Genomic DNA, 115343 nt, shown 5'->3' with positions numbered 1-115343 from the left:
CGCCTGCTCGACGACCTCGCCGAGACGATGCGCCATGCGGACGGCGTCGGCCTTGCCGCACCTCAGGTGGGAATTTCGCGCCGTATCGCCGTTGTAGACGTGGGCGACGGCCTCATAGAGCTCATCAATCCGGAGATCCTCGCGGCCGAGGGCGAAGAAGTTGGGGTAGAGGGGTGCCTCTCCATTCCCGGAGTTTACGGAGAAGTCCCGCGGGCGGCGCGGATTCGCGTGCGCACCCTGACCCGCACGGGGGAAAGCACGATCCTCGAGGCCGAGGGTCTCAAGGCGCGGGCCATCCAACACGAGATCGACCACCTCGACGGAATTCTCTTCATCGACCGCGCCCTGTCGCTTACGCACGCCGAGGAAACGAGGGCGGATGTGCATGCCTGAACGCGTCGTCTTTATGGGCACTCCGGCGTTCGCTGTCCCCTCCCTTCGGGCGCTCGTGGATGCGGGGTACGACGTCGTGCTCGTCGTGACGCAACCCGACCGTCCGAAGGGCCGAAGCGGCGAGCCTGTGCCACCTCCCGTCAAGGTCTTTGCGGCCTCTTTCGGACTCCGGGTCTTTCAGCCGGAGCGCCTAAAGGACGAGGCGGCGATTCGAGAGATCCTCGCGACATCACCAGACGTGATCGTAACTGCGGCGTACGGGCAAATCGTACCGCGCCCGCTCTTGGAAGGCCCCCCTTTCGGGGCGATCAACGTCCACGCATCGCTTCTTCCCAAGTTCCGCGGCGCCGCCCCGGTGGCGTGGGCGCTCATGCGGGGGGAGACGAAGACGGGCGTAACCATCGTCAAGATGGTGGAGGCGCTCGACGCCGGTCCGATTCTCGCCCAGCGAGAGACTTCCATATACCCGCACGAAAACGCGGCGATTTTGGAAGCCCGTCTAGCGGAAATGGGTGCGGCCCTCCTCGTGGAAACCCTGCCCCGCTACCTTCGGGGAGAGATCGAACCCGTGCCGCAAAACGAGGCGGAAAAGTCCTTTGCCCCCCTTCTGAAGAAGGAAGATGGCGCCCTCGACTTCCAGCTTTCCGCACAAGAGTTGGTCTGGCGCGTGCGGGGGCTTACGCCTTGGCCGGGGGCGTTTTTTTCCGCCTTCGGCGAGCGGATTCTCGTGCTCGAGGCGCAGGCGGAAGACGAAGGGCCCTTTGCCGACGCCTCTCCGGGGACGATCGTCGAACTTGCGGACGTGATCCGGATTCGGGCGGGGAAGGGCGTGTTCGTCGTGCGCCGGCTCAAACCGGAAGGCCGGCGGGAGATGACCGCTGCCGAATTTCTTCGTGGACGCAAGACGTGGAAAGTAGGTGCCCAAGTTGACCCACCAACCCCCCGGCAAACCCTCCGGGGCTAATCGACAGTCGGGGACCATACCGGGCAAGAAGGGCCCATCCCCGGCGCGTCGGTTGGCGCTGGAGATTTTGAAGCGTGTAGAAGAAAAGGGCGCGTATTCGAACTACCTCTTGCGGGCCGTTTTGGACGAACGGCCCGTCTCGGACGCCGACCGGCGTCTCATTACGGAGCTCGTATACGGCGTTCTCGCCCACCGTCCGTACCTCGCCTACGCCGTTTCCCAGTACGCGAAGCACGCCGAACGATTGCCTGCGGACGTACGTAGGATTCTCTACCTCGCCTTTTACCAGCTTCTCTTTCTCACGCGCATACCTCCGTACGCCGTCCTTTCCGAAACCCTCGCCCTCGTCGATACGGCCGGATTTACCCCGCTCAAAAAGGTCGTAAACGGGATCCTCCGCACGTACCTGCGCGAGCCGGAACGCGTGCGTCTGCCCGAAGGCGATGACCCAGAGGCCTTATCCCTTCGCTACGGCGTTCCCCAATGGCTTCTCGAAGTTTGGCGGGAAAGGTACGGCGACGAAGAACTTCTCCGCCTCCTCGCCACCCTCGACGTTCCGCCCCCGCTCAACTTTCGGGTGAACCTCCTTCGGGTCGACCGGGAATTCGTCCGCCAATCCCTCCTCGATAGGGGGTATACGGTGGAGCACGGCCGCCTCGTCCCCGAGGCTCTGCGCCTCAAAGGACGGGGGTTTCCTCCGCGGGAGTTTTTGGATCGCGGATGGATCACGATCCAAGACGAGGCGGCGATGTTCGTCGTCCACGTGCTCGATCCGCGGCCCGGCGAGCGGATCCTCGATTGCTGCAGCGCTCCGGGGGGGAAGGCGACCTTTGCCGCCGAGCGCATGCGCGACACGGGAGAGGTCGTCGCCGTCGACGTCCACGAGAGCCGCGTGCGTCGAATTCGCGAGGAGGTCGAGCGCCTGGGCCTCTCCATTGTCGTGCCGACGGTGCGCGACGGACGGGATCTCCCCCGCGCGTACGGCCGCGAATTCGATCGCGTCCTTGTGGATGCGCCGTGTTCGGGATTGGGGACGATTCGTCGACGTCCCGAACTGCGGTACCGCCACACGCCGGAAAGCGTGAGGGAGCTCGCGGCGCTTCAGCGGGAGCTCTTGGATGCGGCGGCGCAGATCGTCCGCCCGGGCGGCGTGCTCGTGTACAGCACCTGCACCCTCACGCCGGACGAAAACGAGGGCGTTGTCCGCGAGGTCCTCGCGCGCAATCCCGCCCTGAAGCTCGACGAAGAGGGGATGGCGTCGTTCGTACCCGCCGTGCTCCGCAAGCGCATCCGGATGCCGGGGACGCTCGAGATCTTACCCCAGGACTTGGACGTAGACGGCTTTTTCATCGCCCGCTTTCGCGTCTGGTGAACCCTCGGAGTTCGTGCGCGTCCGAGGGTACGGGTCGTTTTCCCTTTCCGTCCGGATCCCAGGCGACGTTTTTTCGCGAAAGGGGACGCGCGTTTTCCCGAGCCTCGGGCGATGAAAGTGCCAGCGTTCCGTAAAAGGTAGGTGCCGTTTCGACGATGCAGAGGGTAGCCCGGTGTCCCGTACGGCAAAGCGGGGAAAAGCGATGCGCGAGGGAAGCGAGGGAATCGAGGTGAAGGTCTTCAGCCTTTCCGAGCTCGGCCGGGTGCGTCCGAACAACGAAGATGCTGCTGCCGTCGAACCCCTTCCTTCGGGAAAGGTCCTCGTCGTCGTGGCCGACGGAATGGGGGGACACGAGCGCGGGGAGGTCGCCGCGCAGACGGCGGTAGACGTTGTTGTCGCCCACGTAAAGGCGGAGGCAGAACGTTTGGAAGACCTCCCGCTCGTCGGCGATCCCGAAGGAGAGCGGCGTTGGTTAGAGCTCCTCGAAGGAGCGGTGCGCCTCGCCAACGCCCGCGTGTTTGAACTTGCCGGGAAGTGGGAGGGGCGCATGGGAACCACCGTCGACGTCGCTCTCGTAGACTCCCGGGGAGGTGTGGGCGTACACGTGGGCGACGGCAGGGTCTACCTTTTTCGCCGCAAAGGGGAAATTCTCGAGCGGCTTACCGACGACCATTCTTACGTCTTTACCTTGTACAAAGAGGGCCATATTGCCTATGAGGCGTTGCGGGAGCACCCCCAACGGCACATCATCCTGCGCGCGGTAGGGGCGGAAGCGCACGTCACGCCAGACCCCCTGCGCCTCGAATGGAGTGCAGGAGATCGGCTGCTCTTTTGTACGGACGGCCTCACGCAGCACGTGGACGACGGGGAGATCGCGACGATCCTCGGCACGACGAGCAACCTGGACACCGCAGGGAGCGAGCTCGTGGGCCTCGCCTTGAGTCGCGGCGGGACCGACAACGTCACCGTCGTTCTCTTGGAAGCGGGAGAGGAGGATGGTCGGTGAAACTGGGGGACGTCGTCGGAGGTCGCTACCTCATTCGCCGGAAGTTGGGCGAAGGCGGGATGTCCTACGTGTACCTCGCGGAGGACCTCCTCTTGGGCAGGAACGTGGCGGTCAAGGTCCTGCGAGAGCCGTACGCCGACGACGAGCAGTTTCGCCGGAGGTTTTTGCGCGAAGCGCAGGCCGTATCCCTCCTCTCCCACCCGAACATTGTGACCTTGTTCGACACGGGGACCCACGAAGGCGCTCCGTACCTTGTCTTCGAGTACGTGCCAGGACGAACGCTCAAGGAAGAGATCCGCGCTCGCGGGCCGCTGCCCTTGGAAGAAGTCCTTTCCATCGGCGACCAGGTGCTTCGCGCCCTGGCCCATGCGCACAACCGCGGGATCGTACACCGAGACGTCAAGCCGCACAACATCCTCCTCACCGCCGACGGTACGGCCAAGGTGAGCGACTTCGGCATCGCGCGTGCGTTGGGGGGAGAGACGCTCACGGAGAGCGGCACGTTCCTCGGTTCGGCCCACTACTTTTCGCCCGAACAGGCGAGAGGCGAAACCATCACGCCGGCGTCCGATTTGTACGCCTTCGGTGTGGTCCTCTACGAGATGCTCACCGGCGTCCTCCCCTTTACCGGGGACAGTCCCGTAACCGTCGCCCTCAAGCACGTAGATGCCCCTACCCCCTCCGTACGCGAACGGCGGCCGGAGGTTCCCGTGGCCTTGGAAAACGTCGTCCGGCGGGCGATGGCCAAACGTCCCGAAAACCGGTACCCGTCTGCCGAGGCGATGCGCCTCGACCTCGCCTCTTCTCTGGATCCGGCGCGGAGAAAGGAGCCGCCCTGGGAGGAACCGGATGCGGATTTCCCCGACGCCGAGGCGTGGACGCGTCCCTTTTCGGAACTTTCCTCAGAAAGGACCGGGTCTTCCCCCGCGTCGGGACGCGGAGGGCGAGTGGTGCGCGCCTTACGAAAGCCCTACGTGTGGGGGAGCGCCCTTGCGCTTGCCGTTCTCCTTTTCCTCTGGTGGGGGATCCACGCCCTCTCTGCTTCTTTCCAGGTACCCGAAAGAGAAGTACCCGACGTCGCGGGGATGACGCGCGAGGAGGCACTTCGCGCCTTGGAGCAGGCGGGGTTTGCCCACGTAGACTCGCGCGAGGAACCTTCCGACGAAGTCGAGGCGGGGAAGGTAATCGCGCAGGATCCCCCGGCGGGGACGCGCCTTAAAACCACCGCTTCCGTCCTCCTCACCCTTTCTTCTGGACCTCGCAAGGTGCCTGTACCCGACGTGAGCGGGCTTACGCTCGAAGTGGCCAAGTCGCGATTTGCCGCCTTTGCCGGAGTACGGACGGAGGAGGAGTTTTCCGACTCGGTGCCCGCCGGAGTCGTCATCCGCCAGATGCCGGCGGGGGGAACGGAGGTCGTGCCCAAGCAGACGACGGTGACGCTCGTCGTGAGCAAGGGACCTAAAGAGACGGTGATGCCGGACGTGGTCGGCCGTTCTCTCGAGGAGGCGCGGGGACTTCTGGCGCGTGCCGGGTTCGACCCCGATCCCAAGGTCGAGCGGGAAAAGAGCTACTTCCCCGAGGGAACCGTGATCCGGGCTTGGCCCTACCAAGCGGGGGAAAAGGCCTCCCCAGGAACGAAGGTGACCCTATTCGTCTCCGACGGGCTCCTCCCCGACGCCGTGGAAGTTCACTACCCGGTGACCGTCCTGCCGCAGGGCGGCGAGTCCGTAGACGTCCGAATCAGCGTGAGCGACGCCCGCTTTACGGACCACACGGTGATTCGGGAAACGGTAAACGGCGCAAAGACGTACGAGGTCCTCCTCGTCTTGGCGCCGGGGAAGGACGGGCTTCTCCGCGTCTACCAAAACGGGGCTCTCGTCCTATCTCAGGCGATCTCCTACGCGGAAGCGAAGCGCGGCGACGCACAGGGAGAAAACGGAGCATCCCCGCCGGCCAGTGGCACTTCTCCCCCTTCGCCCTGAGTTCCCCCCCTTTCTCTCCAAGGGGGGAACTCTCTCCCGGTGCCGGCGGCCTGGAACCGCGTCCCGCCGCGGTAAGTCGAAGGCCGAGGGGCGCTGTGCTATACTATTCTTGTGCCGTTCGATTGAGAAAGGGGGGAAGGTTCTGAAGGAGACGCTCCTGCGGGGACGCATCGTTCGCGCTCTGGCGGGCTACTACGACGTGGTCGTAGAAGAGGACGGAGAAACCCCGTCCGCTGAAGACGGCCAGGACTTCCGGCGTTCGGTCCTTCGCACGCGCGCACGCGGACTCCTGAGGGAGCTCGGAATTACGCCTCTCGTAGGGGATCTCGTCCACGTGCGGCCCACGGGCGAGGGAGAAGGCGTGCTGATCGAGGTCCTCCCGCGCAAGAGCGAGCTCGTTCGTCCCCCCGCGGCCAACGTGGATGCCGTCCTCGTGGTGGCCACCCTACGGGAACCCGAGGTCGACCTCGCGTACCTCGACCGCCTCCTCGTGCACGTAGAACACGCCCGACTCGAAGCGGTTCTCTTTTGGAACAAGGTAGACGTCCTCGGGCTTTCCGAAAGAGAGGAGCTCGAAGCGCTTTTGGGCGTATATCGGAGCGCCGGGTATGCGACGTTTGCGGGGAGCGTGCGTACCGGAGAGGGGCTTCCGGAGGTCCGCGCCCATTTGGCCGGAAAAGTCCTCGTCCTCGCCGGGCCTTCGGGGGTGGGGAAGACTTCGTTTTTGCGGGTGCTTCGCCCCGACCTTCCCCTTGCGGTCGGAGAGCTCAGCCGGAAGCTCGGCCGCGGAAGGCACACGACGCGCGAAGTCGTCCTCGTCGACGTAGGACAGGGCAGTTGGATCGCCGATGCCCCGGGGTTCGGGGCGCTTCGCCTACCGGACGTGGGTCTTCCGGAACTCGGACGACTGTTTCCGGAAATTGCGGCGTGCGCCGAAGGCTGCCGTTTTCGCGACTGCCTGCACGAACGGGAACCAGGGTGTGCCGTGCGCGCGGCTGTAGAGGAAGGGAAAATCGCCCGATCCCGTTACGCGAATTACCTCACCTTCTTGCGCGAGCTTCGGGAAATGCACGCGGAGCGCTACTGAGTTTGAGCTAGCGAAAGTTCTCCGCGGAACGCGGAACGTTTCCCCACAGTGCGCGTACGCCTAGCTGCAGCTTTTCCTTCGACGATCGAGGAGGTGCCCGTGTGAAGCGCGACGAATCCTTTGCCCTCTTTGCCCAGATCGACCGTCCCCTCGTCGCCCCTTCGCTCCTTTCGGCAGATTTCGCCCGCCTTCTCGAAGACGTGCGCGACGTGGAGGCGAAGGGTGCCGATTGGCTTCACTGGGACGTGATGGACGGGCATTTTGTGCCCAACCTCACCTTCGGCCCGCCCGTGGTAAAGGCTCTCCGGCGGCATACGGACCTCTTTTTCGACGTCCACCTCATGGTGGAAGCCCCCCAACGGCTCCTCGAGGCCTTTCGCGATGTGGGTGCGGACGCGTTCACCCTCCACATCGAAGCGGATCCGCACGCGCACCGCGCGATCAAGGCCGCCCAGTCCATGGGGATGAAGGCGGGAATATCCCTCAATCCTTCGACCCCTTGCGAGGCGATACGCCCACTCCTCCACGAGGTAGACCTCGTCCTCGTGATGAGCGTCAACCCCGGGTTCGGCGGGCAGGCCTTCATCCCCTGGGTGAAGGACAAGGTGGCGCGAATCCGGAAGATGCTCGTGGAACTCGGACGCCCGCACGTTCCGATCTCCGTCGACGGCGGCATCAACGCCGAAACGGGGCGTGAGGTCGTGGAGGCCGGTGCTACGGTCCTCGTCGCGGGGACGTATGTCTTCGGCGCAAAGGATCGGGGAGAACCCATTGCCGCCCTGAAGAGCATTCCCCTTCCGCGGGAAGGAAAGTAGGAAGTCGATTCGTCTCCTGGAGGGAGGGGCTCGTATCGCCCCCCTTAGAGCGGACGGTTCGAATCGAAAAGGAGGACCGCCGGTGCTCACGGACTACCACGTACACATCTACGAAACAGGGGGGTTCGATCCGAACTACCTGCGGCGCTACGCGGAACGCGCCGCGGAGCTCGGTATCGAAGAGTGGGGGCTTTCGGAGCACGCCTACTTTTTTGCCGAGACGCGGGGGATCGTGGAAGAGCCTTGGGCGGAGGCGCGACGGCGCCTGCGGATGGAGGAGTACGTGGCCCTCGTAGACGCCGCCCGGGCCGAGGGAATCCCCCTGAAGTTCGGCATCGAGATGGACTACGTCCCTGGCAAAGAGGAGCGCATCGCCCGCTTCCTCGAGTCTTACCCGTTCGATTACGTGATCGGGTCCGTTCACTGGATCGGATCGTGGGGCATCGACCTCAAGGAGTTCCGCCACGAGTACGAGCGGAGGGACATCCGGGAGGTGTATCGGGCGTACTTCGACCAGATCATCTCCATGGCCGAGGCGCACCTCGTGGACATCGTCGGACACATCGACTTGGTCAAGATCTTCGGCTATCGTCCCGCCGACCCGAAGTTTCTCGACGAGCTTTACGAAGAAGTTGCCGAGGCCGTCGCCCGCGGCGGCCTCGTCGTAGAGATCTCTACCGCCGGGTTGCGCAAACCTGTGGGTGAGATCTACCCCGCGCGTCCGCTTCTCGAGAAGCTCCACGCCCGGGGCGTGCCCATCGTGCTCTCTTCCGACGCCCACGAGCCGGAAAACCTCGGGTACGCGTACGACCAAGCCCTCGCCCTCGCCCGCGAGGTGGGCTACCGGGAGGTTGTCGCCTTTCGCGGGCGCAGGCGGGAGGTCTTCCCTCTGGGATGAGCGGAGCGAAGTCCGAAGGTCCCGTTCGGATTCTCGGCCTCGACCTCGCCGGCAGTCCGCGGCGCCCTACGGGATACGCCTTTTGCTCCGAGGGCGCGCTGCGCGTGGGAATCGTGTACGCCGATGCCGAGATCGAAGGACTCGCCGCGGATTTCGACCGAATTTACGTAGACGCCCCCCTAGGTCTCCCCGCGGGCAGAAAGGGCGTGGAAGACCGAAGCGGACCGCACCTACGCGCCTGCGACCGCATGCTCCGCGAAAGGGGGATTCGCTTCTTTCCCGTGACGCTCGGCCCCATGCGCCGTCTGACGGAGCGGGGCATGCGCTTCGCCGAAGCGTGGCGGAAACGGGGCAAGGAGGTTTGGGAAGTCTATCCGGGGGCGACGTACGACGTTTGCGGAGTTCCCCGCAAGGCGAGGGAAGAAATTGCCGCGTTCTTCCGCCGACGCGGGTTGCCCCTGCCGGAGTCGGCCGAAGGACTGCCCACGCAAGACGAGTTGGACGCCGTAGCCGCCCTTTGGACAGGAATTCTCCACCTCCGAGGCGAAACCGAACTCCTCGCGGGGGAGGACGGGACGATCGTCCTCCCCCGGCGCGGTGCAAAGGGGGTCATGGGATGCCCATAGGACCGGTGTACCTCCTCTTCGACGACGGAACGCGCGCCCTCCTCCACGTAGACCCCGATGCGCAGGGAACCTACGGCACGCACCGCGGAACCCTTTCCCTCGCCGAAGTCTTGCAAGCGGATGTGGGTTCGGTGCTTAGGACGAACATCGGAGCTCGCGTGCGCGTGCTCCGTCCGAGCCTCGAAGACCTCCTCATGCGCGTTCGGCGCAAGACGCAGATCGTCTACCCCAAGGACGCGGGGTTTACCCTTCTCAAGCTCGGGCTTCGCCCGGGAGATCGCGTGTTCGAAACGGGTTCGGGAAGCGGGGCGATGACCATCGCCCTCGCGTGGGCCGTATCTCCGTCCGGCCGCGTCGTGACGTACGAGCGGGAAGAAGCCTTTCTCCGCCTCGCCCGCGAAAACGTGACTCGTGCGGGCTTTGCGGACGTGGTGGAATTCGTGCACGCCGACGCCTCGCAGGCGATCGCCGGTGGGCCGTACGACGCGGCATTCATCGACGTACGCGAACCCGAAACGGTGCTCGCACCGCTCTACGCCGCGCTCCGGCCGGGCGCCCCCGTAGCCTTTCTCCTGCCCACGACCAATCAGGTACAGGAACTCCTCCAGAGTCTTCAGGCAGGGTTTACGGATGTCGAGGTCCTCGAGATCCTACACCGCTACTACAAGCCCAACCCCGCCCGCCTGCGTCCGGAGGACCGGATGACGGGACATACGGGCTACCTCGTCTTCGCCCGCCGGGAAGTAGAGGGCTGGCAAGAAGAGGAAAAGCCTCCTGTAAAAAGGGAGGCCGAAGCGTGAACAAAAGCGAATTTCGGCACAACGCTCAGGCCGCGCTCATCGGTCTTCTCGCCGGGTCGTTCGGCGGTCTCGTAGGGCTGGGGGGCGGCGTGATCATGATCCCCCTCCTCGTGCGCGTCTTCCGCCTCTCCCAAGTTCGCGCCCACGGGACGAGCCTCGCCGCCGTCGTCGTCACGGGGGTTGCTGGCGCGGCGACGTACGCCCGCTTCGGCTCCGCCGACCTCCTGGGCGCCCTCCTCCTCGCGGCCACGGCGATGGTTACGGCCCACTTTGGAGCGCGCTTTGCCCACGAGCTTCCCGAGTGGAAGTTGAAGCGCGCCTTTGGTGCCTTCCTCCTCTTTACGGCGGTTCTTCTCCTCGCCCGACCGTACCTCAACGCTTTGGCCGTTTCCGGCGCGGGAACTCCGATCGGGACTTCCGCCGCGGGGATCGCCGTCCTCCTCGCGACGGGGATCTTCACGGGGTTTCTCTCGGGGATGATGGGCGTTGGCGGCGGGTCGATCATGGTCCCTGCGATGGTCGTCTTCCTCGGCGTGGGCCAGCACCTCGCCCAGGGGACGTCCCTTCTCGCCATGGTACCCACGGGTACGGTGGGGGCGTGGACGCACTTCCGCCTCGGCAACGTCGCCGCACCCATCCTTCCCGGACTCCTCGCCGGGATCTTCCTCGGGTCCGCGCTCGGGGCGTGGGTTGCCCACCTCCTTCCCGACGTCGCCTTACGCGCGGTGTTTGCCGCCGTCCAGACGTGGCTCGGGGTTCGCTACCTGCGAACGCCCGCCCCTTTTGGGGAATCCGGTGGGGCGAAGGCGGCGTAAGCGCAAGTCTTTGCGGCCCACGAAAAGCCCGCCCCCTGGCATGCCGCTGGGAGGCGGGCTTTGTATTTCGATTCTGTTTGGATCGAAGCTCTGAGAATGCGGGACAGAGGTACGTCTAGGCCGGAACGGCGAAGATCTCACCAGTAGCGGTCGGCGAGGGAAGAATCCGCACGGGCGGGAGAGATCCCTTTTTCTTCGAGGAGTTGGTTGTACAGGGCGGCCGAGGCGGTAACGGCGTACAAGGAAAAACCAATTCCCCCCAAGACGAGGAGGAGAATGCCTACCGACATAAAGAAGGGGAAAAGTACTCCGAGGAAGAAGACCATTCCAATTGCTCCAAAAACCAAAAGGCCAATTCCTATGAGGGCTGCGTAGAAGCCGAAGACCGTCCAAAACCTCTTTTGCGTGGCCTCCCAGCTGACCGTAAAGGGCGCGTCAAACGGCCCGTATCCGTCAGCGATGGCAAATGGGTAAAGGGACAACCGAACGCCCAGGTAAATCCCGGGAAGAATGAGGAAAAGAAAGCCAAATCCGACGACAAAAGAGACTACGAGGTAGGCGACAAAGTACTTCCAAAAGTCTCCCATACGGGAAAAGAGGATTCCAACGCCGAACGGCTCCCCGCGGACAGCGGCGAGAAAGGCGGCGTAAAACCCGCCGAGAAAGAGTGAAGAAAGGACGTTGATAAGAAGCTGTGCAACGATGTCTACCGATTGGGGGATTTCCGGCGGCTCGTCCCCCGGGCTTTGGAGTTGCGAGACCAAGTCCGAAAGAGCTTCCGGATCCACACTGTACCAGATTGCCCCGACGACCGCCAAACCGACCGCAGAGACGAGAAAGATTAAAATCCCCATGAGCAGCGATACACCAAGAAGCCGCCACCCGTTTTCCCGTAATGCCGTCCACCCGTCTTCGAGGGACTTCCCGATCAAAGGTTTTCCCCCTCTCGGCTTGTTGGAAATCGTGGGTCTTAGCGACTCTCCGGGGAGCGGCTGTCCACCCCCTTCTGCACTTCTAAGCCCATTGTACTCTATCTTCTCGCACTTTTGGAAACGGAACCCTCGGATGAAAAGGCGATCGGCTGTGGCGTTCCATGGCCCCGTTTAGGAGGGAGGAGCGTCGGGATTCTGAGGAAACCTACCCAAGGGAAAGACCCGAAACAGTAGGATTGCCACGAGGAGGAAAAACATGGGCCAGATCCCCATGAGGGACCGAATGGCGAGCAGAGCCGACGGGACCTGGGAGGCGGCATGGGGTACGTATCCCCCAAGGGTGAGCACCGTTCCGGTGAGGATCGCCTGCAGGGTTACGGAAAGGCGGATCACAAATCCGTTTACGCCGTAGTAGATCCCTTCTCGCCGCACGCCATTCCGTCGTGCGTCGTCGTCGATGACCTCGGCGAGGAGGATGTCAAAGAGGATGACGACCCCCGCGAGACCGAACCCGAAAAGCACCCCTGCGGCGAGGGCAATGGCCAAGTTTGTCACGAAAAAGAAGGAGACGAGAAGGGCCGACAGGTACACGAGAGCTGTGATTACGGCACGACGCGGGGGCACGTACTTCAAAACGTAACCCCAAATGAACATGGCAAGGAGGGAGGGGAGGAGGATTGCCGCATAGAGGAGGGCGGTTTTTTCTTCCGGAAGCCGGAGGAGGTACTTCGCGTAAAAAGGAACGGTAGCCGTAAGCAGGGCGAACCCCGTTTGGACGGCGAGGTTCGCGACCACAAATACGAGGAAGGTGCGGTTCGTAAGGGTAACCTTTAGGGAGGTCCAAAGGGGGAGTGTGCCGGTCGTAGAAGGCTCCCTTTCCCTGGCTCCCAAGAGTGACACGCCTAGGAAAAGGGAGACAAATCCTGCGGCGATCCACCCAAAGGCCGACCAACCCGTCCGGGAAGCGATGAGAGGCGGAATGACCATTCCACTGATCATTCCCAAAAATCCGAAGAACTGCCGTAGCGCGGCCACCGACGTCCGTTCTTCGGGGGTAGGGAACATTTCGGGATAGAGCGCGGTCCAATTGAGAACCACGAGCACGAAGAGGGAGTCGTAGAGGAAAACGATGAAGAGGAAGTACAGGACGAGGAGGTTCGGGTTCGCCGGGGGGTTCCAAAGAAGTCCGTACACGAGCGCGAGAGGAAGGAATCCGAAGGCGATGTAAGGAATCCTTCGCCCGAAGCGGGTACGTGTGGCGTCGGATAGCTGCCCTACAAGGGGGTTAAGAACGGCGTTAAAAATCCCGTGTACCGCCATGGCGTAGGAGATGTAAAGGGGAGAGGCTCCGAGGTAATCCACGTAGAAGTAGAGCACGAACGCGGCAAAGGCTTGGGTCATAAGTCCTACGGCGAAATTTCCCGCGCTGTAGGTGAGGGGAGCATAGCGGGGTACGGCATTGCGGGGTGTGGACATGTGGTTCTCCTTTCCGTGAGTTTTGGGTTGGAGTTGTGAGTGGAGGTGGTTTCGCTCTTATGTACGCGCTTTCATCGTTTCAAGTATAGCTCCGTTTTTCCCGGGCCGGCGCGGAAGTCTTCCTCTTGCGGGAGATGGGAAGATGTGTCGCACACCTCCTATTTCAGGAAAAGTATGCTACAATACCGCCTAAGCGGATTTCCGCCTCGGAGACGCCGACGCGAGCGGGAACTCTGCTGAAGGTACAGGTGCGTATGACGGTTTGGAACGGCAGGCGGGAGGAGGCGGAGCTCGTGGGGAAAGTGCGTCCGCGCTTTGCGGTGTACGTGGACGTCGAGCGTTGCAAGGGGTGTGGGCTTTGCGTCAGCGCCTGCCCGCACGGTTCGTTGGTTCTTTCCGAAGGCTACAACGCAAAGGGCTACCATCCGGCGGAGTTCGTAAATCCCGAGGCCTGCAAAGGGTGCGCGTTTTGTGCCTACATGTGTCCGGACGTCGTCCTCACGATCGTCCGCGAGGAGGTGCCCCTCCGTGCCTAAACGCAAGATCCTCATGAAGGGGAACGAGGCGTACGGGGAGGCGGCAGTTCGCGCCGGATGCCGCTTTTACTTCGGGTACCCGATCACGCCGCAGACGGAAGTTGCGGAGTACTTGTCGCGGCGACTTCCTGAGGTAGGCGGCGTGTTCCTTCAGGCGGAAAGCGAAACCGCTTCCGTAAACATGCTTTACGGAGCGGCTGCGGCGGGGGCGCGGGTGATGACCTCGACGTCCGGCCTGGGCCTCGCCCTCATGCAAGAGGGAATCAGCTACCTCGCCGGTGCGGAGCTGCCGGCCGTGATCGTGAACACGATGCGGGGAGGTCCGGGCATCGGAAACATCGCGCCCGCGCAGGCGGACTACCGCCAGGCGGTGAAGGGGGGCGGCAACGGGGATTACAGGACGATCGTGCTTGCACCTACGTCCGTGCCGGAGATCTTTCCCGTGATGGAGCTCGCCTTCGACCTCGCCGATCGCTACCGAAACCCCGTGATCGTGTTGAGTGACGGGATGATCGGCCAGATGATGGAGCCCGTGGAAATCGAGGAAGAGCTCCCCCCGCTCGACCTGCCAGAAAAACCGTGGGCAACGACGGGGACGATGGGCCGACGCCCCAAGAACGTGATTAAGACCGACTACCTCGAGCCGGAAGAACTCGAGCGCCACAACCTCCGTCTGGCGGAGAAGTACGCCCAGATCGAGGCAGAAGAGCAGCGTTGGAAGGAATTCGCCCTCGAGGATGCGGAACTCGTTCTCGTGGCCTTTGGAACGATGGCACGACTCGCGCAGGCGGCGGCAGAGGTTCTGAGGAGCAGGGGAATTGCTGCCGGCGTGCTCGCGCCCATTACCTTGTATCCTTTCCCGACACGGCGAATCCGAGAGCTTGCCGACTCCCCCGGGGTGCGAAGCTTTCTCACCGTCGAAATGAGCCTCGGCCAGTTGGTGGAGGACGTACGGCTTGCCGTGGAAGGGCGCAAACCCGTGTCCTTCTTCGGACGCACAGGGGGCATCGTGCCGACGTTGGACGAAATCGTGACGGCTGCGGAAGACGTAGCCGCAGAAAGGGGCGTGCGCAGCCGATGAGCCAAGAGGTTCGCGAATCCCGAGGACCAGCCGTAGAAGAAGGCGCCGGCGTACAGACGACCTCCCCCAAAAGTTCCCTAGTGCGGGAAAGGGAAGGAGGCGTCGACCAGAAAAAGGTCGTGTTTGCTCGCCCCCGCGGACTTACGGAGGCACACACGATTTACTGCCCCGGCTGCACGCATGGGATCATCCACCGCCTCGTGGCCGAAGTCCTCGAAGAGCTCGACCTCCTCGAACGGACGGTGGGCGTGGGGAGCATCGGCTGTTCCGTGCTCATCTACGACTACCTGAACGTAGACATGATCTCCGCCGCCCACGGGCGGGCCCTTGCCGTGGCGACGGGTGTGAAGCGCGTGCTTCCGGACCGTTTTGTCTTTACCTATCAGGGAGACGGTGACCTCGCCTCCATCGGCACGGCGGAAACCGTGCACGCCGCCGCCCGCGGCGAACGCGTCACGGCGATTCTCGTGAACAACGGGGTCTACGGCATGACAGGCGGACAAATGGCCCCTACCACCCTTCCGGGGATGCGGACGACGACCTCTCCTGCGGGTCGCGATCCGGCGCTTACGGGATTTCCCATCCGCATGCCCGAGATGCTCGCCTCGCTCGAAGGTGCGGTATACCTCGCCCGCGTTACGGTCACTTCCCCCAAAGAAGTTCTGCGGGCAAAGCGCGTCTTGAAGCGTGCGTTTGAGGTGCAACTCCAAGGGCTCGGGTTTTCTCTGGTCGAGTTTCTCTCGAGTTGCCCCATCAACTGGAAGATGGATCCCGTAGATGCCTTGCGCTACATCGAAACAGAGGTCGTAAAGTACTACCCCCTGGGGGAGATCAAGGTCCCCGAAGGTTGGAAACCGCTCGCCTGAGCGATAAAAGGGTACGAACGGGGGAGAGCACCTATGGAAGGATACAGGGGATTTCCGCCTGGAAAAGTCGAAAGCGCCTCGGTTTCGGCCCTCGGCCCGGGGATGGGGGATGCGGCTCCGCCATTGCCTCCCGAAGAAGTGGTCGTCGCCGGCTTCGGCGGGCAAGGCGTGCTTACGGGGGGGATTCTCCTCGCCCAGGCGGGGATGATGCAGGGGCTACACGTGAGCTGGGTCCCCGCATACGGCGCCGAACAACGCGGGGGAACGGCCTACAGCGCCGTCGTCCTCTCGCGTCGCCCCGTCGTCTCGCCGCTCGTCTTCGCCCCTACCGCTGTCCTCGCCATGAACCGCCCTTCCTTCGACCGCTTCGTCCCGAAGGTGCGGGAGGGAGGCATCGTCCTCTATAACGCTTCGATCGTCGAGCTTCCCCCCGACGTTCGGTCAAATCTCGAAGTGAAGCTCGGTCGCCTGCTCGGGATTCCCGCCACCTCCCTTGCGGAAGAGATCGGCGACGCACGCGTCGCTGTAAACGTGCTCGTGGGCGCGTATGCCGCCTTGACGGGAGTCGTCGATCTCGCCTACCTCAAACTCGCCTTACGTGAAGTCTTGCCGCCTCATCGCCACCGCCTCATCCCGGCCAACGAACGCGCCTTGGAGACGGGCTTCGAGGCGGTGCGCTCGGCGGTTTGAGGGAAGAGAAGCCCCTTCTCGTCTTCCTGGAAAAGTGGGCCGAACTTTTCGGATATTTGATGGGAAAGGTGGTTTCTTTTGACGAATGCGGTGCTGGTAGAGGCGGATGGGGTCACTCGATGGTTTGGGGAAGTGCCGGGAATTCAGGATGCCGACCTCAAGGTACGAGCGGGCGAAATCGTCGCCCTGGTCGGTCCCAACGGGGCAGGCAAAACCACCTTGATGAACATTGTCGCCGGGATCCTTTCCCCTTCTCGTGGTCGCGTACGGGTTCTGGACTACACTTGGGGAACCGCTCCCGAGTCTCGTCGCCCCGCCCCTCTTCCCCCCGACCTCTGGCGCCTGCGCCGCCATCTGGGTTTTGTCCCAGCATCCCATGAGGTGCCCGAGTTCCTCACCGCACGAGAATTCCTTCGTTTTATCGCCGCCCTCTATGAAAATCCCCGCTCCGAAGCGGAGTCCGCCATCGAACGATGGCTGGCCTATCTGGATCTCTCCGGTGCGGCCGATCGCCTCATGAAGGGGTATTCCCACGGGATGCGGAAAAAGGTACAGTTGGCCGCGGCCCTTCTCCCTCGGCCTCGCGTTTTCATTTGTGACGAACCCACTTCTGGGTTAGACCCGGCGACGGTGGTATTAGTGCGGGACCTCTTCCATGCTTTGGCGCAGCAAGGGGTAGCCGTATTGCTTGCGACGCATGACCTTCCCTTTGCCGAAAAGGTAGCTGACCGGTTCTACTTCGTCCATAGTAGTCGCATTGCAGCTCAGGGGTCTGCAGAGGAATTGAAGGCCCGATATCACGCCTCCGACCTGGCAGAAGCTTTTCTCTTTGCGGTAGGCGGCGGTGAGCGGAGGGAGCTTCTCCGTGAATTGGTGGCTCATCAGCCGAATGAGACTCCTTGAAATCCGCCGAAGCCTTACGGCTTTGGTGTGGGACGCTCCATGGGTGTGGACTGTCGTTTTGCTGGCACTCTTGGGCCTTTCGTTGGCAGACGTAGCTCTCTTTCGAATCACTTTCACCGCGTCGACACCGGTGCTAGATTTCTTGATCCTCTACTTCGTGCGTATCCTAGCCGTCGGTACCGTTCTGGCATTCCTTCTTGTCGATGCCCGGCGCCTTATCCCGAAGGGTTTCCACCAAGCCCTGCCCGTGACTGATGGTGCTCTCCTCTTCGGAAGCACTACCCCTCTTTTCCTGGCTACCGGGATCTTTTCCTTGCTCCTCACGGCACCGGTGTTCCTGGCTCTCACCCAGCGTGGGTACCTTTCCTTGCCTGGTATGGCGGTTGGAGGAGTAGGTGTCGTCATCTTGATGACTAGCACTGCCTGGTTAACTTTGATCGGAAAGCTGGCGGTAGGACGGGGTTGGGCCCTTTTCGCCGGGGCTATCGGAGCCATCCTCTGGTTTCTCACCGGAACCCCTTGGCTCGACGTCTTTCGGCCGGGGCCTCTTCTGGTGGGGAGCATCGGGGTACTTCTTATCTTGGATTGGTTGGCCTGGCGGTGGCTCCTAAACCGCTTTTCGTGGTCGACGGATGGGGACGTTCGTACCCGAATGGATCAACCGCCCCTCGGCCACCGAATGCCTTTTCCCCGCGGACGGTGGGCGTGGTTGGGCTATGAATCCCGGAACATCCTGCGAGATACCAACACAAAGATCATTCTCGCCCCTTCCATAGGAGGTATCTGGCTATTCCTTGGACTCCTCCTCTGGAGGCCCTGGGCTGGCGAAGGATTGAACCCTTCCCCCTACGTGAGAGAGCTCCTTTATGTCCCGACAGCCCTTTACCTGGGAGCCTTTTCGTTGGCTCTGATGGTCCTTAGGGCTCGGGCTATCGATCTTCCTCTGGAGATATGGATCCGCAGCCTCCCCCTGCGTCCTACCGACTATGTCTTAGCCAAGGCCATGGGTACCATCGCCCTCGCCAGTATGGCCTGGGTGATCCTCTTCATGGGCGTAGGCTTTCTCATAGGCTTGAACGCGGAAATCCTGGTGCCAAACCTGGGTCAGGCTACCATTTATGCCCTCGTGACTTACTCCTTGGCCTTGGCGTGGGGCGTCGCGGTGCCATTACGGGACGAGGATACCCTCCAAGGGCTCATGAATGCGGTGCTGTTCGCTCTGGCTTCGGTCGTTCTGTACAGGGGAGCCCAGATGTTGGAATCCCTGTTTCCCCGTCCTGTGGGATTCATAATATCCAGCCTAGGCTTCATTTCCTTGGGAATCGGCTTTGCCATCATTGCCGAAAAGTGGAGGCGCCGCGATGGGCCGTGAAGGAAGGTCTTCGACAAATGTTTGGACCCTGGCTCCGGGAGTTAGCCTCCAATCCGATGGTCAAGGGTGGTTCCTTCACGACGAATGGGCGAACTCGAGCGATCGTTTATGGCTGGCAGCTGCGCCCCCTTTTCTCGCGCAAACTTCGACCCTTTTACCTATATTTAACGACAGTCCATTTTATCACCATTGGCGACGAACTGTGGACACATGGCGGACCTATGTAAAGCAGAGGGTTCACCGCATGCGGAAAGGAGCCGTCCACATGATCAAAGGAGCGGGACAGGTGCTTCTTGCCCTGGTCGGAGGTGCATTTTTGACTTCTTTGGGTCTCTTTATCCTTGCGTTTATCGTCTTCATTATCGGCGATTTTGCTGGCTTGCCCTCCTTCCAGCTCGCTCCCGGAGGACTCCTGATCTTTGGTTTCCAAGCCGCCGGTGAGAATACCGCCTCTTCCTTCTATCTTGGCGAAGGCGCCTACTACCTGGTCATCGCCGTCGGCGTCCTCAATGCCGTTACAGTGGCATTGAGGTTGACGAGGCGTTAACTCCAAGGCCCTTCCTCCTGAGACCTACCAAAAAGATACGTACACAGCGTGCCCATCCTCGGGATGGGTTTTTTTTGTGCTCGCCCGGTGTTCTTTCGTCGGTCTAGAATCTCCCGCAAGTGGTCCCGTATTTCTCGCCCGGTTTACAGACGCTTTACAGACACCTTACGTAATCTTAACGTTTCGTGCGCATTCCATGTGGTATGTTGAAATGCGGCCCTCACGAAGGTATGGGCCGCAGCAGGTTCTGAGGGTCCGCGGGTATGTAGATGCCTTTTTGTGTCCGATCTTGCCGGGGAGGGGTCGGAGTGCGCGTCGCGCTCGAAAGGGTCTCCATGCGGTTCGGAAAGGTGACGGCCGTAGACGCGCTGAGTGTGGAGTTTGCTTCGGGCGAGTTCGTCGTGATCTTGGGCCCGAGCGGGTGCGGCAAGTCGACCACCCTCTTCCTCCTCGCGGGGTTGTACGTACCTACCGAGGGAGAAATCCGCTTCGACGGGCGCGTGGTGAACGCGCTCCCGCCGGAGCGAAGGAACGTGGGCCTCGTCTTTCAAAATTACGCCCTGTACCCGCATATGAGCGTTTTCGAGAACATCGCCTTCCCTTTGCACATGCAGCGCCGACCGCGGGAAGAACGCCGGGAAAGGGTGCTCGCCGTAGCCCGCATGCTCTACATCGACCACCTCTTGGAGCGAAAGCCATCCCAGCTTTCGGGAGGTCAGCAGCAAAGGGTGGCCATTGCCCGGGCGCTCGTGAAACGCCCCGACCTTCTGCTTCTCGACGAACCGCTTTCCAACCTCGATGCTCGCCTGCGCCTCGAAATGCGAGAAGAGATTCGCCGCGTGCAGCGTGAGGTGGGGATCACGACGGTTCTCGTAACCCACGACCAAGAAGAGGCCCTTTCGCTCGCCGACCGGATTCTCGTAATGCGCGACGGAAAGGCGGTGCAGTTCGCTCCTCCGGAAGAACTGTACGAATTTCCTCTAGATCGTTTCGTCGCCCATTTCGTCGGGAACCCGCCGATGAACTTCTTTCCCGCCGAGTACGCCGGAAGCGGGAGATTTTCCCTTTCCGGCGGGCTCGAGGTACAAGTCTCCCCCGAGGAGTTTGCCGAACTTCGTCCCGGTGCGGCGTATGAGCTGGGCGTACGTCCTGAAGCGGCGAGCCTTCGTCCTTCTCGGTCGGAGGGGACACCCCCCTTCCCCCTTTTGGAGGCGGGGGAGGGCGCAGAAGGTTCTCCGGCGGCAAACGAGTTTCCGGGTCTTGTCGTCCACAGGGAGGTTGTCGGGCGAGACGTGCTGTACAAGGTACGTACCTCCGCCGGCGACCTTCGCCTCGTCGCTCCGTCGTCTTCCCCATACCGGGCGGGCGATCGGGTAATCGTGGGGATCGACGCCTCCCGCGTACACGTCTTCGACGCCGACGGGAAAAACCTGCGCCTTCGCGTGCGCCGCGATGCGGATGCGAGGGATTCCGAACTCTTGCGCTCGAGAGGGGTGTAGGCCGTGGACGAACGCCCTACCCTCTCTTCGTTTCTCAAGGCGTCGCTTTACCTCGCCCCTGCCCTCGTGGTTTTAGGGGTGTTTACCGTCTATCCGATTTTTTCTTCGTTGCTTTTGAGCTTTTACGCCGACTACGACTACTATCGCGATGTCGTGTACCGCTACGGCGTCGACAACTACGTATACCTCTTTCACGATCCCAGCTTTTGGCGGGCTCTCCGCAACACGGTGCTTTTTGTCCTCGGCGTCGTGCCGGCATCCCTTGCGCTTTCCCTCGGCTTTGCCCTCCTCCTTCGTCAACGACTTCCCGGCATGGCTGCCTTTCGCACGGTGTACTTTCTCCCGGTGGTGACGTCCGTCGTGGCGATTTCCGTCGTCTGGCGGTGGATTTTCCATACGGACTATGGCCTGTTGAACTACGTACTGTCCTGGTTCGGAATTTCTCCAATCCCGTGGCTTACGAGTCCAAAGTGGGCGCTCCCTTCTCTCGTGATCCTCGCCATTTGGAAGAGCCTGGGGTACAACATCCTCATCTTTCTCGCTGGGCTTTCCAGCATTCCAGAAGTGTACGAGCAGGCGGCCCGCGTGGACCATGCGACGGCATGGCAGCGTTTCTGGCACGTGACCTTTCCGCTTCTCGCGCCGACGACCTTTTTCGTCTCCGTCGTTTCCGTGATCGGCGCCTTTAAGGTGTTCGACGAGGTGTACGCCCTCTTCGGCGGAAACGCGGGACCCGTGCGCAGCGCTCTCACCTTGGTGTTTTACATCTTCGAGAAGTTTTACCGCGAACAAGACTACGCCGTGGCTGCAGCGGCCTCGTACGTCCTTTTCCTCCTCACGTTCCTCCTCACTCTCCTTCAGTTGTGGATCGGACGAAGGATCGTCTACAACCGATGAGCTTCAACTTAGGAGGCGGACTCGCGTGGTGCGCGACGCGCTCTCGAAAGGGACGATCTACCTCCTCCTCTTTCTCGGCGGCGTCCTCATGCTCCTTCCTTTCCTCTGGATGCTCTCTACTTCGCTTAAGACTCCCAACCAAGTTGCCGTACTTCCGCCCGTTTGGGTGCCCGTTCCCCCGCATTGGGAAAATTACGCCGAGGCCCTGCGCATGGCGCCCTTCGGCCGCTACTTCGTGAACAGCGTGATCGTCACGACCCTCTCTACCCTCGGGGAACTTCTCACGACGGTCCTCGCCGCGTACGCCTTCGCGCGAATTCGGTTTTGGGGAAGGGAGGTGCTCTTCAGCCTCCTCCTCGGGACGATGATGGTTCCCGGGGAGGTCCTCCTCGTACCCAACTACCTCACCCTCACGAGGCTCGGGTGGATCGACACGTATGCGGCGCTCATCGTCCCCTGGACGGCGAGCGTCTTTGCGATCTTCCTCTACCGACAGCACCTTCTGTCCGTCCCGAAGGAACTCGGGTACGCGGCCCGCGTCGACGGAGCCGGCGACTTTCGCTTTCTCTGGGAAATCCTCGTGCCGATCACGAGACCCGCGCTCGTGACGATCGCCCTCCTCAAGGCGATCGGCAGTTGGAACGCCTTCCTCTGGCCTCTCATCGTCACAAACAGCAGGGAAATGCGGACGCTCCCCGTAGGTCTTACGGCGTTTACCACGGAGGCGGGTACCGCGTACGAGCTCCTCATGGCGGCCTCGGCCTTTGTGATCGTTCCCATGGTTGTCCTCTTTCTCCTCTTTCAACGCCACATCGTCGAGGGAATTTCCCGTGCGGGAATCAAGGGATGAAGGAGAAAGCCTTTCGTCCCGACAGATGCCCGGTCCGCCGGCGGGCGCGGGGAGGGCGGAAAGTACGAGCCGCAACGCGACGTGCGGCCTGGCGATAGAGAGGCGAGTACGGGAAAGAAGAGGGAGGGTACGACATGCGCCGCGCGCCTTTCGCCCGACGTCTCGGCATCCTTCTTGTCGCCGTCCTCCTTGCTGCCCTCACCATGGGCGGCTGTCGAGGGAGCGAAACGCAGAAGACCTCTGCACCCGCCGAAACTTCGAGCATCGCGACAAAGCTCACGGGGCCCGTGGAGGTCACCTTTTGGCACGCGATGACGGGAAAGCACGAAGAGGCCCTGAGGACGATTGCGGAAAACTTCATGAAGGAACATCCCGACGTTCGGATCAAGCTCGAGGCTCAGGGGAACTACGGCGATCTGCAGCAAAAGCTCGTCGCGGCGGCGAAGTCCCACACGCTTCCCGTCATGGCTCAGGTGATCGAGACTTGGGTGACGGACTTCCGGCAAAACGGGCTCGTCGCCGACCTCACGCCGTACATCGAGAACTCGGAAATCGGTTGGAGCAAGCAAGAACTCGACGACATCGTAGAGGTCTTCCGCAAGGCCAACCAGTGGGACGGGAAGTACTACTCGCTCCCCTTCAGCAAGAGCACGCAAATCCTCTACTACAACACGGACTACTTCCGGGAGGCGGGGCTTCAGCCGCCCAAAACGTGGGACGAGCTCAAGGAGGCGGCGAAAAAGCTCACGGGAGAAAAGAACGGCAGGCGCGTAATCGGAATGGGCTTTGAAAACTCTGTGGGCTGGCAGTTCCACCAATGGGTAAGGCAGGCGGGAGGGCGCTACGTCGACGAAGCTACGGGCAAGGTCCTCTTCGATAGCCCTGAGGGCAGGGAAGCCCTAGGCTTCCTCGTGGGGCTTTTCCAGGAGAAGGTCGCCCGACTCGCCGGAGAGGATCAGTACATGTCAAACCCCTTCGGCCGCGGCGACGTAGGGATGTACATTGGCTCCTCGGCGGGAATTCCCTTTGTGGCCAAAGCTGCCGAAGGGAACATCCATTGGGCTGCCGCTCCCGTGCCGGCGGGGAAAGAAAAGGCGGTGGCCTTTGCCGGGAACGCCGTGGCCGTGTTCGATTCGGCCAAACCCGAGGAGAAGCTTGCGGCGTGGCTTTTCATCAAGTACCTCCTGAACACGGACAACACGGTCTTTTGGGCGAAGTCCACGGGATATCTCCCCATCCGCTATTCGGCGCTCAAGACGAAGGAGTGGGAGGACTACGTCGCCCAAAATCCCGCCTACGGCGTGGGAACCCAGCAGTTCGACTACGGGTTCTTTGATCCGAGGATTCCCGGGTTTGATGCCGCCCTCAAGGAGATCGACAAGGAAATCCAGGCGGCCCTCTTGGGACAGAAGTCGCCGGACGACGCGCTCAAGGCTGCCGCGCAGGCCGCTCAGGCGGCGATCGATCGCGCCAAGGAACGCGCGAAGTAAGCCGCGGCGGTTTTGCCACAGGGTAGGGGAGACGTGGGTGGAGATGGTCATGCCGTACGGTTCGGATGCCCGGCGAAAGCCGCCGGGCTTTTTTTCATCCCAGGGGAGAGGTATCTTGGGAACGGAAAGCCCGAAACCGTTGCCGCAAACGACGGGGGAGATCGACGTGTCGGACCGGTCTACGGCAGCGCTTGCGGAGGCGGCGCGGTTCGTCCGCGAGCTTGCCGCAATTCCCACGGGGGGCGATCTCTTCAATCCGTGGAGGGAGAGCGACCTCGTGTGGGACCGTTCTCGGCTTGCCCCGTGCGTCCGCCGACTGCACCTTACGTACTACCTCGCGCGACGCCTCGGCCGCGTCCGTTGGGTGTGGATCGGCGAGGCCTTAGGCTACCGCGGCGCGCGCTTTTCCGGCGTTCCCTTTACCTCGGAGCGAATCCTCCTCGGCCTTCATCCAGAAATCCCCGCCGAGGTGGCCTTCGGCCGCCGCGGCGTGCGCACGAGCCGTCCCGACCACCCGATACTTGCGGGGAGAACCTCGGAGGCGACGCGCCTCTACGGGTTCGCAGAGGTGAGCGCTACCTTGGTCTGGCGCGCGGTACGCGCGGCGGGGCTGGCCCCCGAAGACGTGGTGTTCTTTAGCGTCGTTCCTTTTCATCCTCTGGATTCCAAACGAGGCCCCATGAGCAACCGTCCGCCCCGGCGCCGCGAAGTGCGGGAAGGGCTTGAGGTTCTCTCGGAATTTCTCGGCATCTTCCGCCGGTGGAGTAGGGAAGGCGCCTTTCCGCGCGTCGTCGCCGTAGGGAACGTCGCCCACGAAGGGCTCGAGGCGCTCGGGATCTCGCACCTCAAGGTCGTACACCCGGCGCAGGGGCACGGGTCCCGCTTCCTCGCGGAAATCCGTCGTGCGGTTCTCACGGAAGAAAGGTGAAGACGTAAAGCCCCCAGCCGTGGGCTTTTCGGCCGGGGGCTTGAAATTGCGGTAGGCGTGTCTCGGGGTGGTCCGGGATCGGCGGTGGTCCCGGTTATGGCCTCTCCGCTTCCCACGTGAGTTCTCCGGCGGGTGCCCGAAATCCGATGCGGGCGTGGCTTCCGTCGCAAAAGGGCTTGCGATGGGAGGCGCCGCAGCGGCAAAGAAAGACGCGCGTGCGGGCGAGAGGGGTCTCTTCTTCGCCCGTTCGCAAGACGAATTGATCGCCCGCAATTTCGATGGGGCCGTTTTAGTGAAAGACGAGGCGCACGGGGATTCCCCCTTCGGCGTCCTTATCCGAGGCGGACGAGCTTCACGCTGCGCAAGGCCTCGATGTCGAGAAGCTTGGCGAGAGTGTCTTCGTCGGGGGTGTGGTCCACGGCGAGGAGCATGACGGCCTCGCCGCCGATTTCCCGGCGGCCGACGATCATCGTCGCGATGTTGATTCCCTTCTCGCCGAAAATCATGCCTACGCGCCCGATTACGCCCGGGCGGTCGACGTGGTGGGCAAAGACGATCGTCCCCTCCGGTGGGACGTCCACGGGGAACCCTTCGACTTCGACGATGCGCGGCCCAAGGCCCTCGACAATCGTGCCCGAAACTTGGACGGCTGAGCCGCGTTCTCCGCGCAGGCGTACCTGAACGAGGAAGGGGAACCCGGTGCTCGTGCTCGTCCACGTCTCCTGAACTTCGAGGCCCCGCTGGCGGGCGAGCGTGCGGGCGTTTACGAGGTTTACGCGCACGTCGAGCTGGCGAGCGAGGACGCCCTTGAGCACGGCGCGGACGAGGAACTCCCGTTCCGCTTCGGAGATCTCTCCGTGGAAGGTGACGTCTACAGCGACGGGCGGACCGTCCAGCACGTCCATGGCGAAGGTGCCAAGGCGCTCCCCGAGACGGAGGAGCTCCGCCGCCTCTGGCGAGGGCGCTTCCGGAAGGTTGACTGCCGTGCGGACGGGTCGATCGCGTAGGGCCTCCAGGATGGCGATGCTCGTGTCGCGGGCGACGTTTTCCTGCGCTTCGACGGTGCTCGCCCCGAGGTGTGGAGTAAACACCGCACGTTCCAAGGCGAGGAGCTCGGCGTTTTTCGGCGGTTCCTCGGCAAAAACGTCGAGGGCGACGCCTGCGACCTTCCCGCTGCGTACGGCCTCTACCAGGGCGTCTTCGTCGATGAGGCCACCGCGGGCGGCGTTCACGAGGATCACGCCGTCCTTCATGAGGGCGAGGGTTTCTCGGCGGATGAGGTTTCGCGTCTCTTCCGTAAGCGGCGTGTGCAGGGTGATGATGTCGGCGCGGCGGAAGAGTTCTTCGAGGCTCACGGGCTCGATGCCCAACGACCGGGCTCGGGATTCGGGGAGATAGGGGTCGTAGCCGAGGACCTCCATACCGAAGGCGCGGGCACGCTTGGCTACCTCACTTCCGATGCGACCGAGGCCCACCACGCCGAGCGTTTTCCCCATGAGCTCAAAGCCGATGAAGCGCTGGCGCTCCCAGCGCCCCGCCTTTACCGAAGCGTGCGCTTCGGGAATCCGCCGGGCGAGGGCGAGGAGGAGGGCGAAGGCGTGTTCCGCGGCGGCAATCGTGTTCCCGTTGGGGGCGTTGAGGACGAGCACACCCCGTTCCGTGGCGGCATCGACGTCGATGTTGTCCACGCCCACGCCGGCGCGCCCTACGACCTTGAGGCGCGGGGCGAGGTCGAGGAGGTCGCGGGTGACCTTCGTACGGCTGCGCACGATGAGGGCGTCGGCGTCGCGGAGGGCGCGTACAAGGGCATCGGGGTCGTCCTCGTGGGAGACGTCGATGATCTCCACCTCAGGGTCGCGTCTAAGGGGTTCGAGCCCCGCCTCGCTCAGCGGGTCGGCGATGACGATGCGGTAGCCCACGCCGTGTACACCTCCGCAGCGGCCGCGACGGCGGCACCCCGGCGCACGGGATGCCCGAGGAGCTCCAAAGTCACCTCGAAGGCCGCGAGATAGTGGAGGACGTCCGAAGGCGATACGTATCCCATGTGACCGATGCGCACGATGCGCGGCGTGAGGTTCCCCTGTCCGGAGGCGAAGACGACGGAGAAGTGCTCGCGCAAGGTGGCCAAAACGCGCTTGGGCCCCAGGGCCTCTACGTCCACGGCGGTCACGGTCGGGGAGGCGTAGGCGTCGTCTTCGACGAGCAGGGGAAGCCCGAGGGCGCGAATTCCCGCACGCGTCATGTCGCGCATGAGGCGGTGGCGGGCGAAGACGCCCTCATAGCCCTCTTCCTCGATGAGGTTGAGCGCCTCGTCGAGGGCGAAGAGGAGGGAGACGGCAGGGGTGAAGGGGGTCGTGTTCTTCGCCAGGCTGTCCTCGTAGCGGCGGAGATCGGCGTAAAAGCGCGGGCCGTCTACGGCGCGCATCGCCTCAAGGGCGCGGGGCCCCAAGGCCACGATGGCGAGACCCGGCGGGCTCATGAGCGCCTTTTGCGAACCCGTGGCAACCCCGTCGATTCCCCACGCGTCCATGGCCATCTCCACTCCGGCAATCGAGGAAACGCCGTCGACGAGGACGAGGGCCTCCGGGCGGACTTCACGGACGATCGCCGCGAGTTCCCGTACGGGGTTGAGGAGGGAAGTGGAGGTTTCGCAGTGCGTGACGATCACGGCGCGGAGGTTCGGATGCGCGGCGAGGGCGCCCCGGAAGGCCTCCGGATCCGTCGGAACGCCGGGGGGGAACGAGAGGGTGTGGACGTTTCGCTTGTGGTCGCGGGCGATGGCGGCAAAGCGCTCCCCGAAATTCCCGTTCGTAACGACGAGGACTTCGTCACCGGGGGCGGTGAGGTTTACGAGGAGCGTTTCCATGGCCAACGTTCCGCTTCCCGCGAGGAGGAAGACCTTGCCCTGCGTGCCGAAGAGGGGCTTGAGCCTCGCGGTGATGCGCGCCACGCGTTCGTCCATGAGGGGGTCGCGGTGTCCGACCATGGGTTGGGCGAGGGCGCGGAGGACGCGGGGCGGTACCGGCGTTGGGCCGGGAATTCGGAGGTAGAGCTGATCCTGCACCGTTCTCGTTCCCTCTCTTTCCGATGGGGAGGTTTGGACCGTTTGTTCTCAATGTTGAGATGAAGTCTAGCACAAGGAAAGAAGGCTTGTCAAGGAAGACATACGGCGAACGTTCGTCGATATCGCGCGTGTACGGCGCTGCATCCCATTGTACACCGGTCCTTCGGGAGAGAATATCGAACTTTACCCTGTGCTTTCGGTTTGAATACCAAGAGAAACCGAACATTTGGAGGAGATGCCGTCGCCGACGATGGACGGGGGTCCGCGGCGGTCCGAGGACATTTTGCCCCCCTTCGGAATATAGACATAGGAGAAGACCTGGGGAGGTGGGACGCCGTGCGCTTCTACACGATCAAACTTCCCGGCCCGATTGCTGCCCTCGTCCGCTTTTTCATGGAACGGTTTCGGGGAGAAAGGCGAAAGGTTGTCCGTCGGGAGAAGGCGTAGGGGCGAGAAAGGCGTAAAAAACGGCGTAGGCTGCGGTGCCTACGCCTTTCGTCCTGTCCGCGTTTCGGTACGTCGGGGCGTCAAACGCGCTGTACGAGGCCCTTTTTGAGTGCCTTTACGTGTACCCACACGCGCTTGGGTTTACCGTCGACGAGGATACGTACCTTTTTGAGGTTGGGGGAGAACTTCCGCCGGCTCGCCTTCATGGAGTGGCTCCGGCGGTTGCCGAACATGGGCTTCTTTCCCGTGACGTAACACACCCGTCCCATGGTCTTTCCTCCTTTGCCGCGCTTTGCCGCGCATCCGAGGGAAAGCCCTCGAGGTCATTCCCGCAGGCCTTTTCTACACACGAAAAGTATCATAGCATAAGGCAAAACCAAGATGCAAAAGCGGGGAGTACCGCGGGCTAACGCGTTCCGTGCCTTCGGAGTTCCCCCGAAAGGCTTCGCGGACGGACACCTTACGTGCGCCCGCAGGGCCGCTTTTTTTCCTCCAGGGGCTCGTGTACAATGGCCATGATGCAAGCGCAGCCGGTGGGTCCTACGGAAAAGCAGGGAAGGAGCGCCGAATTTCCCGCGAACTTCCGGTACGGCCGGACCTCGCGGAGAAGAAGGGGTGGAGGGCATGCCGTACGTGAAGGATATGGACGGTGGGAAGCTCTACATTTCGGACCGCGTAATCGCCCAGCTTGCCGGGTATGCGGCGATGGACGTCTTCGGCATCGTGGGGATGGTCCCGCAAAAGCCGATCAGCGAAGGCATCTTGGAGATCCTCGGGCGGGAAAACCTCGCCAAAGGGGTCGAGGTGGTCTTGGCGGACAAGAAGGGCCGGGAAGGGGAAGACGGGGAGGAGGTCTCCCTCAACCTATACGTCATCGTAACGTACGGGGTGCGGATTCCGGAAGTCGCGCGGAACCTGCAGGAGCGTGTCCTCTACGCGTTGCGCACCTTTCTCGGAATCGAGACGGCGACGGTGAACGTCCACGTCCGAGGGGTTAAGGTAGAGAACTAGTCTTTTGCCGATTCTTCGGGGGCGTACCGCACAGGCAAGGGGAGAGTCTTTCCTGCGCTCGAGGAGGAAGGGATTTGGCTGAGAACCGGGGAATTCACCTCCTTTCGGAGGATCTGTTTCGCGCCGCCTTGGAGGCGGGCTATCGCCGCCTGCAAGCGCACAAGGACGTCGTCAACCGGCTCAACGTCTTTCCCGTTCCCGACGGGGACACGGGGACGAACATGGTGCTCACCATAGGCGCAGGCCTCGAAGAAAGCCGTGGGGTCTCTGGCGGCGTAGGTGCCGTGGCACAGGCGTTCTCGCGCGGCCTTCTCATGGGTGCGCGCGGAAATTCCGGCGTCATCGTATCCCAGCTTTTCCGGGGATTTGCCCAGGAGGTAGACGGGAAATCCGCCCTCACGCCTCTCGAGTGGGCGGAGGCGGTGGACGCGGGGGTGCGCGCCGCCTACCGTGCGGTGATGAAACCCGCGGAAGGGACGATTCTCACGGTCTCGCGCAAAGGAGCCCAGGCGGCTCTGGGGGAAGCGCGTCGCGGCGGGGACTTCGTAGCCGTCGTCGAGGCGCTTCTCCGTGCGGCACGAGAGACGCTGGCGCGCACGCCCGAGATGCTCGAACCCCTGCGCCAGGCAGGCGTCGTCGACGCCGGCGGGCAGGGTTTCGTGTACTTCTACGAAGGGTTTCTCGAGGGACTGCGCGGAGAGGGCGGTTCTGTCGCCCTTGCGGCGGACGCGGTGCAGGGTACTTCCGCCGGAGGCCGGGCGGCGCTCGTCGAAGCCCTGGACGAGGGGCTTCCCGATGACGTGCACGCTTGGGAAGGAGATCCCGAGGACCTCCCGTACGGCTTTTGTACGAATTTTGTCGTACGCCTGTACGACCCCGCATCCTTCCGCGAAGACGAGTTCCGTCGTTCCCTCGAGCGCTTCGGCGATTCCATCGTCGTGCTCCGGGGTGACGACCTCGTGCGCGCGCACGTTCATTCCGAAACCCCGGGCGAAGTACTCACCTGGGCGCAGTCTTTCGGAGAACTCATCCGCATCAAGATCGACAACATGCGCGAGCAGATTCGCGCCCAAAAGGCGCGCTCCGAAGCGCGTCGCAAGACGTCCGGGTCGGAGGAACGGGGAACGCCTTCGGCACCCGAAGCGGAGGCCGAGGCGAAGGCTCCGGCTCCCCCGAATCCCGCCGGAAGCGGGGACGACGGAGCGGCGAAGCCTCCTCGGGTACGGACGGCAGTCGTCGCCGTCGTCCAGGGGAAGGGATTTGCCGCCTTGATGGAGAGCCTAGGGGCGCAGGCGCTCGTCGACGGCGGGGAGACGATGAACCCGAGCACGGAGGCGATTCTCACGGCGATTCGCTCCACGAACGCCGACGCGGTCGTAGTCCTCCCCAACAACGGGAACGTGATCCTCGCTGCGGAACAGGCGCGGCAGTTGGCGGACCGTCCGGTGTTCGTCGTTCCGACGACGACGCTCCCAGAGGGCGTTTCGGCGCTCGTCGCCTACCGTCCGGACCTTTCGGCAGAAGAAAACGTGGCGGCCATGGAAGAAGCGCTTCGCGCGACGCGCGTCGCGCAGATCACGCAGGCCGTGCGCGACGCCCGCTTTGACGGGGAGTCGATTCGGGCCGGAGAGTACATCGCCCTTTCGGGGAAGTCCCTCCTCGCCAAGGGGGATGCGCTCGAAGGCGTGCTCCTCGCGGCTCTCGAGCGCCTGGGGGTGCATTCGGACGGGATGCTCACCCTCTTTTGGGGCGACGGACTTCCCGAAGACGCGCGCGAGAGGCTCCTCCGAACCCTCGAAGAACGGTATCCGGACCTCGAGATCGAGGCGTTCGAAGGCGGGCAGCCCCTCTACCCCCTCCTCGTGAGCTTCGAGGGGTAGGACGCGCGGCTCCGCCCCTCGGACGTTCAAGGAAAGCGCCGGAACTCAGGGGCGGACAACCTTCGCGTCGGGGGTGGTGTGGCCGTGGGCCTCTTTTCCGCGCCGCTGCCGGAGGTCGTTTCGCTCCCCAAATCCCGGCAGGACGTTTTGGCCGAAGTGGGAATTCGCACGGTAGGCGATGCGCTTCTCTTCGTACCGCGCCGCTACGAAGACTTTCGGGCCAAACCCCTCGAGGAAGTCCGCGTTCCCGAAACGCTCTCTGTCGTGGGCGTGGTGCAGGCGCATCCCAAGTTTTCCCGCTTCCGCGGAAACTTCTCGCGCCTCGCGACTACCTTGGACGTCGGCGGAAGGACGATCACGGTCGTCTGGTTCAACCAACCGTACCTGCGCGAGCGCTTGATTCCGGGAGCCCGCGTGCAGGTGGCGGGGCGCTACGACCCGAAGTCCCGTCAGCTTGTGGCGCAAAAGACGCGCTTTTCCGCGGAAGGCATTGCCACGGAGTCGCTCACGCCCGTGTACGGACTCCCGGGGCGCGGAGCGGATGCGTGGTTTTCCGAACTCATACGCCTCCTTTTCTCCCTTCCCGATCTCGAGATTCCCGATCCGATTCCCGCGGCGCTTCGCGAGAAGTACCGCCTTCTTCCGCGGGGGGAGGCGCTCCGCACCCTCCACTTCCCCCAGGACGAGCGCGAGCTCTTTTGGGCGAAGCGGCGCATGGCCTTCGAAGAGGTTTTCCTCTACCAACTCAAGGTTCTCGCGGCCCGGAACGTGCGCGTGCGGACGCGGAGGGTACGGGAACACCGCTTTCGTCCAGAAGAGGTCTTAGAGCTTGCCTCGCGCTGGCCCTTTACCCTCACGGGGGCGCAGCGGCGCGCGATTCAGGAAATCTTTGCCGATCTCCTCGGACCCTACCCGATGAACCGCCTCTTGCAGGGGGACGTAGGATCGGGGAAGACCGCGGTGGCGGCGCTGGCGATATACGCCGTCGTCCGCGGCGGGCGTCAGGCGGCGCTCATGGCGCCCACGGAAATTCTCGCCGAACAGCACGTGCGTACCCTGCGCGGCCTTCTGCCGGAAGACGTGCCAATCGCGCTTCTCACGGGACGGACGCCGCGGCGCGAGCGGGAGGAAATCCTCTATGGGCTCGCCCAGGGCACGATCTCCGTAGCCGTAGGTACCCACGCTCTGATCACGGAGCACGTGCGCTTTGCCGACCTCGGGTTCGTCGTTGTGGACGAGCAGCACCGCTTCGGCGTCGTTCAACGCCGCCTGCTCGCGCAAAAGGGGGACGTCCCCGACCTCCTCTCCATGAGTGCGACGCCAATTCCCCGGACGCTCGCCCTCCTCCTGTACGGGGACCTGGACGTTTCGGTTCTCGACGAGATGCCCCCTGGGCGAACGCCCGTCGAGACGCACTGGACGACGCCGGAACGCTTTGCCGACGTGCTCACCTTTGTCGACGGGCAAATCGAACGCGGGCGACAGGCGTACGTCATCGCGCCGCTCATTGAGGCATCGGACAAGCTCGAGTACCAAAACGTCGTCGACCTCTACGACCGGGTTCGAAACTTCTTGCCCAGGCGGCGCGTCGGCCTCCTCCACGGACGGCTCTCCGGCCGCGAAAAGGACCGCGTGATGCGCGCTTTTGTTGCCGGCGAGCTCGACGTCCTCGTTTCCACGACGGTGGTCGAAGTTGGCGTCGACGTCCCGAACGCCACGGTGATGGTGATCTACGACGCCGACCGCTTCGGCCTCGCGCAGCTGCACCAACTCCGGGGGCGCGTCGGCCGGGGCTCGCACAAGTCGTACTGCATCCTCGTCGCCGATCCCCGCACCGAGCTCGGGCGCAAGCGCCTGCAAGTCTTCCGCGAACTTACGGACGGGTTTCAGATCGCGGAAAAGGACTTCGAACTCCGCGGACCGGGCGATCTCTTCGGCACGAAGCAGAGCGGCTTGCCGGAATTCCGCTTTACCCAGCTCGACTCACCGCGGGAACTGCGCATGCTCCAAATCGCCCACGAGGAGGCGGAGCGCCTCCTCGCCGATTCCGCCTTTTGGGAAACGGAGGAGGCGGTCCCCTTGCGCGAGGCCCTGGCGGGCGTGCACGAGGAGGCGGGGCAGCTTTGGGATTGACGCTGTCCCGCTGGGGACCGATCCTCTCGGCGGGGGCACCTTTCCCCCTTCGGGGCGCCGGTCTCTTCCCCGAAAAACGGCGTCGGCCTTCCTCGAGGCAAAGGACAAAAAAAATCGGCCGCGTGTGCGGCCTACGGATCAAGGGTTGGGAGAGGAGAAACCGGAGGAAGAGCTTGGGGGGAACAAGCACGAGCTGTGCGGACCGCGGCTTTGAGCGCCGCCAGTAGGGAGTATTCCCGGAACGGTGGCGGGATATACCACGCATAGCGTTTTTTCCCTCGGCAAAAGGGAGGTGCCGCACGTGCGGATCGTCGCCGGTGAGTGGAAGGGACGCCGCCTTCTCACGCCGTCCCAGGCGCATACGCGGCCGACTTCCGGGCGCGTACGGGAGGCCGTGTTTCAAATCCTCGGCCCGTTCTTTGCGGGCGGCGTGGTCCTCGACCTCTTTGCGGGCAGCGGGGCGGTGGCCTTCGAAGCCTTGAGCCGAGGGATGGAACGCGCGGTCCTCGTGGAATCCTCGCCGCAGGCGCTTCGGGTGATCCGGGAAAACGCCCGCCTGCTCGGGGCCGAAGGCCGCATCCGCGTGATCTCCCGCCCGGTCGAAAAGGCGACGGACCTTGTCGTTGCCGGCGGTCCGTACGACCTCGTATACGCCGATCCGCCGTACGCGTACCCCGTCGAACGCCTTGCGGCGCTCTTCGCCGCTCTCGTCGCCCGCGGCGCGCTTGCCCCCCACGTAAAGATTGCGGTGGAGCGGGCCGCCCGTTCGGGAGACGAGGATTTCGTACGCCTGCGCGATGCGCTCGGGGGACTTTCGGGAGAAGTTCGCATTCGTCGCTTTGGAGACACCGCAGTGTGGGTTGTATTCGCCGAACCGCCGTCCGAGGCCCCGGACCGCTCGTAGCAGCCGAAGCGGGACCGTCGACCGCGGGCGGGAAAAGGAGGAAGACGGGCGTGGAACGCGGAACCCAGCTCGCCGTCGTTCCCGGGAGCTTTGACCCCGTGACGTACGGGCATCTCGACATTATCGAACGAAGTGCGCAGATCTTCGACCGGGTCATCGTTGCGGTTTTGCGCAACCGCGACAAGAAACCGCTCTTTACGACGGAGGAACGCGTGGCGCTTCTCCGGGAGACGACGCAGCACCTTCCCAACGTCACCGTGGACGCCTTCGGCGGCCTCCTCGTGGACTACCTCGCCCGCGTGGGCGCCCGGGTGATCGTGAAGGGGTTGCGGGCGGTGAGCGATTTCGAATACGAGATGCAGATGGCGCTCATCAACAAAAACCTGCGGGAAGATGTGGAGACCTTTTTCATGATCGCGCGCCGCGAGTACTCCTTCCTCAGTTCCAGCATCGTGAAGGAAGTCGCCCAGTACGGGGGCTCGGTCGCCGACCTCGTCCCACCGCCTGTGGAAGCCGCGCTCAAGCGGAAGTTCTTCGGAACAGAGGCAGGGGGGCCTTCGGCGGGCTGAAGGGCGAAAGGAGGAGGTCCAGGTGAGGGACGCGTCGCCCGTCGGAAGCGGAGGAGATGCGCGGGCATCGGATCGGCAGGGCGACGGGAACCGTGCGGACGCGCGGGGGAGGCGACACGTCTACCTCGTGGGTTTCATGGGTGCGGGAAAGAGCACGGTCGGCCGCCTTCTCGCTCGGGAGCTCGGCCGCCGGTGGGTGGACATGGACACCGAGATCGTCCGCGAGGCGCGGAGATCCATAGCCGCCATCTTCGCCGCGGAAGGAGAAGAGGGCTTTCGCCGGCGCGAGGCAGAGCTCCTCGCCCGCCTTGCGGAGGAGGAGACCCCCCTCGTCGTGAGCACAGGTGGTGGCGTCGTCCTGCGTCCGGAGAACCGGGAGAGGCTGCGTGCGAGCGGTATCGTCGTCTACCTCGAGGTTCCCTTTTCGAACCTCTGGAAGCGCCTCAGCGAGTCCGGGGGGCATTCCGATCGCCCCCTGTTTTCCCTGGACGACGAAGCATCCCTGCGCGAACGCTTCCGCACGCGCGAAGCTCTGTATAGGGAAGTCGCCGACCTCGTCTACGCAAATCTCGACACCCCCGAGCGGGCCGCCGCCGACCTCGCACGCACGCTCAAGGGCTTTTTCTGCCGCTGAGGCGTTCGGCGAGCCGGCGAAGCGGTTCCGGAGCGAGTTCCCGCGCCGGGAGAGCGCGGGGGTCCTTTGCGAGGTAGACGAGGGCGACTTGGACGAGGGAGAGGCGAATCCGCGGACGGTAGCGGCGGAGGAGGTCTTCGCGTTCCTTTTCCGGATCGAAGCCGAACTCCGGTTTTGCCGAGGGTTCCTCTTTCGGCGCGGAAGCGTCCTGCGATTCCACCACTTCCCAGCGGGACACTCCGGATTTCGTTTTCGCCGGAGGGGGAGGCAGAGAGGCGGAGTCGAGTCGGCGCATCTCTTCTGCCAGGCGCGCGCGGGCTTCTTCCGCCCATCCGAGGTCGCCCCGGATCTCTTGGAGGACGTACTCGACGACGGACCTGGCCGCCCCTTCCCCCGAACGGATGGCGGGGAGGAGACGGGTGTAGGGCGGGGGCTCGCTTCCCAAAGAAAGGTCGAGAAGTCGCCCCCAAAACTCGGGTACGATTTCTCCCCGCACGGCGTCGTACCCGTAGGAGGCGACGTATTCTCGGGCGACCTCGCGAAAGAGCCCCACGCGCACCGTAAAGGCGTACCAAGGTGCGAGAGTCCCGCCGCCTTCTTCGTATTCAAAGAGACGCACGGCGCTTCCCCGCCGGGCGAGCGCCCGAAGGATTCGCCGCAGCCGTTCGGAGGTCGGCGTGAGCCATTCCTCGCCGCCGCCGTAAGGAGACGGTGGGCTCGGACGGGCATCGCTCCCCGGGGCGTAGAAGCGGTACGTCTTTTCCAAAGGCTCCGGCTTGAGGTTCCCCGCGTCGACGAAGGACCAGTACATGGGCCGATAGCCGAGTTCGAGATCGGCCTCGCGGGAAAGGCGGACGCGAAGCAAAACATCGTCTTCCTCGAGAATTTCGCTTCCCGTGCGGCGAAAGTATTCGGCCGTAAGGAAGCGCAAGGTCTTTGGATCCACCGTCTTTCCCTCCATCGTACCGCGTTCGCCGGGACGTGTGCCTACGACGTCTTTTCGGCTCCCGCGCCTTCTGCGCCTTCGGCGAGTTGTTCGAGAAGGGCGGCGAGGTGTGCGAGGCGCACGTGTCGTTCCTGCGCACTGCGCGAGCCGACGAGGACGTCGAAGAGGTGACGTTCGAACCGCGTGCCAACTCCGCGCCCGAGGACGTCTTCGTCGAGGCCGAGGAGGGCGTGGATCGTGCCGAGCTTTTCGTAGAGGAGGGCTAGGACCTCGGCCTCCACGGTATCCTGCGTGACGAGGTTGTACACCTGCACGGGCTCTGTTTGCCCGAGGCGGTGCACGCGCCCGATGCGCTGCTCGAGTCGCATGGGGTTCCACGGAAGGTCGTAGTTCACCACGTGGCGGGCGAATTGGAGGTTGAGCCCTTCGGCTCCGGCTTCCGTTGCGGCGAGGACGCGGACCCGCGTTGCGAAGAGCTCCCGCATGTAGTCCTTCTTGGAGCGGCCGAAGCCGCCGCGGTAGAGCACGGCAGGAATCCCCTCGTCTTTGAGGCGCTTCACGAGGGCGTGAACGCTCCCGTGGAACTCGGAAAAGACGACCACTTTTTCGTCCTCGGGCATCCCCCGCAAGAGGGCGATCAGGGCGTCCTGCTTGTAGTCGTGGGGAATGGAGCGGCCCATCTCGTACAGGGAGAGGATTTCCTCCTGCAGGGCGGGGTCATCCGGGTACTTGCGGTACAGGCGCAGGAGGCTCGTGTAGACGGCGACGCGGCTCGAGGTGAGTTGACGCTGCATGAGGATCAGGGGAAGGGCGGCGCTCTTTCCGCGACGGGCGTACTCTTTGCGGATGAACGCGCTCACCGCTTCGTAGAATTCCCGTTCCTCGCGGGACAGGTGGATCGGAACGGTGACCACGCGCCGCGGCGGAAGTTCGATCCCTACCTCTCGGCGGCGCGAGCGGATCATGACCTCGTGCAGGCGTTCCCGGACTTCGGCCACTGCGGAATCACTTCCTTCGGCACCCGACCGGGCGCCTTTCGGAACGGAGAGCATCCCCTCTTGCCTTTCCACTGAAGCAGGTTGAACGTCGGGAAGGGGCCTTTTGCCGCGGCGTGCTGCCGCCCGCTCGAGTTCCGCGGAGATTTCGTGGCCGGGGCGGAGGAGTCGGACGAGCGACGCGAGCTCGCGGGGGTGGTTGTGCAGGGGCGTCGCCGTGAGGAGAAGGAGGAACGTTTTCCGCAGGGCGGCGACGAAGCGGTAGGCGAGGGTTTTCGGGTTCTTCAATTTGTGCGCCTCGTCGACGACGACGAGGTCGAAGGTGCGTGCGAGGAGGATCTCGCGATACGGAGAGCGTTTGGCAAAGTCGAGAGAGGCGATGAAGCGCGGTTCGTGCTCCAGGGTGTGGGGCTTTGCAGCGATGGGGAAGTAGAGGGAGAACTTTTCCGCAAGTTCCCTCTGCCACTGAAGGGCGAGGGAGGCGGGTACGAGGATGAGGACGTTTTCCGCAAGCCCGCGGCTCAGGTACTCGACGAGGATGAGCCCCGCCTCGATCGTCTTTCCGAGGCCCACTTCGTCGGCGAGGAGCGCCCGTCCCCCCATCTCCCACACGGCACGGCGGAGGACTTCCCGTTGGTGGGGGAAGAGTTCAAGGTGGGGGAGAAGATCGGGGGCGTATAGCCGGTCGAACTCGGGCTTTGCGTCGAGCACGTGTACGAGGAGGGCGAGCGGGAAAAACGCCGCCAAATCCCAGGGACGTTCTCCGCGTTCCGCCTCCCGGAATTCGGCGAGGGCCTCCGCCTCTATCCGTACCTCCACCCGTGCGGGAACGCGGGGGTCCTCCTCGCCCGATCTCGGCGGAAGGAGGAGCGACGTGGGGAATGGGAGGCGTTCCTCCGAAGTTGTTTGCTCCACGGTGCCGCACCTCCTGTTGTGAAGTGCGGTACGAAGGCGCGGGATTTTGCTCCTGCACCTTTTTTTGCGTAAGATGAAGGTCGAGGCCGAGCCCGAACGTAGTATGGGACCTTAGACCGGCAGGTATCCCCACGCAGGGAGGCATGATCCATGGGGGAACTCCGGCGTACGCCGCTGTACGCGAGGCACGCCGCCCTGGGCGCAAAGTTTGTCCCCTTTGCGGGATTTGAACTTCCCGTGCAGTATTCGAGCATTCTCGAAGAACACCGCGCCGTGCGCGAACGCATGGGACTCTTCGACGTCTCCCACATGGGAGAGATCCTCGTTTCGGGCCCGGAGTCCGTGGATTTCTTAGAAAGGCTCGCAACGCAGTACGTCGCCCGTCTCGAGGTCGGTCGGGCGGCGTACGGATTTTTCTTAAACGAGCAGGGCGGAATTTTGGACGACGTGCTCCTCTATCGCCTCAACGACGAGGAATTCCTCGTCGTGGCCAACGCCGCCAACACGGAGAAGGTGTATCGTTGGCTCAAGGAGCACGCCCTCGGCGGTCCCCAGGTTCTCGACATCTCCGATCGCATCGGCCTCATCGCCCTTCAGGGCCCGCGCGCCGCGTCCTTCCTCTCGCAACTCGCGGAGCCTTCGGTAGACGACCTTCGCCCCTTTCGCTTTCGCGAAAACGTGACTGTGGCCGGTGTCCCCGTCCTACTCGTCTCGCGCACGGGGTATACGGGCGAGGACGGATTCGAGCTCTTTGTCGACGCGGAAGCGGCAGCAGAACTCTGGGATGCGCTCCTCGAACGGGGACGGGAATACGGCCTTGTCCCCTGCGGCCTCGGCGCGCGCGACACGCTACGCTTCGAAGCCGGGTTGCCCCTCTACGGACAGGAGCTCGCGGAGACGATTACGCCCCTTGAGGCCAACCTCGAGCGCTTCGTGCGCTGGGAAAAGCCGGTCGACTTCGTGGGGAAGGCGGCGCTTCTCCGGCAAAAGGAGCAGGGCATATCCCGCCTCTTGGTAGGCCTGCGGATGGAAGATCGGGGGATCCCGCGCACGGGGTACGCCGTCTTTGCCGGCGAGGCCCTCGTCGGCCGCGTGACGAGCGGGACCATCGCCCCCACACTTGGCGGTGCGTACGCTATGGCCTACGTGGACGCGGCGTACTCCCGAGAGGGAACGAGGCTCGACGTGGACCTCCGCGGCCGGCGGGCGCGGGCGGTCGTTGTCCCCCTGCCTTTTTACCGCCGTTCCGGGTAGACGGTGACTTCCTCGCCCCCATGCCCGGATGAAGGTGCAAAGGGAATGACGTACGTGGAGGCGGTACCCATGACCTATACCCCCCATACCCCGGATGACGTCGAGGCTATGCTTGCCGCCATCGGCGTAGGGAGCGTGGAGGAGCTCTTTGCCGACATTCCCGAAAGCGTCCGCCTCCGTCGCCCCCTCGAGGTAGAGGGCCCAATGGGCGAGGCGGAGGTTTACCGCTTCTTCCGCTCTCTCGCCGCGCAAAACCGCACCGTGCACGACCTCGTGCACTTCGTAGGCGCGGGGGCGTACGAGCACACAATCCCGGCCGTCGTGCAGGCGCTCATCTCGCGCGGGGAGTTCCTTACGGCCTACACCCCGTACCAGGCAGAAGCCTCCCAAGGGAACCTCCAGGCGATCTTCGAATTTCAGACGATGATCGCCGAGCTTACGGGCCTCGACGTTGCCCAGGCCTCTCTGTACGACGGCGCCACCGCCGCCGCGGAGGCGATGCTCCTCGCTGCGCGCGTCACGAAGCGGCGGCGCGTGCTCGTAAGCCGGGCCCTCCATCCGGACGTGCGGGACGTGCTGCGCACGTACGCGTTCGGCCCTGACCTCTCCGTAGACGAGGTGCCCATCGACGCACGGACGGGGGCCACGGATGCGGCGGCCCTTGCTGAGCGTCTGGACAAAGACGTTGCGGCCGTCTTCGTGCAGTACCCGAACTTCTTCGGCGTCGTCGAACCTTTGGACGTCCTCTTTGCTCCCGTGAGGGAGGCGGGGGCGCTCGCCGTAGCCGTAGCTAACCCCCTCGCCTTGGGCCTTCTCGCTCCTCCGGGCGCCTTGGGTGCCGACGTCGTCGTAGGCGATGCGCAGCCGTTGGGGGTACCCCTTTCCTTCGGCGGCCCGTACGTAGGGTACATGGCGGCTCGCGAAGCCTTCGTCCGCGAGCTTCCCGGACGGATCGTCGGAGAGACTACGGACGGCGAGGGGAGGCGGGGCTACGTCCTCACCTTGCAGGCGCGGGAGCAACACATTCGCCGCGAGCGGGCGACATCGAACATCACGTCCAACCAGGCCCTCATGGCCCTCGCCGTGACGATCACCTTGAGCCTCTTGGGTAAGCGGGGGATTGAGGACCTCGCCCGCCTGAACGCCCAAAAGGCGCACTACTCCCTGCAGACGATCGAAGCGCGCACCCCCCTTCGCCGGGTGCATACGGGACCGTTCTTCCACGAGTTCCTCCTCGACGTCGGCGTTCCCGCGAAGGAGCTCCTCGCGCGAATGTGCGAGCGCGGCTTCGTGGCGGGATACGACGTTTCCCGGCGCTACCCCGAATACCCGACACACCTCCTCGTGGCGGTGACGGAAGTCCGAACGCGGGAGGAAATTGAGCGCTTTGCCGAGGCGCTCGCCCAGGCGGTGAGTGGTTCGTGAAGCTGATCTTCGAACGAAGCGTTCCCGGACGGCGGGCAATCGAGTTTCTCGACGCTCCGTCTTTTGCGGACGTTCCCTTGGACATCCCCGAGGCGTACGTGCGCAAGGCACCACCCGAACTGCCGGAGGTTTCCGAGCTCGAGGTCGTACGCCACTACACGGCCCTTTCCCAGCGAAACTTCGGGGTGGACACCGGGTTCTATCCTCTCGGATCGTGCACGATGAAGTACAACCCGAGAATTCTCGAGGTCGTCGCCTCTTTCGAGGGATTTCGCGACCTCCACCCCAACGCGCCGGAGGAGCTCGTACAGGGAGCGCTCGCCGTTCTCGCGGGTCTCGAGCGCAACCTGCGGGAAATCCTCGGCATGGACGCCGTGAGTCTCCTCCCGGCGGCGGGGTCCCACGGCGAGCTCTTGGGGCTCATGCTCGTTCGCGCCTATTTTGCCGAGCGCGGAGAGCAGAGGGACGTTGTCCTCGTTCCCGACTCCGCCCACGGGACGAACCCCGCAAGCGCGGCCATGGCGGGATTCCGGGCGGTGACGCTCCCGTCGAACTCCCGGGGGAGGCTCGACCTCGAGGCGTTGCGCCGTGCCCTTGCCGAGCACGAAGGACGCGTGGCGGCGCTCATGCTTACGAACCCCAACACGCTCGGTCTCTTCGAAGACCAAATTCTCGAGATCGCCGAACGGGTGCACGAGGCCGGGGCGCTCCTCTACATGGATGGAGCAAACCTCAACGCCCTCCTCGGGGTGGCCCGTCCCGGAGACATGGGCTTCGACATCGTGCACGTCAACGTCCACAAGACCTTGGGTACGCCGCACGGAGGCGGCGGCCCGGGAGCGGGACCCGTGGGCGTCAAGGGGTTCCTCGCCGACTACCTCCCAGTACCGCGCGTCGTCCGCGACGGCGAGCGCTTCACCCTCGTGGAAGAAGCGCCCAAGTCCGTCGGACGCATCCGAAGCTTTGCCGGGAGTTTCGGAGTACTCGTCAAGGCGTACGCCTACATCCTGCTCCACGGTCCGGAGGGGCTAAGGCGGGTTGCCGAGCGCGCAGTGCTCAATGCGAACTACCTCTTCTCCCTCCTCAAGGACACCTTTGCCGCGCCCTACCCGGGCCCGGTCATGCACGAGTTCGTCCTTTCCGGCAAGAACGTCAAGGCAGAAACGGGTGTCCGAACGTTGGACGTCGCCAAACGCCTCCTCGACTACGGTTTCCACCCGCCCACGATCTACTTCCCCCTCATCGTCGAAGAGGCGCTCATGATCGAACCTACGGAAACGGAGGCCAAGGAAACGCTCGACGCCTTTGCCGCCGCCCTTCGGGCGATCGTCGACGAGGCGAGGCGGGATCCCGAGCGCGTGCGTTCGGCTCCCCATACCACGCCCGTCGGCCGCCTCGACGACGTCAAGGCCGCTCGTCGACCCGTGCTTCGCTACCGCACGCCGGAGCGGGCGCAGTAGACCGATTCGGCTTTCGGGTATGGCGAGCTGCCCGCGAACATCGGGTGGGAAAGGGGCGACCGTCTTGGGCGGACGTAACCTCTGTGCCGAGGTCGGGGACGGTGCGCGCCTGGGCCTGCCCGTAGCTTTGGGCTACATCCCCATCGGTATCGCCTTCGGCCTCGTGGCCAAGGAAGCCCACCTCGACCTTTGGGCGACGGCGGGGATGAGCGCCCTGGTCTTTGCGGGAGCGGGGCAGCTCATGGCCGTGCACCTCCTTCTCCAAGGGACCTCCTCTTGGCTCATCGCCCTCCTCACGTACTTCATCAACTTGCGCCACATGGTCATGGGGGCGACGTTGGCGGAGCGCCAGACGTGCCGGTCTCCGCTTCTTCGGGCCGTGCTCGCCTTCTTTCTCACGGACGAGACGTATGCCGTGGCCCAGTTTGCCCCGGGCGAGCTCACCTTTGCCCGTCAGCTCGCGCTTGGCGTCGTCGCGTACAGCGGCTGGGTCGGTGGCTCGGTCCTCGGGTACCTGTTGGGGGCGGTCTTTCCCGCCGACCTCGAGGCGAGCTTCGGCATCGCCCTGTACGCGATGTTCCTTGGACTCCTCGTTCCCAACCTGCGCGGCGCGCGGGAACCCCTCCTCCTCACCCTCCTCGCCGTGTTCCTCTCTGCAGGTCTTCACGCCGCCTTTCCTCGGCTTCCGGGAGGTGTTGCGGTCGTGGTGAGCGCGCTTTTGGCCGCCCTTCCCGCACCCTTTCTCGGCTTGGGACGAGAGCAGGCGGAAGAGGAGGTGGGCTCGTGAACGTCTCCGTCTGGTGCCTCATCCTTTGCATGGCCTTGGCGACCTATGTTTCCCGCCTCGTGCCGTTTGCGGTGGGAGGGAGGCGGCTTCCGCCTCGCCTGCGCCCCTACCTCGCCGCCTTGCCCTACACGATCTTGGGCGCACTCCTCGTGCCCGGCATCTGGACGGCTACGGGCCACGTTGCCTCGTCGCTCCTCGGTTCCGGCGTGGCCGCCGTGCTCGCCTACTTTCGCGCCAACCTGCTTCTCGTCGTCGTCGCCGCCGTGCTCGCCGCTTATGCGGGAGAAATGGTGTTGGCGTACCTTTTCTCTTCCTGAGTTTTTCTGAACAAGGGAACCTATCGTCCAGTTCTTTTCGCGGCCTTCGGAAGGAAGCCTTTTTCCCCCTGCGGCCGTTTTGCCAAAGTCGGACCTTTCGGGAACACGCAAAGAAAGGGGAGACCCTGCCTTGTTTCCGCAAGAAACCTGGCGTCTCGTAGAGACGTGGGACGGCGATCCGCATTGGAACATGGCCGTCGATGAGGCGATCCTTCAGACCCACGTCGCGGGCCTCACTCCCCCGACGCTTCGGTTCTACACGTGGAAGCCGTATGCCCTATCCCTCGGCTACGCCCAAAAGGTCTCTACCGCTGCGGACGTAGAAGCCCTCGCCCGGCACGGCGTCGTCCTCGTCCGCCGTCCGACGGGCGGAAGGGCGGTGTTCCACGCCGACGAACTCACGTACAGCGTGGTTCTCTCGGTGGGGCACCGTCTCGCCCCGGAAAGCGTCCTCGCCTCGTACCGCCTCTTGAGCGCCGGTCTTCTCGCGGGCTACCGAATTCTGGGCATCCCCGCCGAGCTCGCCCCGGAAACGAATCGCGACGCCCGAACGAAGGACTCCGGCTCCTCCCCCGACTGCTTCGATACCCCTTCTCCCTACGAACTGGTGGTCGAAGGCAAGAAGATCGCCGGAAGTGCCCAGATGCGTTCCGAAGGCGGCGTGCTCCAACACGGCTCGCTTCCGATTACCTCGGACGTAGACCTCCTCTTTGCCCTCTTCCCCTTTGCCGATGAGGGGGAACGTTTGAAGGCCAAAGAGTACCACCGGCGGAGGGCCACGACGATGGCCGAAGTTCTCGGGTACCGGCCCGACTTCGAAGAAGTGGTTCGGGCCTTTCGCCAGGGGTTTGAAGAAGCGCTCGGAATTCGCCTCGAGCCGGACGAGCTTCACCCCGCAGAGGAAGTCCTCGCAGACAAACTCGCCGAAGAAAAATACCGCCAGGAAGGGTGGACCTTCCGGCGGCGATAGGGAAGGGAAGACGACAACACGCCGTCCGTGCTCAGAGGGGAAGCGTGGCCGCAAACGCCTCTTGAAGGCGCCGCGTGACGGGACCGGGGCGCCCGTCGGCGATTTCGCGGCCGTCTACCTGCACGATGGGCGTTACCTCGTGGATTGTACTCGTGAGGAAGAGTTCGTCGGCGGCAAACAGCGCCTCGGGCGTAAAGGCCTCCTCTTGCACGGGGATCCCGAGCTCCTTCGCGAGGCGGATGACGATCTGGCGCGTGATCCCGTTTAGGATGTGGTGCCCCGTTGGGTGGGTGACGAGTACGCCGTCGCGGACAAGGAAGACGTTCGTGGAGGAACCCTCCGTGACGACGTCGCCCCGGATGAAGATCGCTTCGCCCGCTTTTCGCTCTACGGCCGCCTGTTTGGCGAGGACGTTGCCCAGGAGGTTCAGACTCTTGATGTCCACGCGGTGCCACCGGACGTCGGGGACGAGGATCGCCGTAATCCCCCGTTCGAATTCCTCTAGAGGCCGGGGAACGGCCTCTACGTAGCCTACGAGCACCGGTTGCGCTTCTTGAGGAAAGGCATGCGTGCGCTTTGCCACACCTCGGGTGATTTGGACGTAGAGGATCCCCTCGTCAATCCCTTGATCGCGGGCGAGCCTTTCTGCAAGCGCTTCCAACCTGTCTACGCCTTCGGGGACGGGAATCCGAAGTTCGCCCAAGCTGTAGCGCAGGCGGTTGAGGTGCATGTCCATAGCGTACATGCGACCGCGATAGATCCGCACCACCTCGTATACACCGTCTCCGAATTGGTAGCCGCGGTCCCAAGGAGAAATTCGAACGTCGGATGCGTCGAGGATTTCCGTTCCGTAGATGACCTGCACGGTCCATCCCTCCGGCTGCCCGCGTTTCCGAAATACACGGCAACGTGAATAGTTTCATTGTACCGATTCCGTCCATTCCGCGAAAGGGGTTTGTTGTTTCTGGTCCGCCGACACGGTATGATGTATGCGACACGGAGGGATGGCCATGCGCACCCCGAGCATGGAAGACTACCTCGAGGCCATCTTCAACCTCATCCGCGAGAAGGGATATGCCCGCGTGGCCGATGTGGCCGAACTTTTGGGCGTTCACCCTTCCTCCGTGACGAAGATGGTACAAAAGCTGGACGAGCACGAATACGTAAAGTACGAGCGCTACCGCGGCTTCGTCCTCACGTCCAAGGGGAAGAAACTCGGGCGCAGGTTGGCGGACAGGCACGAACTTTTGGAAGAGTTCCTCCAACGGTTGGGGGTGCCCGATTCGGCCGTCGCCCGCGACGTCGAGGGAATGGAGCACCACGTGAGTCCGGAGACGCTCGACGCGCTAGGAGACCTCCTGCGGTTTTTCGCAGAGCACCCGGAAGTGTACGCCGAGTTTCTCGCCTTTCGCGCCCGCGCATCCGAAGATGGGGAAGACGAGAGGGAGGAGGAGAACCCGTGAGAGGAGAACTCCTCGTTTTAGGCAGCTTCGGCGCCTATCCGGAGGCGGGGAACGGAACGGCCGGGTACCTCCTTACTGCCGGGTCGTTTCGCCTGCTTCTCGATGCGGGTAGCGGTGTCCTCCGCGAACTTCTGCAGACGCACCGCTACGAGGACGTGTCCGCGTGCATCCTCAGCCACTACCACTTCGACCACGCGGCCGACCTCGGCCCTCTCCTCTACGCCCAGCAGCTTTTGCGCGAGCGGAAGTCCCTTCCACCGTTCGCCGTGTACGTGCCCCGTGAGCCCGAAGGGGCCGCTTCGCCGTACGTCGGGATTCCCGGGACGGAGGTCCATCTCTACGCAGAGGACGAGGTCCGAACGATCGGCCCGTGGCGCGTGCGCTTTCGCCGTACGCAGCATTCCGTCCCCGCCTTTGCCGTACGTTTGGAGCTGGACGACCTCCACGTCGTCTACACCGCCGACGCCGCCTACGCAGACGACCTCGTCGCCTTTGCGCGCGGTGCCTCGCTCCTCCTCGCCGACGCGTTTTTCTACGCCGGGGAGGAGGACAAGGCTTCGGCCCGCGGTCACATGACCTCGCGCCAGGCGGGGAGGTTGGCCCGCGAGGCAGGCGTCCGAACCCTCGTCCTCACGCACCTCCCCCACGAGGGGATCCCTGTCCTCCTCGTCGAGGAGGCAAAGGCAGAGTTCCCCGGAGAGGTCCTCCTCGCTTCTCCCGGACTTCGGATTCCTCTTTCGTAACGCGTTCCTCCGAAGCGGAAACGGATCGTCTGCAAAAGGTGCGGCGGGCGTTAGGGTTTTCGGCTTTTGGCGCATACTCCTCCTAGAACCTGCCCGCTTGCCGTATTCGTTTCTCATACCTCCGAGCCGGGGCAGGACGACGGGGGTGTTTCCGTGAACGGCAGGACTTCGATCGAACGCCGCCGCAGCCGACGGCGGGAAGGCGAGGGGACAAATCCGATCGCCAAGGCCTTTGAGGTGGCCACCTTTGCCGCCCTCTTCGTGAGCCTTGCAGGATACGCCCTGTTTGCTCTGAACCTGAGCACGCTGTCTCCCGTGGACCTCCTTCGCCCCTTTCTCGCCGTACCCGTGCGCATTACGCCCGCCCACGTCTTTCTCTCGTTTCTCCTCGTCTGGGGCACGTCCCTCCTCTTCGCCCTCGCCTACGTGTACACCCTAGGACGGAGACCGTGGCCCCACTTCGGAATCGTCTTCGGCCTCCTCCTCGGGTTTCTCCTCGTCGGTCGGGAGGCCGACGCGCGCACGTTGGCGGCGGTCTACAGCCTATCCGTGCTGTACGGCCTTTTCCTCACCTATTCGTTAACCGTGGAATTCACGAGCCCCGAGAGAGGAGGAAGTGCGTGAGGATCCGCGTCATTCACGGCCCCAACCTCCACCTCTTGGGGCGCCGAGAGCCGGAAGTGTACGGGACGACCACATTGGCAGAAATCAACCGCCGTCTCGAAGGGCTGGCCGCCGAGCTGGGGGTGAGCGTGTACGCTACGCAGTCCAACCACGAAGGCGAGATCGTCACGTGGATTGGCGAGCTCGTCGAGGGATGGGACGGACTCATCCTGAACCCGGCGGCCTACACGCACACGTCCGTGGCAATCCGCGACGCCGTAAAGGCCGTCGGGATTCCCACGGTAGAGGTCCACCTTTCCAACGTCCACGCGCGCGAGCCGTTTCGCCGAAAGAGCCTCATCGCCCCCGTAGCTCTCGCCCAAATCTCGGGATTCGGCGCCTCGGTGTACGAGGTCGCGCTTTGGGGGTTGGTGCGCTACCTACGCGGTGCCCGGTAGGGCGACGGGTGCGGAGTTTCGGACGTCTCTCGTAGGTCGAGTTCCTCGTCACGGAGGTGAACGCGGGCGCGGGGAGCCAGAGCCGTGGGCACTCCCGTCGTCCCGGCCATACGTGGAACATGAAGAACGCGAGTATTTCCGTTCCCGCCGCGAGCGACTTCTCGCCCGGCTGGCGGACGCGGGGTTCTACGGCGCCCTCATCTCCCGTCCCGAAGATCGCCGTTACCTTTCGGGATTCACGGGATCGAGCGGCCTTCTCCTCCTCACGCGCGAGGAGGCGATCCTCTTCACGGACTTTCGCTACCTCGAACAGGCGGGACGTGAATGTCCCGGGGTGCGCGTCGTAGACCACGAACGGAAACCCGAGGAAGCCGTAGTGCGCGCCGTCTGCACATCCCGTCCGGCCCGCGTCGCCTTCCAAGGCGACGCGATGAGCGTGCGCGCGTACGAGCGCCTTCTTGCCGTCACCCGCGAGGTGTGCCCTGAGGTGCGCTGGGAGGATGCAGGAGAAGCGCTCGAAGGCCTTCGTGTGCGCAAGGATCCTCCCGAGCTCGCCAAAATCCGGCGGGCGGTAGAGATTGCGGAAGCGGCGTTCCGCGCGGTGCTTCCGGAGATTCGCCCCGGCCGGACGGAACGCCAGGTTGCCTGGGCCTTGGAGCGGGCCATGCGCGAGGCAGGCGCTGAGGCGACGGCCTTCCCCCCCATCGTCGTTTCGGGGGTACGCGGGAGTTTGCCCCACGGAATGCCGACGGACAAGCCCCTCGCCTGCGGCGAGCTCGTCACCCTCGACTTCGGCGCCGTGTATGAAGGATACGTGTCCGACCTCACACGCACCGTGGCCCTCTGCGATCCCCCGGAGGCGCTTCTGCGGATCTACGAGACCGTCCTCGCGGCCCAGCTCCGAGCTGTGGCCCGCGTGCGGGCCGGCGTCACCGCCGAGGAGGTCGACGCCGCGGCGAGGGAGACGATCGAGCGTGCGGGCTACGGAAAGTACTTCGGCCACGCTACGGGGCACGGCATCGGCCTCGCCGTACACGAAGATCCGACGATCGGTCCCGGCCGCGCCACGCCTCTGAAGGCGGGATCGGTGGTCACGATCGAACCGGGGATTTACGTGCCCGACCTTGGAGGGGTGCGCATCGAGGACGACGTCCTCGTAGGCGAGTCGGGCGCGGTGCTCCTCTCTACGTTGCCCAAAGAGCTCCTTCGGCTGCGTTGAGGCGACCGCCCCGCAGTGGGAAAAACGGCAAGCTTTACATCTTGGGCTCGCCTCGGTACAATGGAAGTCGCGGTTTTCCCCGGGGGCCGATGGTCTTTCTCGGGGGTTTCGAAACGCAACCCGTACGCGCCCCGTACGGGAGAGAAGGGAAGGGCAGGCGTGATCTCCACCAACGACTTCTACACCGGCGCTGTCGTCATCTGGGAAAACGACCCCTGGCAGGTACTCGAATTCATGCACGTGAAACCCGGGAAGGGGTCGCCCTTTGTCCGCGCGAAGCTCAAGAACCTCCGCACGGGAAACATCCGCGAGACGACGTTTCGTGCAGGGGAGAAGCTTCCGCGGGCTGACGTGCGCACGCGCGAAATGCAGTTCCTCTACGCTTCCGGCGACGACTACGTGTTTATGGACACGGAAACCTTCGAACAGGTGACCATCCCGCGTTCGCGCCTCGAGCACGAGGTGAACTTCCTCAAGGAAAACCTCACGGTGCATGTCATGTTTTACGGCGACGAGGTACTCGGAATCGATCTGCCGCAGACGGTGACGCTCCAAGTGGTGGAGACGGAGCCGGGGATCCGCGGCGATACGGTTTCCGGAGCGACGAAGCCTGCGAAGCTCGAGACCGGGTACGTCGTACAGGTACCGCTCTTCGTCAACCAAGGGGACTGGATCGTCGTGGACACGCGAAGCGGGGAGTACGTATCCCGCGCCTGACGCCCGGATTCTTCCCGGGCGTTTTTTCATGCGCCCAAGCTCGTCCGCGTCTAGGTTTTGATGTTTCCAAGCATACCCAAAGCGATATGATAGAGGTGTGGGGACGGGCATGGAACCGACCCGGTATCGGCCATACTACGAAGAGAAACGGCGAGGCATGCGGCGACGTTCGGAGCCTCATCCCCATCTCAACCTAACGTGAGGGAGGTCCACGCGATGGAGATGCGCGAACGCCTTGCCTTTTTGCGCGGTAAGATCGAAGGCCTCGGTTGGGAAACGACGACTCGGGAAGGGGTGCTCTTTCAAGACCTGCTCGACTTCCTCGAGCAACTCGTCTCCCGTGTAGAAGCCCTGGAATCCCGGTTGGAAGAACAGGAGATGTACCTCGACGCCATCGACGAAGACCTCATGGACATCGAGGAGGAACTCTCCGGCGAAGACGAAGACGAGGACGAGGACGAAGAGTGGGAGGAGGACGAAGAAGAGGAAGACGAAGACGAGGATTGGGAAGATTGGGAAGACGACGAAGACGAAGACGAGGAATGGGAGGACGAAGACGAAGAAGAGTGGGACGAAGACGAGGACGAGGATTGGGAAGAAGACGAAGAGGACGAGGAAGACGAAGATTGGGAGGACGAAGAAGAGGAGGAAGAGGAGGACAAGCGGGGGCGCGCCGGGAAGAATCGGACGAAGGCCTCCGCCCGCGACGAGGAAGAGGAGGGGGAGTTTATCGAAATCGAGTGCCCACACTGCGGCACGCCCCTCCTCGTAAGCGAAGCATGGCTGGGAAGTGAGTTGGTAAAGGTCGTCTGTCCGGAATGCGGCCAGCCTTTCTGGATTTCCGTCGAAGAAGGACACGCGCCGACCCAGATCCTCGAACTCGAGCTGGGCTCGGCGGAGGCAGAGGCGGAAGAGGACGAAGAGCCTGCGTACGTAGCCATTCGCGCTCGATGACCCCTTCCCGCCTTAGGCTTTCGGAAAAAGCGCGGCGGCGCACGGCGCCGCCGCGCTTTTTCTTTTCGGGCTCCGTGACGTGCGGATGCGGGCCGTGCCGGTGTACCCCCGATGTCGGTCTAGGAGGAGACGAACGGGCATAGGGATGAAGCAAACCCCGTTGTCCACATCGGATTTTCCGCCGGAGAGAGTGGGGCAGAGGAGGTGGCGGGGTGCGGCCCGACGCTTACGTGCCTTCCTTCCCGGAGGCACTCTTCGCCCTGTTTCCCGAGAGCGTTCGTCCGGCGCTCCGTCGCTTGGCGCGGGATTTCGGAGAACGGTTGGAAGAAATCCGCATCCGCAAAGGGCGCCCGTTGGAGATCGTGGCCCCTCCGGAGGAGGGCTTTCTGCGAGGGGACGGACGACTGATCTCGGTACCCGAGGAAGCGCTCCGTTTACACGTCGAGGAGTTCGAACGCCTCGTAGCTCGACTCACGGAGTACTCGACGTACGCGCGGGAAAGCGGGTGGCGGGAGGGGTTTCTCTATCTGCCCGGCGGACATCGCGTCGGCCTCTCCGGACGCGGAACCCCACTCCCGGACGGAGGATTTCGCCTCGTCGAAGTGAGCTCGCTGAATATCCGCCTGGCCCGGACCTTGGAAGGGGCGGCCGCCCCCCTGTACCCGTACGTGTTTTCTTCGGCTCGGCGCGATGCGCCCCCTTCGTTGCTCCTCATCGGACCCCCGCGTTCGGGGAAAACGACGGTCCTCCGCGACCTCGTACAACGGGCGTCGGACGGAATTCCCGGCGTGTGGCGGGGGTCCCGCGTCGCCCTCGTCGACGAACGTGGCGAGCTGGCTTCGCTTGCCGATGGGGTTCCCCGACTTCCTGTGGGGGCGCGGACAGACGTGTACGAAGGAGTTCCTAAGTCCGCGGCGCTCGCCATGGCCCTCCGAAGCATGGCCCCGGCAGTCGTCGCCGTAGACGAACTCGCCTCCCGCGAGGAGCTGGCACTCCTCTGGGACATGCGTCGGGCCGGCGTTGCCGTGTGGGCAACGGCCCACGCCCCCTCGCGGGAGGATTTCCTTCGGCGGTTGGTCGCGGCCGACTTACTCCTCCCCTTCGACCTCTATGTCGTCCTTCGGCGCGGTGCCTTCCTTCCAGAAGTTGCGTCGATCGAAGATGCTTCGGGGAAGACGCTCTACCGTTCCACAGCCGAACCCCGAGGTTTCGGTCGCTCCGATCGTCCCGAGGTACGCCCCCGCGGAGTTCTTGCTTCCGAAGGATCCGCAAGCTTTGGACGGCGGGAGGCTTGACGTTTCGGATTCGGGAAGTTCCGAGGATCGGGAAAGGGACGGGGAAGGCGATGAAGCCCCTTCTCTTTTTCGCACTGCTCTTTTTCGGCGCGGGCGTCGGATGGAACGCCGGAGAGCGGTACCGAAGGCGGACGCGCCTGTTGGGCGCCTTTCGCCAGGCGTTCGTCCTCTTGGAACTCGAAGTGCTCGTCCGCAGGGTGCCCCTACCCGAGGTAGCGCGTGAACTCGCCGCAGAGGGTCCCGAAGAACTTCGGGGGTTTTTTGCCGACCTCGCCCGTAGACTCGCGGAAGGCGCGCGCTCCTTCGGCGAGGCTTGGGATGCCGCACTCGAACCGCTCGTCCCGAACCTGCGGGAAGCGGACCGACGCCTCTTGCGGGCAGCGGGATCGACGCTGGGGCGAGGAGACGTGGAACACGCGGCGCGCGTCTTCCGCCGCACGGACGAAGAACTTGCGCGCCGCATCGAAGAAGCCCTCGAAGAGGAGCGGCGGTACGCGGGGCTCTACCGCAACCTCGGATTTTTGGGAGGGCTCGCCCTGGGAATCCTCGTCCTCTAGGCGACGTCCCTCCTCGGTCGGAAGCGTTCTTCCCTCCTCCTCCCCTGCGGATCACGACGCGCGGCACGCGCCGAAAGCGGGAGGGAAGCGGATGTTCGACGCCTTAGGCCTCGACGTGCACCGGGTCCTCACCCTTGCGGCCTTCGCGATCCTCCTGAGCATCGTCCACGCCGTTCTCAAACAGGCGGGAAAGGAAGAGTGGGCCCAGCTCATCACGTACCTCGGGTTTCTCGCCGGATTGTACCTCGTAGTCGATGCCACGTACCGCCTGTTCGCCCAACTCGAACGCCTCTTTCGCCTTTGATCCCGCCGGTTTCGGCCAAGGACGGCCTCGGAAAAGGGTCGAACGCGCAGCCGCCGTGTCCGATTGTGGGGCGATGTCCTGTGGAAATCGTGCACATCGTGGCCCTCGCCCTCGTGGCGACGGCGCTCAACCTCCTTTTGCGCGAACGCTTCCCCGCATTTGCGCTCTTCGTCAGCCTGCTCGTGGGCATCGCGATCTTTTTCTCCCTGCTCGACGCCCTGCGCCTCATCTTCGACGCCCTCTTCGGTCTCGCGGAGAAGACGCACGTGCGCGTCCCCCACCTCGAAATCCTCCTCAAAATCCTCGGAATCGCTTACCTCACGGAATTTGCTGCCCAGCTGAGCCGCGACGCGCACGAAGAGGCCGTGGCCAAAAAGGTCGAACTGGCGGGTCGTGTGCTCATCCTCCTTCTCGCCTTGCCGCTTCTCGAAACTCTCGTCGAGTCCATTTCCGGACTACTCACGCCGTAGGGGGGAACGCGGTGCGGCTTCCGGTTCCTCCGCTCCAGCGCCTTTTGCTCGCGGGCGCGCTCCTTGTCTTCGCCGCGTCCTTCCTCGCTGTTTTCGAGGAGCCGACTTCGGCATACGCGGCCTCCTCCGCCGCTTCTGGGGGAGGATCCGAACCTTTCCGACCGTTCCGAGGAGACTCCTTGCCGCGCGCGGACCCGCCGACCTCCAATTCCCCTTCCTACGACCCGCGGTCCCGAAACGAAGGAGTCGCTTCTCCGGAACGCGAAGAAGCGCTTCTTCGGGAAATCGATCTGCGCGACCTGGAGCGCTGGTGGGAAGAGCTCCGCCGCGAATACGGCCCGTTCCTCCCCCGGGGTTACGACAGCTCCCTCGCGTCTCTCTTGCGGGAGCCGGGAATCCTCCTCAATCCGGGGGCCTTTCTCCGCGCCCTCGTCTCCTACACCTTTCGCGAAATCGGCGAGGTTTCGGGACGCCTCGGGGTGGTGCTCTTCCTCGCCCTCTTCCTTACGCTTCTCGAACACCTCGAGACGGCGTTTTCCTTTTCCGCGGGAGGGAAGGCGGCAACCACCGTCGGTTTCTTTCTCCTCGCCCTTTTCGCCTTTCAGGGGTTTTCCCTCGCCTACCGGGTGGCCCTGGACGGCACGTCGCGCATGGTCGAACTCATGGCGGCCGCGCTTCCGCTTTTCTTTGCCCTGTATACGACGGCAGGTCAGGCGTCTACGGCGGCCCTCCTTCACCCCGTGCTGGTTTCCTTTCTCGAACTCGCCTCGCTGTTGGTCTCCCGCCTCGTGTTTCCCCTCCTCTTCGTCTCGGCGGTGCTCGAAATCGTGAGTTCGCTAGCCCCCTCGTTTCCCCTGCACCGCCTGAGCCGCCTCTTTCGTCAGGGAGGGCTCGTCGTCCTCGGCATTACCCTTACGCTCTTCCTCGGGCTGACGGCCGTGTACGGCGGTGTGCTTGCGGCGGGCGACGGCCTCATCCTCCGGACGTCTAAGTTTGCCGCGAGCACCTTCCTTCCCTTTTTCGGAAAGATGTTTTCCGACGCCGTAGAAACGGTTTTCGGGACTTCTCTGCTTTTGCGCAACGCCGTCGGGGCGGTCGGCGTTGTCGCCCTCGCCTGGGCTACGTTTTTTCCCGCGCTGAAGGTGTTCGTCCTCGCCTTCCTTTACCAGTTCGCCGCCGCCCTCGTCGAACCGCTCGGCACGAAAGAAGTTCCCGCTCTCCTCGGGAAGATTTCCGAGGCTCTATACGCTCTCTTTACCGCGCTCATCCTCGTGGCCATCCTCTTCTTTTTGTTCGTGGCCGTGCTCGTCTTTCTCGCCTATCCCTACGCCGCGCTTGCCCTGTAGGGGCGGACGGCATGCGGTCGCTTGCTCAAGATTGTACGGCGTGGGAGGGAAGGGGGATGTCGGGGCTGTTTGCCTGGGTGAAGGAGCTGGTGGGCCTCATTCTCTTTGCCGCGTTGACAGAACTCCTCCTACCCGAGGGATCCTTGCGCAAATACGCCCGCTTCGCACTCTCCCTGGTCGTCCTCACGGCCCTCATCGGCCCCATCGCCTCGGCGCTCCACCGTCCTTGGGCGGCGGACGAGGACCTCCTCCGGCGCATCGACGAAATCCTGTCCCCGCCTAAAGGCGCCTCTTCGGCGGCGCGCCCGCCTTCGGGCGTTGCCGACGGAGACGGACGTTTCTCTCGGGAAGTGTTTCGAGAATCCGAAGGGCGTATCGCCCAAGCAATCGCGTCCCAGCTCGCATCCGCGGGACTTCCGGTAGAGCGGGTGAACGCTCGTCTCGAAGGGTCGTTGGCCCAGCCGCGCGTTGCCGAAGTCGTGGTCTATTTCACGGAAGGGCCGCGTACGGCTAGAAAAGACGAGCCGGGACACGTCTCCGTCACGGTACCCCCGATCGTCGTCTCGCAGGTGGTGCTCGCACCCGAAAGGAAGGTCGCGACGGAACCCGGATCCCTCGCCGCGTCTTCGACGGGTGCGCCGCCTTCCCGGCGGAACGAGACGCCGGAACACCGGGAGGTTGAGGACAAGGCGAGGCGACTCCTCGCCGAACGGTTCGGCCTTCCTTCGGAGGTGGTCCACGTCGTCTTTGCACCTGCAAAGGAGTGATCCCTTCGGCCGGGCGGGAAAGTCACCTCCCTCCTCAACTGGCCAGGCTTGGAGGGAACGACGATGTCGCACTTCCGTCTTCCCGAGTGGAGCGCCCTACCCTCGGGGACCAGGCACCGGATCTTCCTTCTCGCCCTCGTCGTCCTCGTCCTTCTGGGGGTGCACTTTGCCACCCCGGCTCCCCGTCCGAGCCCGCCGGTTCCACCTGCGGAAGACGTTCGGAAGGATACCCCGCCCTCCGACTCCGGCGGCGCGGCCTCTCCCGCCTTTCACCGATACGAAGCCGAGTACGAAAAGCGGATCACGGCACTGCTTGAGGAAGTCCTGGGTCCCGGAAACGTGCGCGTGTTCGTGACCGTCGACTCCTCGGAGGAAACGGTTTGGGAGACGCACGTTCGCTCTACGCGCACGGCGGTAGAAGAACGAGATGCGCAAGGCGGGACGCGGACCACGGGAGAAGAAACCCGCGAGGAGGAACCTGTTTCCCTGCGTTCCGGAGATCGGGAAACACCGATCATGCGCAAGGTCCTTCAACCCCGCATCCGCGGCGTCGTCGTCGTCGTCCGGGGTGCCGAGGATGCCCGCGTGAAGCTCTGGATCGTCGAAGCCGTAGGTCGCGCGTTTGACGTACCCGCCCACCGCATCGCCGTCGTCCCCATGCGGGGCACAAATCCGTGAGGGGACGACCGGGAAAGATCGGCAAGAAAGGAAAGGGGAGAAGGTGCCGTGAAGGACCGTCACCCGCAGACGTTTTGGTTCATGCTCATGCTCACGTTGCTCGCCGTGATGTCCGTGTACTACCTCTTCTTTTCCCAGCCCCCCGAAGGAGAAGTCGCCCGAAAGGACGAGGCGGCCCCTTCGGCGCAGTCGGCCTCGAACGCCACCGGCAAAGAAGCTGCATCGGGAGAAAAGGGAGACGTAGCCCTGAGGACGGCGCGGGGAGACGACGCCTTTGCCCTCCTCCGCCTCGAACGCGAGCAGAGCCGCTCGCGCATCCTCGAACAGTACTACTCGATCTTGAACGAAAAGACGGGAGACAAGGACGCGGTAGCGACGGCGAGCGCCCGCATCAGCCGACTGGAAGATCTGGAGAGCAAGGAAATCGCCCTCGAAGGGGCGATCAAGGCGGCCGGCTACCCGGACGCGGTGGTCATCCTCGACGAAGAGCGCGCCCACGTGTTTGTCAAGGCCAACGCGCTGAGCGCGGAAGAGGCGGTCAAGATCATCGGCATCGTCGCCAAGGAGGCGAATCTCAAAGGGACCGACGTCACGGTTACGGCGCGGCCGTGACCTCCCGTACGGACGGCGTTCCCTCGGGCGCCCCTTCTCCATAGGGAAGGGAACCCGATCTTCCGCCCCCGTCCGCTCGTGATATAATGGGAGCCGACTTCCCGGTCTTTCCCCGACTCTCGGGGTGGGGAGGAGGTCCCCCCGACTTTTGGAATGGGGTGGGGGTCGGGCGCAAGGACTCGGGAAACGCACGGTTCGGGAGGTCCGATCGTGGATATCTCGGAAATCAAAGAGCTCCTTCTCCTCTTTGACGCCTCGTCCCTTGCGTACTTCCGTTGGGAACGGGGAGACGAACGACTCGTCCTGCGGAAGACCCCGCGCGCGTCCGAAGCCACCGTCCTTCCCGGCGGAGGCGGGCCGGCGGGCGTCGTCTCGTATCCGGAGGCGAAATCCCGGGCGATTTGGGAAGAGGAGGGCGTCGCGTCCGAGCATGAGCGCCCTTCGGAGCTCCTCGAACCTTCGGAGACCGCTGAGGAGGCGTTCGAAGGCTTGGAGAGTGTGAGGGCGCCGCTCGTAGGAACGTTTTACTCGCGCCCGGAACCTACGGCGCCGCCCTTTGTGCGCGTGGGCGATCGCGTAACCCCGGATACGGTCGTATGCCTCATCGAGGCGATGAAGATCTTCAACGAAATCAAGGCCGGCGTTCACGGGATTGTGCACGCGGTCCTCGCGGAAGACGGCCAACTCGTCGAGTACGGGCAACCTCTCTTCCTCATCCGGAAGGAGGGGTAACGTGTTCTCCTCTCTCCTCGTGGCGAACCGCGGTGAGGTCGCCGTGCGCATCGTGCGCGCCGCCAAGGAGCTGGGAATCCGAACCATCGCCGTGTATTCGGAAGCCGATCGCGGGGCGCTCCACACGCGGCTTGCCGACGAGGCGTACTGCATAGGCCCGGCACCCGCTCAGGAGAGCTATTTGAACATCACGAACCTCCTCACCCTTGCGACGCTCCTCGGGGTCGACGCCGTCCACCCCGGGTACGGGTTTCTCGCGGAAAACGCGCGCTTTGCCGAACTCGTAGAAGAGGTGGGGATTACCTTCGTCGGCCCGCCTTCGGAGGTCATTGCCCGCATGGGCGACAAGGCTACGGCGCGGAGGACGATGCGTTCCCTGGGGATCCCCGTACTTCCGGGGACGGACATCCTCCACGACGTCGAAGAGGCCTTGCGCGAAGCGGAGGCGATCGGCTACCCCGTCCTCGTAAAGGCGACGGCGGGGGGCGGGGGACGGGGAATGCGCATCGCCCGCACCCCCGAAGAGCTCCGTGCCGCCTTCCGCACAGCCCAGCTTGAGGCGGAGCGCGCCTACGGGAATGGCGGCCTGTACTTGGAACGGTACGTAGAACGGTCCCGCCATATCGAAGTTCAAATCCTTGCGGACCGATACGGCAACGTCGTCCATCTGGGCGAGCGGGAGTGCTCGCTCCAGCGCCGGCACCAAAAGCTCCTCGAGGAGTCGCCGTCTCTTCCCCTGACTCCTGCTATGCGGGAAGAGCTGGGCGAACGCGTCGTACGCGCCGTGCGCGGTCTCGGGTACGTGGGGGCAGGGACACTGGAATTCCTCTACGACGTCCGCACGGGGGAACTCTTCTTTATCGAAATGAACACGCGCCTCCAGGTAGAGCACCCGGTGACCGAGTGGGTTACGGGGATCGACATCGTCCGCGAGACGATCCGCCTCGCCGCCGGCGAACCCCTGGAAATTCGACAAGAGGACGTCGTGCTCCGGGGTTGGTCCATAGAATGCCGGATCAACGCCGAAGATCCCGAGCGCGGGTTTCTCCCCACGCCCGGGCGTCTCGAACGCGTCCACCTTCCGGGGGGATTCGGCGTGCGCGTAGACACGTACGCAGAACCTGGTGCCGTGATCCCTCCGCACTACGACTCCCTCGTGGCAAAGCTCGTCGTGTGGGGAGAAACGCGGGACGAAGCCATCCGTCGCATGCGCCGCGCCCTCGACGAACTCGTCCTCGAAGGAGACCGCCTGCGGACGACGGCACCGCTCTGTCGGCAGATCGTCGATGATCCGCAGTTCGTCCGAGGAGATGTGCACACCGGCTTTTTGGAGGAGTTCCTCGCGTCGCGCCGGGCAGGCGTCGCCGGTTCCTGATGGCCTGCGGTCGTTTGGTTTGCTAGTGGTTTTTGGTATACTGGGAGAGAACGGCCAGGAGAGGAGTGGGCGCATATGGCGCACCTGGAAGGATCGTACCCCCACGAAGAAACGCCGCTGGGAAAGATCGTCATCGCTCCCGAAGTCGTCGCCACTATAGCCGGGATTGCCGCGCGGGAAGTGGAGGGCGTTGCCGATCTTTCCGGCGGATTCGTAGGAGACATTACGGAACGCATTGGCAGACGGCGGAACCTCACCAAGGGCGTCCAAGTCGAAGTCGGACAAGAAGAGGCGGCCGTGGATCTCTCCCTCGTTGTCGAATACGGGTATGCCCTTCCCCAAGTGGCCGGCCAGGTACAGGATGCCGTACGTCGGGCGATCGAGACGATGACGGGACTTCGCGTCGTCGAGGTGAACGTGCACATTGTGGACCTTCGCTTTCCCTCGCCCGCCCGTCCCCAGGAAGACGAGGAGAGCGAACCGCCCCGCGTTCGGTAGGAAAGAAGGGATGGGCCTGCGATGCACCCAGTAGACCGATTTTTCCTCAAGGTCTTTTCCTTCCTCGCCTTGTTGGCATCCCTTCTCCTCTTGATCGTCGGCCTCGGCGTGTTCGAAACCGGCGTGCTCGACGGCTTAGGGTACGTCTACGCGCGGGTAGAGCTACGCGCCGTGGTCCTCACGGTCGCGTTTTTGCTCCTCCTCGGCTCGCTCCGCTACCTCTTGTATCGTGCGGGCGAAGAAGAGCCTCCGGCGCTCCTCTCCCGAACGGAGTTGGGCGAGACCCGGATTTCGCTCGCGGCGATGGAGAGACTTGCGGAGCGCGTCGTCGAGGCGATACCCGGGATTCAGGAAACCCATGTGCGCTTCGTCCCTTCGGAAACCGAAGGGAACCGGTATACCATAAGCGTAAAGGTTTCCGGCGGAGAGCCGCTTCCCGACCTCGTCGGCCGTATTCAAAGTGAGGTCAAACAGGAAGTCGAAGAAGCGACCGGCGTCCCCATCCACCAAATCTCCGTCTACGTCGACAACGTAACCAAGGCGGGTTCCGTGCGCCGGAGGCGGGGCGAATAGGGGGGGTCGGCGGTGCGTGAGGAGCTTCGGGAGTGGCTCCGGGCTCATCCCGGAAGGGCGGGGATGCTCGCCTTCGCCACCCTCTTGAGTCTCGTCTTCCTCTTTTTCGGCTTTTGGAAGATGCTCGGCGTGGCGCTCATCTACGCCCTGTTTTACGAGATCGGGCGCTGGCTCGACGGGGATGGGGAGCTCCGGAAGCTCGTAATCCAGACGTTTCCGGAATTTTTTGTTTCGCGCAAGGGAGGACGCGATGAGTCGACGAAAGGCACGGGAAGCCGCCCTTAAGGCCCTCTACCGCATCGACCTCGTGGGAGGCGACGCCCGAGAAGCTCTCGCAGACCTGCGCGTCCCCGACGCATCTCGGGCGTACGCCTCTTTCCTCGTAGAGGGGGTCCTCGCGCACCTCGCCGAAATCGATGCGGAAATCTCAGCCCACCTCATCGACTGGACGCTCGACCGCCTTTCCCCGGTGGATCGGGCGATTTTGCGCATTGGAACGTTCGAGCTCCTCCACTCTCCCGACGTCCCTCCCCGGGTATCCCTAGACGAGGCCATCGAACTTGCCAAGCGCTACAGCGACGACCGTGCCCCGGCCTTTGTCAACGGCGTCCTCGCGAGCATCTACCGCGAGCGCCGGTTGTCCGAGGCGTCTGGCACAGGTCCCAATTCCGAGGACGCATCCGATTCCGGATCGGAGCCAGAAGAGGAAGGGAGACGGTAGACGTGGCCATACGCATCGACGGCAAACGGCTCGCCGAAATCGTCCGCAAGGAGGTGGCGCAGGAGGTCGAGGCCCTTACCGCTCGGGGGATCGTCCCGCACCTCGCCGTTCTCCTCGTGGGCGATGATCCCGCCTCGGAGGTGTACGTACGCCAGAAGGCGAAGGCCGCCCAAGAAGTGGGAATCCGCTCGACGGTTCGGCATCTTCCTGCCGAGGCATCGGAAGACGAAGTGCTCGCAGAAGTCGCAGCCCTCGCAGACGATGAGGACGTGGACGGGATTCTCGTTCAGCTGCCGCTGCCGCGCCACATTTCCGAGGCCCGCGTCCTCGAGGCAATTCCTCCCGAGAAGGACGTCGATGGGTTTACGCCCGTAAACATGGGGCGCATGCTCACGGGGGTAGGGGAGTACTTCGTCCCTTGCACCCCGCAAGGAGTCCTTCGGATTTTGCGCGAGACGGGGGTACCGCTTCGGGGAAAGCGTGCCGCCGTGATCGGGAGGAGCAACATCGTGGGGAAGCCCACCGCGCTCCTCCTCCTCGCTGAGGATATGACCGTAACCGTGCTCCATTCGCGTTCCGAACGACCGGAGGAAGTCACACGGGAAGCGGACGTCCTCGTGGTCGCGGTAGGGCGTCCCCACCTCGTCACCCGGAGTTATGTGAAGCCGGGGGCCGTGGTGGTGGACGTCGGGATCAACCGATTGGAGGACGGGCGGCTCGTCGGGGACGTCCACCCCGAGGTCGAAGAGATCGCGGGGTGGATCACTCCGGTGCCCGGTGGCGTGGGTCCGATGACCGTGGCCATGCTCCTCGCCAATACCCACCTTGCGGCCGTTCGTCGTAGGGCATAGGGTACGGGAGCTCGGAAACGAGCGTTGGCGGGGGAAGGAGGTAGGGACGTGCTTCGGGGGAAGGGCGGGAATGCGACGAACTCCTTTCTCAGCGTAAGGGCGCTTACGAACCTCGTTCGAAACACCATCCACAATAATCCGGTTCTCCAAAACGTTTGGGTGCAGGGGGAGGTTTCGAACTTCCGCCACCACTCCAGCGGGCACATGTACTTCAACTTGCAGGACGAGTCTGCACGGCTGAAGTGCGTGATGTTTTCAGGGGCTAACCAAGCCCTCACCTTTCGGCCGCGGGACGGAATCACGGTGATTGCCCGGGGGAGAATCGACGTTTACCTTCGTGGTGGGGAGTATCAGCTCATAGTTCAGGAAATGCATCCCTACGGGTTGGGGCTAAAGTTCCTCGAGTTCGAACGGCTCAAAAAGAAACTCGAAGCGGAGGGACTTTTCGCGCGCAAGCGGGCCCTTCCGCGCTTTCCCGAACGCATCGGCCTCATCACGTCGGAACACGGCGCCGCCGTTCACGACGTCCTTCGCACCCTTGCCCGCCTCTACCCGCGAGCAGAGGTCGTCTTTGCCCCCGCCCTCGTTCAGGGAGACGACGCCGTACCGTCTCTCTTGCGCGCGCTCGAGCGGCTTCGCAACCACCATCCCCCCGTAGACGTCCTCCTTGTCGTGCGTGGCGGGGGGGACATCGAAGACCTCTGGGTGTTCAACGACGAAACTCTCGTACGGGCGCTCTACGCCTTTCCTGCTCCTGTGGTTACGGGTATCGGTCACGAATCGGACGTGACTTTGGCCGACTTCGTCGCCGACCTTCGTGCCCCCACCCCAACCGGAGCCGCAGAACGTGTCGTTCCCGATCAGGAGATGCTCCTCGTCCACGTTCGGACCTTGGAGCAGCGGTTGTTCAACGGCTGGCGGATGCGCTTTCGGGCGGCGAAAGAGCGGGTAGAAAAGCTCGCACGCCGGCGCGTTTTCGCAGACCCATTGGGCTTTCTCGGCCCCTACCGCCAAACCTGTGACCGGCTCGAAGAGCGCCTCGAGCACGCCGTGCAGCGGTACGGCGAGCGGGCGCGCTTTCGCATTTTCCGCCTCGAAGACCGCCTCCGAGGTGCGGCAATTCGTCGCCTGTCGCTTGCGGCCGAACGCGCGCACGTCCAAAGCCTCCGCATTCGCCTGCACGGGGGGGTTGCCAGGTACGTCGACCATCGCCGACATGCCTTGGCGCTCCTCTCCCGACGCTTGGAAGGAGCGAACCCGTTGCGCCCGCTTGCGCGGGGGTACGCCTACCTTGCGGATGCATCGGGCCGCCCGCTCGTCCGCGCCGAAGACGTCTTTCGGGCGGGGAGGTTTACGGCCTACCTGTCGGATGGCGCGCTCCTCGCCGAGGCCTTGGAACTCCTTTCCGTTCGGCAGGAGGGGGGTCTCCCCGTGTGGCCCGCGGAAAGGCGCGATTTCGGGGCCCCGGCAGAGCGCGTGCCCCATGCGAAATCGGAGAAAACCGGAAGCCGCCGCGCAGACGCCGCACCCCCGCTTTCCGACGAGAAGTCGCCGTAGAACTTTTCCGGCAGCATCCTGCATAACTGGCCCCTTTTGGCCTTTCGCCGGAGCGGGTTCGGGCCGAGAAAGGCAAACGGGAGGGAGAGGACTTGGACGACTTGGAACGCGCAGGCAAGGACGCGTGGACCTTTGAAAAGGCCCTTGCACGCCTGGAAGAGGTAGTTGAGCGGTTGGAATCGGCCGACCTTCCCCTCGACAAGGCGCTGTCGCTTTACGAAGAGGGAACGCGCCTCGTACGCTACTTAAACGGCGAACTCAACCGTTTCGAACAGCGCGTTCGCCGCCTTCGCGAAGAAGAGGTTTCCCCCGAGCCGAAGGTTTCGGAGGGATTCGCTCCCGCGTCGGAGAATGAACTCTTCCCCTTCGAGGGGGAAGAGGATTTCGCAGAGTGGGAAGACGAGATCGAGTTCGAAGAAGAGTTCCCTGGGGAAGAGGAGGAAGGCGATGACCCGAACCCACGCCTTTGATCTCGCCGCATATGCGTCCGTCGTCAACGCCCGCTTCGAACTGCGCATGCGCGAACTCCTTCCGCGGGAGGCCCCGCCGCGCCTTCTCGAGGCGATGCGGTATTCCCTCGAAGGCGGGGGAAAGCGCTTTCGCCCGCTCCTCTTCGTCGCCACCTTAGACAGCCTCGGAAAGGAGGGATTATGCTACCTCGACGTGGGCGTGGCGATGGAGATGGCCCACACGTATTCCCTGATCCACGACGACCTCCCGGCGATGGACGACGACGACTACCGCCGGGGCCGACCCACCAACCACAAGGTGTTCGGAGAGGCCATGGCCATTCTCGCAGGTGACGCGCTCCTTACGGAAGCGTTCCGCATTCTCGCTGAACTTCCCCTGCGGCACGCCGATTTTCCTCCCGCGCTGGCCCTCGAACTCGTCTCCGGATTTGCCCACGCCTTAGGCGCCGAGGGGATGGTCAAGGGGCAGGTCCTCGACCTGGAAGGCGAGGGAAAGGAGTTGCCCCTGGAAGGGGTAGAAGAAATCCACCGGCACAAGACGGGGGCCTTCCTCCGCTACGCCGTATGGGCCGCAGTACGCATCGCCCGCCCACCGCGGGAGGCGGAAGACGCCCTCTCTCGCTATGCCGAGCGCCTCGGCCTCCTCTTTCAGGTGCAGGACGACATTTTGGACGCCGTGGGAGACGCCGCAACTCTCGGCAAGACGCCTGGGAAAGACGCGGCGCAGCGCAAGGCGACTTACGTGACGATCCTCGGTCTCGAAGAGGCGCAACGCCTCCGCGACCGCATCCTGAAAGAAGCCGTCGAGGCCCTCGCTCCCTTGGGCGAAGATGCGTTTCGCCTGGAGGCCCTTGCGCGGTTTGTCGCCGCGCGCGACCGCTGAGGTCGTAAGTCCCGCACCCGCGTCCACGGGAGCTCGGGATACACTTCCCGGTACCGAAGTGGTACACTAGGGTCCAGATGTGGACAGAGCCGTGACTTCACACCACCGCGTATACAGGTCACGCAAAGGCGGGGGATCCGATGGGGTACTTAGAGAAGATCCAAGGCCCGGACGACGTACGCGCTCTCCCACTGGAAGCGCTTCCCGAATTGGCGAGAGAGATTCGGGAGCGCCTCATCCACGTCGTCGCTCGGACGGGCGGGCACCTCGCCCCCAATCTGGGCGTGGTCGAGCTTACGATCATGCTTCACCGGCACTTTCGTTCGCCGGAGGACAAGCTCGTCTGGGACGTTGGGCACCAAGGGTACGTCCACAAGATGCTCACGGGCCGCAACGACCGCCTGCCCACCCTCCGGCAGTACGGAGGTCTCTCGGGTTTCCTCAAACGCGCCGAATCCGAACACGACATCTGGGAGGCGGGGCATACGTCTACGTCCCTTTCCGCCGCCCTGGGTATGGTGGTTGCCCGCGACCTTCAGGGGGAAAAGGGTAAGGTCGTGGCGATCATCGGCGACGGTGCGCTCACGGCGGGGATGGCGTACGAGGCCTTGAACCAAATCGGCCATCTGCGGGCGGACCTCCTCATCATCTTGAACGACAACGAGATGAGCATATCCCCGAACGTCGGGGCGATTTCCCACTACCTCACCAAGCTTCGGACGCACGGCGGCTACCTCCGAACCAAGGAAGAGATCGAGCAGCTCCTCCTCCGCCTTCCGCAGGGGAAACGCCTTACGCGGGTGGCGGAACGCGTGAAGGAAAGCCTCAAGGCGCTTCTCGTTCCCGGGGTCCTCTTCGAAGAGATGGGGATCCGCTACTTCGGCCCCGTGAACGGGCACGACTTTACCGCCCTCGACGAAGCCCTTCAGCAGGTGAAGAAGCTCCGTGGTCCCGTACTCCTCCACGTGGTGACAAAGAAAGGCAAGGGCTATCCGGCGGCGGAGAAGGATGCGGACACCTTCCACGGAATCGGACCGTACAAGGTGGAATCGGGGGAACCCATCCGCCGCGTAGGCCCCCCAAGCTTCGCCTCGTTCTTCACGCGACACCTCATTCGCCTTGCCGAACGCGACCCGCGCATCGTGGCGATTACGCCTGCGATGATCACAGGCTCGGGGCTCAAGCCGTTTCTCGAGAGGTTCCCCGACCGCCTCTTCGACGTAGGGATTGCCGAGCAGCACGCCGTCACGTTTGCCGCAGGCCTCGCAAACGCAGGGATGAAACCCGTGGCGGTGATCTACTCGACGTTTCTGCAGCGGGCGTACGATCAGGTCGTACACGACGTGGCCGTGCAACGCCAAAACGTCGTCCTGGCGATCGATCGTGCCGGGCTCGTCGGGGGCGACGGCGAAACGCACCACGGGGTGTTCGACATCGCTTTCCTGCGCACGCTCCCCAACATGGTCCTCGCCATGCCCAAGGACGAAAACGAACTCGGACACCTCCTCTACACGGCCGTGCGCTACGACGGCGGCCCCTTTGCCCTTCGCTACCCGCGGGGAGAAGGGGTAGGGGTTCCCTTGGACGAGGAGTACCGCGAGATTCCCATCGGATCGTGGGAGGTGCTGCGTGAGGGCCGGGACCTCATGCTCCTCGCCGTAGGTCCGAACATGATCGCCTTGGGGGAAAAGGTCGCCCAGCTCCTCGCACGCCGCGGCCTGTCGGCGGGCCTTGTGAACGCCCGTTTCATCAAGCCTCTGGATCGGGAAATGCTCGCGGAGTTCGCCGCTAAGCGCATTCCCGTGGCCACCCTAGAAGAAGCGAGCGCCCAAGGGGGCTTCGGCTCGGCCGTCCTCGAGGCGCTGGCCGAGGCGGGTCAGCTTGGGATCTTCGTGCGCGCCTTCGGCTTACCCGATCGCTTCATCCCCCACGGTTCCGTTTCCGACCTTCTCCGGGATGCGGGACTTGTCCCGGAACGCATAGCCGACGAGTTGTACGCGCGGTTGCGCGGCGACGCACTCGCCCCTTCCGTACGGGAGGAGGGTGGGATTGGTTCGTAAGGAAAAAGACGGCGAAGGACCCGGTGCGCGCAAGCGAGTTCGCCTGGACGTCCTCCTCTTGGAGCGGGGTTTCTTCCCGTCGCGGGAGGCGGCCCGAAGCGCCGTTCTCGCCGGCGAGGTGTTCGTAGACGGAAAACGGGCGGAAAAACCCGGTACCTTTGTATCCCCCGATGCCGCGGTAGAAGTACGGGCGCGCGGCGAACGCTACGTGAGCCGCGGCGGCTACAAACTTGAGGCCGCCATCCGCGCCTTCGGCATCGACTTTCGCGGCAAGACGGTCTTGGACGTAGGCGCATCGACGGGAGGGTTTACGGATTGTGCGCTGCGCCACGGCGCGGCCCGCGTGTACGCTCTGGACGTTGGGTACGGACAACTCGCCTGGTCCTTACGCCGCGATCCCCGTGTCGTGCCGATTGAACGGACGAACTTCCGCACCTTCTCTCCCGAGGAGCTTCCCGGTCCCCTTCCCGACGTGGTGACGATCGACGTTTCCTTTATCTCCCTGCGCCTCCTCTTTCCCAACTTGGCGCGTTTTCTCGAGCCAGGAAAGGAACTCGTGGCCCTCGTAAAGCCGCAGTTCGAGGCGGGTAGGCGCGACGTGGGAAAGGGAGGAATCGTGCGCGATCCGGAGGTTCACCGGAGGGTTTTGCGCGAAGTCCTCGCGTCCGCGCGAGAACACGGCTTTCGTCCCCTTGGACTCATCCCTTCGCCGATTCGAGGGAAGGACGGAAACCTCGAGTTCCTCCTCTACGCGCGCCGGTTGCCTTTTCCGGTGGCGCCTTCTTCCGAAGGCGAAGCTTCGGACGACGACGAAGTCCTCGTCGAAAATGCGTTGCGCTTGCCCGTGCCGTCGGAGGAGGCCTCTTCGCCCGACCCGAAGGAACCGTAGGGTCCTTTTCCTGGCATGTCGCATCGGTCGGGGAAGGGATTTTCCTCGCCTGCCGCGAAGTTCCCGAAGAGAGAAAACGCGGAGTCGGAAGGGCGGGGGAGGGCGACGTGCCCCTTTACGCGGAGGACCGTCCGGTCTTGTACCTTCTCCTCTTGGCCGCCGCAGTCGTGCTCTTGGGGGAAGCGTGGCGGGGGATTCGCGCCCGCTTACGGCCGATACCGGAAAACTCCCCCCAGCTCGCGCGCCTCGTGCGCCGCGGGTTCCGCGTGCTTTCCTCGGATCTGCGCGGTGAGGTGGTCGTCACCCGCGGCCTAGAGGCGGAGGAAAAGCTTGGGGAAGGCCGGCTTCACTTCTCCCTCGTGGAACGCGACGGGGAGCGCTTCGTCGTATTTCGCCTCAAGGATTGGAGCTTCCTCGAAGAGGGAGGCCGCGCCGTGCGCGACCGCCTCCTCTCGCTGCAGTTGCTCGGAGATGCGGACGGCGTGATCCTCTTCTCTCCTGACGGAGAGCGCGAGGAGACGATCCGTTTCCATATCCGCGGGCTATGGGCACCCCGGCGGAGGAGGTGGCAGTCGCTGTTCTGGGCGTTTCTCCTCGGCCTGCTCGTGGGAATCCTTCTGTGAGGGAGCGGGAGGAAGAGACGACCCTCAACCCCCACTTCGAGGCAAACTCCAGGATACGGGGAGGATGAAACTTGGAAAAGGAACGGAGGCAGCTCCTCATCCGCGAGATCGTAAGCCGACACGCCGTTGAGACGCAGGAGGCTTTGGCCGAGCACCTACGGCGGCGGGGGATTCACGTGACGCAGGCTACGATTTCGCGCGACATCAAGGAACTCGGCCTCATCAAGATCCCCATAGGCGAAGGAAGATACCGCTACGCCCTGCCGTTGGAAAATCCCCTTCGTTCCGAAGAGCGGCTGCGGAGCATGCTTCGGGACGTCCTCGTGCGGGTAGCCCGCGTGGACAACTTGATCGTTCTGAGGACGCTTCCGGGGAATGCCCACGCCGTCGGCGTGCTCATCGACGCACAGGAATGGGAGGAGATTTTGGGGACGATTTGCGGAGACGACACCTGCCTCCTCATCTGCAAGGACCACGCGGCGGCGCGCACCGTGGAACGGCGCCTGCTTGAGCGCTCGGCGGCGGTTTCGGGAATGGCCGACGAAGAAGGCGAAAGCCCGTTGGAGGAAGGGGAAACGGGGGACACATTGTAGCCCGGGAAAAAGCGTCTGCCCGCTACGGTACGGTTGGGCATTGGGGCGGGAGAGGTGAGGGGGATGTTGCGCGAACTGTACGTGCGCAACGTCGCGGTGATCGAGGAACTTCGGTTGGAGTTTTCCCCGGGACTTACGGTAATCACAGGTGAGTCGGGAAGCGGGAAAAGCGTTCTCCTCGAAGCCGTTGGCCTCGTGTTGGGACGAAAGGCCCGTGCCGATCTCGTCCGCAGCGGCGAAAGCCGCGCATGGGTGGAAGCCCTTTTCGACATCGAGACGCCCGAGGAACGGCGCGAGATCGAAGGCGTGTTGGAGGCGTACGGCCTCGACCTCGACGAGGATTACCTGCTCCTCGGCCGGGAAATCGGCGCGCAGGGCCGGAGTATCGCCCGCGTTGGCGGTCGTCCCGTACCCGCCTCGCTCCTTCGCGAGCTCGCTCCTCGTCTCGTTCATCTTCACGAACAACACGACCAATCCCTGCTCACGTCCGAAGAGGTGCGCGCGGCGTGGCTCGACACCTACGCCGGCGCCCGCGAACGCAAGCAGGCGTATGCGGCGAGCTTGCGCCGGTACCTCGATACCCTCGCCGCCTGGGAGCGGTGGGAAAAGGGGAGGAGGGAGGCCCTCGACCGTCTCGACCTCCTCACCTACCAGTTAGGGGAAATCGAAGGCGTCGATCCCGAGGTAGGGGAAGACCGCGAACTCGAAGAGGTATACCGCCGTCTCAAAAACGCGGACGCCCTCTACCGTGCCGTAGGAGAGGCGGCAGCGGCGCTCCTCGAAGAAAACCGCGCCCTCGATTGGGTCGGCGCGGCGGCGAGCCTCCTCTCCAAGGCGGCTGCGTCGGACCCCGAACTCGGCCCCTTTGCCGAGCGTCTCGACGCGCTCTTCTTCGACCTTCAGGAACTCGGGCACGCCTTGAAGTCTCGTTTGCCGCACTACCTTCCGGACGAAGAGCGCCTGGCCGAAGTCGCCCAAAGGCTCGAACGCCTTCGGTATCTCGCAAAAAAGTACGGAGGATCGCTCGAAGCCGTGCTCGCCTACCGCGACGCCGCACGGGCCGAAAGGGAGGAACTCCTCCTGTACGAAGAACGCGGCGAACTCCTCAAGAGGGAGGTAGAGGCGGCGCGCAAGGAGCTCAAGGCCGCCGCAGAAAGCCTAAGTACAGCGCGCCGCACGCATGCGGACGCGTTTGCCGCGGCCGTCGAGCGCGAGGTGCGGAAGCTGGAAATGGAGCACGCCCGCTTTGAGGTGGCGCTCGTGCCCGAAGATCCCTTCGCGGAAGACGGATTCCGCCTCCGTAGGATTCCGAATTCGGGGTTTGAGCGCGTGGAGTTCTGGTTTTCGGCAAATGCCGGAGAACCCCCGCGACCGGTTGAACGCGTCGCCTCCGGAGGGGAACTGTCTCGCCTGGCCCTTGCCGTTCGCGCCGTGCTTCACGAGGAAGGAGGGGCGACCCTCGTCTTCGACGAGATCGACACGGGCGTCGGTGGGCGTGCCGGGGAGGCCATTGGCCGCATGCTCAAGGACCTGAGTCGCACCCGACAGGTCATCGCGATCACCCACCTCCCCCAAGTTGCCGCCTTTGCCGACCACCACATCACCCTCGGCAAGGTCGTCGGGGAAGGGAAGACACGGACGACCGCCGCCGCGCTTCACAGCGAAGAAGAGCGGGTTCGAGAACTCGCGCGCATGCTCGCGGGACGGACCGTAGCGCAGACGGCACGCGACCACGCCCGGTCCCTTTTGCGGTCCGCCGCCGCTTCCCGCCGCGGCGACGAAGGCCTTCCCACCGACGGGGAGCGCCGTCCGGATGCCGAGGATGCGTAGCCGTCTGCCTTTGTCCTCTTCCCATGGCAAGAACCAAGCGTTATAAAGCCCTTTGGCGACGGAGAGAGTATAGCGTAGACGGATCGTCGTCGGGCCAGCCGGGGAGGAGGAACAACCGTGAGGTGGAATCGCGCTTCGCACCTCGTGCGCCCTCGGCGCACGTTTTCGCGCAGGGTTTTCGCCCTTATCTTGCCCCTCCTCGTCCTCGCCCATGCCTTCCTCCCCGTCGCCGGAGAAAGCCCCTCGTCTTTCGCCGTCCTGCCGGCCTTTTCCTCCGCCGATTCGTCCGCCCTTTCGACTACAGACGCACCCACGCCCCTTTCTCCGACGTCTGGGGACAAAGAAGCCGGAAAGCCCCCGGAAGGCACGGAACCCCTTTCCGCGACTTTGGTAACTTCGTCGCCGGAAGACTCTCGTCCGTCCGGAGAAACGGGGTCGCCGAGGGAGCGCGAAGCTCCGGCTCCCACTCTCCTTCGCGTTCACCCCGGCGGCATCTCCCTGGGGATTAAGCTCCAGGATGAGGGGCTCCTCGTAGTTGGGGTAAAGAAAATTCCTACAAATGATGGCCATCTCGTGTCTCCCGGAGAGGAAGCTCGCATCCACGTAGGTGACCGAATCCTCACGGTGGACAGCGTCGCCTTGGACCGTGCCGAGCTTTTGGGGGAACTCGTAGAACGCGCGGGCGCCGAACGTCGGCCTCTCACCCTGCTTGTACGAAGTGGGGAGAAGGTTCGGACCGTGCAGGTACAGCCCGTCCTCGATCCCGAGGACAATCGCTACAAACTCGGGCTTTACGTGCGCGACGGTGCATCTGGAATCGGCACGCTCACCTTCGTCGATCCTACGAGCAAGCGCTTTGCTGCCCTGGGCCACGTGATCTTAGACCAAGATACGCGGGAACCTATCATCCCCCGTGGTGGGAGCGTCTCTTTGTCGACCGTGGTTTCCGTAGAACGTGGCGAAGAGGGGAAGCCAGGGGCCATTCGGGCGATCTTTTCCGAAGGGGAGAAGATCGGCAACGTAACGGAAAACACGGATTTCGGTGTGTTCGGCACTTTGGACCGTCTACCGGAGGAGATTACCCGTTCCCCCCTCGTTCCCCTGGCTCGGGTGAGCGAAATCGTGGAAGGGCCGGCGGAGATCCTCACCGTAGTAGAGGGTAGGAAGGTAGAGCGTTTTCAGATCGAAATCGAGGGTGTCGATCGGGAACGCAGGCCTACCACCAAAGGGATCGTCTTTCGCGTGACCGATCCTCGTCTCATCGAACGGACAGGGGGAATCGTACAGGGGATGTCGGGCAGCCCGATCTTGCAAAACGGGAAGCTCGTCGGGGCCGTTACCCACGTGTTCGTCGGAGATCCACGAAAAGGGTACGCCGTGGCGGCAGAGTGGATGTGGGAAAGAGGTGGGTTCGCGTCCGACAAACGCTAGCCCCGTCTGTCTACGACCGAAGAATTCGTCGGCTCAACGTTTTTGCCGAACTACCGATACACTACGGTGGGGAGCGCCGCTTCCACCGTTCGAACCAAGCTTCGTGAGAACGCCGCCGTTGTGTGAGGGATCCCCCGGGGTCCCTCCTTTTTTGCTCCGGAGCCCGAGAAACGTTCGCCCGTCCCCGTGCTAGACCCGAATTCCTCTGTCGGAAGACCAAACTTCATTCAAGCGAGTGCCTCAGAAGGAAGCGGAGACGGAGACGGTCCAACTCCCAAGGCCGGCCAAAAAACTTCTGGCAAGCTCGGGCCGGGAGGAGGAATTTGTTTCCGGAGGGAGAATATGGGAGGAGGAAGTAGGGATTTCCGGCCAGGAAGTCATTCCTAGCACTGTAGGATCGTTTCCTCAAGTGCGTCTAAGAGAAATTTTCGGTCTTCTATCTTGACACACTGGAACTGCAGTGCTATACTGTACGCAGAGTCCGGAAAGGCTGAATTTTTTCAAATGATGCGTCTTCCCGGGGAGCGGCCTTTCCGGACGGGAGGAGAAACGGGGCAAGACCGGGTTCTCCTCGACCCCTCCGTGTCTTTCCCGGGACTTTACCTCAAACTTCACCTCAAAAGGAGGTATTCCTGGAATGATCCGTGTGCTTGTCGCTGACGACAACAAGGATTTCGCACGCCAGCTTCAAGCGTACCTGGAAGGGCAGGAAGACATGGAGGTTGTAGGCGTAGCCAACGAAGGAAGGGAGGTTCTCCGGCTGATCCAAGAACGTCAGCCCGACGTGCTCCTTCTCGACCTCATCATGCCCGTCATGGACGGAATTAGCGTCCTCGAGCAGCTTTCCAAGGAAAGGCGCAGCCTCTCGCAGGAGGAGACGTTGAAATACCCCAAAATTCTCGTGATCTCCGCTTTCGGACACGAGGATGCCGTACGGCGCGCTTCGGAGCTCGGAGCGCAGTACATCCTGCTAAAGCCCTTTTCCTTGGAGACGCTTGTAGCGCGCATCCGCGAGATCGTGAATTCTTCCGTGGGGGAGGGCAGTGCGGCTCCGGCGGGAGTTTTTGGAGGTGATCCGGAAAAAGGCGGAGGCGTGGAAGGGGCATCTGTTGCGGAAATCGACGACGCGTACCTCGACGCGCAGATCACTGCCGTTCTTCACGAGATCGGGGTTCCGGCTCACATCAAGGGCTACAAATACCTTCGGGAAGCCATCGCCATGGTCTACAAGAACATGGAGATCTTGGGGTCCATCACAAAAGTTCTGTACCCCGAGATCGCCATGAAGTATCACACGACGCCCACACGCGTGGAACGCGCCATACGTCACGCGATCGAAGTTGCGTGGGAGCGGGGTAGCCCAGATGCCGTCTTGAAGTACTTCGGCTACACGATTTCCCAATCTCGGGCAAAGCCTACGAATTCGGAATTCATTGCCATGATTGCCGACAAGCTCCGGGTCGAGCACAGCATTCGGAAGCGAAGGAAGTAGAAGCACGTCGTCGTTCCCTTACTCGTTGCGTTTTCGCGACGAGGACGCCTTTCTTCCGAACTTCCCCAGATGGCCGCCTTGCGCATGTACATTCATTCGCACGTGCAAAACGGGGAAGGGGGCCTTAGCCCCCTTCTTTCTTTGTCCTGAGCGGCCGCGCTTTACATCCCGCGTGCGATGACGCACAATAGGGAAAGCCTGGGGCAAAAGACGGGGGGAGGGAAAGCATGTCGGTATTGGAACGCATGGTTGCCGGAAGCTATGAGCAAGTGGTCTTTTGCACGAATCCGGAGGTAGGCCTTCGGGCGATCATCGCCATCCACGATACGACCTTAGGACCTGCGCTTGGCGGCGTTCGTATGTGGCCCTATCGAACAGAAGAAGACGCTCTTGAGGACGTCCTTCGCCTGGCCCGGGGAATGACGTACAAAAACGCGCTTGCTGGGCTCGATCTCGGGGGTGGGAAGGCCGTCATCCTCGGAGATCCCCGCAAGGACAAGTCGGAAGGGTTGCTCCGCGCCTTCGGCCGCTGCGTGGATTCTCTGGGAGGTAGGTACGTGACGGCGGAGGACGTGGGTATGACACCCGACGACATGGAAATCATCTTGAGGGAGACGCCGTACGTGACCGGGCTGCCGCGGGAGTACAACTCCAGCGGCAATCCGTCCGTCGCAACGGCCGCCGGCGTCTTTGCCGGCATTCGGGCGGCCCTCGTTCACCTCACGGGTTCGGATTCCCTCGAAGGGCGAACGGTCGCCGTACAGGGTGCGGGAAGTGTTGCCTCGCACCTCGTACCTCTTCTCCGCGAAGCGGGCGCGCGCGTCATCCTCGCCGACGTGTATCGGGAAAAGGCCGAGGCGCTTGCCGCCGCCCACGGCGCCGAGGTCGTAGATGCCGAGGAGATTTACGACGTGGAGGCAGACGTCTTTTCCCCGTGTGCCCTGGGTGGGATCTTGAACGCGCAGACGATTCCCCGGCTTCGCGTACGCGCTGTGGCCGGGTCGGCCAACAACCAGCTTTCGCGCCCGGAAGACGTCGAACTCCTTCGTCAACGCGGAATCCTTTACGCACCGGACTTCGTGATCAACGCGGGCGGCGTGATCAACATCTTCGACGAATTCATGGGGTACGACGAGTCGCGGGCCTTGCGCCGCGTTTCCCGTCTGTACGACGTCCTTCTCGCCATCTTCCGTCGTGCAGAGGCCGAGGGTCGCGATCCCAACGCCGTAGCGGAGGCGATGGCCGAGGAGCGGATCGCCCGGGCGCGAGCCTGGCGAAAGCCCTTGCGGGCAGAGACGTCGCGACTTTTGGCCGCCTTAGAAGCCCGCAGGATGTAGCCGGAATTTGAGAAAGGGGTGGGGACATGGGAACCTACGATCTCATCGTGATAGGCGGCGGGCCGGCGGGCTACGTCGGAGCCTTGTACGCTTCGGCCCGAGGCAAACGAGTGGCCCTTGTCGAACGAGATGCGCTCGGGGGCGTCTGCCTGAACCGAGGGTGTATTCCTACGAAGGCCTTTCTCGAAACGGCCAAGCTCTACACGCTTCTCCGCGAAAGTGCGTTAGCCCAAGGCATACGCGTAGAGGGCGTGCAGGTGGACGTGGCGCAGATGCTCGCCCGTAAGGAAGAAATCGTCGGTAGACTCGTCAAGGGAATCGCCTTCCTCCTTAAGCGGGGTAAGGTTGACGTCTACGAAGGTACGGGCCGCCTCCTCCCCTGGTCGACGGAGGGTGCCAACCGCGTCGAAGTCCTTCCGCGAGATGGGGGAGAGAGTCGGATCTTAAACGCCCAGCACGTCCTCCTCGCTACGGGTTCGCTTCCCCGGTACTTCCCAGGAATGGAGCCCGACGGCCGCGTGGTTCTTTCGAGTGACGACGCCCTCCGTTTCGAGCGCATCCCCAAGGCGGTTGCCATTGTCGGCGGGGGAGCGATAGGCGTGGAGTGGGCTTACATCTACCACAGCCTCGGTGCAAAGGTATACCTCCTCGAAGCCCTCGACCGCATCCTTCCCCTGGAAGACGAAGAAGTGAGCCGCGAAGTCACCCGGATCTTCAAAAAGCGCGGCATCGAGGTGTACACCGGGACCGCTCTCCACGAGGGAGACATCGAGCGGCGCGATACGTCGGCAGTCGTTCACGTGCGGCGGCCGCAAGGAGAGCTCGCCCTCGACGTCGACTTCGTCCTCGTGGCGGTCGGTCGAATTCCCAATACGGAAGGCCTCGGACTCGAGGGAACGAGCGTCCGGCGCGAACGCGGGTTCATCGTCACCAAAGAAAACCTCGAGACCGACCAACCCGGCGTGTACGCCGCAGGGGACGTCGCCGGAGCGCCACTCCTCGCACACAAGGCTTCGCACGAGGCAATCCTCGCCGTGCGTTCCATGCTCGGAGAAGATGTGCGGAAGCCGGATCCGCGGGACATCCCCCGGGCGACGTTTGGTTCGCCGGAAGTCGCAAGCGTGGGGTACACGGAGGCGGAGGCACGGGAAGCGGGGTTTGCTGTTCGTACGGCGAAGTTTCCCGTTCGGGCAAACGGGAGGGCGCTCATCGAAGGCGAGGCGGACGGCTTTGTGAAGCTCGTCGCCGAGGAAGAATCCGGGGAGATCCTCGGAGTCCACATCGTCGGCCCGCGGGCGGGCGATTTAATCGGCGAGGGGTCGCTCCTTCGGCACCTACGGGCGAAGGACTTCGCGCTTGCGGAAACCGTACATCCCCATCCCACCCTGGTGGAGATGCTCGGCGAGGCGGGATTTCAGCTCCTTGGCACGCCGATCCACGCGTAGGGCATCCGGGAGCGGAACGGCTTTCCTCCTCTTGGGCAGCACCATTTTGGTAGCACCAAAGGATTGTATAGTAGCACGAACTCCGGTTTCCTCTCTGCGAAATTTCCTCCTCCCCGAGGCGCTTTCTGCGGGGAGGTTCTTTTTTCGAGCGATTCTCAACGAGAAACTCTTGCGGGCCTATTGACCCTGTGCTACATTTGATGTAGGCCAAGGTAATTACTTTACTCACAGTGCTAACCTAGGTACCGTACGGGGCAACGGACGTCGTCGTATCGTTCTGCGCTTTCGTTTGGCGCCGCGCGAAAGGGCTTTCAGGCAAAACGTCGGAGGAAGGGAGAGGGAGCAGATGTCGGCACCGTCGACTGACGTGCGCCGCAAGTCGATGTACGAGGAAGCCCTCGAGCAGGGGATCTCGCGCCGCGAATTTCTCAAGATCGCCTCTGCCGTGACCCTCGCTCTGGGGCTCGACCTCAAGGAGATGCCGAAGGTCGTCCGGGCCATGGAGACAAAGCCCCGCATTCCCGTGATCTGGATGGACTTTCAAAGCTGCAGCGGTCCTACGGAGTCCTTTACTCGTTCGTACCAGCCGACAGTAGAAAAGGTCCTCTTTGACATGATCTCACTCGAGTACAACGGAGCCCTCATGGCAGGGTCGGGAACCGCGGCGGAAAAGCACGTCGAAGAAATCGTCGAAAAGTACCCGGGGCAGTTCATCCTGGCCGCAGAGGGAAGCCTTCCCACGATGCCTGGCGCGTTGGCCATCGCCGGCCAACCCCGGTACTACGAGAAGTGGCGCGAAATCGCTTCGAAGGCGATGGCCGTCGTAGCTGTCGGAAGCTGCGCGACGTGGGGAGGGATCCCCGCCGCAAACCCCAACCCTACGGGAGCCAAGTCCGTGATCGACTTCGTTCCTCCCGGAGTTCCTTGGATTCGCATTCCTGGCTGTCCTCCGATCGGCGAAGTGATCACGAACACGCTGGCCCACATCGCCATTTTGGGGAAGCTTCCTGAGGTAGACGAGCTCGGCCGTCCCAAGGAGTTTTTCCGCCACCGCCTGCACGACAAGTGCCAGCGGCGCCCCTTTTTCGACGCCGGACTCTACGTCGAGTCGTTTGACAGCGAAGGTGCGCGCGAAGGGTTTTGCCTCTACAAGATGGGGTGCCGCGGGCCGACGACGTACAACGCCTGTGCAGAGCTTCGCTGGAACGGGGGTTTGAGCTGGCCGATTCAATCGGGGCACCCATGCATCGGCTGTGCCGCACCGAATTTCTGGGACGAGGGGCCCTTCTACGCCCGCGTCGTCCAACTCCCCGGAACGCAGACGACGATCAACCCCGAGCGGGTAGGTCTCGGGATCGCGGCCGTCGCAGCCCTCGGAATTACGGCGCATGCCGCCGCATCTGTGATCTCCCGCCGTCGCCTCCGGAAGTCCGAAGCCGAAGCAGCGGCAGAAGAAGCAAAGGAAACCGCACACGAAGGTTGAGGGCGAAAGCAAAGTTTCCCTTGGTGGGCATGAGGGAAACAGGTGGTTAGCTTTGTTTTCCGATGCAAATGACGTGTGAGGAGGGACCTCCATGGCCAACGGACGTGTCGTCGTCGATCCGGTAACCCGCATTGAAGGGCACCTCAGGATTGAGGCCGAGGTAGAGAACAAGAGGATCACCAAGGCGTACAGCTCGGGGACCGCGGTGCGCGGCATCGAGCTCATCGTTCGCGGGCGCGACCCGCGCGATCTTTGGGCGTTTACCCAGCGCATTTGCGGCGTGTGCACGACCGTGCACGCCCTAGCTTCCGTGCGCGCGGTCGAGGACGCCCTCGGAATTCAGATCCCCCACAACGCCCACCTCATCCGCAACTTGATGCACGAGACGATCCTCATCCACGACCACGTCGTTCACTTTTACCAGCTCCACGCCATGGACTGGGTGGACGTCGTCGACGCCCTTAAGGCGGACCCTGCGAAGGCGGCGGAGATCGCTCAGATGTACTCGAAGTGGCCGAATTCCACGGCGGCGTACTTCAAGGACGTGCAGGACAAGGTCAAGCGCATCGTCGACAGCGGACAGCTGGGGATCTTCGCCACGGGGTACTGGGGACATCCGGCCTACGCCCTGCCTCCGGAGGTCAACCTCATCGCCGTTGCCCACTACTTGGAAGCCCTCGACTTCCAAAAGGATGTAGTACGGATCCACACGATCTTCGGCGGTCGCAACCCGCACCCGAACTACACCGTGGGCGGTGTGCCGTGGCCGATCGACCCGAACATGGACAACGCCTTGAACACGTCGCGCCTCACGGAAGTCGAAAAGCAGATCGACCGCGCCTACGAGTTCGTGAAGGAAGTGTACCTACCCGACGTGCTCGTCCTTTCGGCCTTTTACCGGGACTGGACGTACGGCGGCGGGCTTACGAACTACCTCGCCTACGGCGACCTGTCGCCCGTGAGCATCTACGACGTAAAGAGCTACCGCTTCCCCCGAGGCGCGGTGCTCGACCTCAATCTAAACGAGGTACACGACGTCGACCCGCGGGCCATCGACCAGGTTCAGGAATTCGTCGACCATTCCTGGTACACGTACGACGGCAAGGAGACCCCTGGGTACGGTCTGCATCCCTGGGACGGCCAGACGAACCTCCACTACACGGGACCTACCCAGGAGTACGAGTACCTCGACGTCCAAGGGAAGTACAGCTGGGTGAAGGCCCCGCGGTGGAAGGAAAAGCACATGGAAGTCGGTCCCCTGGCGCGCATGATGGTCGGGTACGCGGCGAAGAACGAGCGCATCCGCCACGCGGTCGACGACGCCCTCTCCCGCATCAACCACCTGATCTCGGCCCTAAACCTCAACAAGGCACCCGTGGACATCCGCTGGATGCACTCCGCAATCGGCCGTACGCTCGGCCGCGCCCTCGACGCCTCTTTGGCCGTGGAATTTGCTAAGGAGGACATGGCCGCCCTCTGGGCGAACATCCGGAACGGCAACCTCGCCACCTTCGACAGTTCGAAGTGGGAGCCGAACACCTGGCCCAAGGAGACGAAGGGCGTCGGTTGGGTGGAGGCGCCGCGGGGCTCTCTTGGCCACTGGGTGATCATCAAGGACCAAAAGATCGAGAAGTTCCAGGCCGTCGTACCGACGACGTGGAACGCCTCGCCGCGCGACGCATTGCAAAACGAAGGGGCGTATGAGGCCTCGCTCGTCGGCTCGCCTTTGGAAATCCCTGATCAGCCCCTCGAGATCATCCGCATCGTCCACTCCTTTGACCCGTGCATGGCGTGCGCCGTACACCTCACGGACCTCGCCGAAAACCGGACGATCGAAGTCTTCCTCGACATGTGAGGGCGAGGGTATCCCCGACAGGAGAGGGAAAAGGAGGGTCCGCCGTGGCTTACGAGCTCGAGGCACGGGAGCGGGCTCACCGTCGCGCAGACGAGGGCGGGGAACGCCGGCGGGTCGCCGCTCCCGGCGTTCCCGAACACCGCCGCCCCGTGGTACAAGATTTAGGTGACGGTTACGTGCGCGTCTACGTCTGGGAACTCCCCGTCCGCGTGTGGCATTGGATCAACGCCTTTTCCATCTTCACCCTTTTCGCTACCGGGGTGTACATCGGCAACCCATTCGTGTTTCCCGTCCCCCTCATTCCCGGCGAGGCGGCGAACTTTTTCATGGGGTGGGTGAGGATCGTCCACTTCATCACCGGATTCGTCTTCGCCGTCGCGTGGGTGGGCAGGTTGTACTGGCTCATCTGGGGGAACCGCTACGCGGCGGAAAATCCGTTCACCAAGGAATTTTGGTCGGGGATGTGGGAAACCCTCAAGTTCTACCTCTTTCTGCCTAACCGCAAGCGTCACTACGTAGGGCACAACCCGCTCGCCATGTTCAGCTACTACGCCCTCGGCGTGATGTCCTTGATCATGGTGCTCACGGGGTTCTTCATGCTCTTCGAACCGCAGCTCGATACCACGTGGGGGAAGCTCGTCTCCTGGCAGTTTAAGGTCTTCGGCGATGCGTTCACGATTCGCTCGATTCACCACGTCGTCGCATGGCTCATCATGATCTTCGTCATGGTCCACGTGTACATGGCGATCCGCGACGACTTCATGGAGCGCTCCGGCACCTTGAGCTCGATCTTCACCGGCTGGAAGACGGCCCCCAAAGAGGCGGTTGCGGAGGAGCTCGGTCGCAAGCTCGACGTCCCCGTGGAAACTTCCGAAGCCTTGCGGAACTAAAGGATTCCGAAGCCCCCGGATCTCGTGGCCGCGCAAGCCCCAGAATCGGCAGGGAAATTCCCTGCCGATTTCTTTTTCCGGTTCCTTGACTTGGGTTCGACGATCGGCTAAAGTAAAGGGCAATCCCGCCACTAAAACCTGGTACTAAGGTTGCGGAACACACGGTTTCGTGCGAATGTTTCGGGAAGCGTTGTTTCTCGAAGGTTCGAAACCCGGGAGGGGGACGGAGATGAGCATCGAGGATCGTCCGTTGGAGGCATATCGGGAGGCCCGCCTTTTGCACGTAGGGAAACCGCTCATTCCGCCTTCGCAGGAGCTGCGAAAAAAGAGCGAGGAGGCGTTCGGTCTCACGCAGGCGGAAGTGCAGGCGCTCATGCAAGAAGCCGCGGAAAATCCGGTCGCCTATTGGGAACGCATCGCCCACGAACTGCATTGGTTTGCCGGATGGACCAAGGCGTTCGAGGGAACCTTTACGGACTTTCGCTTTTTCTCCGGGGGTCTTACGAACGTCTCTGTAAACTGCATCGACCGCCACTTGCCAGCCGCGCGGAACAAGGTGGCGCTCTTTTACGAACGTGAGGACGGGCACCGCGAAATTTGGACCTACCAGGACCTCTACGAAGCTACGGTACGGCTCGCCCGAGCGCTTGCCGATTCCGGCGTAAAGCCCGGAGATCACGTCGCCCTCTTTGCCTCCAACATCCCCGAGGCCTTTGTGACGATCCACGCCGCCTACCGCTTGGGGGCGGTGTACACGGTGCTCTTTGCCGGATTTTCCGTCGAGGCGGTGCGCGAGCGCCTGCGGGATTTTTCTCCCAAGGTCGTCCTCGTGGCTGACGCGACGATCCGCCGCGGCAAGCTCATTCCCTTGAAACCCACACTCGATGCGGCGATAGACGGGCTCGGCGTCGAACGCGTGGTCGTCTTCCGACGCTTTGGAATCGACCTGTCCATGGACCCCGTCCGCGACATCGCCTACGAAGACTTCGTCTCTGGCGTCCCGGCAGCCTTCGATCCCGTCCCCGTAGAGGCCAACGCCCCCGGTTTCGTGATCTACACCTCAGGTACGACCTCGAAACCGAAAGGGCTCGTCCACAGCGGCGTCGGCTTTCTCCTCGGCACGTACGCCAACGTGAAGTGGAGCCTCGCGCCGCGCCCCGACGATCGGGTTTGGGTGACGGCGGACGTAGGGTGGCTTACGGCCCCCATCTTCGGCGTCGTCGGTGGTCTCGCCCACGGACTTACGCTTGTCCTGTACGAAGGTGCGCCGGACAGCCCCAATCCGGGGAGGTTCTACGACGTCCTCGAACGGTATCGGGTGAACAAACTCTTCACGGCCCCCACGCTCTTGCGCATGCTCCGCAGGGAAGGGGAGAAGTGGATCCACGGAAATGAGCTCCTCGAGGTCATCGCCCTGGTAGGTGAGCCGCTCGATCCGGAGACCTTTACCTGGGCCTACGAGGTGCTCGGCCGGAAATCCGCCTTTGTGAACAACACGTACGGCCAGAGCGAAACCGGCACGGCGTGGGCTTCCAGCATCGTAGGCATCACCGCGACGAAACCGGGGGCTACGGGGCACGCCCTGCCCGGGTACCTCGGAGAGGTCCTTGACGACGAGGGCAGGCCCGTTCCGCCGGGAGAAGTCGGGTACCTCGTCCTCAAGAATCCTTTCCCGTCCCTCGCGCGTACGCTTTACAAGGAACCGGAGCGCTACCGGAACCTGTACTTCGGCCGTTTTCCGGGGTACTATTACACAGGAGACGCGGCGGTACGCGACGCCGACGGGATGTACTGGGTCGTCGGGCGCGTAGACGACGTGATCAACGTTGCGGGACATCGGATTGGGACCATGGAGCTCGAGGCCGCGCTTACGGAGCATCCGGCAGTTGCAGAAGCCGCGGTAATCGGGGTGCCCGATGCGATCAAGGGGGAGATGCCCTTTGGTTTCGTCGTCTTGCGCCAGGGGTACACCCCTTCTGAGGAGCTCGAGCGCGAACTCATCGAGCGCGTCGCGCGGAGCGTGGGAAGCTACGCAAAACCGAAGCGCGTGGCGATCGTTCCTACGCTTCCCAGAACCCGAAGCGGGAAGATCATGCGCCGCCTCCTCAAGGAACTCCTCCTTGCGGGCGAGATCCGCGGCGATCTGACCTCGCTTGACAACCCGGATTCCATCGAACGGCTGGCCCGGCTCCGGGACGCTTGGTCGCAGAACCTCTAAAGCGAGGTTGCCGGCTGTTAAAAATACGAATAGATAGACCTACGTTTCATCACTCCTGTATGCGGAACGGCATGGGGGTGTGGGGGAATCCGTGTGGGGGAATTCGGAGACGTTCGCATCGGACTCGTCCTCGGCGCGGGAGGCGTACGCGGACTCGCGCACCTCGGTGTCCTCGAGGTCTTAGAGGAGGCCGGGATTTCCGTTTGCTGCATTGCGGGTTCAAGCGTGGGAGCGCTCATAGCTGCGCTGTACGCCGATGGCCGTTCCCCTCGTGAGATTTTTTCCCTGTACCGTCAAACGGATATAAGGCAGTTTCTCGACTTTCGGCCTTCGCGTTACGCACTTTTGCGCGGCACAAAGATCCTTAAGGCGATTGCAGAGGTATTCGGAGACCGCGACCTCGCCGACTTTCCTTTGCCGGTCTATATCGCGGCCACGGACCTGAAAAGCGGGGAACTCGTCGTCTTCCGCGAGGGCCCCGCCTCTCTCCTTTTGCGGGCGAGCATCGCCCTTCCCGGGCTCTTGGAGCCTGTATTCTACGGCCCCTATGTCCTCGTCGACGGCGGCGTCGTTGCCCGCGTGCCTGCCGAAGCCTTGGAGAGGGAGTCTGTAGATCTCAGCATCGGTGTGGACGTTTCTCCCGCACCTCCCGTGCGGAACATCCGCCACGTGTACGACGTATTGGTCCGCACGATGGAGATTTCCGGACACCACCTCATTCGGTGCAAGAACCGCGAAGTAGATGTGCTCATCCAACCGAGCCTTAACGGCGTACGTTCCACGCTTTTCGTGGACGATCCGGAACGGCTTCTCGAGGGGGGGCGGGAGGCCGCCGTGCGGGCGCTTCCTGTGATCCGAAAGAAGATCCAAAGGATCAAGGCTCTGAAAAAGAGGTAACGACAAAGGCCCCTTGGTGGACCGATTGCGCGCGTTTGGAAACCTTGCAAAGGGAGAAACGCGTCCGCAAACGCATTTACGAAGTGCAAAAGGAAGCGCAAGGGACACCCCCGGGGGAGAATTCCACCTTGGGCAAGGGTGCCTTTTGAACCTCTTCGAGGGGAAGACGGCGCACGTCCGGAAGATGGGGAAGCAATTCCGAAATGGCGCGGACGATGTCCGGAATGCGAAGGCCGTAGGGATGCGGAGCCCTTGCGTCATCCGGAGCAGTTGTAGGGGTTTCTGAAGGGAGCGGCCGAAGGCGACGCCGACTTTCTTCCGCGCGTTCGAGGTAGCCCAACGCCGAGGTGAAAAGCGCACGACTTCCCGCGACGTTGCCCGCCTCATAGTGGTAGTAGGCGACGGCCACCTGGATGAGCGCCTGGAGGAGGGGATCCCGTCCTTCCTCGAGCCAAAAGTCCTCCAAAACTTCGTGGGCGTCGAAGTACTCGCCTTTGGCATACAGACAAAAGAATTCCCGGAGGGGTCGGGGAAGCTCGTCCCACAATTCGTTCGGCACCGCGCATTCCTCCCGAGCGGTACTTCACGCGTGTTTACGTGGAGGAGTCGGGGCTATAGGGGCTATATAGGGGCTAAGGAAAAGGTCGGAAGACTGGATCTCAACGCGCGCATGTTCCGGCACGTCTGCGGGATCGTGGGGGAAAGAATCCTTGGAGTCTAGAATATGCCCGGATCGACGAACCCTTCAAGGACGGAGGGTTGCGGCCATCCGCGCGATGCGCGGCGTACGGCTTCTGGGGGTGGCCTCGCTCTCGCTTTAGTCTACATAATATCTCTTATCGGACATTGGAGTGCGGACGCAGGCCCGAAGGAAACGCCAAAGCGCGGCATTCGGTGAACCTGTTTCCCGCACTCGCCGCATCGGAACGACCGTGCTCCTCTGTCTTGGGGTTTACCATACGCAGCAAAAAACCCCTGGGGTTCGCATTGCCGAAACTCCGGCAAACCGATATGCTAGGAACGGTGATCGCCGTGACGCTCGGTGAGTTTGCCCTTCGCATCGGGACGGCCGTGCTCCTCGGCGCGATGATCGGCTTTGAGCGCCAATGGCGCCAGCGCCGCGCCGGACTCCGGACGAATGCCCTCGTCGCCCTCGCATCGGCGACGTTCGTGTCGCTTTCCGAACTCGTACCTGGGGACACGAGCCCGACGCGCATCGCCTCCTACGTCGTGTCGGGCATCGGCTTTCTCGGCGCTGGAGTGATCATGCGCGAAGGCTTCAACGTGCGCGGACTGAATACGGCGGCGACCCTTTGGGCCTCCGCCGCCGTAGGCGTTCTTGCCGGTTGGGGCTTTACGAGCTACGCTGCGCTGGCTGCTGCCTTCGTCGTCCTCACGCACGTGGTGTTGCGTCCCCTGGGCGCCTACATCGACCGTCGTCCGCTCGGAGAAGCCACAGACCTCGACGTCGCCTTCGTGTTGACGGTCGTGTGCCGCGCCAAAGAAGAGTACCGACTGAGACTCAGAATCATCGAAGAACTTGCACGCGAACGCCTGCGCCTTCTCTCCCTTCAGACCATGCCCTACGTCGCGGGGGGAAGTCCCGGTGCGGAACCTTCTCCGCCCCTCGCCTCCCCCGATGAACTCGTGGTCATCGAAGCGGAGATCCGCCACGCCAACGAAGAAGATCGTCGGGCCATGGAGGGCGTCGCCGAACGCATTGCCGCTGACCCGGACGTCCGCCGCGTGCGCTGGTATGCGCGTGAACACGCGCGCGAAGATTGAGCAACACCGGCCGCTCCGGCTTTCCGAGCTCCCTCTTCACAAAATGTCGAGGCCGAGCTTTTGCGACGCCAAGGCGAGGGCGGCTAGGCTTTTGGCGTCCACGAGTTCTCCCCGAAGAACGGCGCGGCGAATTTCTTCCGCGTCGAGATGCTCGACGCGCAAAATCTCGTCGGGATCGTCGGGAGTGACGCCCACGGGATGGACGGCATCGGTAAAGTAGAGGTCGATCCCTTCGCTCAACATGCCGGGCGAGGTGTAGATTTTGCCCAAGTACGTCCACGTCCCGCCGCCGTATCCCGTTTCTTCCCGCAGTTCCCGCACGGCGGTGACCTCCGGCGTTTCCCCTTCTTCCCGCTTTCCCGCCGGGATTTCCAGGAGGTCGCGTTCTACGGGCTTTCGGTACTGCCTCACGAAGAGAAACTTTCCTTCTTCCGTGCGGGCGAGGACCGCAACGGCTCCGGGATGGACGACGATCTCCCGCGTCGAGCGGTGGCCGCGGCAGTTTTCGATTTGGTCCAAGACGACGCGGACGATCTTACCAGCGTACATTTCGCGCCGTTCCAAGGTGATTTCCGGGCACGCGCCTTCGGATGCGGGGTGGACTCCGCCTTCCCCTGCCTCGGCGGTGCGGCTTTTCGCTTCCTCTATCCCCTGTCGCGTCTGTGCTTCGCGTTCGTGCACCGGCCCATCCCCCCTCGGGACGATCCTACCACAGGACGCCGCCTAAGGCGATCGCTCCGGGTTGTTAAGGGCATAGAAAACTCCACTCCTCCGGGTGCCCTCTCGGTAGCCGGCGAAAGGGGAAGCTACCGGCTCCCCCCTCCCCCTTCCGGCGGGTATTGGCGCAGGATGAGGACTTCGACGCGCCGGTTTTTCGCCCTTCCGGCCTCCGTCGCATTGTCGGCCACCGGGCGGAACTCCCCGTAGGCCACGGCGCGCATATGGTGCGGATCGAGGGACGGTCCGTAGGTCAAGAGGGCTTTGAGAAAGTTTACGGCGCGCGCCGCCGAGAGCTCCCAGTTGGAGTAGAAGGGCGGGCGGTTGATCGGGACGTTGTCCGTATGCCCCGCAACGATCACCTCTCGGGGCATCACGCGTTCCAGGAGTTGGGCGACGCGGCGGGCCACCTCCCTCGCCTGAGGCGTAAGCTCGGCGCTGCCCGAAGGAAACAACGCCTTTTCCCCGATGGAGAGGAGGAGCCCTTCCTCCGTAAGCTGCGCGGAAAACTCGCCCTCCAGCCCCGTTTCTTGGGCGAATTTCTCTACTTCGCTCTGGATTCCGCGGAGAAGCCGCTCTTCGGTAAGAATCCGCTCGAGCCGCTCCTTTTCCTCGGGAGAGACCGTTTCTCCGCCCCCTCCTGCGGGCGCTCCCGGCCCCGCATCGGGTTTCCCTCCGTGGGGCGAAGGGGGAAGCGCGGGAGTTTGCGCGGGGGGAAGGACGTGCGTGTTTTGGAGGACGCCCGGCCCGCCTTGCAGGGCAAGGGAAAAGTATTCGCTGAGCGCCGCGAGACGCTTGTTGTCGATCTGGCTTACGGAAAACAAGACGATAAAGAGGGCGAGGAGGAGGGTGAGCAGGTCGGCGTAGGGGATGAGCCAAAGCTCACTCGTAGAGTGTCCGCCGTTTTCCTCACCGCGCGATGCCGGCCGCTTCACCCTCCTTCACCTCCACTCCCCGCCGCTTTGCCGCTTCCTTTTCCCGCTCCCGTGCGGCGCGCACACTCAAGGGCAGAAAGACGACGAGCTTCTCTTCGATGTTCGTCGGCGACATCCCCGCCTGCAGAGACAGGATTCCCTCGAGCATGAGGAGTTTGAGGGCCACCTCGCGCTTGGTGAGGACGTTGAGTTTGTTGGCAAAGGGATGCCAGAGAACGTACCCCGTAAAGATTCCGAGGAAGGTGGCGATGAAGGCGGCGGCAATCGCCGCGCCGAGCTTGCTCGTATCGTCGATATGCGAGAGGGCGGCGATGAGGCCGACGACGGCCCCCAGAACGCCGAGCGTGGGCGCGTAGGTGCCCGCCTGGGAAAAAATCGAGGCGTAGCGGGCGTGCCGCTCTTCCATGGCCTGAATGTCCTGAAGGAGGGCGTCGCGGATGAACTCCATGTCCCGCCCATCGACGACCATTTTGAGCCCGTTTCGGAGGAAGGGGTCTTCGACTTCTTCGACGTGCGCTTCGAGGGCGAGGATGCCTTCGCGCCGGGCGATGATTGCCCACTCCATAAACCGGTCGATGAGCTTGTTTTCGTCGGGGAAACGGACCCCCATGACGACGAAGCGAAGGAGCTGCGGGAGGCGCTTGAGCTCGTCCATGGTGAAGGCGTTGAGCGTAACCGCCACCGTGCCGCCGATGATGATCAAGTAGGCGGCGGGGTTGGAAAAAAGCGCCCCAATGGGGACTCCCTTGAGGATCACCCCGTACCCGATGGCGAAGACGGCGACGATGAGTCCCAGCACGGTGGAAATCTCCACGGCGCCTCCCCCTTTTCCCGTGCCCGTGAGGTGGTGGCGAGGGAACGTCCGAACGGTCCCTCTTTGTTTGAGATCGGCGGGAAGGCCGAAAAGATTTAGCCGCGGGTTTCCTCCGCGCCTTGGTTCCCGCACAGGATACGGTACAATGGTCGTGGGGATCCCTCTCAGGAAGGAGCGTACCGCATTGCCTCGAGAGACAGAGATCGTCTTTCACGCCGGACTGCGGCAAATCGGCGGCACCGTCGTGGAAGTTCGCTACGGAGAAGCCCGCCTCCTCTTCGACTTCGGTTCGGCCTATCGCCCTGCTCAGGCTTTTGCAGAGGCCCAGTTCTTTCCCGACGGCCAAAAGCCTTCTTTGCGCCACCTCCTCCTCCTTCGAAGGCTCCCCACGCTCGACGGCGTGTACCGCAGACAAGACCTCCTTCTGCCCTTGCGTATAGATGGAAGCGGTTACTCGAAGGACGACGCCTCCCCCTCCCCCACACCGTTCGGTCGCGAGGAGAGATCCCCCGTACCCTACGAAGAGTGGAGCGGAGAAACCGCCGTCTTCATTAGCCATTTCCACCTTGACCACACGTCCGGGCTTCCCTGGCTTCATCCCAAGGTACCGGTGTACACGAGCGAGGAATCCCTGCGCGTGTGGAAGGCACTCGCCCTCTCCGGACTTGCCGAAGAAGGGGCCCCGGACGATCACGAAACGGTTGTCCCTATGCCCGAGGAGCGGAACTTTCGCATTGGCGACATCCGCTTTTGGGTACTCTCCGTAGACCACAATGTCCCCGGGGCCTCGGCCCTGTTTCTCGAGACGCCAGACCTTCGGCTCGTCTACAGCGGCGACCTTCGGCTGCACGGAAGCAACCCGCAAAAAACCGCCCGCTTCGTCGCCGAGGCGCGCTCCTTTCGTCCCGACCTCCTACTCCTCGAGGGGACCTCACTTCCGCCGGAACGCGAAGAAGAGGCTCTACGCCGCGCTCCGACCTTCGAAAGCGCACTGGCGAAACGCCTTGCCGACGTTGCAGCGGACGTCCGGGGTCCCGTCCTCGTGCACACGTACGTCCGGGACGCGGAGCGCCTCCTCCTCTACGTAAACCTCGCCAAGACGCTCGGGCGAAAGGCGCTTTTGGGTCCTAAGGCCGCACGGTACCTCTTTGCGCTCACGGGGAGAAGGGACTTCGCCGTACTACGCCTACCGGACGGCGAAGCAGAGGAGGCGAGACTCCTCCCCCTTCCGCGAGAGATCCCCCGTGTCGACTTGGCCGACCTCGTCGCCTCTCCGCAGGAGTTTTTCGTGCACGTTCCCTGCACGTACCCCGCCCTCCCCCTTGATCTGGCGGGGACCGAAGGGGTGTTCTTCCACAGCGACGGGATGCCCTACGGCCCGCACAATCCTGCCTATGGCCCGTGGCGAGAGGCGATCGAGGCGAGCGGCTTCCGCTACGAACTCCTGCACGCAAACGGCCACGCCGTTCCCGACCACCTCTTTCAAATCGTGCGGGCGATCGCACCGAAGCGTCTCGTCCCCGTGCACACCTACAACCCCGAGCGCTACGCAGAAATCTTCCCCCACACCTTCCTGCCCGAACACCGCGTTCCTTACGGTCCGAAGGATATCGTGCCTTGACGGCCGTCTCGGGCGAAGGGGCCTTACTCTGCGCCGTGGGAACGTTGCCGCTTCCGAACCCATTTTCCTACGCGCCGCACATGCGGACAGACGTGTCTTTCGCCTCCGTGACGATTGCCGGAGTTTTTAGGCCTTGGCCGCCGACGCCTTTTACTGGAGAATCTCAGAAACGCGGTAGCCGTCGCCTACCCGCACTACGGTGACGTAGATCTCCGCAAATCGCCCTTCGGAACGTCGGTTTTCGTAGTTCAGCTCGGCGCGCGACTGATCGGGGGAGAACGTATACCCCCTCAGGCGGAGGCACTCCTCCTTGGGGAAGGTGTATTCGAGCTTTCGCCCTTGGACGTCTTGGAAGGCAATCTTTCCTTGAGAAACCTCCACGCCCGGGGCGACGAGCGTGCGCGCGGTGCCGAGATCGCCGCGGGCCATCGCTTCGAACAGGCGATGGACGAGGTCGTCCACCTCGTTTCGCAACTCGTATTCCTTCATCATACGCTCGAGGATCTGCGGGCAGGATCCCCCCTGCTCCCCGCCGTTTCCAGACCTCGGCGTGGGTTGTGCGTTAGGAGCGGGGGATTTGGCCGAAGTGCTCGGAGAAGGGCCGGCGGACTTCCCTTCCTGCCCGGAAGTGCCGCAGCCTCCCAATCCCGACATAAGCCCGGGCAAGAGAATCCCTGTCAAAAAGAGGGTGGCGAAAACGGCCGAACGGCCACGCCGCCGGCGGTTTCTGCTCGCTTCTAAAGCGCTCATTCTCCCGCTTTTCCTCCTTTAATTTCTGGGGTGGTTTCGGGGCTTCCCCATCTTTGGGTGTGGAGTTCGGCCGCTCGACCTTCCCACCCTAAGCTTCCTGGACGGAAGAGCCGGGGCACGCCCTGGGGAAGGTACTCCTGAACGACGAAATGGTCGGGGTAATCGTGGGGGTAGAGGTACCCTTCTCCACGGCCCAGACGTTTTGCGCCGGAGTAGTGGGCGTCGCGAAGGTGCGGTGGAACTTCCGCCGCTCCGTGTTCGCGAATCCACTCGAGGTAGGCGCCTATGGCGCGGTAGCTCGAGTTCGACTTCGGGGCGAGGGCGAGATAGGCGGTGACCTGGGCGAGGGGGATTCTTCCTTCCGGCATGCCGATGCGTTCCACGGCTTCGAAGGCCGCTACCGCGAGGGGGAGCGCGTGGGGGTCGGCGTTCCCGATGTCTTCGCTTGCGGCGATGACGAGGCGCCGGGCGATAAAAAGGGGGTCCTCTCCGGCGTCGAGCATGCGCGCGAGCCAGTACAAGGCTGCGTCGGGATCGGAGCCGCGGATGGATTTGATGAACGCGCTCACGACGTCGTAGTGGGCGTCGCCGTCGGCGTCGTAGCGCACGGCGGACCGTTGGACGGACTCTTCGGCATCCGCCAGGGTAATGCGCACTGTCCCGCCTTCGCCTACGCGGGCGGTAAGGGCGGCGAGCTCCAGAGCGTTCAAAAAGCGCCGCGCATCTCCTCCCGACGTGCGAATGAGGTGCGCAAGGGCGTCCGCGTCGATTTCGACCCCTAGCTTGCCCAGCCCTCGGGGATCGCGCAAGGCGCGTTCCGCGAGCGTCCGCAACGCTTCTTCGGAGAGGGGGCGAAGCTCGAAGACGAGCGACCGAGAGAGAAGCGCGCCGCGCAGGGCAAAAAACGGATTTTCCGTCGTCGCGCCGATGAGGATCAGGCTCCCGTCCTCGAGGAACGGGAGGAGGACGTCCTGTTGCGCCCGCGTCCAGCGGTGGATTTCGTCGACGAAGAGCACCGTGCGCCGTCCGTAGAGGCGGAGTTCTTCGCGGGCGGCGTCGATCTCGCGCCGGAGGTCGGTCACCCCCGCCGTTACCCCGCTCAGCGAAACGAAGCGCGCCTTCGTCTTCGCTGCAATTACCCGGGCGAGCGTCGTCTTTCCCGTGCCGGGGGGGCCGTAGAGGATGAGCGAAGTGAGGCGATCGGCCTCGATCGCCCGCCGGAGGAGTTTCCCCGGGGCGAGGATGTGCTCCTGACCGACGATCTCGTCGAGCGTCTGCGGACGAAGCCGTTCGGCCAAGGGAATGCGCTCCGTTTCGGGTTCGCGAAAGTCGAAGAGGTCCATGGTCTTCACCTTTTCGCCGCTCTCGCCGCGGAAACGCGAGGAAAGCACCATCCAGTTCCTAGGATACGGTACACTTAAAGGAGAAGGCAATTCCGCAGAGGTTCGGGCTTGAAGTGGACGACCCCCCGTGACCCAAATCGAGAGGCGGAGGTGAAGTACGATGCTTTCGCGCGAAAGGATCCGCGAGCTCCTCACGTACCCGGGACGCGACGTCTTGTCCCTCTACCTGGACGTAGATCCAACGCGGCCGGAAAACGCCCGCGCCAACCCCGCATACCGAGTCTGGGCGAAGACGGCGCTGCGCGACCTCGTCCGTTCTTTTGCGGACATCCTCCCGAAGGACGAACACAAGGAGCTCGAAGAGCGAGTCGAACGCCTCATCGAACACGTAGAGCTTCTCCGCCCGACCGGGCGGACGTACGTCCTCTTTCAGGGTCGCGATTGGGAGGAAGAGTGCTCCTGTCAGGCGCGTCTCAGGGAAAACTTCGTCCACTACGGGACTCCTGCCGTCGTCCCCTTACTTTGGCTTCTCGAGGAGTACGCCCGCGCCGGAATCGTCCTCGTCGACCACCAGCAGGCGCGTTTCCTCACCGTGCAACTGGGCCTCACGGAATCCGTAGAGGAGGAGTTTCTCTACATCGACACATCGGAATTCCCCGAATACGACGTGCGCTCGACGCCCATCCTCGAAGCCCACGGGGCGCGCGTCGTAAAGGGGAGCTTCAGCGACGTCTTCGACCGACGTGTCGACGCCCACGTGGAGCGCTTCTGGCGCGATGTCGCGGAAAGGCTGGAGCGGTTCGTCGCCCACGAAGATCCCGTCTTCGTCCTCCTTGGGGGCGAAGAGCGGGCGCGTTCCTTCCTGCTCGACGTCCTGCACCCGAAGACGCGGGAGAAAATCCTCGCGGAAGGCCTGAGCATCGGCGTGGGCGCTCCGGAGCGCGACATCCTCCTCGCTGCCAAGCCCGTCCTCGAACGGGCGGAGAGGGAACACGAGTATCGTCTCGTCGAACAAACCTTGGAGCAGCTCCACAAAAACGGCCGTGCCGACGCCGGGCGGGAAAACGTGCTCAACGCCGTCCGCCTCGGCCGGGCACACACCGTGCTCGCCGCGTGGCCCATCACGGGAAACATACGTGTCTGCCCCACATGCGGCACGTACTTTGACGCCGAGCTCACACAGCTCGCCGCCTGCCCGTACTGCGGGACAGCCCTCATGGAACGTTCCTTTGCCACTTCTTTGCTGCGCGAAGCCTACCTCCACGACACCGAAGTGGAGCTCGTCACGGGACGGGCGGCGGAAAGGCTCGCACCGTACGGCGGCGTAGCCGCCACGCTGCGCTACGCCTAAAACACTCCGAACGCCAAGAGATCGCCCCTTCCGTGCGCCTTCTGCGGGCGCTCCGGAGGAGCTCCGAGCTCCCTTTCTTTCTTTACGTTTTACGTTTTCGAGGCGGCCCAACCCCTCGGCCGGCAAACCGCTACGACCTTTCCCCCGGGAAAATCCCGAAGAGGGCGTCGAGGGAGCGACCCAAGGTTTGGGCCACGACGCGCTTTGCCGTCTCCACCGCCTCTTTGTCGTCGGCGTCGAGCACGCGCGACACCTCTTCCACCTTGCGCGCCACGGTGTAGGTGTCCTCGTCCACGAGGAGGACGGGGACGCCTTTTTCTTCGGCACGCACGAGCACGCGCACGTCGGGCTCGATCCCCCCGCTCAAAATGAGGAGGGACAGGTCCGCCTCCAAGGCAGCGGCGGCGAGGTCGGTGCGATCGCCGCCGGTAATCACCGCGACGTTCGAAAAGCGGCGGAAGTACGCGAGGGCCCGTTCGGGCGTCATCGCGCCTACGAGCACGCGTTCCACGGGACGGTCGAGGGGACCGGTCTCGTATACCTTGCCGCCGAGAACGGAGGCAAAGACGCGCGCCGTAGGGGCGCTGAGCGCTGGCGTGTACGGAACAGAACCGAGGACGGGAATTCCCCTGCGGGCCAAGATCGGCCGGTAGACCTCTTCGATCCGCGCCTCTTCGTGCGGCCGCACGGCGGAAAAGACGATCCCCGCCCAAGGAAGCCCGCGCTCTCGCCCGCGCTCGAGGGTAAAGACGGCCTCGTCTAAGGCATCGTCGCCGTCCTTCGGGCGAACGACGTACGCGAGGTGCGCCCCGAGTCTTTCGCCCAAGACGAGGGAATCGCCGCCGAAGGCCGCCAACCGATACGGCCGCCCTGGACCGTCGGCGAGGAGGACGGCCGATCCGGCATCTCGCCCCAAAGCCTCCACCCGGGCGATCATCTCCTCGACCTTTCGCGCAAACTCTTCGACGTCGCCGGCAAAGGCGTGTACGCCGAGCACGAGGGGAGCAAGCGCCGCAGGCGGTTCGGACAGGCCCAGCACGCGCCCCATGAGAAGGGCGTCGGCGTCCTCCCCTTCGCCGCCGAAGGCGAAGCCGACGGGTTTCAGGTAGCGAACCGCGATCCCCCGCTCCCTCAGGTAGAGGGCCGTGCCCAACAAGAAGGCCGTCTTGCCGCTCCCTGGCCTCCCCAAGACGAGGAGGCGTCGGACGCGGGGAAGTTTTCCTTCCGGCGTCTGCGTCTCAACTTCGTGGTCCATCGCTTTCCGCTCCCCCTTCTGGTTTTCGCGCCCCTGACGGGGACGGGGCGGTCCCTCGCTCCTCGCGGAGCGTGAGCTTGGCGTCGACCACCCACGCCCCGTCCGGAGAGGCGAATACGGGGTTGAGGTCGAGCTCCAGGACATCCGGGAGCTCCCGCAAGAGCTCGGCTACCCGGGCGACGATCCGGTGAAGTGCCGCAAGGTTGGCCGGCGGCTCTCCGCGAAATCCCCGGAGGAGTCGATAGAGGCGGGTTTCACGGAAGATCTCCTCCACGTCGCGTTCCGTGAGCGGCTCGACGAGTCGGTAGGCGACGTCTTCGAGGAGGTTGACGAATACTCCGCCCATGCCGGCTACGAGAAGCGGGCCGAACGTGGGATCGCGCATTCCGCCTACGAACACCTCGTGGCCGCGGACAAGCATCTTTTGCACCTCGACGCCGTAGAGGAAGGCGTCGGGGACGTGTGCTGCCGCCGCGTCCACGATCTCGCGAAAGGCCCTCTGCACCGCACCTGCGTCAGCCAGTCCGAGGCGTACACCGCCAATGTCCGATTTGTGGAGGATGTCCGGCGAGGCGATTTTGAGCGCCACGGGGTACCCGAACTCCTCGGCGATCGCCGCCGCCTCTCGGGCCGTGCGCGCGAGGCGCGTAGGCGCTACGGGAATTCCGAAGGCGGCGAGAACTTCGAGCACCTCGCTCGAGAGGAGGACGCGGCGTCCTTCCGCGCGCACGCGGGCAAAGACCTCCTCCGCCCGACGGACGTCCCCCTCCCCCAAAAGTCGGTGGCGGTGAGGGGAATCCCAGAGCGTCGGCGTTTGCGAACGCGTGCGCAATTCCCCGTAGGCGACGAGGCGGGCCCACGCTTCCGCCGCGGCTTCGGGAAAGGCGTAGACAGGAATCCGCGCCTCCCGCAAACGGCGCACCCCCGCCTCCATGGCCTCTCCGCCCATGAAGGCGGCGGTGAGGGGGAGGTCGAAACGCGCGGCGGTTTCCGCGAGGACCTGGGCGGTCTTCTCCGGCTCGGCCGTCGCCGTCGGACAGACGATCGCCAGGATGCCGTCCGTCTCCGGATCGCGGGCGAGGACCTCCGCCGCCCGTGCGTAGCGATCCGCACGGGCGTCCCCCAGGACGTCTACGGGATTGAGGGCGCTCGCCTCCGGCGGCAACGTCTCGCGCAGTTCGCGGATCGTATCTCGGGAAAGGGAGGAAAGCTCCAGCCCGCGCGCCGCAAGGGCGTCGCTCGCCAGGATGCCCCCGCCGCCCGCGTTCGTGAGTACGGCCACCTTTTTCCCCCTGGGGTATCGCGGAGACAAAAAGGCCCACGCTGCAGCAAAGAGCTCCTCCAGGGAATTCACCCGCAGGACCCCGCTTTGGCGGAAGGCTGCCTCGTAGGCGCGATCGGAACCCGCAAGCGCCCCTGTGTGCGAGGCGGCGGCGCGGGCGCCCGCGTCGCTTCGGCCGCTCTTGAGGACGACGACGGGCTTTTCCCGCACGGCCCGGCGGGCCGCCTCGAGGAACCGCCTCCCGTCCCGAACGTCTTCGAGGTAGAGGAGGATCACCCGCGTGTTCGGGTCTTCCGCAAGCGCCGCCAGGGCGTCGGATTCGTCCACGTCGGTCTTGTTTCCGAGGCTCAGAAAGCGCGAAAAGCCCATGCCCTCCTTGCGCGCCCAGTCGTGGATCGCGAGGAGGAGGGCCCCGCTCTGGGAGACGAAGGCCACTTCCCCGCGGTTGGGGAAGCCTTCGGCAAACGTCGCGTTAAGCGGCGTGTGGGTGTCCACGACCCCTACGACGTTGGGCCCGAGTAGGCGCATGGAATGGCGCCGAACGACCTTCAAGAGGGCCGCCTCGCGGCGCGCCCCCTCGGGTCCCGTCTCGCGAAAGCCGGCGCTCAGAACGACGAGCCCCCGCACCCCCACGCGCCCCGCCTCTTCGGCTACGTCCACAACGGCGGGTGCAGGTACGGCTACGACGGCGAGATCGATCGGCCCTTCCGCCGCGGCCTCGGAGAGGCTTTGGGCCACGGGAAGGCCGCGGATTTCGCCGCCCTTTGGGTTCACGGGTACGATCCGGCCGGTGTAGCCGCTCTCCTGAAGGTTCCGTACGACGATGTGCCCGATCTTTCCGGGGACGTGCGACGCGCCGACTACGGCCACAGCTTGCGGCCGAAAGAACACGTCGAGCGCGGGCGTCCCGCGTTCCCGAACGGCGTTTCCCGTACGTTCCATTGCCAGGCTCCCTTCCCCACCCCGTCGTGCGCTCGGGAGGTTCTTTCTCCGTTCGCCCTCTGCGAAGGTCTCGCCTTCGCCCGCGTACGTGCGCCTGTTCACCGGCGCGGGTGCCCGGTGCGACTCGCTTCCTAACGGTCGGGGGCGGCTCTCTTCTCCCGGCTGAATGAGTGAGCGACGAACGCCGGGTAGCGGCTCACTTCCCCCAGTCGTCGAGCGAGCGAAAGGTATACCCTTGCGCGCGTACCTCGTCGATGATCCGAGGCAGACCTTCTGCGTTGTCGCGGGACACGCTGTGGAGGAGGATTACGGCTCCCGGGTGCAGTTGCTCGAGGACCTGGCGCACGGCGTAGTCGCCTCCGTGTACGACCTTCGTGTCCCAATCCTTGTACGCGATCGACCAAAAGACCGTGGTCATGCCGAGGTCGCGCGCCGTCGCCAGCGTCTTTTCGTCGAAGATCCCGCGAGGAGGACGGAAGTACCGAATTTCCGCTTCCGGCACGATCTCGCGTACGGCGGCGTTCAGCTTTTCCAGATCCGCGCGGATTTCCGCCGCGCTCATGCGGCTCATGTCCGGGTGGTGGTAGGAGTGGTTTCCGACGATGTGCCCCTCCCGAACCATGCGGCGGACGAGCTCGGGTTGCGACTTCACGTAGTGCCCCGTGACGAAGAAGGCGGCCGGAACGCCCTTTTCCCGCAGGACGTCGAGGATCCGGGCTGTGTACCCGTTTTCGTACCCGTTGTCGAAGGTGAGGTAGACGACCTTTTTCCCGGACGGATCGTAGAAGCGCGCACCGAAGCGTTCCACGAGCTCCCGAAAACCTTCTTCGTCGATGGAAGGCGGATTTCCTCCCTTTGCCTTTTTAAACCCCCAGCTGAAGGTTTCGATTCCCGGATCGCCAGCCTCGCTTGTTTCGGAGGAAAGCGCGTAGCCCGTTTTTCCCGGAGATACCCAAGCAAGGGCAAAGGCGAAGAAAAGAGCGGCGAGTACGCCCGCACAGGCCCTGCGTCCGGCCTTCCCCCGCCCCGCGTACACGTACTCCCTCACCCAAGTCCCCTCCTTTCGGGTATGCGTCGACCACCCATACGTTCTCCCAAAGGAAGGGCCTCCATTCCGGGAAATCCGTGATGCCGGCCGGCGCGGAAAGCGCTCAACACGAAAAACGGGCGGCACGCACGTGCCGCCCGTAGGTTCGGTTCCCCCGAAAGGAGCTTACGTCAGCGGTCTTGGGCCCGAAAGCCGCGCACCTGACCGTTTCCCCGGACGACGTACTTGTAGGACACGAGCTCGCGCGGCCCCACCGGTCCGCGGGCGTGGAGCTTTTGCGTCGAGATCCCCATTTCTGCGCCGAAGCCGAACTCCCCGCCGTCCGTGAAGCGCGTCGAGGCGTTGTGGTACACCGCCGCGGCGTCTACGGCCGCAAGGAAGGCTTCCGCCGTTTCCCGGTCCTCGGCGACGATCGCCTCCGAGTGTCCCGTCCCGTAGCGGGCGATGTGGGCCAGCGCCTCGTCGAGACCTCCGACCACGCGCACGGCGAGGATGAGGTCGAGGTACTCCGTCTCCCAGTCCTCCTCCGTCGCCTCGCGCACAGGAATACCGTGCGCCCTCAAAATGCGCACGCTCTCCGGGCACCCCCTGAGTTCGACGCCCGCGTCGACAAGGGCTCGTCCGGCCTCGGGAAGCCACGCCTCGGCGATCTCCCGATGGACGAGAAGCGTCTCCAAGGCGTTGCACACGGCGGGGCGATCCGTCTTGGCGTCGACGACGATCCGCGTGGCCTTGGCGAAGTCTGCCGACCGGTCCACGAAAAGGTGGTTATTCCCCACGCCGGTCTCGAGCGTGGGAACTTGCGCGGTGCGCACGACGTACTGGATGAGTCCGTGACCGCCGCGGGGGATGGCCAGGTCCACAAGCCCTCGGGCGGTAAGCACCACTTCGACGAGCTCGCGATCCGTCCAAGGGACGACGACGGCGGTCTTTTCCGGAAGTCCCGCCGCGCGCAGGCCCTTTTGCAGGCTTGCGGCGATGGCGGCGTTGGAGTGGTGTGCCTCCCGTCCTCCCCGCAGGACGACGGCACTGCCGCTCTTTATGGCCAATCCCGCCGCATCGGCGGTGACGTTGGGGCGCGACTCGTAGATGATGGCGATTACGCCGAGCGGCACGGGGACACGTTCGATGAGGAGGCCGTTCGGCCGCGTCCACATTTCCCCGCGCGGGGCGAGCGGGTCGGGCAGGTCGACGAGGGCGCGAAGCCCGTCGGCCATGGCACGAATGCGTCCGGGGTTGAGGGTGAGCCGCTCCTTGCGCGGTGCGTCGAGACCCGTCTCCTCTGCGAGCCGCAAATCTTCGGCGTTTGCCGCGAGGATCTCGTCTCGGTCGGCTTCCAGGGCGTCCGCCATGGCGGCGAGGGCGCGTTGCCGCGTGGCGTGGTCGGCCCGGGCGAGGACCGCGGACGTGGCCTTGACTTCCCGGAGAAGCGCGAGAAGCGCCTCTCGCTTTTCCTCCAGGGAGGGTTCGGCTTCTCCGAATGCGGAGCGGTCCATGGCTTCTTCCTCCTTCGTCGAGGTATATGTCGTTATGCGTCAGGGGAGGTCTGGGCAACCCCTTCGACGAGGACGAGTTCGTCGCGGTGTACGACCTCCGGCAGGCGGGCGACGCTCTGCCCCGATGCCTTTCTCTGGAGGAGGCGGCGGAGTTCTTCGCTCGCGTAGCGGGCGAGCCCCTTGGCCACGGGAAGACCGTTTTCGCCGACGACGAGGACTACGTCCCCTTCCTCGAACGTGCCTTCGACGCGACGAACCCCGGGCACGAGAAGGCTCTTCTTTCCACGCACGAGCGCCTCCACCGCGCCGTCGTCGACGACGATCGTGCCGCTCGGGCGGGCGACCGCCTGCAGCCACCGCTTCTTCCCGCGCGGAGCCGGCCTGCGGTGAAAGAGCGTTCCGACAGTCTCCCCCGCGAGAAAGCGGCCGAGTCGCCCTTCGCCTGCGCGCAAAATGACGAGGTCGACCCCCATGCTCGTAGCGATGCGCGCCGCCTCGAGCTTTGTCCGCATACCTCCCGTCCCGACGACGGTCCCCGCTCCTTCCGCGAGCGCCCAGATTTCCGGCGTGAGTTCGCGTACCTCCGAGATCAGGCGCGCGTCCGGGTACAGGCGGGGATTTTTGTCGTACAGGCCCTCCACGTCCGTGAGGAGGGCGACGAGGTCGGCGGTGATGGCGCCGGCGAGCGCGGCGGCGAGCGTGTCGTTGTCGCCAACGCGGATTTCCTCGACGGCCACGGAATCGTTCTCGTTGACGATGGGGAGAATCCGATGCCGGAGAAGCGTCTCCAAGGTGTTGGACAGGTGGACGTAACGCCGCCGGTCGTCGAGGTCGTCGCGCGTGAGCAGGATCTGCCCTACGGCGAGGCCGCGTTCCGCAAAGCATTCCGCGTAGGCCTTCATGAGCAGCGTCTGACCGACGGCGGCCGCCGCTTGTTTCTCCGGGAGCGTGAGGAGGTCGCGCCGCCAGCCGAGACGGAAAGCGCCGAGGGCGATCGCCCCCGAAGAGACGAGGATCACCTCGTGCCCGCCGTGTACGGCGTCGGCGACGTCCGCCACCACCTGTTCGAATTTCTCGTACCGGAGTTCCCCCCGCTCGTCCGTAAGGCTGTGCGTTCCCACCTTGACCACGATGCGCCGGTACGCTCGGCCAAGCTCCTTGCCCACGCGTCGTCTTCCTCCTACGTACCCCTGGGTGCGAGGCGTCTCTTCCCGCGCACTTTCTCCCAATGTAGCGCTTCGCCGAAGGCGCGTCAACGGTCGCCGGATGCGGAAACGCGTGCCTCTCGCCCACACCTGAGGTATCATGAACACAGGAATTCGCCACCAATTTCCGCGTTCGGGCAACGAAGGTACGGCGTTTCGACGCGCGAAAACCCTCGCCTTTCCGGACGCAAGGGGGATCCCGAGGTGGACATATTTTTTAGCTTCTTTTGGCTGTTTTTCCTCCTCACCGCCCTCCTCCCCATGCTTCACCAACGGCGAATCGAGCTCCAGCGGACGGAACTCATGCGCAGGCTCGAAAAGAAACGCCACTCGCGCGTGATCACCCTCATCCACCGCCAAGAAGCCCTGAGCTTTTTGGGGATCCCGATTACCCGCTACATCGACATCGAAGACTCCGAACAGGTGCTTCGGGCGATACGCCTTACCCCGCCCGACATGCCCATCGACCTCATCCTCCACACCCCGGGCGGCCTCGTCCTCGCCGCCGAACAGATCGCCTACGCCCTTGCGAAGCACCCCGCCAAGGTCACCGTCTTCGTCCCACACTACGCGATGTCCGGCGGCACGCTCATCGCCCTCGCTGCCGACGAGATCGTGATGGACGAAAACGCAGTCCTCGGGCCGGTCGACCCGCAACTCGGAGAATACCCCGCGGCGAGCATCCTCAAGGTAATCGAAGCCAAGCCTCTGGAAAGCATCGACGACCGCACGCTCATCCTCGCGGACGTAGCGCAAAAGGCCCTGCGTCAGGTCCGGACGAGCTTGTACGAACTCCTGCGGCGCAAGATGCCGGAGGAAAAGGCCGAGGTCCTCGCCCGACTCTTGAGCGAAGGGCGGTGGACGCACGACTATCCGATCGGCGTCGAAGAGCTACGGTCCCTAGGGTTTGACATCCACACGGACCTCCCACCGGAGATCTACCGCCTCATGGAGCTCTACCCCCAGCCCGCAGGACGCCGACCTTCTGTCCAATACATCCCCCTTCCTTACGAAAAGCCGTACGAGCGCCCGAAGCCGCCCCGCTGAGTCGGCGAGCTCGGGCGGATTCTCCCCGCACGCCCGCGCATATACCTGAGACGAGCCGAGACCATGCGAGCGTCGTGCGTGCGGGGGGACTGCGGTGAAGGAAGCCGCGTTCTTTTTCTTGAGCGTGCTCACCGAGGTCGACAACGCCCTCGTCCTTCTCGCCTTTTTCCGCCGCTACTTTCCCCTACGCCTCCCCGCCCTCCTTGTGGCGGTCCTCGGATTTTCCCTACTAAGGACCGCCTACGGGTGGGCGTTTTCGTTTGCCCTCACGCTTCCGTACGTGCCCCTCGCCGCAGGGCTCCTCGCCTGGATTCTCGCGGGGAACCTGCTCTTCGCCCGGGAGGAACGTTCGGAACTCTCCTTCGTCCGGCGGATCCTCAAGGCGCTCGTCACCCTCGTCGCCCTAGACTTCGTACTCGGGATCGACCAGATCCTCGTCGCCCAAGCCTTTGCCGTAGAGGGGTGGACCTTTTTTGCCGTCACAGCGACGAGCCTCGGCCTCACCCTCTTCCTCGTTCGCCTCTTCCCGCGGGAATTCGCCGCGTCTCCGTGGATTTCGCGACTTGCCGCCTTCTTCCTCTGGCTTGCCGGCGCCAAACTCCTCCGCCACGGAATGGCCGCCTTTGCGCCTGCGGAAATTCCTTCCTTCTGCACGCCGCCGGTAGGAACCCTCCTCGGTTTCGGGGTATATTTGCTTTTGGTTGCGCTTTCTTCCCTGCGCCGACGCGGCAGGACACCCTGACGTTGCGGGAAAGGAGACGGAGCACATGTCGCACCCCACGGTTTTCCGCCGCAAGTCGATCGAATGGGCAAAATCCCTTGCAGAGGAAGAAGGACACCGCCTTCGGCGCGAACTCGGACCCGTACCCCTCTTTTTCTACACGATCGGGGCCGTGATCGGGGCGGGGATCTTCGTGCTTCCCGGGACGGTGGCCGCCCACGATGCGGGGCCGGCTGTACCGTTCTCCTTTCTCATCGGGGGCATCGTCACGCTCGCCGTCGCCCTCATGTACGTCGAATTCGCCTCCCTGGTGCCCGTGGCCGGAAGCGCCTACACGTACACGTACGTGAGCCTTGGGGAGATCTTCGCCTGGATCGTCGGCTGGGACCTCATCTTCGAGTTCACGGTGATCGTCGCCACCGTGGCGGTGGGCTGGAGCGGCTACGTGAACTCCCTGTTTCACGCCATGGGCTTCCCCTTGGGTGAGGCGCTCACGCACAACCCCTTCGAGGGCGGCGTAGCCAACCTCCTCGCGGCCCTGGGCGTTTCTTTCGTCGCCGCGATCTCGCTTCGGGGGATCCGCCTCGTCGGTCAGGTGAGCGAAGGACTCACGTGGCTCAAGCTCCTCGCCATCCTCACCTTCCTCGGCGTGGGGATCGCCCACGTTCGCCCGGAAAACTGGCACCCCTTCCTCCCGTTCGGCTGGGAAGGCGTGCTTCGCGGGGCGGCCCTGACCTTCTTCGCCTACACGGGCTTTGACGGCGTGACGGCGGTGCTCGAGGAGGTCAAAAATCCCGAACGCACGATCCCCCGCGTCCTCCTTTCGGCCATCCTGACCATCGTCGCCTTGTACGTCGGAGTCGCCGCCGTGCTCACCGGCGTCGTTCCCTTTACGCACCTGGACGTCCCCAACCCCGTAGCCTTTGCCTTCCGGGAAATGGGGCTCCCTGTGGGAGAAGGGCTCATCGCCCTGGCGATCCTTTTCGGCCTCCTCGCCACGATGCTCGCCAACGGGACGAACGGAAGCCGCATCCTCTTTGCCATGGGCCGTGACGGGCTCTTGCCGGAACTTCTGGGCCGCGTGCATCCGACGACGCGAACCCCGTACGTCGCCGAAAGCTTCGTCTTCGGGACGGCGGCCTTGCTCGCCACGTTTTTCCCCGTACACACCCTCGCAGAACTCGCAAACATCGGCGGGCTTTCCGCCTTCTTCCTCACGACGCTCAGCGTCCTCGTCCTCCGCGTGACGCGCCCCGATGCCGTGCGCCCCTTCCGCGTCCCGGCCGTTTGGCTCGTCGGCCTCGTCGGCCTTGCGGGAACGGCGACGCTCATCGCGAGCCTTCCATGGGTGACGTTCGTGCGTTTCGGGGTATGGCTCCTCATCGGCCTCGTCGTCTACGCCGCGTACGGCTTTCGCCACGCCCGTGCGGGCTAGGCGCTCCCCTCCCCTCTGTCGGCGAAAATGTCTTCTACAGCCGACCAGACGTCATCCGAGAGCCGGACATCGAGCGCCCCGAGGTTTTCCTCGAGCTGCTCCGGACGGCTCGCCCCGACAAGGGCGCTCGTTACCTCCGGCCGGCGAAGGACCCAGGCCAGGGCAAGCTGCGAAGGGGTTACCCCCGCGTCGCGCGCGAGCGCTGCAAAGCGCTCCACTCGGCGGAGGGTGTCGTCGTCGAGGTAGCGCTCCATGACGCCCCGCATTCGGGGATCGGCGGCACGGGAAGACGAGGGCGGCGCTTGCCCCGGACGGTACTTCCCCGTAAGGACGCCTTGGGCCAGAGGCGAGTAGACGACCACACCTAGGCCGTGTGCGCGTGCGTAGGGCAGTACGTCGCCTTCGATCTCGCGGTTCAAAAGGTTGTATTCGGGTTGGTCTACTGCGATCGGGTGGAGCAGGAGCTTTTCGGCGAGCTCGCGTGCGGCTCGCATCTGCTCTACGCTCCACATGCTCACCCCGATGTAGAGCACCTTTCCCGCGCGCACGAGATCGTCGAAGGCACGGAGCGTCTCCTCGAGGTCGGTATCAGGGTCGAAACGGTGGGCGTAGTAGATGTCCACGTACTCGAGGCCGAGGCGGCGAAGGCTTGCGTCGATCGCCTCAACTATGTGCTTACGCGAAAGCCCCCGCTCCGTGACCGTATCCCCCATGGGCCAATACACTTTGGTCGCGAGTACGTACGTCTCCCGGGGAAACGCGCGGAGTGCGTCGCCTACGATGCTCTCCGCCTCGCCCCGAGCGTACACGTCCGCCGTATCGAAGTGGTTTACGCCGAGCTCGTACGCCCGCCGAATCGTGCGAATCGCCGTCTCGCGATCCGTCTTGCTCCCGTAGGTAAACCAGCTGCCGAGACCCAGCGCGCTTAACTTTAGACCGCTCTTTCCCATGCGGCGGTACTCCAAACCCTCTCGCCCCCCCCCACGGAAGTCTTGTGTGGATCGTTCGGCCTTCCGCCCTCTCGGTATTCTGCCGGCGGAAGTCCGCCGAAAGTCTCCGAGACGGCAGGTGGCCTCCGCTTTCCATTGTCCGCATTTCTTCGTGGAAAAGTCCAGCCGTAAAGGCAAGGCGGCGGGCGATCCGTACCTGCCCGCCGCCTTTTCACATTCCGAATTCGCCTCCGCCGCGGAACCGCCGCGCCGTCTCCGGGACCTCAGGAGCTTCGGCGGACCGCACCGCACTTCAGTTCCCGTAGCGCACCTGCGCCGGCACCACGGCCCCTTGGTACTTCTTTTCGATGTATTCCTTGACCGCCGGCGAGAGAAGTACCTCGGCGAGCTTTTGAATCCTCGGGTCGTCCTTGGACTCCGGACGCACGGCCAAGACGTTCACGTACGGAGAGGACGAGTCTTCGAGGAAGATCGCGTCCTTGAGCGGGTTGAGTCCCGCCTGAAGGGCGAAGTTCGTGTTGATGAGGGCGAGGTCTACCTTCGGATCGTCGAGCGCCTTGGGAAGCATCGCCGCGTCCATCTGAAAGAATTTGAGGTTCTTGGGGTTCTCCACGATGTCGGTGAGCTGGGCCTTCGGCCCGACGCCTTCCTTGAGCTTGATGAGCCCCTGCCGCTCGAGGAGAAGGAGCATGCGACCGACGTTCGTCGGATCGTTCGTGATGGCTACGGTGGCGTTGTTCGGGAGGTCTTGGACGCTCTTGTAAGGCTTCCCCTTGGCCACGTAGCCCCCCATGGGCTCGATGTGGACGCCTACGAGGGGGACGAGGTTATACCCCTTTTCCCGATTCGTCTGCTCGAGGAAGGGAAGGTGCTGGAAGTAGTTCGCGTCGAGCTCCTTTTCGTAGAGCTTTTCGTTGGGCTGGATGTAATCTTGGAAGATCACGACCTTGAGGTCGATGCCTTGCTTGGCCAGCTCCGGCTTGACGACGTCGTTGAGGATCTCCGCGTGCGGGACCGCCGTCGCCCCCACGGTGAGCGTCTTCGACGAAGACGTACCCCCTCCGCCACCGCAGGCGGCAACGCCGAAGAGGAGTACCGCCACCGCGAGCGCGATTCCGAGGACGTGCTTCTTCACCCAAACCCCCTCCTTGTTTCGTGACGAGTTTCGAGTTTGCGCGGTTTCCGCCGCATCCCCGCATCTTCGGCGGGCGCCCCGATCCGCACCAAGACGCAGGCAGGCGAAACCTTGCAGTATATGGAGACCCCGCACAGAGGCGGCGGGATTCCCAACCCCGGCAAAGAGAACGACTTCCCAACGCGACCGAAGGCGCTTACCTTCGGTCGACAGCGCGGACGAAGCGGTCGCCGAGCATTTGCACGACCTGCACGATGAGGACGAGGATCACGGTGGTGACGAAGAGGGTGTCCGTCTGGAAGGAGTTGTAGCCGTAGTTCCAGGCCATCGCCCCGAGTCCGCCACCGGCTACGAGTCCCGCCATCGCGGAAAAGCTCACGAGCGCTACCGCCGTTACCGTCACCCCGGAAAGAATCCCCGGGAGGCTTTCGGGAATGAGGACGCGGGTCACGATGGCGAAGTCCGTTGCCCCCATCGCCTTAGCGGCCTCGATCACCCCGCGGTCCACCTCGCGCATCGCACCTTCCGCGAGCCGGGCGAAGAACGGGGCGGTACCCAAGGTGAGGGAGATCACCGCCGCATTCGTCCCGAAGCTCGTTCCGATGAGGAAGCGCGAGAGGGGGATCGTCCAGAGGATGAGGACGATGTACGGAACGGAGCGAAAGACGTTGACCACCACACCCAAGGCGTGGTAGAGCACCGCGTTCGGGCGGAGATGGCCGGGGCTCGTGACGAGGAGGACGACGCCCAAAGGAAGTCCGATGAGAACAGCGAGGAGGAGCGAAAGCCCGACCATGTAGAGGGTCTCAACGGTGGCCTGAACGATGAGCGGCCAATTCTGGCTCACGTGGGGAAACGGCAAGGCGGTTCACCTCCTCTCGTGGGGTGGCCTGAAGTTCCCGGACGTCGAGGACTTCCACCCCGACTCCTTCCCGTTCCAGAAAGTCGCGGGCGCGGGCGATCTCCTCTTCCCTCCCGATCCATTCCGTGTAGAGCACCCCGTACGACCCGCGCTTGAGGCGGCGGACCTGACCTTGAAGGATGTTCACCTCGAGGTCGAAGTTCCGAAGGAGCGCGGAGAGGAGGGGACGGTTGGCGCTCTCTCCAACGAACACGAGGCGGACGACGGGACCGCGCAAGGCGTTCGGATCTATGGCGGCGAGCGCCCCGCCTTCGATGCCTTCCCGAAGAAGCGCCCGCGTTACGGGGGAGCGCGGCCGCGCGAACACCTCCGCCACCTCTCCTACCTCCTGGATCACCCCGTGGTCGAGGACGGCGACGCGGTCGGCGACCTTTTCGATCACGGACATCTCGTGCGTGATGAGGACAATCGTGAGCCCGAAGCGCGCGTTGATTTCCTTGAGGAGCTCGAGGATCGCGTCCGTCGTGTTCGGATCGAGGGCGCTCGTCGCCTCGTCCGAGAGGAGGACATCCGGAGCGTTGGCGAGCGCCCGGGCGATTCCCACGCGCTGCTTTTGCCCGCCGGAGAGCTGCGAGGGATAGCGGTCGCGGTGCTCTGCAAGTCCTACGAGTTCCAAAAGCTCGAGGACGCGTTCGCGCGCCTTCGCCCGCGGCCAACCCGCGATTTCGAGGGGGAAAGCCACGTTTCCAAAGACCGTCCGCGACCAGAGGAGGTTGAAGTGCTGGAAGATCATGCCGATCTTCATCCGCCGACGGCGGAGCTCTTCCTCGCTCAATCGAGTCATTTCGACGCCATCTACCCACACCTCGCCCCGCGTGGGGCGTTCGAGCAAGTTGATGAGCCGGATGAGCGTGCTCTTCCCTGCCCCGCTGTGGCCGATGATGCCGAAGATTTCGCCGCGGGGAATTTCCAGGTTTATGTCCTTTAACGCCTCCACCCGAACGCCCCCGGGGAGCGTGTACGTCTTGGACACGTCTACGAGGCGGATCACGCCGTACACCTCCTTTCGCACACATGGAGAAGAGCAGAAAAAGGCCCCTTTCTGGGATCAGAAAGGGGCCTTTGCAGGCTTCCCCGAACCTTATCTCCCAGAACTTTGCCGTCCTGCGGGAATTGGCACCGTGCCGCCGCCTTCACGCGGCCGGTTGCCGGGCTTCATCGGGCCCGTCCCTCCGCCACTCTGGATAAGGTCGGACGTGCTGTTTTCGCTTGAAAAGGAACCGCTCGTTGATTTTCCGCACACGCTTTGTCTCGATTGTACGCAGGAGAAGGCAAAGAGTCAAGAGGAAAGTAGCCCCGCCCGAGACCCGAGGTCGAGTTCCAAGAGGATCCCGCGGGGAACGGGCGTTCCGTCGAGGCAACGTTCCCGCAGGGGATGGGCGGCGACACGCAGCGCGCGTCCACGTAAAAAGGCGCTCAACGCGCGAAATTCTGCGTGCAAGTTTTCACTCCGGGAGAGGAGGTCGAGGTACTCCCACACGGGCGGGAAATCGCCCTTCCAACCCCCCTCTCGCTCGAGCGCCAGGACGAGTTCGCGAAGTCCGCGGCGAAGGGTCGGCAGATCCGCGGCACGGTCCGCCCCACCGGTCGGGTCGAGCACGTACTCCTCGAGGTGGGCAAAGGTGAGGGGAAGGACGACGGGTTCGGGCACCCCCTCGAGCCCCATGCGAACTCCGGCGGCGTGTACGGCGGTGTATGGTGAGGTCTCCCCTCGCCATGGGTCCCAACCGTATTCGTCCGCACCGCCGTAGACCAAGGGGAAGATCACGCATTCCTCCGGACGAACCCCCTGCCCATCGGCCAACCGTTCCGAAAGGAGGTCGACGCGGACGTTCCGCTCCGGTTCGGGGAAAGGGGGCGTGAGGACGAGCGCGTCGCGCGGGCTCCCTCCTTCTCCCGCAAGCCAAACGAGAAGCTCCGCAAACGAAAGCGGCATGCATTCGTGCAGAAGCGGCGGCATCGCCCGGAAGTAGCGCACGAGGCGGTCCTTCCCTTCCTCCGCACGCGCCTCGACCACGTCCTCGGGAGCGAGGTCCGCGCGCCACAACACAAACACCTCGTCTCCCCCATTTGCCTCGTCCTGGATGAAGATTTCGGCGAGGACCTGCGAAAGCGGTGCTTCGAGAGGAAGCTCCCCGTGCACCTCTGCCAACTCCGGAAGCTCAGCAAAAGGGCGTCCCTCTGCTTCCGCACCCGAAGCGCCTCCCTCAGCGGCGGAAGGCGCAAAGCGATCGCTCGGCGAGAGAGAGCCGAGGTAGGCGTAGCTTCGGCACGTTCCGTCCACGAGAAACTCTACGGCGGCCGGGTCTTTGCAAACGAGGGTGTCGAGCAAGGAGAAAAGCTCTTCTCTGCCGTAGCCTAGGGGGGCGGAAGCGTCGATCACGAGGACGGACGGGTGCTCCCGAGGAAGGCGGCGGAGGAGGAGAGCGCGTCCCGCCGGGCGCTGCCGTCCCGTGAGGAAGACGACCTCCCCCTCCTTCGGCGGAAGGGAGCTGAGTCCACCCCCTTCGGAAGCGAGCGGCCTTCTTACGCCTTCGTGTGGCAGAAGATCGCCCCTGAGGAAGTGGAATGCGCGCCGCGCCACCCAGGTATTTCCCGTGAGGAGGATCACCTGGGGGGCACGACGCCGCGCCGCTTCCGCCATCCGTCCGAAAAGGTCTCCGAGACGCTCGGCCCGAGAGACGAAGAGGGAAGTCCCTTTCCCTTCGTTGCCGCGGGGAAAGGCTTGCCCGACCTTTTCTCCCGGTTTTTCGGAAAACGGCAGAACGAGGAGGCGATCGAGGCACCCGTCCCCCCGAACCGCACGGTAGACCGTTACCCGTACCGTTTCCGCCAAGCCGTTTGCCCCCTCAGATCAGGTACCCGTAGCGCCGAATGAAGCGCGTTTTCACGAACTGCGCGAGGACGAGGTACGCAAGAAGCGTCGCCACGAGCCAGGGGAAGTAAAACCCAGGCAAGGGAGTCATCCCCAAGTAGGTGCCGATGGGCGTGTAAGGAACGAGCGTATCTACGGTGACGGCAAGCGCCGTGGCCAAGAAGAGCGGGGCGCCCGGCAGGCTCTGGAGGAAGGGGATCTTTTCGGTACGGAGCATGTGCACGACGAGCGTCTGCGTCCAGAGGCTCTCCACAAACCAGCCCGTTTGGAATACCGATGCGAATTGCGGCTTCAACTCGTCCGGCAGGACAAAGTAAGACCCGCCGACCACCGCAGGGGCGATGAGGAAGAACATGAGGGCGTAGGTCGTGATGTCGAAGACGGAACTCGTCGGGCCGAGCCAAACCATGTAGCGGCCGATGATCGGGGCGTCCCACTTCCGGGGCTTTTTGAGGTACTCGCGGTCCATGCGGTCCCAGGGCATCGTCGTCATGGACAGATCGTAGGTGAGGTTGAGGAACAAGAGCTGGATGGGTTGCATGGGCAAGAAGGGCAAGAGCCAGCTCGCCACGAGCACGGAAAACACGTTCCCGAAGTTGGAGCTCGCCGTGATCTTGATGTACTTCATGATGTTGCCGAAGGTGCGACGCCCTTCGACGACACCGTCCACGAGAACGCCCAGATCGCGTTCGAGGAGGATGATGTCCGCCGCTTCCTTGGCGATGTCCACGGCGTTTTCTACAGAGATGCCTACGTCGGCGGCGTGCATCGCCGGGGCGTCGTTAATTCCGTCGCCCAGAAAGCCCACAGTGTGGCCGTTCTCCCGAAGGGCCTTGACGATGCGCGCCTTGTGCGCGGGCGAAAGCTTGGCAAAGACCGTGGTGCGCTCCACCTCGCGGCGCAAGGTCTCGTCATCCATCGCCTCGATGTCCGCCCCGAGGAGGATGTGGTGGGTGTCGATCCCCACCTGGTCAGCGATCGCCTTGGTGACGACGTCGTTGTCGCCCGTGAGGATCTTGAGCGCGATCCCGTACTCCTTGAGTTCGGCGATCGTCTTGGGGGCCGACTCCTTGGGCGGGTCCAAAAAGGCGAGGTACCCCATGAGAACCATGTCACGCTCGTCTTCTACGGTGAACTGCCCCACGGGCGGCGGGTTCGTCTTTTGGGCGACGGCGAGCACGCGCAACCCTTTGGCGTTCAAGCTGTAGACGTTTTCCAAGACCTCGCGCCGAAGTTCCTCCGTCAAGGGGACGACCTGACCGCGGTACTCTACGTACGAGCACACCTTGAGCATCTCTTCGACGGCGCCTTTTGTGATGAGCTGTGTCTTCCCCGTCTGGTCGCGGACGACGACGCTCATGCGCTTGCGCACGAAGTCAAAGGGGATTTCGTCGACCTTTTCGTAGTGGGTCTTCATCCAGTCGAACTCTTCGCCTACGTGGGCCAGGATCGCCCGGTCCATCACGTTTTTGAGCCCAGTTTGGAAGTAGCTGTTCAAAAAGGCGTGTTTGAGCACCCGCGGCTCTTCGTCGCCGTGCACGTCGAGGTAAAACTCGAGGACGATCTTGTCTTGCGTAAGCGTCCCCGTCTTGTCCGTACACAGGACGTCCATCGCTCCGAAGTTCTGCATGGCGCTCAGGCGCTTCACGATGACCTTTTTCTTGCTCATGAAGACCGCGCCCTTGGCGAGCCCCGCCGTGACGATCATGGGGAGCATCTCCGGCGTGAGGCCCACGGCCACGGCGAGGGAAAAGAGGAGGGCGTCGAGCCAGTCGTGCTTGGTGAGGAAGTTCAGGAAGAAGACGACGGGCACCATCGCGAGCATGAAGCGGATGAGGAGCCAAGAGACCTGGTTGACCCCCACCTCAAAGCTCGTAGCCTCGCGCCGCTCGGTGAGCGTCTTGGCCACGTGGCCGAAGTACGTCCGCGGTCCCGTGGCGACGACGATGCCAACGGCCGAACCACTCACGACGCTCGAGCCCATGAAGGCGAGGTTGTGCCGTTCCAGCGGGTTGGACGAAGGAGGACCCTCGCACGCTCCGAGGCACGGCGTGGGCACCTTCTCTACCGGCTCCGCTTCCCCCGTGAGTGCCGACTGGTTTACGAAGAGGTCCTTGGCGCTCACGATTCGCAGATCGGCCGGGATCATGTCCCCCGCGGCGAGGTGCACGACGTCACCGGGAACGAGTTCCTCCGTACGAATCTCCGTCGGCTCCCGTCCGGCACGCCGTACGGCGATCGTGAGGTCGACAAGCTGCTTGAGCTTCTCTGCCGCCTGGTCGCTCCGCCACTCCTGGACGAAGCGGAGGATTCCGCTTACGGTGACCATCGTGAGGATGATGATCACGCCCGACGGATCCCGATCTTCAGGAGCCACGAACACGATGTCCGTAAACGTCGAGACGACGGCGAGAAGGAGGAGGACGACGTTAAAAGGGTTCACAAAGGCCTCGTAGAGGCGCCGAAGAACGGTGAGTTCGGGTTTTTCCGGGATCTCGTTGGGCCCAAATTCTTCGAGACGCTTCTCCACCTCATCGTCGGATAGCCCTGCAGGCGAAGTTCGCAGCCGCTCGTACACGGCCTCTACAGGGAGATCGCTCACTTCGAGGAGCGTCGCCTGCATTTCCCGACTCTGGAGCTCGACGATGGGGTCGAGACCGCCCCGACGCCTGGGAGCCCGTCCGACTCCGTTAGCCCACTTGGAAGCGCTGTTTCCGCCCGGCAGCTGCCAGAATTCCCGGATCCGGTTCAACACGGTCCCACCACCTTTCCCCGTGCTTGCATCGCCCGTAGAATGCGGATCTTGCCCACGAAGTATCCCTCCCCCAACCCGTCCCGAGATTCCGGCATTCGTAGCGGCACAGCAAAAAGGCCGTCTCGGTCGAAGCGCTGCGGCCCATCGTCCCGTAGACCTCCGCTGCGCCGCCGCGACGGCCCGTGTCCGGGACGTTTTTGTCCTCGCCCATTATATGCCCCTGTTTTTCCCCGAGTCAACTTTTGTCTCTCGATTTTTGTCCTACGACTCGCTCCGCCCGCGCGCGTTCTCCCGCTCCCACAATTCCCCATACAGGCGTTCGCGTGGTATACTCGAAGCAAATGCATTCGGTACGCCGCCGAACGGCGCCGGAGAGGAGTGCGTTCCCGTGAAAAGAACGTCCGAGCTCACCCCGCGCGAACGCGAGGTCCTCGACTTCATCCGCCTGTTTTACCAGGCGCACGGCTTCCCGCCCACCGTACGGCAAATCGCCGAAGGTATGGGACTCAGCTCGACGGCCTCTGCCCATTACTACCTCAAACGACTCGAACATAAGGGCGCGATCCAGCGCCACCCCAAGATGTCGCGCTCTCTTAAACTTCAAGATCCGGCCTCCCAAAACGCGGAGAACGCTCTTCCTGCCGTAAACGAGGCAGAGGAAGTGCGCGAGGTTCCCCTTCTCGGCCACACACCTGCTGGAAATCCGCGTGAAGCGCTGGAAAACCCCGAAGGGAGCATGTATGCCCCCGCTTCCCTTACCGATTACAGGTCTTCGGAAAACCCACTCTTTTACCTTCGGGTTCGCGGAGACAGCATGACCGGTGCAGGGATTTTCGACGGGGATTACGTTCTCATCCGCCGCCAAGACACGGCCGAAGAAGGAGAAATCGTCCTCGCCCTTACGTCCGACGGAGAGGCAACGATAAAACGCCTTCGTTTTCAAGGAAAGCAAGCGGTCCTCGTCGCGGAAAACCCAGAGTATCCCCCACTCACCGACCTCGAATTCCGCATCCTCGGCAAGGTGGTGGGCGTTTTTCGCGTCCTTTCGTAGTTACCCAGAACGATGGGTTTGTCCGTGAACGCCTTTGTCCGGTACAAAAACAGAGACAAGGCCGTTCGCTGGCGGCACCGGATTTCCGGAACGGCCTTTTTGCCGAGGTTTCCGCTTGACGGGCAATCCGAAGAAAGGTAAGTTAATGTCCAGCAAGGTGAAGTTTGTTAAGCCCGCTCGACCTTCGGTGATCCCCGATTCAATGGAAGAACGATTGAGCGGGTCAGTGGAAGGCGCGATTATACCACAAAAAAACCTGTTGTCAAGGGTTTCCCCCGCGCACGCGGGGATGGACCGTACGGGTGCGCGTGCCAGATGAACCCGGACTGGTTTCCCCCGCGCACGCGGGGATGGACCATGCCAGTGTAGGTGCGGCGCAAAAAGTCAAGAGTTTCCCCCGCGCACGCGGGGATGGACCCGCTATGCGGCCCAGCAGGTGGAGTCTGAGCTCGTTTCCCCCGCGCACGCGGGGATGGACCTAAAGTAGGTGGTGATGGCATGAAGACCATGAGGTTTCCCCCGCGCACGCGGGGATGGACCCTGGACAGGTCGTGGAAGGCGGCGTGGTCGCTGGTTTCCCCCGCGCACGCGGGGATGGACCCAAAATAGAGGCCTCATCAATTATTAGAAGAATGTTTCCCCCGCGCACGCGGGGATGGACCCGAGCGGATCGACCAGCTTGAGACCGCTCTCAAGTTTCCCCCGCGCACGCGGGGATGGACCCACCAGCGACAAGACGTTTAGCGGTGCGGTAGAGTTTCCCCCGCGCACGCGGGGATGGACCCGCACCGCCAACGAGAAAGATGATCGCGGAAATGTTTCCCCCGCGCACGCGGGGATGGACCGGACAGGGTAGTACTAGGACAGTACCGCCCGCTGTTTCCCCCGCGCACGCGGGGATGGACCGCAGCCCATCGTGGAGGACGGCGATATCGCCGTGTTTCCCCCGCGCACGCGGGGATGAACCCACCGCAAAAAAATTAGGCCGCGCACAGAGCGGCCTTTTTCTTTACTCGTTTCAGTCCGTTCGTCGTAGGTTTGCATTCGTTTCATGTTTCGTTTCTTCGCACACGAGGACGTGCGGGGAAAGTCGGCTTGGGTTTACGTCGTAGAAAGCCGAATCTCAGAATATCCCTTCTCCAAGAGGCGGCGGGCTGCGTTGAGGATCGCGAGCTTGACGTGGGCATAGGTGAGCCCTCCTTGGAGATAGGCGACGTACGGAGGCCGGATGGGAGCGTCGGCGGAGAGTTCGGCCGTCGAGCCCTGGACAAACGTCCCTCCTGCCATGACGACCGGATCGGCGTAACCTGGCATCTCGTCGGGAACCGGCGTAACGAAGGCATCGATCGGAGAGGTCTCCTGGATTGCGGCGAGAAACTCGAGGAGTGCGGCTCGGTCGCCGAAACGGATCGCTTGAATTACGTCTGTTCGAGGCTCGTCCGCCGCAGGGGAAACGGCAAAACCGAGACGCGCGAGGAGCGCGGCGGCAAAGCTCGCTCCCTTGAGGGCTTCTGCCACGTGGTGCGGCGCGAGGAAAAAGCCCATGTACAGATCCCAAAGTCCCGGGTAGGTGGCACCGATTTCCCTTCCGATTCCCGGGGCCGTGTAGCGCTCTGCGGCCCGCGCAACGGCCTCCTCGCGGCCTACGAGATATCCGCCGCTCTTGGCGAGCCCGCCGCCGGGGTTTTTGATGAGCGAGCCGACGATGAGGTCCGCTCCCACGTGCGTTGGCTCCCGTTCTTCGACAAATTCCCCGTAGCAGTTGTCCACAAGGACGAATACGTGCGGCGCCTTCCGCCGAACGCCTTCGACGAACGCCGCAATCTCCTCTACGCGGCGCGAGGGAACGTCGGCGTACCCGCGCGAACGCTGAACGAAGACCACCCGCGTGTCTTCGCGAATCGCCTCGAGCGCCCCCTCTCGGTCGAAGCGACCGTCGGAACGAAGGGGAACTAGCGTAGGCCGCACGCCTAAGGCACATAGGCTCCCGGGGCCGAGGTTGCGCGAACGGCGCCCCTCGGGAAGCGAAGCTTCACCGGGCGGAGAATCGACACAGCGTCCCTCGACGTCGATCCCGATCACCGGAAGGAGCGTGTCGTACGGCACGCCTGTCGCGAGGACGAGGCCGTCTCCCGGGCGGAGGAGGCCGAACAGCGCAACGGCAAGGGCGTGCGTACCCGAAAGGATGTGCGGGCTCACGAGGGCGGCCTCCCCACCGAAAACCTCGGCGTAGACCGCTTCGAGGCCCTCGCGTCCGACATCTCCCAACCCATATCCCGTGGTGGGCATGAGGTGCTGGCCGGATATGCGGTGCCTATGCATCGCTGTGAGGATGCGCTCGAGATGCCGCTCGGCGCGCCGTTCGAACGCGCGGTGAAGCGGCGCGAGCTCTCGTTCGATCCCATCGGCAAGTGCGAAGAGCGCATCGCGTTTACCACCGAAGTCCACGTTCGTTCGTCCCTTCTCCAGCAAATCCACCTTCC

109 protein-coding genes, 1 pseudogene, 1 CRISPR repeat array and 1 riboswitch (2 of these 112 cut by a window edge) are annotated in these 115343 nt (G+C 63.6%); of the genes and pseudogenes, 82 read left to right on the top strand and 28 right to left on the bottom strand.

Going from position 1 to position 115343, the window contains the following annotated elements:
* The 11 genes from def to C7438_RS02165 all read left to right on the top strand — a co-directional run.
* Positions 1-393: the 3' portion of a peptide deformylase gene (def, locus tag C7438_RS02215; RefSeq protein ID WP_121443701.1), read on the top strand. It extends 87 nt beyond the left edge of the window; the window shows 393 of its 480 coding nt (coding positions 88-480); the start codon falls outside the window, past its left edge; it ends in the stop codon at positions 391-393.
* Positions 386-1357 carry a methionyl-tRNA formyltransferase gene (gene fmt, locus C7438_RS02210; protein ID WP_121443700.1) on the top strand — a complete coding sequence of 324 codons (972 nt, stop codon included), beginning with the start codon at positions 386-388 and terminating at the stop codon, positions 1355-1357. The genes def and fmt overlap by 8 nt, the downstream gene beginning before the upstream one ends.
* On the top strand, positions 1311-2729 hold the full coding sequence (gene rsmB, locus C7438_RS02205) for a 16S rRNA (cytosine(967)-C(5))-methyltransferase RsmB (RefSeq protein ID WP_121443699.1): 1419 nt from the start codon (positions 1311-1313) through the stop codon (positions 2727-2729). Before fmt ends, rsmB begins: the two co-directional genes overlap by 47 nt.
* 172 nt (positions 2730-2901) lie before the next feature.
* Entirely contained in the window at positions 2902-3735 is an 834-nt protein-coding gene (locus C7438_RS02200; RefSeq protein ID WP_121443698.1) for a protein phosphatase 2C domain-containing protein, read from the top strand.
* Positions 3732-5717: a Stk1 family PASTA domain-containing Ser/Thr kinase gene (gene pknB / locus C7438_RS02195; RefSeq protein ID WP_170143489.1), complete on the top strand. Its 1986-nt coding sequence runs from the start codon at positions 3732-3734 to the stop codon at positions 5715-5717. The genes C7438_RS02200 and pknB overlap by 4 nt, the downstream gene beginning before the upstream one ends.
* Before the next feature lie 109 nt (positions 5718-5826).
* Entirely contained in the window at positions 5827-6804 is a 978-nt protein-coding gene (gene rsgA / locus C7438_RS02190; RefSeq protein ID WP_170143488.1) for a ribosome small subunit-dependent GTPase A, read from the top strand.
* 101 nt (positions 6805-6905) lie between these two features.
* A complete protein-coding gene (gene rpe / locus C7438_RS02185) occupies positions 6906-7619 on the top strand; it encodes a ribulose-phosphate 3-epimerase (protein WP_245956426.1) in 714 nt (237 codons plus the stop codon).
* Positions 7620-7701: 82 nt separating this feature from the next.
* The gene (locus tag C7438_RS02180) at positions 7702-8517 is read left to right on the top strand and encodes a histidinol-phosphatase HisJ family protein (RefSeq protein WP_121443695.1); all 816 of its coding nucleotides are present in this window, start codon (positions 7702-7704) and stop codon (positions 8515-8517) included.
* Positions 8514-9143: a DUF429 domain-containing protein gene (locus C7438_RS02175; RefSeq protein ID WP_121443694.1), complete on the top strand. Its 630-nt coding sequence runs from the start codon at positions 8514-8516 to the stop codon at positions 9141-9143. Before C7438_RS02180 ends, C7438_RS02175 begins: the two co-directional genes overlap by 4 nt.
* Positions 9134-9943, top strand: coding sequence for a tRNA (adenine-N1)-methyltransferase (locus C7438_RS02170; RefSeq protein WP_121443693.1), 810 nt, complete (start codon positions 9134-9136; stop codon positions 9941-9943). Before C7438_RS02175 ends, C7438_RS02170 begins: the two co-directional genes overlap by 10 nt.
* Positions 9940-10758 carry a sulfite exporter TauE/SafE family protein gene (locus C7438_RS02165; protein WP_121443692.1) on the top strand — a complete coding sequence of 273 codons (819 nt, stop codon included), beginning with the start codon at positions 9940-9942 and terminating at the stop codon, positions 10756-10758. The genes C7438_RS02170 and C7438_RS02165 overlap by 4 nt, the downstream gene beginning before the upstream one ends.
* Before the next feature lie 137 nt (positions 10759-10895).
* Here the strand turns inward: C7438_RS02165 and C7438_RS02160 are convergent, their stop codons facing one another.
* Both C7438_RS02160 and C7438_RS02155 read right to left on the bottom strand, forming a co-directional pair.
* On the bottom strand, positions 10896-11690 hold the full coding sequence (locus C7438_RS02160) for a hypothetical protein (RefSeq protein ID WP_121443691.1): 795 nt from the start codon (positions 11688-11690) through the stop codon (positions 10896-10898).
* Between the two features lie 171 nt (positions 11691-11861).
* Positions 11862-13166 carry an MFS transporter gene (locus tag C7438_RS02155; RefSeq protein ID WP_121443690.1) on the bottom strand — a complete coding sequence of 435 codons (1305 nt, stop codon included), beginning with the start codon at positions 13164-13166 and terminating at the stop codon, positions 11862-11864.
* Positions 13167-13459: 293 nt separating this feature from the next.
* Here C7438_RS02155 and C7438_RS02150 point away from each other — a divergent pair, with 293 nt between their 5' ends.
* The 12 genes from C7438_RS02150 (at position 13460) to C7438_RS02095 (ending at position 24825) form a co-directional block, all read left to right on the top strand.
* Entirely contained in the window at positions 13460-13702 is a 243-nt protein-coding gene (locus tag C7438_RS02150) for a 4Fe-4S binding protein (RefSeq protein ID WP_245956423.1), read from the top strand.
* Positions 13695-14783 carry a 3-methyl-2-oxobutanoate dehydrogenase subunit VorB gene (locus C7438_RS02145; protein WP_252393312.1) on the top strand — a complete coding sequence of 363 codons (1089 nt, stop codon included), beginning with the start codon at positions 13695-13697 and terminating at the stop codon, positions 14781-14783. Before C7438_RS02150 ends, C7438_RS02145 begins: the two co-directional genes overlap by 8 nt.
* The gene (locus C7438_RS02140; RefSeq protein ID WP_121443688.1) at positions 14780-15649 is read left to right on the top strand and encodes a thiamine pyrophosphate-dependent enzyme; all 870 of its coding nucleotides are present in this window, start codon (positions 14780-14782) and stop codon (positions 15647-15649) included. Before C7438_RS02145 ends, C7438_RS02140 begins: the two co-directional genes overlap by 4 nt.
* Positions 15650-15682: 33 nt before the next feature.
* The gene (locus tag C7438_RS02135; RefSeq protein ID WP_245956421.1) at positions 15683-16339 is read left to right on the top strand and encodes a 2-oxoacid:ferredoxin oxidoreductase subunit gamma family protein; all 657 of its coding nucleotides are present in this window, start codon (positions 15683-15685) and stop codon (positions 16337-16339) included.
* Between the two features lie 78 nt (positions 16340-16417).
* Positions 16418-17242 carry an ABC transporter ATP-binding protein gene (locus tag C7438_RS02130; protein WP_121443687.1) on the top strand — a complete coding sequence of 275 codons (825 nt, stop codon included), beginning with the start codon at positions 16418-16420 and terminating at the stop codon, positions 17240-17242.
* A gap of 709 nt (positions 17243-17951) precedes the next feature.
* Positions 17952-18614 carry a hypothetical protein gene (locus C7438_RS08985; RefSeq protein ID WP_147401964.1) on the top strand — a complete coding sequence of 221 codons (663 nt, stop codon included), beginning with the start codon at positions 17952-17954 and terminating at the stop codon, positions 18612-18614.
* Positions 18615-18879: 265 nt separating this feature from the next.
* Entirely contained in the window at positions 18880-19161 is a 282-nt protein-coding gene (locus tag C7438_RS02120) for a hypothetical protein (RefSeq protein ID WP_147401963.1), read from the top strand.
* 308 nt (positions 19162-19469) lie between these two features.
* Positions 19470-20660 carry an ABC transporter ATP-binding protein gene (locus tag C7438_RS02115; RefSeq protein ID WP_121443684.1) on the top strand — a complete coding sequence of 397 codons (1191 nt, stop codon included), beginning with the start codon at positions 19470-19472 and terminating at the stop codon, positions 20658-20660.
* Positions 20661-20663: 3 nt separating this feature from the next.
* A complete protein-coding gene (locus tag C7438_RS02110) occupies positions 20664-21557 on the top strand; it encodes a carbohydrate ABC transporter permease (protein ID WP_121443683.1) in 894 nt (297 codons plus the stop codon).
* A 28-nt stretch (positions 21558-21585) separates the two neighbouring features.
* Positions 21586-22407 carry a carbohydrate ABC transporter permease gene (locus C7438_RS02105; RefSeq protein ID WP_170143487.1) on the top strand — a complete coding sequence of 274 codons (822 nt, stop codon included), beginning with the start codon at positions 21586-21588 and terminating at the stop codon, positions 22405-22407.
* A gap of 134 nt (positions 22408-22541) precedes the next feature.
* Entirely contained in the window at positions 22542-23897 is a 1356-nt protein-coding gene (locus C7438_RS02100; RefSeq protein WP_121443682.1) for an ABC transporter substrate-binding protein, read from the top strand.
* Positions 23898-23940: 43 nt separating this feature from the next.
* Positions 23941-24825 carry a uracil-DNA glycosylase gene (locus C7438_RS02095; RefSeq protein ID WP_121443681.1) on the top strand — a complete coding sequence of 295 codons (885 nt, stop codon included), beginning with the start codon at positions 23941-23943 and terminating at the stop codon, positions 24823-24825.
* A 94-nt stretch (positions 24826-24919) separates the two neighbouring features.
* On the opposite strand, the gene C7438_RS09605 is transcribed toward C7438_RS02095, so the two are convergent.
* The 3 genes from C7438_RS09605 to C7438_RS02080 are packed head-to-tail and all read right to left on the bottom strand — an operon-like array spanning position 24920 to position 27889.
* Positions 24920-25105, bottom strand: a complete 186-nt coding sequence (locus C7438_RS09605) for a CDGSH iron-sulfur domain-containing protein (RefSeq protein WP_353653307.1) — start codon at positions 25103-25105, stop codon at positions 24920-24922.
* 52 nt (positions 25106-25157) lie between these two features.
* A complete protein-coding gene (serA, locus tag C7438_RS02085) occupies positions 25158-26744 on the bottom strand; it encodes a phosphoglycerate dehydrogenase (protein WP_121443680.1) in 1587 nt (528 codons plus the stop codon).
* Positions 26711-27889 (bottom strand): pyridoxal-phosphate-dependent aminotransferase family protein, encoded by a 1179-nt coding sequence (locus tag C7438_RS02080; RefSeq protein WP_121443679.1) that lies wholly within the window; start codon positions 27887-27889, stop codon positions 26711-26713. Before C7438_RS02080 ends, serA begins: the two co-directional genes overlap by 34 nt.
* A gap of 336 nt (positions 27890-28225) precedes the next feature.
* Between C7438_RS02080 and C7438_RS02075 the strand changes: the two genes are divergently transcribed.
* Positions 28226-28336 carry a stage V sporulation protein M gene (locus C7438_RS02075; protein WP_121443678.1) on the top strand — a complete coding sequence of 37 codons (111 nt, stop codon included), beginning with the start codon at positions 28226-28228 and terminating at the stop codon, positions 28334-28336.
* Between the two features lie 80 nt (positions 28337-28416).
* Here the strand turns inward: C7438_RS02075 and rpmB are convergent, their stop codons facing one another.
* Positions 28417-28605, bottom strand: coding sequence for a 50S ribosomal protein L28 (gene rpmB / locus C7438_RS02070; RefSeq protein WP_121443677.1), 189 nt, complete (start codon positions 28603-28605; stop codon positions 28417-28419).
* Positions 28606-28960: 355 nt separating this feature from the next.
* Between rpmB and C7438_RS02060 the strand changes: the two genes are divergently transcribed.
* From C7438_RS02060 to C7438_RS02035, 6 genes are all read left to right on the top strand, one after another.
* On the top strand, positions 28961-29347 hold the full coding sequence (locus tag C7438_RS02060) for an Asp23/Gls24 family envelope stress response protein (protein ID WP_121443675.1): 387 nt from the start codon (positions 28961-28963) through the stop codon (positions 29345-29347).
* A 74-nt stretch (positions 29348-29421) separates the two neighbouring features.
* On the top strand, positions 29422-31227 hold the full coding sequence (locus C7438_RS02055; protein WP_121443674.1) for a DAK2 domain-containing protein: 1806 nt from the start codon (positions 29422-29424) through the stop codon (positions 31225-31227).
* A gap of 84 nt (positions 31228-31311) precedes the next feature.
* On the top strand, positions 31312-33360 hold the full coding sequence (gene recG / locus C7438_RS02050) for an ATP-dependent DNA helicase RecG (RefSeq protein ID WP_170143486.1): 2049 nt from the start codon (positions 31312-31314) through the stop codon (positions 33358-33360).
* Between the two features lie 244 nt (positions 33361-33604).
* A complete protein-coding gene (gene rsmD, locus C7438_RS02045; RefSeq protein WP_353653301.1) occupies positions 33605-34264 on the top strand; it encodes a 16S rRNA (guanine(966)-N(2))-methyltransferase RsmD in 660 nt (219 codons plus the stop codon).
* 50 nt (positions 34265-34314) lie between these two features.
* A complete protein-coding gene (coaD, locus tag C7438_RS02040; protein WP_121443671.1) occupies positions 34315-34833 on the top strand; it encodes a pantetheine-phosphate adenylyltransferase in 519 nt (172 codons plus the stop codon).
* 22 nt (positions 34834-34855) lie between these two features.
* Positions 34856-35467 (top strand): shikimate kinase, encoded by a 612-nt coding sequence (locus C7438_RS02035; protein ID WP_121443670.1) that lies wholly within the window; start codon positions 34856-34858, stop codon positions 35465-35467.
* Here C7438_RS02035 and C7438_RS02030 read toward each other — a convergent pair.
* Complete coding sequence (locus tag C7438_RS02030; protein WP_170143484.1) at positions 35445-36413, bottom strand: YqhG family protein; 969 nt, start codon at positions 36411-36413, stop codon at positions 35445-35447. The two genes, C7438_RS02035 and C7438_RS02030, sit on opposite strands and share 23 nt — an antisense overlap.
* Before the next feature lie 41 nt (positions 36414-36454).
* Positions 36455-38323, bottom strand: a complete 1869-nt coding sequence (locus C7438_RS02025) for a DEAD/DEAH box helicase (protein WP_121443668.1) — start codon at positions 38321-38323, stop codon at positions 36455-36457.
* A 150-nt stretch (positions 38324-38473) separates the two neighbouring features.
* On the opposite strand from C7438_RS02025, the gene gcvT reads away from it, so the two are divergent.
* The 6 genes from gcvT to C7438_RS01995 all read left to right on the top strand — a co-directional run bounded on the left by gcvT (position 38474) and on the right by C7438_RS01995 (position 44536).
* Positions 38474-39577 carry a glycine cleavage system aminomethyltransferase GcvT gene (gene gcvT, locus C7438_RS02020; protein ID WP_121443667.1) on the top strand — a complete coding sequence of 368 codons (1104 nt, stop codon included), beginning with the start codon at positions 38474-38476 and terminating at the stop codon, positions 39575-39577.
* 45 nt (positions 39578-39622) lie between these two features.
* Positions 39623-41002 (top strand): aminomethyl-transferring glycine dehydrogenase subunit GcvPA, encoded by a 1380-nt coding sequence (gene gcvPA / locus C7438_RS02015; protein WP_245956419.1) that lies wholly within the window; start codon positions 39623-39625, stop codon positions 41000-41002.
* Positions 40999-42462: an aminomethyl-transferring glycine dehydrogenase subunit GcvPB gene (gcvPB, locus tag C7438_RS02010; RefSeq protein WP_121443666.1), complete on the top strand. Its 1464-nt coding sequence runs from the start codon at positions 40999-41001 to the stop codon at positions 42460-42462. Before gcvPA ends, gcvPB begins: the two co-directional genes overlap by 4 nt.
* Positions 42463-42526: 64 nt before the next feature.
* The gene (locus C7438_RS02005; RefSeq protein WP_170143483.1) at positions 42527-43249 is read left to right on the top strand and encodes an AzlC family ABC transporter permease; all 723 of its coding nucleotides are present in this window, start codon (positions 42527-42529) and stop codon (positions 43247-43249) included.
* A complete protein-coding gene (locus C7438_RS02000) occupies positions 43246-43566 on the top strand; it encodes an AzlD domain-containing protein (RefSeq protein ID WP_121443664.1) in 321 nt (106 codons plus the stop codon). The genes C7438_RS02005 and C7438_RS02000 overlap by 4 nt, the downstream gene beginning before the upstream one ends.
* Before the next feature lie 130 nt (positions 43567-43696).
* Positions 43697-44536, top strand: coding sequence for a lipoate--protein ligase family protein (locus C7438_RS01995; protein ID WP_147401961.1), 840 nt, complete (start codon positions 43697-43699; stop codon positions 44534-44536).
* A gap of 31 nt (positions 44537-44567) precedes the next feature.
* Here the strand turns inward: C7438_RS01995 and dat are convergent, their stop codons facing one another.
* Positions 44568-45401 (bottom strand): D-amino-acid transaminase, encoded by an 834-nt coding sequence (gene dat / locus C7438_RS01990; RefSeq protein WP_121443662.1) that lies wholly within the window; start codon positions 45399-45401, stop codon positions 44568-44570.
* A 145-nt stretch (positions 45402-45546) separates the two neighbouring features.
* Here dat and mntR point away from each other — a divergent pair, with 145 nt between their 5' ends.
* The 39 genes from mntR to C7438_RS01795 all read left to right on the top strand — a co-directional run bounded on the left by mntR (position 45547) and on the right by C7438_RS01795 (position 83425).
* On the top strand, positions 45547-45999 hold the full coding sequence (gene mntR / locus C7438_RS01985) for a transcriptional regulator MntR (protein ID WP_121443661.1): 453 nt from the start codon (positions 45547-45549) through the stop codon (positions 45997-45999).
* Positions 45996-46742, top strand: coding sequence for an MBL fold metallo-hydrolase (locus C7438_RS01980; protein ID WP_170143482.1), 747 nt, complete (start codon positions 45996-45998; stop codon positions 46740-46742). The genes mntR and C7438_RS01980 overlap by 4 nt, the downstream gene beginning before the upstream one ends.
* Positions 46743-46895: 153 nt before the next feature.
* On the top strand, positions 46896-47366 hold the full coding sequence (locus tag C7438_RS01975; RefSeq protein ID WP_121443660.1) for a hypothetical protein: 471 nt from the start codon (positions 46896-46898) through the stop codon (positions 47364-47366).
* Positions 47363-47803 (top strand): type II 3-dehydroquinate dehydratase, encoded by a 441-nt coding sequence (gene aroQ / locus C7438_RS01970; protein ID WP_121443659.1) that lies wholly within the window; start codon positions 47363-47365, stop codon positions 47801-47803. Before C7438_RS01975 ends, aroQ begins: the two co-directional genes overlap by 4 nt.
* A gap of 112 nt (positions 47804-47915) precedes the next feature.
* A complete protein-coding gene (locus tag C7438_RS01965) occupies positions 47916-49022 on the top strand; it encodes a M24 family metallopeptidase (RefSeq protein ID WP_170143481.1) in 1107 nt (368 codons plus the stop codon).
* A 159-nt stretch (positions 49023-49181) separates the two neighbouring features.
* The gene (gene efp, locus C7438_RS01960) at positions 49182-49739 is read left to right on the top strand and encodes an elongation factor P (RefSeq protein WP_121443657.1); all 558 of its coding nucleotides are present in this window, start codon (positions 49182-49184) and stop codon (positions 49737-49739) included.
* Between the two features lie 216 nt (positions 49740-49955).
* Positions 49956-50693 (top strand): CD1247 N-terminal domain-containing protein, encoded by a 738-nt coding sequence (locus tag C7438_RS01955; RefSeq protein ID WP_121443656.1) that lies wholly within the window; start codon positions 49956-49958, stop codon positions 50691-50693.
* 212 nt (positions 50694-50905) lie between these two features.
* Complete coding sequence (locus C7438_RS01950) at positions 50906-51988, top strand: AAA ATPase domain-containing protein (RefSeq protein WP_121443655.1); 1083 nt, start codon at positions 50906-50908, stop codon at positions 51986-51988.
* Complete coding sequence (spoIIIAB, locus tag C7438_RS01945) at positions 51985-52545, top strand: stage III sporulation protein AB (RefSeq protein ID WP_121443654.1); 561 nt, start codon at positions 51985-51987, stop codon at positions 52543-52545. Before C7438_RS01950 ends, spoIIIAB begins: the two co-directional genes overlap by 4 nt.
* Before the next feature lie 91 nt (positions 52546-52636).
* Positions 52637-52849: a SpoIIIAC/SpoIIIAD family protein gene (locus tag C7438_RS01940; RefSeq protein WP_121443653.1), complete on the top strand. Its 213-nt coding sequence runs from the start codon at positions 52637-52639 to the stop codon at positions 52847-52849.
* 80 nt (positions 52850-52929) lie between these two features.
* Positions 52930-53319, top strand: coding sequence for a stage III sporulation protein AD (gene spoIIIAD / locus C7438_RS01935; RefSeq protein WP_170143480.1), 390 nt, complete (start codon positions 52930-52932; stop codon positions 53317-53319).
* An 11-nt stretch (positions 53320-53330) separates the two neighbouring features.
* Positions 53331-54665, top strand: a complete 1335-nt coding sequence (spoIIIAE, locus tag C7438_RS01930) for a stage III sporulation protein AE (protein ID WP_121443651.1) — start codon at positions 53331-53333, stop codon at positions 54663-54665.
* A gap of 56 nt (positions 54666-54721) precedes the next feature.
* Positions 54722-55432 carry a stage III sporulation protein AF gene (locus C7438_RS01925; protein WP_170143479.1) on the top strand — a complete coding sequence of 237 codons (711 nt, stop codon included), beginning with the start codon at positions 54722-54724 and terminating at the stop codon, positions 55430-55432.
* 63 nt (positions 55433-55495) lie between these two features.
* Positions 55496-56110: a SpoIIIAG-related protein gene (locus C7438_RS01920; RefSeq protein WP_121443649.1), complete on the top strand. Its 615-nt coding sequence runs from the start codon at positions 55496-55498 to the stop codon at positions 56108-56110.
* A gap of 48 nt (positions 56111-56158) precedes the next feature.
* Positions 56159-56722: a SpoIIIAH-like family protein gene (locus C7438_RS01915; RefSeq protein WP_121443648.1), complete on the top strand. Its 564-nt coding sequence runs from the start codon at positions 56159-56161 to the stop codon at positions 56720-56722.
* 210 nt (positions 56723-56932) lie between these two features.
* The gene (gene accB, locus C7438_RS01910) at positions 56933-57454 is read left to right on the top strand and encodes an acetyl-CoA carboxylase biotin carboxyl carrier protein (protein ID WP_170143478.1); all 522 of its coding nucleotides are present in this window, start codon (positions 56933-56935) and stop codon (positions 57452-57454) included.
* Position 57455: 1 nt separating this feature from the next.
* The gene (gene accC / locus C7438_RS01905) at positions 57456-58829 is read left to right on the top strand and encodes an acetyl-CoA carboxylase biotin carboxylase subunit (RefSeq protein WP_121443646.1); all 1374 of its coding nucleotides are present in this window, start codon (positions 57456-57458) and stop codon (positions 58827-58829) included.
* A 75-nt stretch (positions 58830-58904) separates the two neighbouring features.
* Positions 58905-59327 (top strand): Asp23/Gls24 family envelope stress response protein, encoded by a 423-nt coding sequence (locus tag C7438_RS01900; RefSeq protein WP_121443645.1) that lies wholly within the window; start codon positions 58905-58907, stop codon positions 59325-59327.
* 21 nt (positions 59328-59348) lie between these two features.
* On the top strand, positions 59349-59900 hold the full coding sequence (gene amaP, locus C7438_RS01895) for an alkaline shock response membrane anchor protein AmaP (protein WP_121443644.1): 552 nt from the start codon (positions 59349-59351) through the stop codon (positions 59898-59900).
* A 12-nt stretch (positions 59901-59912) separates the two neighbouring features.
* On the top strand, positions 59913-60185 hold the full coding sequence (locus C7438_RS01890) for a DUF2273 domain-containing protein (RefSeq protein WP_147401960.1): 273 nt from the start codon (positions 59913-59915) through the stop codon (positions 60183-60185).
* Complete coding sequence (nusB, locus tag C7438_RS01885) at positions 60151-60621, top strand: transcription antitermination factor NusB (RefSeq protein WP_121443642.1); 471 nt, start codon at positions 60151-60153, stop codon at positions 60619-60621. The genes C7438_RS01890 and nusB overlap by 35 nt, the downstream gene beginning before the upstream one ends.
* 2 nt (positions 60622-60623) lie before the next feature.
* Positions 60624-61472 (top strand): bifunctional methylenetetrahydrofolate dehydrogenase/methenyltetrahydrofolate cyclohydrolase FolD, encoded by an 849-nt coding sequence (folD, locus tag C7438_RS01880; protein ID WP_121443641.1) that lies wholly within the window; start codon positions 60624-60626, stop codon positions 61470-61472.
* A 48-nt stretch (positions 61473-61520) separates the two neighbouring features.
* Positions 61521-63029 carry an exodeoxyribonuclease VII large subunit gene (gene xseA, locus C7438_RS01875; RefSeq protein WP_170143477.1) on the top strand — a complete coding sequence of 503 codons (1509 nt, stop codon included), beginning with the start codon at positions 61521-61523 and terminating at the stop codon, positions 63027-63029.
* Between the two features lie 92 nt (positions 63030-63121).
* Positions 63122-63499 (top strand): exodeoxyribonuclease VII small subunit, encoded by a 378-nt coding sequence (gene xseB, locus C7438_RS09460; RefSeq protein ID WP_252393311.1) that lies wholly within the window; start codon positions 63122-63124, stop codon positions 63497-63499.
* A complete protein-coding gene (locus tag C7438_RS01865) occupies positions 63477-64382 on the top strand; it encodes a polyprenyl synthetase family protein (protein WP_211322016.1) in 906 nt (301 codons plus the stop codon). Before xseB ends, C7438_RS01865 begins: the two co-directional genes overlap by 23 nt.
* 140 nt (positions 64383-64522) lie before the next feature.
* Positions 64523-66442, top strand: coding sequence for a 1-deoxy-D-xylulose-5-phosphate synthase (dxs, locus tag C7438_RS01860; protein ID WP_121443638.1), 1920 nt, complete (start codon positions 64523-64525; stop codon positions 66440-66442).
* On the top strand, positions 66432-67331 hold the full coding sequence (locus C7438_RS01855; protein WP_121443637.1) for a TlyA family RNA methyltransferase: 900 nt from the start codon (positions 66432-66434) through the stop codon (positions 67329-67331). Before dxs ends, C7438_RS01855 begins: the two co-directional genes overlap by 11 nt.
* A 107-nt stretch (positions 67332-67438) precedes the next feature.
* Positions 67439-67954, top strand: a complete 516-nt coding sequence (locus tag C7438_RS01850; protein WP_121443636.1) for a hypothetical protein — start codon at positions 67439-67441, stop codon at positions 67952-67954.
* A gap of 71 nt (positions 67955-68025) precedes the next feature.
* Positions 68026-68547, top strand: a complete 522-nt coding sequence (gene ahrC / locus C7438_RS01845; protein ID WP_121443635.1) for a transcriptional regulator AhrC/ArgR — start codon at positions 68026-68028, stop codon at positions 68545-68547.
* Positions 68548-68610: 63 nt separating this feature from the next.
* Positions 68611-70377: a DNA repair protein RecN gene (gene recN / locus C7438_RS01840; protein WP_121443634.1), complete on the top strand. Its 1767-nt coding sequence runs from the start codon at positions 68611-68613 to the stop codon at positions 70375-70377.
* A 117-nt stretch (positions 70378-70494) separates the two neighbouring features.
* Positions 70495-71808, top strand: a complete 1314-nt coding sequence (gene spoIVB / locus C7438_RS01835) for a SpoIVB peptidase (RefSeq protein WP_121443633.1) — start codon at positions 70495-70497, stop codon at positions 71806-71808.
* Between the two features lie 637 nt (positions 71809-72445).
* Positions 72446-73300 carry a sporulation transcription factor Spo0A gene (gene spo0A / locus C7438_RS01830; RefSeq protein WP_121443632.1) on the top strand — a complete coding sequence of 285 codons (855 nt, stop codon included), beginning with the start codon at positions 72446-72448 and terminating at the stop codon, positions 73298-73300.
* A 227-nt stretch (positions 73301-73527) separates the two neighbouring features.
* The gene (locus C7438_RS01825; protein WP_121443631.1) at positions 73528-74637 is read left to right on the top strand and encodes a Glu/Leu/Phe/Val dehydrogenase dimerization domain-containing protein; all 1110 of its coding nucleotides are present in this window, start codon (positions 73528-73530) and stop codon (positions 74635-74637) included.
* 26 nt (positions 74638-74663) lie between these two features.
* Complete coding sequence (gene lpdA, locus C7438_RS01820) at positions 74664-76082, top strand: dihydrolipoyl dehydrogenase (RefSeq protein WP_121443630.1); 1419 nt, start codon at positions 74664-74666, stop codon at positions 76080-76082.
* A gap of 346 nt (positions 76083-76428) precedes the next feature.
* A complete protein-coding gene (locus C7438_RS01815) occupies positions 76429-77565 on the top strand; it encodes a hydrogenase small subunit (protein WP_211322015.1) in 1137 nt (378 codons plus the stop codon).
* A 91-nt stretch (positions 77566-77656) separates the two neighbouring features.
* The gene (locus C7438_RS01810; RefSeq protein WP_121443628.1) at positions 77657-79420 is read left to right on the top strand and encodes a nickel-dependent hydrogenase large subunit; all 1764 of its coding nucleotides are present in this window, start codon (positions 77657-77659) and stop codon (positions 79418-79420) included.
* A 44-nt stretch (positions 79421-79464) separates the two neighbouring features.
* A complete protein-coding gene (gene cybH / locus C7438_RS01805) occupies positions 79465-80310 on the top strand; it encodes a Ni/Fe-hydrogenase, b-type cytochrome subunit (RefSeq protein ID WP_170143476.1) in 846 nt (281 codons plus the stop codon).
* 229 nt (positions 80311-80539) lie between these two features.
* Positions 80540-82528, top strand: coding sequence for an acetate--CoA ligase (locus C7438_RS01800; protein ID WP_121444042.1), 1989 nt, complete (start codon positions 80540-80542; stop codon positions 82526-82528).
* 93 nt (positions 82529-82621) lie between these two features.
* On the top strand, positions 82622-83425 hold the full coding sequence (locus C7438_RS01795; RefSeq protein WP_121443626.1) for a patatin-like phospholipase family protein: 804 nt from the start codon (positions 82622-82624) through the stop codon (positions 83423-83425).
* A gap of 76 nt (positions 83426-83501) precedes the next feature.
* On the opposite strand, the gene C7438_RS01790 is transcribed toward C7438_RS01795, so the two are convergent.
* Positions 83502-83984, bottom strand: coding sequence for a DUF309 domain-containing protein (locus tag C7438_RS01790; protein ID WP_211322014.1), 483 nt, complete (start codon positions 83982-83984; stop codon positions 83502-83504).
* A 464-nt stretch (positions 83985-84448) separates the two neighbouring features.
* On the opposite strand from C7438_RS01790, the gene C7438_RS01785 reads away from it, so the two are divergent.
* Entirely contained in the window at positions 84449-85210 is a 762-nt protein-coding gene (locus tag C7438_RS01785) for an MgtC/SapB family protein (protein WP_211322013.1), read from the top strand.
* Positions 85211-85246: 36 nt separating this feature from the next.
* On the opposite strand, the gene C7438_RS01780 is transcribed toward C7438_RS01785, so the two are convergent.
* The 3 genes from C7438_RS01780 to motA form a co-directional block, all read right to left on the bottom strand.
* Positions 85247-85891, bottom strand: a complete 645-nt coding sequence (locus tag C7438_RS01780) for an NUDIX hydrolase (RefSeq protein WP_211322012.1) — start codon at positions 85889-85891, stop codon at positions 85247-85249.
* Positions 85892-86016: 125 nt separating this feature from the next.
* Complete coding sequence (locus C7438_RS01775) at positions 86017-86862, bottom strand: flagellar motor protein MotB (RefSeq protein ID WP_121443625.1); 846 nt, start codon at positions 86860-86862, stop codon at positions 86017-86019.
* Positions 86837-87676 carry a flagellar motor stator protein MotA gene (gene motA, locus C7438_RS01770; RefSeq protein WP_121443624.1) on the bottom strand — a complete coding sequence of 280 codons (840 nt, stop codon included), beginning with the start codon at positions 87674-87676 and terminating at the stop codon, positions 86837-86839. Before motA ends, C7438_RS01775 begins: the two co-directional genes overlap by 26 nt.
* A gap of 184 nt (positions 87677-87860) precedes the next feature.
* Here motA and C7438_RS01765 point away from each other — a divergent pair, with 184 nt between their 5' ends.
* Entirely contained in the window at positions 87861-89297 is a 1437-nt protein-coding gene (locus C7438_RS01765; RefSeq protein WP_170143475.1) for an MBL fold metallo-hydrolase, read from the top strand.
* A gap of 150 nt (positions 89298-89447) precedes the next feature.
* Here the strand turns inward: C7438_RS01765 and C7438_RS08980 are convergent, their stop codons facing one another.
* Together C7438_RS08980 and C7438_RS01755 are read right to left on the bottom strand one after the other, a co-directional pair.
* Positions 89448-90047 carry a nuclear transport factor 2-like protein gene (locus C7438_RS08980; RefSeq protein WP_147401959.1) on the bottom strand — a complete coding sequence of 200 codons (600 nt, stop codon included), beginning with the start codon at positions 90045-90047 and terminating at the stop codon, positions 89448-89450.
* On the bottom strand, positions 90044-91390 hold the full coding sequence (locus tag C7438_RS01755) for a replication-associated recombination protein A (protein WP_121443621.1): 1347 nt from the start codon (positions 91388-91390) through the stop codon (positions 90044-90046). The genes C7438_RS08980 and C7438_RS01755 overlap by 4 nt, the downstream gene beginning before the upstream one ends.
* A 160-nt stretch (positions 91391-91550) precedes the next feature.
* On the opposite strand from C7438_RS01755, the gene C7438_RS01750 reads away from it, so the two are divergent.
* Positions 91551-92741, top strand: coding sequence for a VLRF1 family aeRF1-type release factor (locus C7438_RS01750; protein WP_121443620.1), 1191 nt, complete (start codon positions 91551-91553; stop codon positions 92739-92741).
* Between the two features lie 130 nt (positions 92742-92871).
* On the opposite strand, the gene C7438_RS01745 is transcribed toward C7438_RS01750, so the two are convergent.
* The 5 genes from C7438_RS01745 to proB form a co-directional block, all read right to left on the bottom strand.
* The gene (locus C7438_RS01745) at positions 92872-93996 is read right to left on the bottom strand and encodes a DRTGG domain-containing protein (RefSeq protein WP_121443619.1); all 1125 of its coding nucleotides are present in this window, start codon (positions 93994-93996) and stop codon (positions 92872-92874) included.
* Positions 93980-96148 (bottom strand): acetate--CoA ligase family protein, encoded by a 2169-nt coding sequence (locus tag C7438_RS01740; RefSeq protein ID WP_434963941.1) that lies wholly within the window; start codon positions 96146-96148, stop codon positions 93980-93982. The genes C7438_RS01745 and C7438_RS01740 overlap by 17 nt, the downstream gene beginning before the upstream one ends.
* 268 nt (positions 96149-96416) lie before the next feature.
* Positions 96417-97268 (bottom strand): delta-lactam-biosynthetic de-N-acetylase, encoded by an 852-nt coding sequence (gene pdaA / locus C7438_RS01735; protein ID WP_211322011.1) that lies wholly within the window; start codon positions 97266-97268, stop codon positions 96417-96419.
* Positions 97269-97438: 170 nt separating this feature from the next.
* The gene (locus C7438_RS01730) at positions 97439-98764 is read right to left on the bottom strand and encodes a glutamate-5-semialdehyde dehydrogenase (protein WP_121443618.1); all 1326 of its coding nucleotides are present in this window, start codon (positions 98762-98764) and stop codon (positions 97439-97441) included.
* 32 nt (positions 98765-98796) lie between these two features.
* Positions 98797-99930 carry a glutamate 5-kinase gene (gene proB / locus C7438_RS01725; protein ID WP_121443617.1) on the bottom strand — a complete coding sequence of 378 codons (1134 nt, stop codon included), beginning with the start codon at positions 99928-99930 and terminating at the stop codon, positions 98797-98799.
* 243 nt (positions 99931-100173) lie between these two features.
* Between proB and C7438_RS01720 the strand changes: the two genes are divergently transcribed.
* The 3 genes from C7438_RS01720 (at position 100174) to C7438_RS01710 (ending at position 103172) form a co-directional block, all read left to right on the top strand.
* Positions 100174-101016: an SDH family Clp fold serine proteinase gene (locus tag C7438_RS01720; RefSeq protein WP_121443616.1), complete on the top strand. Its 843-nt coding sequence runs from the start codon at positions 100174-100176 to the stop codon at positions 101014-101016.
* A 94-nt stretch (positions 101017-101110) separates the two neighbouring features.
* Entirely contained in the window at positions 101111-101758 is a 648-nt protein-coding gene (locus C7438_RS01715; RefSeq protein WP_121443615.1) for a TerC family protein, read from the top strand.
* A 25-nt stretch (positions 101759-101783) separates the two neighbouring features.
* A complete protein-coding gene (locus C7438_RS01710; RefSeq protein ID WP_121443614.1) occupies positions 101784-103172 on the top strand; it encodes an amino acid permease in 1389 nt (462 codons plus the stop codon).
* Here C7438_RS01710 and C7438_RS01705 read toward each other — a convergent pair.
* From C7438_RS01705 to mgtA, 6 genes and pseudogenes are all read right to left on the bottom strand, one after another.
* Positions 103169-104137: an aldo/keto reductase family protein gene (locus C7438_RS01705; protein WP_121443613.1), complete on the bottom strand. Its 969-nt coding sequence runs from the start codon at positions 104135-104137 to the stop codon at positions 103169-103171. The two genes, C7438_RS01710 and C7438_RS01705, sit on opposite strands and share 4 nt — an antisense overlap.
* Positions 104138-104414: 277 nt before the next feature.
* A complete protein-coding gene (locus tag C7438_RS01700) occupies positions 104415-105257 on the bottom strand; it encodes a MetQ/NlpA family ABC transporter substrate-binding protein (RefSeq protein ID WP_121443612.1) in 843 nt (280 codons plus the stop codon).
* 196 nt (positions 105258-105453) lie between these two features.
* Positions 105454-106119, bottom strand: a complete 666-nt coding sequence (locus tag C7438_RS01695) for a methionine ABC transporter permease (protein ID WP_121444036.1) — start codon at positions 106117-106119, stop codon at positions 105454-105456.
* Between the two features lie 37 nt (positions 106120-106156).
* A pseudogene (locus C7438_RS01690) lies at positions 106157-107170 on the bottom strand (methionine ABC transporter ATP-binding protein); the annotation flags it as partial.
* Between the two features lie 87 nt (positions 107171-107257).
* Positions 107258-107370, bottom strand: a riboswitch (SAM riboswitch).
* A gap of 88 nt (positions 107371-107458) precedes the next feature.
* Positions 107459-109015, bottom strand: coding sequence for a hypothetical protein (locus tag C7438_RS01685; protein WP_121443611.1), 1557 nt, complete (start codon positions 109013-109015; stop codon positions 107459-107461).
* A gap of 13 nt (positions 109016-109028) precedes the next feature.
* Positions 109029-111809 carry a magnesium-translocating P-type ATPase gene (mgtA, locus tag C7438_RS01680; RefSeq protein WP_245956418.1) on the bottom strand — a complete coding sequence of 927 codons (2781 nt, stop codon included), beginning with the start codon at positions 111807-111809 and terminating at the stop codon, positions 109029-109031.
* Between the two features lie 388 nt (positions 111810-112197).
* On the opposite strand from mgtA, the gene lexA reads away from it, so the two are divergent.
* Positions 112198-112860 carry a transcriptional repressor LexA gene (lexA, locus tag C7438_RS09085; protein ID WP_170143474.1) on the top strand — a complete coding sequence of 221 codons (663 nt, stop codon included), beginning with the start codon at positions 112198-112200 and terminating at the stop codon, positions 112858-112860.
* Positions 112861-113128: 268 nt separating this feature from the next.
* Positions 113129-113827: a CRISPR direct-repeat array (repeat unit 28 nt; unit sequence GTTTCCCCCGCGCACGCGGGGATGGACC).
* 134 nt (positions 113828-113961) lie between these two features.
* Here the strand turns inward: lexA and C7438_RS01670 are convergent.
* Together C7438_RS01670 and C7438_RS01665 are read right to left on the bottom strand one after the other, a co-directional pair.
* Positions 113962-115329, bottom strand: coding sequence for a methionine gamma-lyase family protein (locus C7438_RS01670; protein WP_434963940.1), 1368 nt, complete (start codon positions 115327-115329; stop codon positions 113962-113964).
* On the bottom strand, positions 115292-115343 hold the 3' portion of the coding sequence (locus C7438_RS01665) for an AAA family ATPase (RefSeq protein WP_121443607.1). The gene runs 1010 nt beyond the window's last position; the window shows 52 of its 1062 coding nt (coding positions 1011-1062); its start codon lies off the right edge, out of view; the stop codon is at positions 115292-115294. The genes C7438_RS01670 and C7438_RS01665 overlap by 38 nt, the downstream gene beginning before the upstream one ends.

The sequence above is a fragment of the Brockia lithotrophica genome (assembly GCF_003633725.1).
Taxonomy (GTDB): domain Bacteria; phylum Bacillota; class Bacilli; order Thermicanales; family DSM-22653; genus Brockia; species Brockia lithotrophica.
The sequence above is the reverse complement of the archived record's forward strand: the minus strand, read 5'-3'. Positions and strand labels throughout refer to the sequence as shown.

Excerpts from the sequence above, each read along its gene's own strand:
- C7438_RS02120 (WP_147401963.1), top strand. The coding sequence starts at position 18,880 with ATGATCAAAGGAGCGGGACAGGTGCTTCTTGCCCTGGTCGGAGGTGCA.
- nusB (WP_121443642.1), top strand. The coding sequence starts at position 60,151 with ATGAGTCGACGAAAGGCACGGGAAGCCGCCCTTAAGGCCCTCTACCGC.
- rpmB (WP_121443677.1), bottom strand. The coding sequence starts at position 28,605 with ATGGGACGGGTGTGTTACGTCACGGGAAAGAAGCCCATGTTCGGCAAC.
- C7438_RS01925 (WP_170143479.1), top strand. The coding sequence starts at position 54,722 with ATGTCGGGGCTGTTTGCCTGGGTGAAGGAGCTGGTGGGCCTCATTCTC.
- C7438_RS01800 (WP_121444042.1), top strand. The coding sequence starts at position 80,540 with ATGAGCATCGAGGATCGTCCGTTGGAGGCATATCGGGAGGCCCGCCTT.
- C7438_RS02175 (WP_121443694.1), top strand. The coding sequence starts at position 8,514 with ATGAGCGGAGCGAAGTCCGAAGGTCCCGTTCGGATTCTCGGCCTCGAC.
- recN (WP_121443634.1), top strand. The coding sequence starts at position 68,611 with ATGTTGCGCGAACTGTACGTGCGCAACGTCGCGGTGATCGAGGAACTT.
- amaP (WP_121443644.1), top strand. The coding sequence starts at position 59,349 with ATGCACCCAGTAGACCGATTTTTCCTCAAGGTCTTTTCCTTCCTCGCC.
- C7438_RS01710 (WP_121443614.1), top strand. The coding sequence starts at position 101,784 with ATGTCGCACCCCACGGTTTTCCGCCGCAAGTCGATCGAATGGGCAAAA.
- C7438_RS01865 (WP_211322016.1), top strand. The coding sequence starts at position 63,477 with ATGACCCGAACCCACGCCTTTGATCTCGCCGCATATGCGTCCGTCGTC.
- C7438_RS01825 (WP_121443631.1), top strand. The coding sequence starts at position 73,528 with ATGTCGGTATTGGAACGCATGGTTGCCGGAAGCTATGAGCAAGTGGTC.
- dxs (WP_121443638.1), top strand. The coding sequence starts at position 64,523 with ATGGGGTACTTAGAGAAGATCCAAGGCCCGGACGACGTACGCGCTCTC.
- C7438_RS02140 (WP_121443688.1), top strand. The coding sequence starts at position 14,780 with ATGAGCCAAGAGGTTCGCGAATCCCGAGGACCAGCCGTAGAAGAAGGC.
- C7438_RS01815 (WP_211322015.1), top strand. The coding sequence starts at position 76,429 with ATGTCGGCACCGTCGACTGACGTGCGCCGCAAGTCGATGTACGAGGAA.
- C7438_RS02155 (WP_121443690.1), bottom strand. The coding sequence starts at position 13,166 with ATGTCCACACCCCGCAATGCCGTACCCCGCTATGCTCCCCTCACCTAC.
- C7438_RS02135 (WP_245956421.1), top strand. The coding sequence starts at position 15,683 with ATGGAAGGATACAGGGGATTTCCGCCTGGAAAAGTCGAAAGCGCCTCG.
- C7438_RS01810 (WP_121443628.1), top strand. The coding sequence starts at position 77,657 with ATGGCCAACGGACGTGTCGTCGTCGATCCGGTAACCCGCATTGAAGGG.
- C7438_RS01955 (WP_121443656.1), top strand. The coding sequence starts at position 49,956 with ATGGAGATGCGCGAACGCCTTGCCTTTTTGCGCGGTAAGATCGAAGGC.
- C7438_RS02095 (WP_121443681.1), top strand. The coding sequence starts at position 23,941 with ATGGTCATGCCGTACGGTTCGGATGCCCGGCGAAAGCCGCCGGGCTTT.
- C7438_RS02170 (WP_121443693.1), top strand. The coding sequence starts at position 9,134 with ATGCCCATAGGACCGGTGTACCTCCTCTTCGACGACGGAACGCGCGCC.
- fmt (WP_121443700.1), top strand. The coding sequence starts at position 386 with ATGCCTGAACGCGTCGTCTTTATGGGCACTCCGGCGTTCGCTGTCCCC.
- C7438_RS01745 (WP_121443619.1), bottom strand. The coding sequence starts at position 93,996 with ATGGACCACGAAGTTGAGACGCAGACGCCGGAAGGAAAACTTCCCCGC.
- C7438_RS01940 (WP_121443653.1), top strand. The coding sequence starts at position 52,637 with ATGTTCGACGCCTTAGGCCTCGACGTGCACCGGGTCCTCACCCTTGCG.
- spo0A (WP_121443632.1), top strand. The coding sequence starts at position 72,446 with ATGATCCGTGTGCTTGTCGCTGACGACAACAAGGATTTCGCACGCCAG.
- C7438_RS01900 (WP_121443645.1), top strand. The coding sequence starts at position 58,905 with ATGGCGCACCTGGAAGGATCGTACCCCCACGAAGAAACGCCGCTGGGA.
- C7438_RS01755 (WP_121443621.1), bottom strand. The coding sequence starts at position 91,390 with ATGGACCTCTTCGACTTTCGCGAACCCGAAACGGAGCGCATTCCCTTG.
- C7438_RS01730 (WP_121443618.1), bottom strand. The coding sequence starts at position 98,764 with ATGGACCGCTCCGCATTCGGAGAAGCCGAACCCTCCCTGGAGGAAAAG.
- gcvT (WP_121443667.1), top strand. The coding sequence starts at position 38,474 with ATGGGGGAACTCCGGCGTACGCCGCTGTACGCGAGGCACGCCGCCCTG.
- C7438_RS02060 (WP_121443675.1), top strand. The coding sequence starts at position 28,961 with ATGCCGTACGTGAAGGATATGGACGGTGGGAAGCTCTACATTTCGGAC.
- C7438_RS01750 (WP_121443620.1), top strand. The coding sequence starts at position 91,551 with ATGCTTTCGCGCGAAAGGATCCGCGAGCTCCTCACGTACCCGGGACGC.
- C7438_RS01920 (WP_121443649.1), top strand. The coding sequence starts at position 55,496 with ATGTCGCACTTCCGTCTTCCCGAGTGGAGCGCCCTACCCTCGGGGACC.
- C7438_RS02100 (WP_121443682.1), top strand. The coding sequence starts at position 22,542 with ATGCGCCGCGCGCCTTTCGCCCGACGTCTCGGCATCCTTCTTGTCGCC.
- gcvPA (WP_245956419.1), top strand. The coding sequence starts at position 39,623 with ATGACGTACGTGGAGGCGGTACCCATGACCTATACCCCCCATACCCCG.
- mntR (WP_121443661.1), top strand. The coding sequence starts at position 45,547 with ATGCGCACCCCGAGCATGGAAGACTACCTCGAGGCCATCTTCAACCTC.
- C7438_RS08980 (WP_147401959.1), bottom strand. The coding sequence starts at position 90,047 with ATGAGCGCTTTAGAAGCGAGCAGAAACCGCCGGCGGCGTGGCCGTTCG.
- lpdA (WP_121443630.1), top strand. The coding sequence starts at position 74,664 with ATGGGAACCTACGATCTCATCGTGATAGGCGGCGGGCCGGCGGGCTAC.